The sequence below is a fragment of the Mesorhizobium sp. M0983 genome, assembly GCF_040318975.1.
In the GTDB taxonomy this organism is placed as follows: Bacteria; Pseudomonadota; Alphaproteobacteria; order Rhizobiales; family Rhizobiaceae; genus Mesorhizobium.
Genome location: NZ_JAMYNH010000012.1, coordinates 1 through 113,904, shown reverse-complemented (window position 1 = coordinate 113,904; position 113,904 = coordinate 1). Strand labels below are relative to the sequence as shown.

Genomic DNA, 113,904 nt, shown 5'->3' with positions numbered 1-113,904 from the left:
GCGCAATTATGCGGAATTGCGTCGATTGTCACGACGCCTGGAACTCGCTCTGGAAGCCTCGGCTATTGGGGTTTGGGAACACGATCTCGCGACCAACGAGCTTACGTGGGATGATCGCGTAAATGAAATATATGGCAAATCAACCGGGGAGCACCGGGGCTACATAGACTGGGCGGGTGCAATCCACCCAGATGATTTGGCTACCGCCAACGCAGATTTCGACAGCGCGGTGGCCAGCGGACGACCCTATTTGTCGGAGTACCGGATTGTGCGTCCGGATGGCGAGGTCCGTCATGTCCGGTCCAAGGCGATCGTTTACCGGGTCGCAAACAACACTCCAAAAATGATAGGCGCGGAATGGGACGTTACAGCCGATGTCCTGCTGAACCAGGATCTGGTTCGAGCAAAACAGCTGTCCGAGTCGAAAAATGCAGAACTCGAGTCGGCCAAAGCGCGCATAGAGCACATCGCGCTTCATGACTCGTTGACCGGCTTGCCCAACCGGCGTTACCTCGACCAGGTACTGGAAGATTACGCGGCAAACGCCAGGCGCTCAGGCGGGCATGCGGCACTGCTTCACATCGATCTGGATCGGTTCAAGCACATCAATGATACGCTGGGCCACGCCGCCGGTGACGCAATGTTGGTTCACGCGTCAACAGTCCTCAGATCGAAGGTCGGCGACGAGGGATTCGTCGCCCGCATCGGGGGAGACGAATTCATCGTTCTGTGCGTGGTGCGCGACGATACCAAGCAACTGGCGCTGCTCGCTGACCGCGTCATCAGCCAGATGCGCGAACCGGTCTACTACCAGGGCCATCGATGCCGTTTTGGTGTCAGCGTGGGAATCGCAGTCGACAACGGAAAAAATATCGAAGCCAAACACCTGCTGGTAAACGCCGATATCGCGCTTTACCGGGCAAAGAGGCGTGGGCGCAATCGATACGAATTCTTCACCGACGCGATGCAAAGCGAAATCGTCGATACAAAGCGGATTGCCGACGAAATTCTCGGCGGCCTTGAGCGCAACGAGTTCATCCCCTTCTACCAGCCCCAATTTGACGCAAAGACGCTCGAAATCGTGGGGGTTGAGGCGCTGGCGAGGTGGAGACATCCAGAAAAGGGTATTTTGGCGCCCGATGTCTTCCTGAGAATTGCGGAAGAACTGAATGTGGTCTCGATCATCGACCAAGCCATATTGAAGCAGTCGCTTTTGGACTTCAAAGAATGGTCCGCTGCGGGACTCCACATTCCGCGGGTATCGGTCAATGTTTCGGCGCGACGCCTTCAAGATGAGGAGCTCATCAAGAGCTTGCGAGAACAAAATATCGAAAAAGGGACAGTTTCATTCGAGCTTGTTGAGTCAATTTTCCTGGACGAGAACGACGACCTTGTCACCTGGAATATCGAGCAGATAAAAGAACTCGGGATTGACATCGAAATAGACGATTTTGGTACTGGTTACGCTTCGATAGTCAGTTTGCTCAAGTTGCAGCCTCGCCGGCTAAAGATAGATCGGCAGCTGGTCACCCCAATCGTCAAATCGCCGCAAAGAAGGCAGGTTGTCTCGTCAATCATTGACATCGGCAAGTCCTTGGGTATCGAGGTCGTGGCGGAAGGTGTCGAGACGATGCAGCACGCACGGATACTCAAAGGCCTGGGCTGCGACATGTTGCAGGGTTATGCCTTCGGCTACGCGCTCGATTCCGACGGACTAAAGGCCTTTGTTCGATCCCGGCGGCTGCGCACAGCCAGCTGAGCGCCAGTCCCCGCATTTACCGGCGCGATCGGCGTTGAGCGTCGCATCAATATGCGCGTGGCAGGCCAGGCCGGTAACAATAAGCCTCAAATAAGCAGCAGGCCCTTCATGCTGGAGTGGCCTTTCCTGCCGATGATGATGTGATCGTGAACGGCAATGCCAAGCGGTTTGGCCGTCTCGATGATCAGCTTGGTCATCTCGATGTCGGCGCGCGACGGCGTCGGATCGCCCGATGGATGATTGTGAGCCAGAATAATCGCCGTCGCCGAGAGCTCCAAGGCGCGCCTGACCACCTCGCGCGGATAGACCGGCGTGTGGTCAACGGTGCCGACCTGCTGCACCTCGTCGGCGATCAGTGCGTTCTTCTTGTCGAGGAACAGGATGCGGAACTGCTCCCGCTCCTCGAAGGCCATGACCGACCGGCAGTATTCGAGAACCTGCGTCCAGGTTGACAAAAGCTCGCGGCCGGCGATCTCGCCGCGCGCCATGCGCTGCGCCGTTGCAGCAACCACCTTCAGGTCGAGCGCCACCGCCGGGCCGATGCCCTTCACCTCCTGCAGGCGCTCGACGGGCGCGCCGAGGACCTCGGCCAATGTACCGAAGCGTGCCAGCAATGCCTTGGCGACCGGCTTGGTGTCGGCGCGCGGGATCAGCCGAAACAATAGAAGCTCGAGCAGTTCGTAGTCGGGGAGGGTGTTGGGGCCGGCAGCAAAGCGTTCGCGCAGGCGGTCGCGATGGCCGAGATAATGCGGCTTGTCGGCGGCCACCGCCTTCGCGGGCGATCGCACCGGCCTTTCGGGAAAGAAGGCCCGCTCGTCGTCGTCACCGTTCATGGCTGCCCCACCCAGCATTTGCCGGGCAAGGTAACGCCCGATCTGCCAGACACTAGGCCCGCAGGCCGGGGCGGTCGAGGTTTTTTGGCGATAGCGTGAAGATCTCGCAGCCGGTTTCGGTGACGCCGATCGTGTGCTCGTACTGCGCCGACAGCGAACGATCGCGCGTCACCGCGGTCCAGCCGTCCGACAGCACTTTCACATGCGGCCGGCCGAGATTGATCATCGGCTCGACGGTGAAGATCATGCCCGGCCGCATCTCGACGCCTTCGCTGGCGCTGCCGTAATGCAGGATATTCGGCGCGTCGTGAAACAGCCGGCCGACCCCATGGCCGCAGAAATCGCGCACCACCGAGCAACGCTCGGCTTCGGCGTAGGTCTGGATGGCGGCGCCGATGGCGCCGGTGCGGGCGCCCGGCTTGATTGCCGCGATGCCGCGCATCAGGCACTCATACGTGACTTCGAGCAGCCGCTCCGCGGCACGCTTGATCGTGCCCACTGGATACATGCGCGAGGAGTCGCCATGCCAGCCGTCGAGGATATAGGTGACGTCGATGTTGACGATGTCGCCGTCCTTCAACGGCTTGTTATCGGGTATGCCGTGACAGACGACGTGGTTGATCGAGGTGCAGGATGATTTCGTGTAGCCGCGGTAGTTGAGCGTCGCCGGAAGCGCGCCATGGTCCATGCCAAATTCGAAAACGAAACGATCGATCGCCTCAGTGGTGACGCTGGGCGCCACCATCGGCACCAGTTCGTCGAGGCAACGCGCGGTGAGATCGCAAGCCTTGCGCATGCCGATAAAGCCTTCCTCGTCGTAAAGACGGATCTGGCCGGTGTTTCTGAGCGGTGCCGTGGCGGCGTCGAGATAGGTGACCATTTTTATCCGTCTTGCAGGGATGCGAGGCCTGGCTGAGCCCCGCGAGAGAAATTCCCCCAGATTTGGCACTGGAAAGCGCAAGGTTCAAGGACGAACTGCCTACGGAGGCCGAAGACCGGCGATATTCACGCCCAGGGGCATTCTCCTTGCCTGCAGCGGCCCGTGCTTCCGCCGGGTTCATTTGGCTACCGCAGTGACGACACATTTCCAGGCGAGAAGTCGGCCCAAGCATTAGCCGTCACGGCAACTTTTTGCGACGAACGGCGTTGCGGCGGGGGCGTCGGTTCGGGAGAGATCGAATGGACAGACTGCAATTCGAGGTGCCGGTGCGGATCGCGCCTGTGCCCGGCCAGCCGGTCGAGGAAATCTACAGTGTCGAGCAGGCGCTCGATTTCCTGCAAACGTGGCCGGTCCGCCGGAAGGGGCCAACCTACCAGGCCGCGTTCAACGCCTGTTTCGGCGCCACGGTGGACATCGTCGAGACCGAAGACGCATGGCGGGCCTTCATGGCCTTTTGCCGGGTGAGCGGCCTGCTGGCCAGGGACATGATGGTTCCGCGCAAGCGCGGCGGCGAGGCGAGGGGACTGCGGGCGTAGGGAGCCGTCGACATAATCTTCAATTTGTCTGGCAGCCTTTGCCGACATCCTCATCAGAGTGGTGGTCCGGCAAGGTTACGCAGCGCGTTAGCGATGGCATGTGCTAAGTACTTGAGGTCTCTGGTACGCCCAAGGGGAATCGAACCCCTGTTACCGCCGTGAAAGGGCGGTGTCCTGACCGCTAGACGATGGGCGCGCTCAGATGTGAGCGCTTATAGTTGCGTCGCGACAAACCGGCAACCCGTCTGCTGCCGGCTGCGACAACTTTTTTCCTTTGGCTCCAAACCGCGTCTTTCCGACAGCCAAGCTGGTTTTTGCGGCATGATGCAACGCCGCCGAAGGGCCTTCAGTGGCGGAAGAACCTCGCCCTAGCTGCGCCTGCGGCAGCGCCAGTTCCAGTCGCGCTCCGGTCCGACATCGACGTGGACGGATTCGGTGTGGCAGTAGGTGCCGACGCCGCCGCGGCCCGGCATGGTGCGGATATAGCTCGCCAGTTCCCATTTTGAGACGCCGGGAACCTGGATGTCGGCGGCGGCGCAGTACATGTGCAGCGAGTTCTTGGCACCGTTGGCGCGACGGTTGCGGGCCGGATCGCGATAGCCGGAGGTAACCGTCATCTTGCGGCCGTAGTGGCCTTCGATCGTCTTCAGCACGCGAACCAGCGACGGCTTCAAGCAGGCGACATCGACGCTTTCGTTCTGTTTCAGGAGACCGTTGGGTGCCAGCCGGGCGAGGCCGGCGGCGGAGGCGACCTGGTAGGCGCCACCCGAACCTTCGTCCTCGTTGAGGTCGACGTCGCTCTCATCGTCGAGGCCGGATTTGCGCTTGATCTCGAACAGTGCCGTCTGGCGCACGCCGGGCAGCGCATCGGCCGTGAAGTGGCTAGTATCGCCGGCCGATGCCAACTGCACCGGCTTTTCAGCCGGGTTGGCCGAGGCCAGGGTGACGGTGGGCTTTGCCGCGGGCGTCGCCTTGGCCTGCAAGACCGCTGGCTGCCCGCCCGATCTGCTGTTGGCCGGCGATGCCGCCGAAGCAGGCGTAGCGCTGAACAGCGAGGCCAGGAAGTTTTTCTTCGGTGCATAGGCCTGTGGCTGCGGCATCTCGCCGGCGGTCACATAGACCGGGTTGTTCATCGCCGGCGCGGCGGCCTTGGCATCGGGCTTCGATGCGCCGGCATCGGCGGCGGCACTGTTCTGCGCAACAGCGTTGGCCTGTTCAGCCGCCTCGGCGTTTGGTTGCAGCGCTTGCGGCGAATGTCCCGCGATCGTCTCGGCCGACGTGGGAACGGCGATCGGGAAGCCGGCATCGGACTTGGCCCCTGGCTTAGCCATTGGCACATAGGCGACCTGCTCGGGAAGGTTGGCGTCGCCCTCTGCATTCATCGTCATTTGTGCGGTTGTCATCAGCGACGATGAGGCGGCCGTGCTGGCCTGGGGCGCACCGGCGGCCGTGCTGATTTCGGTGGCCGAGGCATTATAGCCTGGCATGCCGACCGACATGGTCGGGTCGCCGGCAGAGGTGCAGGACGCCAGAAGCACCGAGAAAAGCGCCGCCACAATGGCGCGGCTTTCTCCCTTCGCGAGGCGCGATCCTGCTGATCTCAAAACAAAATTCCCCCTCGATATCCGACCGGTTCGTCATTGGCGCGGCGTCGAAACGTCTCGTCGAATGACCCTTGTTCCCCGAACCGGAAACGAGACCTGTGTCAAATCTGCAAGCCTCAAAGTAATTTGGCGGCTAGAGGATGAATCAAGGCTGCTCAGGGTTGACGACACCATTTCGCCCGCTTTTGGCGGCGCGTCAACTCACCACACATTACAGATGGTTACACACGCACCTTGACATAGGTGCCGGGGGCTTCGCCTAGAACTTGCATATGCTCGCCCGGTTTGCGGGCCAGTACGCGGGTATTATCCCTGGCTTCGATCCAGCGCTGCCAGTGCGGCCACCAGGAGCCGGGATGGTCAGTGGCCCCGGCGAACCACTGGTCGAAGTCGCCAGCCGGCTTGCCGCCGGTCCAGTAGTGGTATTTCTGCGCCGCCGGCGGATTGACGACGCCGGCGATGTGGCCGGAGCCGGCCACGACGTAGTCGACCTTGCCGCCGAAATATTTCGAGCCGAGGAACACCGACAGCGCCGGCGCGATGTGATCCTCCTTCGAGGCGAGGTTGTAGACCGGGATGGTGACGTCCTTCAGCGAAACCGTGCGGCCCGCCAACTCCATCATGCCTTGCGAAAGCCTGTTCTCAAGATAGCAATTGCGCAAATAGAAGGAATGGTTGGCAGCGCCCATGCGGGTCGAATCGGCGTTCCAGTAGAGCAGGTCGAAGGGCAGGGGATCCTTGCCGCGCATGTAATTGTTGACGACATAGGGCCAGATCAGGTCGCCCGAGCGCAGCATGTTGAAGGCGGTCGCCATCCTCGTGCCGTCGAGATAGCCTTTTTCGCTCATTGCCTTTTCAACGGCCGCGACTTGCTCCTCATCGACGAACACTTTCAAGTCGCCGGCATAGGTGAAATCGACCTGCGTGGTGAAGAAGGTCGCCGATTTGATGCGGTGGTCGCCTTCCTGCGCCATCAAGGCCAGCGCTGCCGCCAACAGCGTGCCGCCGACGCAATAGCCGATGGCATTGACGTCCTTTTCGCCGGTGGCCTTTTCAATCGTGTCGAGGCCGTATTGCAGGCCCTCCCTGATATAGGCCTCCCAGCTCTTGGTGCCGTGCCGCTCGTCCGGATTGATCCAGGAGATGACGAAGACCGTGTGGCCTTGCTCGACCGCCCAGCGGATGAAGGATTTTTGCGGGTTGAGGTCGAGGATGTAGTATTTGTTGATCCATGGCGGGCAGATCAGCAGCGGCCGCTTGAGCACGGTGTCGGTCGCCGGCTCGTATTGCAGGATTTCAGCGACGTCGCTGCGGCCGACCACCTTGCCGGGGGTGGTGGCGAGATTCTTGCCGATCTCGAAGGGTGAGTAATCGGCCTGCCGCAGCTTCAGGTCGCCCTTGCCTGCGGCAATGTCCTCGGCCAGCATCTTCATGCCGCGCACCAGATTTTCGCCGTTCGAGGCGACGGTCTCGCGAAACAATTCCGGATTGGTCAGGATGAAATTCGACGGCGAGATGGCGTTGGACACCTGCCTGACATAAAAGCTGGCCTTGTGGCGGGTGTGCTCGTCCAGACCGTCGGCGTGCTCGACCAGTTCGGCCGCCCAGCGCGAGGTGACGAGATAGGCTTGTTTGAGGAAATCGAAAAAGGCGTTGCGGCCCCATTCCGGGTCCTGGAAACGCTTGTCGCCGCGCTCGGGCTTGACCGCATCCTCGGTCTCCTCGGCACCGGCGCCGATGCGCTGAACGGCATTGGCCCAGACGGCCATATAGCCGGAAAACAATCGTGTCTGTGCCTCCAGCGCGCGCTGCGGGTCGGAGAGCCAGTATTCGGTGAGTTTGGAGAACGTCTTCACCATGTCGACGACCGGCTCGGCGACATGATCGCGCACCTCGCCCTTTTCCCGCGGCTCGGCCCATGCCGAGGCGGCCTTGCCGGCCTGCTCGATCATGCGGGCCATGTTCAGAGCGAAGCGTTCCGGGTCCTTAACCAGATATTGCTCGACGGTCGAAGGTTGGTCATCTTCCGCTTTGCCCGAATCGGGTGTTTTGGACATGGTTCGCGGGGTTCCTCCCGAAGCGTTTTGTTGACATATTACCATGGGATATCGGACAGGGTCCAACGTGCTCTAACCCGGCCGCCAGGAAAACAATATGACGATTAATATTGGCACGAACGTTTTTTCCGGCACTGGTCGTTTTTGCCGCATGGCGCTCGTCCTGCTGGCGATGGCCGGTTGCACGAGCAGCAACATAGAAGGTGCAGCGCCCGCCACCGGCCTTGTCGGGGCGAAGGACACCGGTTCCTACCCGAACCTGAACATCCCGCCGCAGGTGGCGGCCGAGCAATTCACCGACGAGGAAAAGAACGCCAAGCTCGCCCAGCTGAAGGCCGAGGAGCAGGGCCAGGCCGCGAAGGGCGGCGGCGTCAAGGTCGCGGACCAGGCTGCGCTGGACCAGCTGGCAAAAAAACACGGCGCCGAGGCGCTGAAGCAGATCGAAGGCAAATGCGACCCCGCTCTCGACCCTAATTGCAAATAAGCTTATACGCGCGACCGCAACCTCACTGTCTGGAACTGCCATGGAAGAATTTCACAAGGTCCGCCGGCTTCCGCCCTATGTCTTCGAACAGGTCAACCGGCTGAAGGCCAGTGCCCGCTCGCGTGGCGCCGACATCATCGACCTTGGCATGGGCAATCCGGACCTGCCGACGCCCAAGGCCATCGTCGACAAACTCTGCGAGGTAGTGCGTGATCCGCGCACGCACCGCTATTCGTCGTCGCGCGGCATTCCGGGCCTGCGCCGTGCCCAAGCCAATTATTATGCCCGCCGTTTCGGCGTGAAGCTCGACCCGGACAGCCAGGTGGTGGCGACGCTCGGCTCGAAGGAGGGTTTTGCCAATATGGCGCAGGCGATCACCGCCCCCGGCGATGTGATCCTGTGCCCCAATCCGACCTATCCGATCCACGCCTTCGGCTTCATCATGTCGGGCGGCGTCATCCGCTCGCTGCAGGCCGAACCGGACGACGGTTTCATCCCGGCACTGGAGCGCGGCATCCGCCATTCGATCCCGAAGCCGCTGGCGCTGATTCTCAATTATCCGTCCAACCCGACGGCACTGGTCGCCTCGCTCGATTTCTACAAGGAGGTGGTGGCTTTCGCCCGGAAGAACGACATCATCATCCTGTCGGACCTTGCCTATTCCGAGATCTATTTCGACGGCAATCCGCCGCCTTCGGTGCTGCAGGTGCCGGGCGCCATCGACGTCGCAGTCGAGTTCACCTCGATGTCGAAGACCTTTTCGATGCCGGGCTGGCGCATGGGTTTTGCCGTCGGCAATGAAAGGCTGATCTCGGCGCTGACGCGGGTGAAATCCTATCTCGACTACGGCGCCTTCACGCCGATCCAGGTGGCGGCCGCGCATGCACTCAACGGCGACGGAGCCGATATCGCCGAAGTGCGCGACGTCTACCGCAAACGCCGCGATGTCATGGTCGACGCCTTCAGCCGTGCCGGCTGGACCATTCCCGCACCGGCGGCGTCGATGTTCGCCTGGGCGCCGATCCCGGAGCCGTTCAAGCACCTCGGCTCGCTCGAATTCTCCAAGCTCCTGATCGAGCACGCCGACGTCGCGGTGGCGCCGGGCGTCGGCTTCGGCGAGCATGGCGACGATCACGTGCGCATCGCGCTGGTCGAAAACGAGCACCGGATCCGTCAGGCAGCGCGCAACATCAAGCGCTTCCTCGCATCCAGCGCCAAGCAGCCGAATAACGTCGTACCGCTCGCCGCGCATCGCTGAGTTTTCTACACATCAATCGACCGAATGGGGCGTCGCCGGACATGGCTGAAGCGTTGCGTGTTGGAATTGCCGGCCTCGGCACCGTCGGTGCGTCGGTGGCTCGCGTGCTGCGCGACAAGGCGGCGGAACTGACGCGGCAGTGCGGCCGCGAGATCGTCGTGTCAGCGGTCTCGGCCCGCGATCCCAAACGCGACCGCGGCGTTGATTTTGGCACAGCACTGTGGTTCGACGACGCCGTCAAGATGGCCCAGACCGCCGAGATCGATGTATTCGTCGAACTGATCGGCGGCGACGAGGGCGCGGCACGATCCTCGGTGAAGGCGGCGCTCGAGGCCGGCCGCCATGTCGTCACCGCCAACAAGGCACTGCTTGCCAAGCACGGCGTGTCACTGGCCGAGATCGCGGAAAAGAGGGGCGTGCTGCTCAACTACGAAGCGGCGGTGGCCGGCGGCATTCCGGTCATCAAGACGATGCGCGAGGCGATGGCCGGCAATTCGGTGACCCGCGTCTTCGGCATCCTCAACGGCACCTGCAATTATATTTTGACGCGCATGGAAGCCGAGGGCCTGTCCTTTGATGCCTGCCTGAAGGACGCCCAGCGGCTGGGCTATGCCGAAGCCGACCCGACCTTCGACATCGAGGGCCACGACACCGCGCACAAGCTGTCGATCCTGACCAGCCTTGCCTTCGGCACGAGGATTGCGGCCAATGACATCTACATGGAGGGCATCTCCAACATCAGCCAGGCCGATATCCGCGCGGCCGGCGATCTCGGCTACCGGATCAAGCTGCTTGGCGTCGCCCAACGCACCGAAAGCGGTATCGAGCAGCGCGTTCACCCGACCATGGTGCCGACGGCCTCGGTCATCGCGCAGGTGCACGGTGTCACCAATGCGGTCGCGATCGAAACCGACATCCTCGGCGAATTGCTGCTTTCCGGCCCCGGTGCCGGCGGCAACGCCACCGCTTCGGCGGTGATCGGCGACATTGCCGACATTGCCAAGAGCCGGCCTGGCTTCCAGCATGGCCCGGTCTTCGGCCGGCCGGCGAAGGAATTGAAGCCCTACAAAAAGGCGCAGATGCGCAGCCATGCCGGCGGTTATTTCATCCGGCTGACCGTGCACGACCGCCTCGGCGTTTTCGCCGCGATCGCCAAACGCATGGCCGACAACGACATTTCGCTGGAATCGATCGTGCAACATGCCGCAGGGCCGGAAACCGAGGCACAGAAGACAGTCATCCTGGTCACCCACGAGACGACCGAGGCGGCGGTGCGCAAGGCCGTCGACGGCATCACCAGGGACAGCCTTCTGACCGACAAGCCGCAAGTCATCCGCATCGAGCGGGCCGGATAGCAGTCTCAAGTTTTGCCTTTAATCGATTGATATTGCTGCGCTTTCAAAAAGGTCCAGCGCAGGTCTTGCTGTTGTCACGAGGCTTTGACACAAGAAGCGCGTCTCTGGCGGGAGGCTAATGCATGTCGCCCAAAAGTGTGCGGCGGTTTTGGGACAACGACATGCATAGAAACAAAGTGCCAACGAGGATTATCCATCGATGAATGTGGCCCAGAACATTGTCGCCGGCCTCGACCGGATACTGACCATGGAATTGGTGCGCGTCACCGAACGCGCCGCGGTCGCGGCCGCCAGATTGCGCGGACGCGGCGACGAGAAAGCCGCCGATCAGGTCGCGGTCGACGCCATGCGCCAGGAGCTTAATCGTCTCGCCATCAACGGCACGGTGGTGATCGGCGAGGGCGAGCGCGACGAGGCGCCGATGCTCTATATCGGCGAGGAGGTCGGTACAGGCAAAGGCCCGGCTGTCGACATCGCGCTCGGTCCGTTCGAAGGCACGACGATCTGCGCCAAGAACCTGCCCAATGCGTTGGCCGTCATCGCCATTGCCGAAAAAGGCAGCCTTCTGTTCGCGCCGGACGTCTATATGGACAAGATCGCCATCGGCCCGGGCTATGCCGATGGCATCATCGACATCGATGCCTCGCCGGCCGAAAATATTGCCAGCCTGGCCAGGGCCAAGGGCGTTCCGGTGGCAGAGATCACCGCCTGTATCCTCGACCGGCCGCGCCATGGCGCCTTGATCGAAGCCGTGCGGGCGACAGGCGCCGCGATCCGGCTGATCGGCGACGGTGATGTCGCCGGCGTCATCCACACCACCGACCCGGACGAAACCGGCATCGACATCTATCTCGGCACCGGCGGTGCGCCGGAGGGCGTGCTGGCGGCGGCGGCCTTGCGCTGCACCGGCGGCCAGATGCAGGGCAGGCTGATCCTTGACACGCCGGAAAAGCTGGCGCGCGCGGCGAAGATGGGGATCTCCAACCCGAAACGGATCTACCACACGCAAGACATGGCACGCGGCGACGTGCTGTTTGCCGCGACCGGCGTCACCGACGGCAATATGCTGGCCGGCGTCAAGTTCGGCCGCAATTTCATCACCACGCACACGATCGTGCTGCGCTCGTCGTCGCGAACCGTGCGCGAAATCAAGGCCAGGCACCAGGATCTGGAAAAGTTTTGATTTCGACTCAGTTAGCCGTTGCATATTGTGCGCAATGACAAATTGCAGACGGCGCGTCACGTGACGGGGGAAAGACGCTTTTTCCTAGATGTCAGGCAGTCGGCCACCGGCGTTTCCTGGGAACACCGACTGACCGAGCGTCAGGACATGGCTGCGCTCGCCATCGCGCAAGGTTATGGCGTGCCCGACATCGTGGCACGCGTGCTGGCCGGGCGCGGCGTCACTGCCGAGCAGACCGAGCGGTTCCTGGATCCGACCATCCGCAACCTGCTGCCCGACCCGGCATCGCTGACCGACATGGACAAGGCGGCCTCTCGCATCGCCCAGGCGGTGACGGCAAGGGAAAAGGTGGCGATCTTTGGCGACTACGATGTCGACGGCGCCGCCTCATCGGCGCTGCTCAAGCGCTTTTTCGCACATTTCTCGGTGCCGTCGGAGATCTACATACCGGACCGCATCTTCGAGGGTTACGGCCCCAATCCGGAAGCGATGCGCGAACTCGTCTCGCGCGGCGCGACGCTGATCGTCACCGTCGATTGCGGCACCAACAGTGCTGCTTCCATCGACGCGGCGAAGGCCGCCGGCGCCGACGTCGTGGTGCTCGATCACCATCAGGTCGGCGGGCCGTTGCCGGCGGCGGCTGCGGTCGTCAATCCTAATCGCGAGGACGATCTTTCCGGGCAAGGCCATCTTTGCGCCGCCGGCGTCGTCTTCCTGTGCCTGGTACAGACGGCGAAGATCCTGCGCAGCCGGCTGCCGGATGCCGCAGCGCCCGACCTGCTTGGCCTGCTCGACCTGGTGGCGCTGGGCACCGTCTGCGACGTGGTGCCGCTCACCGGCATCAACCGGGCCTTCGTGGTCAAGGGGCTACAGGTGGCGCGGCAGCAGAGGAACGAAGGGCTGGCGGCACTGGCGCGGGTCTCGCGTATCGGCGAGCCGATCAGCACTTTCCATCTGGCCTTTCTGATCGGTCCGCGCATCAACGCCGGCGGGCGCATCGGCGACGCAGCACTTGGCAGCCGCCTGCTTGCAACCGACGACCCGGTCGAGGCCCGCACCATCGCCGAGACGCTCGACCGGCTCAACCAGGAGCGGCAGTCGATGGAGCAGGAGATGCTGGCCGCGGCGCGCTCAGAGGCCGACGCCGAGCTTGCCGGCGGCAATGGTCCGGCCATCGTGGTCACAGCCAGCAGCAACTGGCATCCGGGCATTGTCGGCCTGCTTGCCTCGCGGCTCAAGGACCATGCAAGACGGCCGGCTTTTGCCATCGCCTTCAACGCCAATGGCGTCGGTACGGGGTCAGGCCGTTCGGTGTCGGGCTTCGACCTCGGCCGGCTGGTGCGCGAGGCTGTCGATGCCGGGCTGATCGTCAAGGGCGGCGGCCACGGAATGGCGGCAGGCATCACCGTCGAGCGGGCGAAGCTCGGCGCGCTCCGGGCTTTTTTCGAAGAGCGCGCTGCGGTGGATGTGTTCCGGCTGCAAGGCGAGGAGAGCCTGGCGATCGACGGCGCGCTTGCCGCCGAGGGCGCGACGCTTGCGCTGCTCGATGCGCTTGAGCGGGCAGGGCCGTTCGGCGCCGGGCATGTCGCGCCGGTGTTCGCGCTGCCGCGTCACCGGCTGGTTGATGCGCGGGCGGTCGGCACCAACCATATCCGCGCCGACCTGCAGTCGGAAAGCGGCGGCCGCATCCAGGCGATCGCCTTTCGCGCCGTCGATACTGCGCTTGGCGAATTCCTGTTCAAGAACAGGGGCAAACCGGTGCACGTCGCCGGCTCATTGTCGGGCAATCACTGGAACGGCAACCGCACGGTGCAGTTTCGTATCGTCGACGCGGCGCTTGCCTGAGAGCTCGCTGACCGCTCGGCCTAAGCGAGGACGGTCTGCAGCCGGGTCAGTTCGCCGATTTGCGCCATCGTTGCCTGGTAGCCGATACGGATCGCTTCGTCGGCGCGGTGGAATTCGGTCAGGCCGATATGGCTGAGCTTCGGCTGCAGCGACATGTCCGGCGGGTCGCCGGCCAGCCTGGCGCGCGAAATGCGGTCCTGGATGATGTTGAAGGCTTCGACCATGACGCCGGTGATGCCGAGCCGCGTCTCGCGCGACTGACGTTCGGGATCGGCGTGGCCACCCCTTGGCGCGTCTCTCTCGACGATCAGCTCGCCTGCGCTGTGCTTGATCACCGCGGCGCGGCCGAACAGATCGTAGTGAAGGTTCACCGCAACCACGAGCGGCTGCTCGTAGGCACGGCAGACCGAGACCGGCACCGGATTGACCAGTGCGCCGTCGACCAGCACGCGCCCATTGCAGGCGACCGGCTCGAACACGCCGGGCAGCGCGTAGGAGGCGCGCATGGCGGTACTCAACGAGCCGCTCGACAGCCAGATTTCATGGCCGGTGCGGATTTCGGCAGCGACGCAGACGAACGGTTTTGGCAGGTCCTCGAAGCGGATGCCGGCTATGTGCTCGCGCAGCCGTGCGTCGAGCTTCATGCCACCGAACAGGCCGCTGCCGCGTAGATTGAGGTCGAGAAGGCCAAAAATGCGCCGCCTGGTCAGGCTGCGCGCGAATTCTTCCAGCTCGTCAAGTTTGCCGGCAACATAGCAGCCGCCGACCAGCGCGCCGATCGAGGTGCCGGCGATCATCGACACTTCGATGCCGGCTTCGTCAAGCGCGCGCAGCACGCCGATATGCGCCCAGCCGCGCGCGCAGCCGCCGCCCAATGCCAGCGAGATCCCTGTTTTACCTGGAGATTTGGTTTCGGATGCGCCTGCGGCCGAGGAGAGGCCATTGGCCTCCCGAACGTCAGGTCTGTTGCGCAATGACGCCCAGTCGAGCATCACAATCTCCCTTGTCCCACGGTCATCCTACAGGCGGGCCGTATCGAAATCATGAATATACGTGGCTGAAGTGCTGCGAATGGTTCATACTGATGGTGTTTTGGGCTTTCGATACGTTTTTTCCGCATCGAACAGCGGCTTGCTGCCGTCGTTGGCAAGCGTCCCTTTGCCATCGCTCAGCCCCACCGTCCGATAAAAGCATGAACGTCGGCCGGTGTGACAAGTTGCTTCGTGACCCAGCACTTTGACGCGCAACCATATCGCGTCCTGGTCACAATCTGTGAGCATCTCGACGACCTGCTGGACATTGCCCGAGGTTTCGCCCTTCTTCCACAGCGCGTTGCGCGAACGCGACCAGTAGTGCGCGATGCCGGTCTCGAGTGTCAGCGCCAGCGCCTCGGCATTCATATGCGCGACCATCAGCAGCATGCCGTTTTCGGCATCGGTGACGACGACAGTGACGAGGCCGCCGGCATCGAAGCGCGGTGAAAGGACGGTGCCTTCCTCAAGCGCCTTCTTGTCTGAGGGAGCTTTCGGGAATTCCAATGCCGACATTCGCCGGTCCTTATTTAGCGAAGGTGGCGCGGGTCTGATCAGTTCCGCCGCCGCGCACCATGGTGACGAAGCGGACCTGCTCTTCTGGGGTATCCTTGAAGACGCCGGTGAAGGTCGAGGTCAGCGTGGTGGAGCCCTGTTTGCGGATGCCGCGCATGGCCATGCACATATGCTCGGCCTCGAGCATGACGGCGACGCCGCGCGGATTGAGCACGTCCTGGATGACGCCGGCAATCTGCGCAGTCATCGCTTCCTGGGTCTGCAGGCGGTGGGCAAAGATGTCGACGACGCGCGCGATCTTGGACAGGCCGACAACCTTGCCGTCAGGCAGATAGCCGACATGCGCCTTGCCGATGATCGGCACCATGTGATGCTCGCAATGCGAGTGGAACGTGATGTCCTTGACTATGACGAGGTCGTCATAGCCGGCGACTTCCTCGAAGGTGCGGCCAAGCTCCTCGGCCGGGCACATATCGTAGCCGTTGAACATTTCGCGGAACGCCTTGGTGACGCGCTTCGGCGTGTCGATCAGGCCCTCGCGCTCAGGATTGTCGCCGGTCCAGCGCAACAAGGTGCGCACCGCGGCTTCGACTTCGGCCTCACTCGGCCGGTCGGTGACCGGCTTTTCCATATAGGCCGACTGCGGCATGAGTTTCTTGATAACGGCGTCCATAAAGGCGTCTCCCGTAGTTCCTCTCTCAGGAGGAACGAGTTGAACGGACCACGACCTTTCGGGTGTTAGAAACTCGCCCGGTTTCCAGCCCGTAAGTGGCGTGAACAGATTTGGGCAGGACGAGACTTGCGGTCGCCTTGTCGATACCCGACTACGACCATTATATATGTTCGTGCCGAGCGAAAGGAAGACGCCAGAGCGGCAATCGCTGTTCGCTGGGCGGCGACGGATTGGAAAAATATGATCGACGATGTCTACAATGCGAAAATTCTGGGTTTTGCCGGAAATATCGCACGGATCGGTCGGCTCGACCGGCCCGACGCAACCGCACGAGCACATTCCAAGCTGTGCGGCTCGACAGTGACCGTCGATCTGAAGATGGATGACGGCGTCGTCAGCGATTTCGCGCATGACGTGAAGGCCTGTGCGCTTGGCCAGGCGTCGTCTTCGATCATGGCGCAGCATGTCGTCGGCGCCAGCGCGGAAGAACTGCGCAGCGTGCGCGAGACGATGCTAAAAATGCTGAAGGAAAATGGCCCGCCGCCCGAAGGCCGCTTCGCCGACCTGAAATACCTGGAACCGGTGCGCGACTACAAGGCGCGCCACGCCTCGACCATGCTGACCTTCGACGCGGTGGTCGATGCGATCGGCCAGATCGAGAAGAAGCGGGCGGAACAGGCGGCCTAAACCTCGGCAAGAAAACGCCGGCTTTCGGCGAATTCCGCCCGGACCCAGTCGGCAAAAGCCCTGGCAGGCTCGGAAAGGTCATTCAGTCTTCTGGCCACCAGCCAATAGGCGCCGGACGCAACGTCGATGTCGAAAGGCTTGACCAGCGCGCCGGACGCAAGTTCTTCGCCGATCTGCAAAAGATCGCCCAGTGCGACACCATGTCCAAGCAAGGCTGCCTGTTTCGAAAGCGAGGCATCCGCCAGCATCGGTCCACGCGCAGGCACGGCTTCAGGGGTCACGCCGGCCGCTTCGAACCAGCGCGTCCAAGCCTGACGGTTTTCTTCGTGCAGCAATGTATAGCGACCAAGGTCGATCGGTTTTTCCAGAGCTGGCCCGGACGCAAGAAGCGCCGGCGACAGAACCGGTGAATCGACGACCGAGGCAAGCTGTTCGGCTTCGCTGCGTGGCCATGAAGTGGCGTGTGCACTGAAGCGTAGAGCAAGTTCAGGCTGATCGCTGCGGAACTCTATCAACCTCGGGTCGACCTCAAGGGAAACGTCGATATCGGGTCGCAACTGGCGAAATCGGTTGAGCCGCGGCACCAGCCATACGGATGCAAGCGACGGCTCGACGCTGACACGGACCACGGACTGCGTCGGGGCCGCCGTCAATTCCGAAAGCAGCCTGTCGATGCCCCCGAAACTTCTGACCAACTGGTCGAGCAGCCGCCGGCCGGTGTCGGTCAATTCGACGCGGCGATGATGGCGGAAGAACAAAGGTTGGCGCAGGAATGTTTCGAGCTCGCGGATCTGGCGGCTGATCGCCGCCTGCGAAACATAAAGCTCCTCGGCCGCACGGCTGAAGCTCAGGTGACGACCGGCTGCTTCGAAGCTTCTAAGAGCCGTCAGGGGGAGGCGTCCGCGCTTCATTCGCATAACTCAGAGTTATCTGACGTCGACGTTATACTCGTTTGAAGAGCAAGGCCAGCGGCGCTCTAATCGGTGCTCAAAGGAGTGCTGCCATGATCCAGTTTCTCAACATCCTGAGCGATGTCGTGCGGATCGCGACATTTCAATGGCATGACGAGAAACCGCATGGCGACTGGTGCGAGGGGAGGCCGCCGACCAGCGTCGCCGCATGTCGGAAGCCGACGCCCGACCGGTACCCGGTTCGCCGTTCGAGGCAGTGACGGGATTGCCGGAACGGCATTGCGTTCCCGGCCCGATGCGCACATCTATCCTGAAGGGAAACGCGACGCGGAGACTGTGGTGGTCGGCCAACATCGGCATGCGCACGGCGCCAGGCCGATTCGACAAGGACGCAACTGGCCCGGCCCGTGGCGCAAGAGGCCGGGCCGCGTCTTCGGCACGTCGCTCGTCCGGCTCTACCAGTTGACGCTGTCCGGCTTTGTGGGCAATTCCTGCCGGCATCTGCCGACCTGTTCCGAATACGCGCACGAAGCGATCGCCCGGCATGGACTATGGGCCGGCGGCTGGATGGGATTCTTTCGCGTGCTGCGCTGCGGGCCGTTAGGGACGCATGGCATCGACCGCGTGCCCGAAACCCTGGCTGAGCGCTATGTCTGGTTTGCGCCGTGGCGGTACTGGCGGATCGGGAAAAAACGTGGCGACCTAGACAGTTGACCGCAACTGTTCGTTACACAACCGCACCGCTGTTTACGATCTGGTAGGGTTAACCGCAGCTTGCGCGGACATAGCGCATTTAAGACAAAATCGAGACAAGACGCCTCGCTAAGCCGCTCCTGATACCCTTCAGGAGAGATTGCCAAATGCGCCGGATAGATCGTCTTCCCTTCGTTTTCGCCGTGGTTCTCTATGTCCTGGCGTGGCTGTTGGGCTTTCCGATCCGTGCGCAATCGGCCCCGCTCGGGGACGTCGAATGCACGCTGATCGTCGACGCCGCGAGCGGCGAGACGCTGTACCGGCAAGGGGTTTGCGATCAGCGCGTCAGCCCCGCCTCGACATTCAAGATTCCGCTGGCGCTGATCGGCTATGACGCCGGAATCCTGGGCGACGAGCATACACCGAATTGGGAGTACAAAGCGGAGTTCAACGCGCCGAAACGGGACCGCAAGACCGTCGACCCGACGATCTGGGAAAGGGATTCGGTCCTTTGGTTCTCACGCGAGATCACGCGCCGGCTCGGCAGCAAACAGTTTGTCGGCTATGTGTCCAGATTGGACTATGGCAACACCGACGTCTCCGGCAATTCCGGCAAGAATGACGGCCTCACCCATTCCTGGGTGAATTCTTCGCTCGAGATATCGCCGGTCGAGCAGGTCGATTTCCTGCGCAAGCTGCTGGCGCGGAATCTGCCGGTCTCGGACAAGGCCCATGCGATGACCAATGCGATTGTCCCGACCTTCCGGGCGGGCGGCTGGACGGTGCAGGGCAAGACCGGGACGACCAGGCTTGGCGACGATGCCGACAAGCGCTCGCTTGGCTGGTTTGTTGGCTGGGCGCAGAAGGATGCTCGCAAGATCGTCTTTGCCCGCCTCGTAGTCGATACGAAACGTTCCGACACGCCGAAGGGGCTCAAGACGCGGGCGATGTTCCTGAAAGAGCTGTCGAATCTCCTCGGGTGACCTAAATCCGGCTTTACGGCGCCGAAAACTGCCCATAAAAGACCGCTCGCCGCCGGACGCATCCGGCTCTTACTTGATGTAAGTCGCAACCCCAAAATCGCTACGCAGTTTTGGGCGGCGTGCATTTTACCACCCGCGCTCGTTTGCGGGACTGGATAGGAGAATTTAATGCTGAATTCCGTTTCCCTGACATTTCCCGATGGCTCCGTCCGCGACTACGACGCGGCGATGACCGGCGCCGGCCTGGCGGAATCGATCTCGAAGTCGCTGGCCAAGAAGGCCGTTGCCTACAGCATCGACGGCACGTTGCGCGACCTTTCCGACCCGATCGGCAAATCAGGCAAGCTCGAAATCATCACCCGCGAGGATCCGCGTGCGCTGGAGCTCATCCGCCATGATGCCGCGCACGTGCTGGCCGAAGCCGTGCAGGAACTTTGGCCGGGAACGCAGGTGACCATCGGGCCGGTGATCGAGAACGGATTCTACTACGACTTCGCCCGCAACGAGCCGTTCACGCCCGACGATTTCCCGGTGATCGAGAAGAAGATGCGCGAGATCATTGCGCGCAACAAGCCGTTCACCAAAGAGGTGTGGTCGCGTGAAAAGGCGAAAAGGATCTTTGCCGACAAGGGCGAGCGCTACAAGCTCGAGCTGATCGACGCCATCGCCGAGGATCAGGATCTCAAGATCTATGCGCAGGGCGACTGGTTCGACCTTTGCCGCGGTCCGCACATGGCCTCGACCGGCCAGATCGGCAACGCCTTCAAGCTGATGAAGGTCGCCGGCGCCTATTGGCGCGGCGATAGCAACAACCCGATGCTGACGCGCATCTACGGCACGGCCTGGGCCGACCAGGCGCAGCTCGAAGCCTATCAGACGATGCTGGAGGAAGCCGAGAAGCGCGACCACAGGAAGCTCGGCCGTGAGATGGACCTGTTCCATTTCCAGGAGGAGGGCCCCGGGGTCGTGTTCTGGCACGCCAAGGGCTGGAGGATGTTCCAGAACCTGGTCAATTACATGCGCCGCCGCCTGGACGAGCAGGGCTACCAGGAGGTCAACGCGCCGCAGGTGCTCGACAAGAGCCTGTGGGAGACCTCAGGCCACTGGGGCTGGTACCGGGACAACATGTTCAAGGTGACGGTCGCCGGCGACGACACCGACGACGACCGGGTGTTTGCGCTGAAGCCGATGAACTGCCCCGGCCACGTCCAAATCTTCAAACACGGGCTGAAGTCCTACCGCGATCTGCCGGTAAAACTTGCGGAATTCGGCAATGTGCATCGCTATGAGCCGTCCGGCGCACTGCACGGGCTGATGCGGGTGCGCGGCTTTACCCAGGACGATGCCCACATCTTCTGCACCGAGGAACAGCTCGCCGACGAGTGCATCAAGATCAACGACCTGATCCTGTCGACCTATGCCGATTTCGGCTTCGACGAAATCACGGTCAAGCTGGCGACCCGCCCCGAAAAACGGGTCGGCACCGACGCGATGTGGGATCACGCCGAGGGCGTGCTGCAGGACGTGCTCGACAAGATCGCGGCGCGGTCGGGCAACCGGATCAAGACGGGCGTAAATCCGGGCGAGGGCACGTTCTACGGGCCGAAGTTCGAATATGTGCTGAAGGACGCCATCGGCCGCGACTGGCAATGCGGCACCACGCAGGTCGACTTCAACCTGCCGGAACGGTTCGGCGCCTTCTACATCGGCTCCGATTCGGAAAAGAAGCAGCCGGTGATGGTGCATCGCGCCATCTGCGGTTCGATGGAGCGTTTTCTCGGCATCCTGATCGAGAATTATTCCGGCCATTTCCCGCTCTGGTTCGCGCCGCTGCAGGTGGTGGTGGCGACGATCACTTCCGATGCCGACGATTACGCGCGAAAAGTCGTTGCGCAGCTGAAGGCGGCCGGGCTGATCGCCGAAACCGACCTGCGCAACGAGAAGATCAACTACAAGGTCCGCGAGCACAGCCTTGCCAAGGTGCCGGTCATCGTCGTTTGCGGCAAGCGTGAGGCTGAGGAAGAAACGGTCAATGTCCGCCGTCTCGGGTCGCGCGACCAGGAATCGCTTGGCCTCGCGGCCGCCGTGAAACTGCTTTCCGACGAGGCGGTGACACCCGACCGCAAGCGCCGCGCGGCCTGAGCCGGCCAATCAGCAACGAAATGGCGGTGGATCGCTCCACCGCCATTTTCATATGCTTGTCACGCCAATTGTGTAGCGAGCCCCATGCTCAAGCTGAAGATGCGCGAAAGACCGTTTCCCGAGCTCTCCTATGCCGGTCCGCATCAGCCGGCGCTGACGCGCTGGTTCATCCACTCGGTCGAAGGCCTGTCGGGACGTGATCGCTTCGCCGCACTCTATGATTTCTGGCGCCGGCAAGTGGTGCCGAACGGCGAGCGCGTGTTCGGCCGCATGCTGGAGCTGATCGACGTCCGGGTGCGGACCGCCGGTCAATGGCCGCCGGCAAACCTGCCCGACACGCCGCTGGTGATTGTTGCCAACCATCCGTTCGGCATCGGCGACGGTGTTGCCGTGCTGTCGCTGGCGGAGCAGCTCGGCCGACCGTTCCGCGTCATGATCCACAGGGATCTGCTCAAGATCCGCGAGATGGAGCCCTATTCGCTGCCGATCGACTTTTCCGAGACCAAGGACGCGCTGAAGAACAACATGGCGGTCCGCCATGAAGCGGTGCGGCTGCTCAAGGAGGGCGTCACCATCGTCGTCTTTCCGGCGGGAGGTGTCGCCACCGCGCCGAAGGGGTTTGGCCGGGCACGCGATCTGCCGTGGAAGGTGTTTCCGGCCCGTCTCGTTCAGGACGCAAAGGCGTCGGTCATCCCATTGCATTTTTCGGGCCAGAACGGCCGGCTGTTCCATCTGGTCAGCGGACCGATGAACATGGCCGAACGCGACGGGCGTGTGGCGAAATTCGTCGGCAAGGCCTCGCTGACACTGCGCACATCGCTGCTCATCCGTGAATTTGCGCGGCTCTCCGGCAAATCGATCGACGTGCGCGTCGGCGACGTGCTGGGGTGGGACGAACTGGAGCCGCTGCGAGACCGCAAGGCCTTGCTCGACCGCCTTCAGCGCGGCGTCTTCGATCTGGCGCCGGCCGAGACGACTGGCCGCGTGCCGTTGCTGGCGCGACGCATGCGCAAAGCAGCCTAGAGGGGGCGCGGCTTAGTCGGCGCCTTCCTCGGAATCGATGGCCGAAGCTTCGGTTGCCAGGACTTCGATGTCCTGATTGTGTCCGGCCACCACCGTAAAATCCTTCTGGTAGATGCGGTCGCGGTTTTTGGCGATGATGGTGTAGTCGCCCTCGGCCAGCACCATCGAGGCAAAGGCGCCGACGGTCTCCTTGATCGGGTCGCCGGACTCGTTCAGCAGCGACCAGGAGGTGTCGGCGATCGCCTCGCCGCCCGGCTCGCGCACCAGCTTCATGGTCATCTCGGCGGCACGATGCTCGACCGTCGCTTCGGTCAGCTTGCCGGCCTCGACGCGGATGTCGGAGCGGATGACCGCGTTCACAGCGCCATAGGTCGAAACAACGTGGTAGGTGCCGGCATTGAGCCGCACGACGCTGTTCGGCTCGACATCGGGTATGATCAGCGCGCGATCGCCATCGGCCGCGGCGTGGCTCTCATAAATCGAGAAGCGCAGCTTCTTCGGCGGTATGCGCACCCCTCCCGACAGCACGGCATCAAGCTTGAGGCCGCCGGCATCGAGCACGAGGCTCTCACGCTTGGCTTCCTTGCCGACGGTGATGCGCTTGGTGGCGCCGGCCCGCCCGTAGGAGGCATGGACCAGATAGGAACCCGGCTCGAGCTGGAATACGGCGGTGCCGCCATGAGCGGAGGCGACCATCGGCAGCTTGCCGTCGCTGGCCGATTCGGGCTTGAAGACGCGCCAGACGATGCCGCGCGTGATGTCGGCACCCTTGTCGGTCAATTGCGCCGACAGCGTGATCGCCCCGCTGCTGCCCAATGCCAGCGATGTCTCGCTTTTCGGAGGCGCATAGCCCGAAATTCCGGGAAGTTTCAGATCACTGAGGCCGTCTACATTCTGGGCGGCGGCAAGCGAAACCGGCACCATCAACAGTGCGGCAGCGAGCCATATCAGGAAAAGACGCAATGTCCCCTCAAACATGCCTTGCGTTGAAGCCCAATGCGGTGGCAATTTCAAGGCTTAAGAGTCCGGTCGGCTTCCTGCTAGAGGGCTCTTTGTCCGGCGCGTCGCGCCAATGCCCCGAGCCGCCCGATATCCCGATGGCGCGCTTCAGCTCAAATTCCAGGAGACTTGCGCCCATGGCGTCGCCGATCATCGATTTTCTGCTGACCCGAAATTCCGCGCCGATCCCGGATTTGAAAGAGCCGGCACCGGGCGATGCGGAGATCGCGACCATGATCGCCGCCGCCTCGCGGGTGCCGGATCATGGCCGGCTGGAGCCCTGGCGTTTCATCCTCTATCGCGGCGAGGCTCGCGTCGAGATCGGCAAGGAGTTGGCAGCACTTGCCGAACAGCGCGAAGGGCCGTTGCCGGAAGGCCGCCGCAACCAGGAATTGGCACGCTTTTCGCGGGCGCCTCTGGTCATCGGCGTGATCTCGATCCCCAGGGAAAATCCAAAGATCCCGCAATGGGAGATGTTCTTGTCCGGCGGCATGGCTGCGATGAACCTGCTGCTTGCCGCCAATGCGCTGGGCTACGGTACCAACATGATCAGCAACTGGTATTCCGACGTGCCAGAGGGCAGGGCGATCCTCGGTCTGGCGCCGCATGAGCGGGTCGTCGGTTTTGTCCATATCGGCTCCTATCAGGGGCCAGCGCCGGAGCGGCCACGGCCCGATCCGGCAAAGCTCTACGCCGACTATTCGGGGCCGTGGGTGGGATAATTTTCGACCCGGAACCAGACCCTAAGCGTCAAGCCCCGCTGCCCTGGCTCGCGCCAGGAGCCGCTCGGCGAGCTTGAGATGCGGCCGGTCGTACATCTTGCCGTCGATGCCGACGACGCCGGGGTTTCCCGCCGCCTTGAATGCCTCGACGATCGCCAGCGAATTTTTCACCGCTTGCGCCGAAGGCGTGAAGGCGGCGTTGATGACCGGCACCTGCGCCGGATGGATCGCCATCTTGCCGGTGAAGCCGTCGCTCTCGGCCTCGGCGCATTCGGCCTCGAAGCCGGCCATGTCGCGAAAATCCGGAAAGACGGTGTCGATCGCCGCGACTTCCGCGGCATTCGCCGCAAGCAGGGTCATGGTGCGGGCGAAGCGGAATACATCCGTGTAGCGGCCATTCGCGTCGCGCGTCGAGCGCGCGCCGATTGCCGCCGACAGATCTTCCGCGCCCCAGGTGACGCCGACAAGCCGCGCGCTTGCCTTGGCGTAGGTCACGGCGGCCAGAACGCCGGCGGCCGTTTCTGTGATGATCGGCAGGATCTTTATCGCGCCGTCCGGCAGGCCGCTTTCAGCTTCGTGCACCCTGAGCTTGGCCGAGAGATGCTGGACATCCAGTCCGCTGTTCGACTTAGGCAGCATGATGCCGTCGGGCTTCACTGGCACGAGCGCCGCCAGATCGTCGTCGGTCAGTCCGGTCGAAAGGTCATTGACGCGCACATAGATCGCGGAGTTGGTTCGGTGCCTGTGCCCGGCGAGGAAACGCGCCGCTGTGTCGCGCGCCAGCCCCTTGTTTTGCGAGGCAATCGAGTCCTCGAGATCGACGATGACCATGTCGGCGCCCGCGCCAAAGCCCTTCTCCAGCTTCTTTTCCGAATCGCCGGGAACGAAGAGCAGGGAACGCATCGGCTATGCCTTTTTCATCATCATGGCTTGCCTCGTGCATCTGGCAACCAGCACGTCGTTCTGGTTATAAGCGCGGTGCTCGAACTCGACGATACCGCGGTCCTGTTTCGACCTGGAATCGCGCACCGAAACCACCGTGGTCTCGACGCGAATCGTGTCGCCATGGAAGACGGGGTGCGGAAACACCGTCTCCTTCATGCCGAGATTAGCGATGGTGGTGCCGACGGTGATGTCGTTGACCGAGATGCCGATCATCAGGCCAAGCGTGAACAGCGAATTGACCAGGGGCTTGCCCCATTCGCTCTTGGCGGCGAAGTCGAAATCGATGTGCAGCGGTTGCGGGTTCAGCGTCATCACCGAAAACAGCATGTTGTCGCTTTCGGTCACGGTCTTGCGCAGCGTGTGCTTGAACACATGGCCGACAACGAACTCCTCAAGGTAAAGGCCGGCCATGGTCTGTCTCCTCCACTGCTTAAGGGTTGATAGGCGTTGCATACCGGGCTCGCAAGCCAGTTAACGAACATGGTGAACCGTTCGTAAACCATTTGTGCCTACGGTCTCGACAAGCGCCAGAAGCGTTCTGGCAAAGGGCGTAAGCAGGCGACATGGTCGTTTCGCATTTCCTGAAATGGATCCACACGGCAAAGGTGTCGGAGCGTGCTGCGGCGGCAAGCGCGCTGGCTCGCGCCTATATCGACTCGGACCTGCCTTTCGAGGACCGCTGCGCTGCCGAGGCGGCGCTGACGTTGCTGCTCGATGACGCATCGTCGAAGGTGCGGCTGGCGATCGCCGACGCGCTTTCCATGAGCCATCATGCGCCGCCGCAGATCGTCAGCGCGCTGGCTTCGGACCAGCCCGAGGTGGCCGCTTTGGTACTGGCGCGCTCGCCGCTGCTTACCGATTCCGACCTGATTGATCGGGTTGCCGGCGGCCAGAAAGCGACGCAGAAGGTGATCGCCGACCGGCCGCGCGTCTCGATGTCGGTTGCGGCAGCGATCGCCGAGGTCGGTGAGCCGGAAGCCTGCACCACGCTGCTCGCCAATAGCGGCGCCGACATCGCATCCGTCAGCTTTCGCCGCATGGCCGAGCGTCACGGCCATCTGCCTCTGGTGCGCGAGGCGCTGATCGCCGACATCCGGCTGCCCGCCGACTGCCGGCATATGCTGCTGGTCAAGCTAGGGGAGATGCTCAAGGGGTCGCCATTGGTGCTGGCGCTGATGGGCGCCGCCAGGGCCGAGCGCATCACGCGCGATGCTTGCGTCAAGGCTTCGGTGACACTGATCGAAGGCACGCGGGCAGAGGAACATACCGCACTTGTCGAACATCTGCGCCTGCGCGGCGACCTGACTGCAAGCTTCGTCATCCGCACCATCGCGCACGGCAAGGTCGACTTCTTTGGTTCGGCGCTGGTCGCGCTCAGCCAGCAGCCCGAGCAACGGGTGAGGGCACTGCTGGCCAGCGGGCATGACATAGCGTTGCAGGCACTGTTCCGCAGCGCCGGGCTTGCCGCTGCCACCCACGCCATCATCCTGCGCGCGCTGAAGGTCTGGCGTGAGGTCGCCAATGGCAAACGCCTCGCCGGCGTCCAGGAAGTCAGTTGGCTGATGCTGAAGGAATTGGGCGGACAGTCCGCCGAAGGCGATCTCGCCGGGCTGGTCAGATCGATCCATCTCGACGCGCTGCGCGAGAACGCACGCGGGCACGCGCTGGCGATCGCGGCTGCCTAAAGCAATTCCAGGAAAAGTGTGAAACGGTTTTCCGACTTGCGTCAAAATAAAAAACTGAGCGGTTCGGCGTTTCCGTGAAACGCGGAACCGTTCCAGGCCTCATCCTTCGCGAAAAATCCGGAAAAGTCTTGCGCACAGTGACAGCCGCCGTCCGCGGCTCGCCTAGCAGAAGACGCTCAGATATCCAGCACTTCCGTCTCGGCGAATTCCGCGCGTTCCTGGATGAAGCGGAAGCGGGCCTCGGGCTTGGTGCCCATAAGTGCGTCGACCGCATCCTTGGTCGCCGCCTCGGCGTCGATGACGTCCACCCTGAGCAGCGTGCGCTTCTTCGGGTCCATGGTGGTTTCCTTGAGCTGGGCGGCCATCATTTCGCCCAGCCCCTTGAAGCGGCCGATTTCGACCTTGCCGCGCCCGGTGAATTCGGTGCGCAGGAGTTCGTCCTTGTGCGCATCGTTGCGGGCATAGGCGACCTTGCCGCCTTGCCGGATCGAATAAAGCGGCGGCACCGCCAGATAGAGATGGCCGCCGCGGACCAGGCTTGGCATCTCCTGGTAGAAAAAGGTGATCAGCAGCGAGGCGATATGGGCGCCGTCGACGTCGGCATCGGTCATGATAATGACCCGGTCGTAACGCAGGTCCTCGTCGCGGTATCTCGAGCGCGTGCCGCAGCCCAAGGCCTGGATCAGGTCGGATATCTGCTGGTTGCCGGCCAGCTTGTCGTTACCGGCGCTGGCGACGTTGAGGATCTTGCCGCGGAGCGGCAGCACCGCCTGACTGGCGCGGTCGCGCGCCTGCTTTGCCGAACCGCCGGCCGAATCGCCCTCGACGATGAAGAGCTCGGCGCCGGCCGCTGCATTCTGCGTGCAATCGGCGAGCTTGCCGGGCAGGCGCAGCTTGCGCACGGCGCTCTTGCGCGACACTTCCTTTTCCTGGCGGCGGCGCACCCGCTCGTCGGCACGCGCGATCACCCATTCGAGCAGTTTCGAAGCTTCCTGCGGATTGTCGGCCAGCCAATGGTCGAACGGGTCGCGGATGGCGCTTTCGACGATGCGGATCGCCTCGATCGTCGCCAGCCTGTCCTTGGTCTGGCCGACGAATTCCGGTTCGCGGATGAACACCGACAGCATGCCCGCCGCCGAGATCATCACATCCTCGGATGTGACGATCGAAGCGCGCTTGTTGCCGACCAGATCGGCATAAGCGCGCAAGCCGCGCGTCAGAACGTTGCGGAAGCCGGCCTCGTGCGTGCCGCCTTCAGCTGTCGGAATGGTGTTGCAATAGGAATTTATAAAACCGTCGCCGCCGAACCAGGTCACCGCCCATTCGAGCGAGCCGTGACCGCCCTGCTTCTCACTCTTGCCGGCGAACATTTCACGGGTCACCTGGAATTCGTCGCCGAGCGAGGCTTTCAGATAGTCCTTGAGGCCGCCCGGAAAATGGAATTCTGCCTTGGCCGGCGTCGTGTCCTTTTCCTTGATCAGCGAGGGATCGCAGGTCCAGCGGATTTCGACACCGCCGAACAGATAGGCTTTTGACCGCGCCATGCGGTAGAGCCGCGCCGGCTCGAACGCAGCACCCTTGCCGAAAATCTGCTCGTCTGGATGGAAGCGGATCTTCGTGCCGCGCCGGTTGTGCACCTCGCCGAGCTGCTCCAGGCCGGTCACCGGAACGCCTCGCGAGAAGCGCTGGCGATAGAGCTTGCGCCCAATCGCAACCTCGACCTCGAGATGGTCGGACAGCGCGTTGACCACGGAAACGCCGACACCGTGCAGGCCTCCCGAGGTCTCGTAGACCTTGCTGTCGAACTTGCCGCCTGAATGCAGCGTGGTCATGATGAGTTCGAGCGCCGGCTTCTTGAATTTCGGGTGCGGATCGACCGGAATGCCGCGGCCGTTGTCGGTTATAGACAGGTATCCGTCGGCGGAAAGCTCGACATCGATGAAGGTAGCATGGCCGGCGACCGCCTCGTCCATCGAATTGTCGATGACCTCGGCGAACAGATGGTGCATCGCCTTGTCGTCGGTGCCGCCAATGTACATGCCCGGGCGGCGGCGCACCGGCTCCAGCCCCTCCAGCACCTCGATATCGGCGGCACTATAGCTCTCGCTGGCATCGCGGGGCGCCGGCCGCTTCGCCGCCTGCACCAGCGGGTCGGCCGGGCGCGCGGCGCGAGCCGGTTGCGGCTGCTTGCCCAAATTGCCGAAAAGATCGTTATTGTCTTCCATGCCGGTCCTGGATTCCGATGCTGCGAATCACCACCCGATACTGCCACGCTTTTTGCGGGCAGGCGACGGAGGTTCCTGTTACGTTCGAGGATAGAGCCTCTTACTGCAAAACCATTCGACAACCAAGCGGCGGAAATGGGGTCGAAGCTTGGAGCATCGACGCTTTGTAAACCTTGTCCGAAGGTTACGCCGCAAGGTTGGCTGAAAAACGATATCCGCGGACTGTCGCTGACCTAGGATGCAGCGAAACCCTCAAGAGGCTGTCGCTTAAGCATGTTGGATTACAGTTCGCTCCTGCTCGCAGCGGCGCTGTCGGGCACGTGCCTCAGCATCACCATGTTTGCGATCTGGTTCACCGCGCCACAGGCACGCTTTGTGCTGACGGTGGCGTGCGGCATTCTTGTGCTCGTCGCACATGTGGTCTTGTTTTGGCATTACACAAGAGATCCAAGCCCCTGGCTTTGCCAGATCGTGCTTGCTCTTCTCAGCCTCGGCTTCCTGATTATCTGCCTGTCGGCCATGCAATATCTCAGCATGCGCGACTATAGGCGCGCCATCTTGCCGACCTTGGCTGCGATGGCTGTTTGCGCGGGCGCGACGTATCTCGGGTTTGATGGTGTCGGCTTCATTGTCACCTATGCGACGGTAACGGCGCTACTCTCGCTTATCGGGGCGATGTTCTGGATTGAGGGTGGTCATGATCGCCGGATATTGCTGGTCGTATCGTTCCTGAGCGGCGTCTGTGCGCTGTCGTTCGGACTTTGCGGCGCGGTCCTGCTGGTCAAGGGCCAGTGGGTGCTCGGCGTAGCACCGGACAATTGGGCCGAGCGGGTGAATTCCGTCGTAGCCGTCGCCTGCATGACCGGGCTTGGCGCATTAACGCTCTCCCTGCACCATTTGCAGGCGCAGATCGAATTGAAGGCCGAGACGATGACCGATCCATTGACCGGGCTGATGAACCGGCGGGCGTTAACGGCACTCTACGGCGAGCGGGTCTTCGGTCCGTTTATGTCCGTCGCCATGTTCGACCTCGACCATTTCAAAAGGACGAACGACGTATTCGGTCATCCGGTCGGCGACCAGGTCCTGCGCCGCTTTGCCGCCGTCATTAGGAAATACGCCAGAACCGGCGTCGACGCCTTCCGGCTGGGCGGCGAGGAATTCGTGCTCGTCATGTCGCGGATGACGGAAGAAAAAGCCTATGACATTGCGAGCAAGATCAGCGTCGCCTTCGGTACGGAAGTCGTGGCCACCCAGCTTGGTCCGTTGCGAAGCACAGTCAGCGGCGGCATCGGCTTTGGTGGGACGAGCGGCACCGGTCTCGATGATGTGCTGGCCGAAGCCGACGCCGCGCTCTATGCGGCAAAGCGCGCCGGGCGAAATCGCGTCATCGCCCGGGACAGGGCGAGCAAGGCCGACGGGCCGGCCTTGCGTTCTGCCTGATTGAGGCTTCTATCTTCTTGTTCGACCATGATCTTGTCCGAAAACCGGATTCCATTCTTCGGGATCATGGTCTACTCCGCCGCACCCAGATATTCCGACAGCGGCGGGCAGGAGCAGACCAGGTTGCGGTCGCCAGCGACGTTGTCGATGCGTGACACCGGTGGCCAGTATTTTGCCGCCGTATCGGCATCGCCGGCGGGGTAGGCCGCTTCCAGGCGCGAATAGGGATGGGTCCACTGGCCGGCCAACGCCTCGGCGGCGGTATGTGGCGCATTGACCAGAGGATTGTCGGCCAAGGGCCATTCGCCCTTCGCCACCTTGGCTGCCTCGCCGGCTATGGCGATCATGGCTTCGCAGAAACGATCCAGCTCGCGCTTGGGCTCGGATTCGGTCGGCTCGACCATCAGCGTGCCGGCCACCGGGAACGACATGGTCGGCGCGTGGAAGCCATAGTCGATCAGCCGCTTGGCGATATCGTCGACGCTGATGCCGGCGCTGTCCTTGAGCACGCGGGTGTCGAGGATGCATTCATGCGCAACGCGTCCGTTGCGCCCCTTGTAAAGCAGGGGGAAATGCTCGCCAAGCCGCGTCGCCACGTAGTTGGCGGAGATGATCGCCGTCTCGGTCGCCTGCTTCAGGCCGGAAGCGCCCATCATGCGGATATACATCCAGGTGATCGGCAGGATCGAGGCGCTGCCGAACGGTGCCGCCGCCACGGCATGGGCCGAGCCTTCGGTGACGTGGCCGGGCAGGTATGGCTTCAGATGCGCCTTGACGCCGATCGGGCCGACGCCGGGGCCGCCGCCGCCATGTGGAATGCAGAAGGTCTTGTGCAGGTTCATGTGGCAGACATCGGCACCGATATCGCCGGGACGGGCGAGGCCGACCAGAGCGTTGAGATTGGCGCCGTCGAAATAGACCTGGCCGCCATGGCTGTGGACGAGCGCACAGAGGTCGCGCGCGCCTTCCTCGAAAACACCATGCGTCGAAGGATAGGTGAACATCAGCGCCGCGAGGTCTTTTGCATGCTCGGCCGCCTTGGTCTGCAAGTCTTCCATGTCGATATTGCCGTCCTCGGTGCAGCGCACGACGACGACACTCATGCCGGCCATGGCCGCACTTGCCGGATTGGTGCCATGCGCCGAGGACGGGATCAGGCAGACGGTGCGATGGCCTTCGCCACGCGACAAATGATAGCCGCGAATGGCGAGCAGCCCTGCATATTCGCCCTGGCTGCCGGCATTGGGCTGCAGGGTCACCGCGTCGAAGCCGGTGATCTCCGCCAGCCAGCCTTCCAGCTCGTCGATCATGGCGCGATAGCCTACCGAATGGCTCGCCGGGGCAAAGGGATGCAGGTTGGCGACATCGGGCCAGCTTACCGGCATCATTTCGGCGGCGGCGTTGAGCTTCATGGTGCAGGAGCCGAGCGGGATCATGGCGCGGTCGAGCGCCAGGTCCTTGTCGGACAGCCGGCGCAAGAAGCGCATCATGTCGGTTTCCGAGTGGTTTTCGCGGAAGACGGGCTGGGTGAGGAACTCCTTGCCGCGCGGTTTTCCTGGCATGGAACTGCCGGCGGCAACGCCGGCCTTGGCGCCGAAAAGTGCTGCGATCGCCTCCAGATCGGCCTCGGTGGAGGTCTCGTCAAAGCTGATGCCGACATGGTCGGCGTCGATGACACGCAGCAGCCGGCCGGTCTTCTCGGCGGCGGCGGCAAGTGCGGCGGCTCTGCCCTTCACTTCCACGGTCACCGTGTCGAAGCGGCTTCCGCCGAGCACCGAAACGCCTGCTGCCTTGAGGCCGGCAGCCAGGCGGTTGGCCAGCGTGTGGACGCGGCCGGCAATCGCCTGCAGCCCGGCAGGGCCATGCCAGATCGCATAGGCCGTCGCTATGTTGGCGAGCAGCGCCTGTGCGGTGCAGATGTTGGAGGTCGCCTTGTCGCGGCGGATATGCTGCTCGCGTGTCTGCAAGGCCAGGCGATATCCGGGACGGCCCTTGCTGTCCGTCGACTGGCCAACGAGCCGGCCGGGCATCAGCCGCGTCAGCCTGTCGGACACGGCGCAATAGGCGGCGTGCGGCCCGCCAAAGCCCATCGGCACGCCAAAACGCTGCATCGGGCCGACGGCGATGTCGGCGCCAAGCCTGGCTGGCGCGTCGGTCAGCGTCAGGCCCAACGGATCGGCAATGAAGACGACCAGCGCGCCGGCAGCGCGGGCCTTGTCGATCGCTGCCTTGTGATTGCCATAGACGCCGAATGTATCGGGCCAGGAGACCAGCAGGGCGGCGGTGTTGTCGTCGATCACCTCGCCGTCGACCTCGATGCCGAGCGGTTCGGCGCGGGTGCGAACGACGTCCAGCGTCTGCGGGTGCGGCGTGCCGGCCAGTGCCACCTTGGTGCGCTTGTCGCGATGATGGCGCAGCGCAATGCCGACCGCTTCGGCCACCGCCGTCGCCTCGTCGAGCAGCGAGGCCGACGCCACCGGCAAGCCGGTCAGCTCGGTGACCAGCGTCTGGAAGTTGAACAGCATTTCCAGCCGGCCCTGGCTGATCTCGGCTTGGTAAGGCGTGTAAGCCGTATACCAGGCCGGGTTCTCGAACAGGTTGCGCTGGATCACCGGCGGCACGTGGACGCCATGATAGCCGCTACCGATGAAGCTCTTCAGCACCGTGTTCTTTGCCATCGTCGCCGCGAGCTCGGTCAGCGCTTCCGCTTCGCTTGCAGCGGCGGGCAAGGCCAATGGACGGTCGAGCCGGATCGACTTCGGCACTGCCTGGCTGATCAGCGTCTCGACCGAGGGAACGCCGATCGTGGCCAGCATGGCTCTGACGTCTTGGAGGCCCGGGCCGATATGGCGAGCCGAGAAGGGGTAGGGTGCTGCGGTCATCTTGCTGGTCCTGCTATCAACCAATATGGGCTTTGTAAGCGGCTTCATCGAGGAGGCCGTCGAGCTGGCTCTCATTGGCCAGCTTCATCTTCCACAGCCAGCCGTCGCCGGTTGCCGCCGAATTGACGAGCGAAGGATCGGCCGACAGCGCGGTGTTGGCTTCGGTGATCTCGCCGTCGACTGGTGCGTAGACGTCCGATGCCGCCTTGACCGATTCGACCACCACGGCCGTATCGCCCTTGGCCAGCTTTTTCCCTGGCTCAGGCAGTTCGACGAAGACGAGGTCACCGAGCTGCTGCTGCGCGTAATCGGTGATGCCGACGGTGGCGATGCCGCCCTCGACGCGAAGCCATTCGTGATCTTCGGTGAAATAGGTCTTTGCCATTGAAATCATCCTTTGCGGTAGCGATGGGGCGTGAAGGGCAAGGGGTGGATGTCGACCGGGATTTTCGTCCCGCGGATATCGGCGAACAGTCTTGTGCCGGGCTTGGCAAGCGGCGTCCGGACGTAGCCCATTGCCACCGGATGACCGGCCGAGGGGCCGAAGCCGCCTGAGGTGACATGGCCGGCAGGGTTGCCGTCGGCGTCGAAAAGGGCAGCACCGGCGCGCACCGGCTGGCGGCCGTCCGGCTTCAGGCCGACGCGTTTTTGCGCCGGGCCGCGCTCCAGGATGGCGCGCAATGCATCGGCGCCGATGAACGCGCCAGAGGCGCGAACCTCCTTGGGGATGGCCCACATCAGCCCGGCGCTGGCCGGATCGATCTCCGGCGTGATGTCCAGCCCGTGCAGGCACAGTCCTGCTTCGAGCCGCAGGCTGTCGCGGGCGGCAAGGCCGATCCACATCACTCGCTCGTCCTCGAGCAACCTGGTGACGAGGGTTCGCGCGTCCGCTTCCGGCAGGCCGATCTCGAAACCGTCTTCGCCGGTATAGCCCGACCGGCTCATGAACCAGTTTTCGCGCGGCTCGATGCCGTGCATGAACACCAGCGAACCGGTCTCGATGCCGGCGCGGGAAAGGGCAGCCCATGCCTCGGGGCCCTGGATGGCCAGGAAGACGCGGTCGAGCGCGTCCACCTTCACGTCGAAATCCTCGGCAAGTTCACGCAGATGCTTTTCGTCGGCGGCGGCGTTGCCGGCATTGGCGACCATCATGAAGCGCTCGACGCCGAGCCTGGTGACGATCAGATCGTCGAGTATTCCGGCGGCCTCATTGAGGAAGAACGTGTATTTGGACTGGGAAACCTGAAGCGCGCCGGCATCGAACGGGCAGGCGCGGTTCAGAAGCGCTGCTGCGCCCGGGCCGCTGATTTCGAACAGCTTCATGTGCGAGATGTCGAACAGGCCGGCATGCTCGCGGCTGTGAAGATGCTCCTTCATCACGCCGGCCGGATAGGTCAGCGGCATCGACCAGCCGGCGAAGGCGCCGAAGCGCGCACCGGCTGCCATGTGCAGATCTTCGAGGGGAAGGTGTTTGGTGTCGTCGCCCGTCATGTCATCTCCAGAGTCGCACGCAAGCGGTCGCGAATGGCGACCAGTCCGTGCCCCTCTGTCTGAAGCCTGAGAGACTCGCGCCCCGTAACTCTGTCGGCAGCGCTTACACCTTCGGCGCGGGGGCAAGCCCCGACTTTCCAGAGTGTCTTTCCCGTCTACGGTTCTTTTGCCTGAGAGATTTCGGGCGATTTCCCCTTCGGCGGCAGCTCTCGCTGCTCTCTCCCGCAAACAGGTAGGACTCGGTTAAGAGCCCTCGACTCGTCATCCATAGCCCGTGGACGACACCTTGTCACCTGCCAGCGACATTTTTACTGGCAGTCTTCTGCGGGCCTTCTTTACAGGCAAGCCTTCGCTAACCACGCCGCTTGCCGGTTTCTCAAGACCTTGCTGATATGCCGGATAAGGGCCGGCAATTGCCGGCGGCGGGCGGGGAACAAAATGGGCGAATTGATCATGAGCGCGCCAGTGGCCGGGCTGACCTCGAAAAATCGGATCACGGCGGAAGACGTGGTCATGCTGCGCGGCGAAGTGTTCGGCGACGGCGTGGTAACGCGCGGCGAGGCCGAGGCGCTGTTTGCGCTCGACGCGACGGCGAGGGACAAATGCGCGGAATGGCTCGAGTTTTTCGTCGAGGCCGTCACCGACTTCATCGTCCACCAGGAACAGCCGGCCGGCTATGTTTCCCAGGACAATGCCGACTGGCTGATCCGGGCGATTTCGCGCGACGGCATGGATGACAGCCGAACCGAACTCGAGCTGCTAGTGCACGTGCTGGAAGTTGCCAAATCATCGCCGAGCACGCTTTCCGGCTATGCGCTGGAGCAGGTCGCTCATGCGGTCGTGGATGGCAAGGGGCCGCTGACGACCGGCGGCAGGCTTATCCCTGGGTCGATAGCCAAGGCTGAGGTCGAGCTGTTGCGCCGCATCCTTTACGCCTATGGCGGCGATGGCAACATCGCCATCAGCCGCGCCGAGGCCGAGGTGCTGTTCAAGATCAACGAGCGGACAGTGGCGGGCGACAATGATCCGTCGTGGAACGATCTGTTCGTCAAGGCGATCGCCAATTTCGTCATGTGTTCGGCCGGCTACGAAGCGCCGGTGCGCGATGTGGCGCTGCGCCGGGATGCTTTTTTCGAGCAGGCCGATCCGGAGATCGGCGGTTTCTTCAGCCGCATGGTGTCGGGTGGCCTGTCCGGCATTATGGAGGCCTATCGTTCACCGGGCGACGTCGAGGCCGAATGGGAATCGAGGAACAACGCAGCCGAGGCTCTGGCCCGCCGCGCCGAGACGGTCGATGCCGGCGAGGCGAAATGGCTAGCTGAACACATCGGCGACCGGCCGCTGCAGGAGAACGAGCGTGCGTTGCTGACGCTGATCAAGCACGCCTCGCCGGAAATCCACCCGGCGCTCAAGCCGCTGATCGACAAGGTCGCATAACAGGTCGCCAACCTATTGCTTGGCAGGTTCCGGCTTGGCGCCGGTGTCGAACCGCGACATCCATTTGAAGCTGCCGAACCAGTAGCGGCGCACGCCGCCTATGGTGCCGTCAGCGGTACGCGCGCCGATCCAGTTGTTGACGTATTGGATGAGGCGGACATCGTCCGGCCGCATGGCAAACGCCTCCGGCGTCCGCAACAGCGGACCGCCCACCATTTTCAATTTCGCGTCATAGAGCCTGGCGGCCATTTGCGGCGTTGGCGATGTGGCGACCATCGCCTGTGCGTCGCCGCCGATGATCGCGGCGAAAACATCTGAGGTATTGTCGAAAGACAGGATGGTCGCCTTAGGAAAAGCTTCCTTCGCGGCGGCTTCATCGGTGGAATTGGACAACACGGCGATCTTGTATCCCGGCGCCGCTACTGCCTTTCCCGGCCTTTTCCCAAGGCTGGCGATCGTCGCAACCATGCGGATATCGGCGGTACCGGTCTGGTTGGAGAACACCACCTCGCGTGCGCGTTCCGGCGTGCTGGCGTAGCCCGCCGCGATCATGTCGAAATCACCCTTGAGCAGTCGTGTCTTGAGGTCGTTCCAATGCACCTCGACCAGCTTCAGGTCGACGCCGAGATCAGACGCCAGCGCATTGGTCAGGTCGACATCATAGCCGGCGAACTTCCCGTCGGCCTTCTTGAGGATCCATGGCGGGTTGAGCGCCACGCCGACCGTCAGTGTCTTCTGGTCGATGATGCGCTTGAGGCTGTCATCCGCCCGGGCTGGCAGCAGCGACAAAGCCAACCAGGCAGAAAGGGCAAGTATAGTTGTGGCGATCATCTTAGCGCGCATTAATATAACCTCGCTGAGCCCGTCCGGTTGTCAGATTTACACAGAGGTGCCATTCTGTCGATAGCGGACCCTGATGGAGAGTTGCGATGTCGGCACGGATGGCGGTTAGCAGTTCGATGATGTTCCTGGTTTGCATCCTGGGCAACCCGGCGAAGCTTTCGTTGCTGCCGGCGGCAGCGCAGGCTGCGGGGGCAAAACGCATGGTCTGCTCCAGCGCCGATTACCGCTATTCCTATTGCGGGATCGATACGCGACGTGGCGTGCAGTTGACCTCCAGGCTTTCGAAGGCGCGTTGCGTATATGGTAGAAGCTGGGGCTATGACGGCGGCGGCATCTGGGTCGACAATGGTTGCTCGGCCGAATTCGCAGTCGCCGGCCCCAACCGCAATCCCTCTGCTGGCGACGTCGCTGCAGCCATTATCGTCGGCGGCGTGGTAGGCGCCATTCTCGACAACGGCAATTCGCACCGCCATCATTCCGACAATTACTATCCGAAGCCGCGCCCGCGCCGTTACGACCAATCGATCGATCCGACGCCGCAATTCGACAATCAGGGCAATCCCAACTTCGATACCCACGGCAACTACCAAGGACCGCACGGGCTGGGGAAGCTTGTTACCCCTGACGACAATCCTGATCTGAATCCGGCCCTGCGCAGCGACGGCGACGACAGCGACGACGACAGTTAGATGAGGCTTAAGTCAGGTTTCGGTCAGATGCCGCCGTACCAGTCGTAGCCATTGTCCTCCCAATAGCCGCCTCTGCCGCCGCCGACATTGGCGAAGCCGTCGACCAGCTCGATCTTGGTGAGGTATTTCGGCATTTTGTAGCCGAGCTGGCGCTCGACGCGGACGCGCAGCGGCGCGCCGTTTTCGACCGGCAACGGCTTGCCGTTGAGGCCATAGGCAAGGATCGTCTGCGGATGACGGGCATCGATCAGGTCGATCGAGCCGTAATATTTGATATCGCCGGCAAGGCTGCGGTCGATCGTATCGAGGCAGTGGAAGATGACGTAGCGCGCCTGCGGCTTGACCACCGCCTGGTCGAGCACCAGCGACAGCGGCGTGCCGGTCCATTTGGCAATGCAGCTCCAGCCCTCGACGCAGTCGTGGCGGGTGATCTGGGTGCGGCTCGGCATGTTCATCAGTTGGTCGCGGCTCAGCGACAGCGGTTTTTCGACGAGGCCGGAAACCTCCAGCCGCCAGTCGGCGAAATCGTTGGCGAGCAGGCCGTTGTAGAAATCGTCGTCGGGCGCTGTGACGCCGTTCGGCCGCTGCGGCTGGCGAATGTCGGCCTCGGTGAACTCCGGCGCCAGCGCGTCACGGCCGGCAAGCAGCCGCTGCGCCCGCCAGGTCAGGCCATTGGCGCTTTCGAGGAAACTGCGCAGGCCGTCGCCGACGCCAAGCTGGCTGTCGAAGGCATCGCAGCCCGAAAGCATGATGCCGGAAAGGCCCAAGCTGGCCGAGGTCAGGAACTTTCTTCGGCTTATCTGTAGCTTGGGGCTGATCTCGAATTTCGCCATGTCAGGCGCTCCTCTCGGGTGCTTTGTCGCCATTCGCCGGCGGGTCGGTTCGATACCAGCCGGTGATAATCGAACGCAGCTCGTTGATCGGGCCGGCGGCCAGGATCATCAGGATGTGGATGACGAAGAAGGCGACGAGCAGCAGCATCACCGTGAAGTGGATGGTACGTGCCGTCTGCCGGCCACCGAGCAGGTCGTTCAGGAATGGCAGCACCGAGTTGATGCTCGGCGACATGGCCAGGCCGGTGATGATCATCAGCGGCAGCAGCACGAACAGCACGCCGCCATAGGCCATCTTCTGCAACGTGTTGTATTCGCGCGTGTGGTGGAACCTGAACCTTGCGTGGTCGACAATGTCTCGCGGCAGCCGCCTGAAATCATCGAGGCGCGGGGCAAGATCGCGCCGCAAATGGCCGTTGATCAGACTGGCGACCAGCCAGACCAGCAGCGTGGTGGTCAGCACCCAGGCGAAGAAGAAATGAACGACGCGCGCGGTGCCGAGATCGTAGTAGGAAGGGATCGTCGCCCAGGACGGGAAGGCGCGGGAGGTCTCCTGGCCGGCCGGACCCGACCAGCCGAGCACGCCGGTGGTGTCGAAGCGCTTGCCGAAGATCTCGGTGTAGCCGCGCGGGCCGGTCACCGTGTTCTCGGCGCCGATGGCGAAGATGGTGTTGTTATAGCCAAAGCCCGACTCCTTGCCGATGTAGAGCTGTGGGCGGGCGTTAAATATTTGCAGACCGGAAAGCAGCATGAAGAACAGCGCGATCGCCCATAGCCAATGCGTCAGCCGCGTCCAGCGCGACTGCCGATAGATCAGCGTCGCATCGCTCGGCGCGGCGGTATCTGCTCCGGCGGCTTGGTTTCTGGCAAGCGATTCCATCTGGTGTTCCCTCCGGCCGCGTGTTCGCCGCGGCCTGTCAGATCTCTTCTCCTCCCAATACGTCGTCAGCTTAAGCGATGTTTCACCCGATCACGGATTTATTACGGACTGCCGAGGCTGACCGCGAGGTTGACTGCGGCTGCCACAATGACCGTGTTGAAGAAGAACGACAGGATCGAATGCACAAGCACGACACGGCGCATTTGCGAGGTCGTGATGTTGGTGTCGGCGGTTTGCGCCGTCATGCCGATCACCGTGGCGAAGTAGAGGAAATCCGAGCCTTCCGGCCGTTTGCCGCCCGGGAAGTCGAGGCCGCCGACCGGGATTTTCTTTTTGGTGTCGCCATCCATCGCATCGCCGTCCAACCAATAGAGATGCGCGTAGTGAAGTGCCGCCATCGCGTGGATGGTCAACCAGCCAAGCGGGATAGACAATAACGCCACCGTAAGCTCGACGGGATCCGCGCTCTTCTCCCTGTTGATCAATTGAAACAACGAGATGATGGCAATTGCGACCACAACCAGCGTGACCGCGAAGATGGCCAGCACCGGCAGGTCCGTGTCGCCTGCATTCTTGCGCAGATAGCTGCCAGTAAGCCGCGGCATGTGAGCGACGACAAGACAGAGATAGGCGGCAAAGAACACATTGGCGCCGATCGAATAGGCAAGCGGCGCACGCCAGATCAGCGCTGCGGCGAAGGCTGCCACGCCGATGCAGGCCGACAGCGCGAACGGCGTGTGGCGTTGCATGGGCATCCTGGTGGGGGTACCGGTCGTCATGGTTTCAGTCCGCTGAGGCGGATTTCAGCGCCCGCCGCAAGATGCGGTCAAGCTCGCCGAGAAACCGCGAGCGATCCTGCGGCGCGAAGCTCGAATTGTAGCCCTTGCTTTCGCCGGTCTCGCGCAGGTGCTGCTTGAGGTCGCGCATCGCCACCGCCATGCCGATCGTCTCAGGCGTAAACGGGCGTCCCGTCGGGCCGAGTACATGGGCGCCAAGCGCCACCGCGCGGGCAGCAAGCGGGATGTCGGCGGTCACTACGATGTCGTTGGGCCGGGCATTTTCGACAATCCAGTCGTCGGCGGCGTCCGCACCCTTGGAGACGACGACATTGCGGATCATCGGATCGCGCGATGGACGCAAGCCGCCATTGGAGACGAAGGTGACGACGATGCCGTGCCGCTCGGCGACCTTTTCGACCTCGGCCTTCACTGGGCAGGCATCGGCATCGACGAGAATAGCGGGTGCGGGCATCGTTGTTCCAAATGTGAAAGAGCCGGGCGACGTCGCCCGGCTCGATCGATGATAGTCGAGCGGCTACTAGGCCGGCAACGCGCCGGATCTCTTTGCCGTCCAGGTGGCGATATAGTCCATCAAGCCAGGATTGAGGCAGTCATAAGGCTCGAGCCCGATCGACTTCAGCTGTGACCTTATACCCTCCATGCGGCTCGGATCGACACCGGATTCGATGATCGACGAGACAAAGGCGGTGAAGCCTGGAGGCGACCAGCCATCCTCCTGGAAGCGCTCCGGATGGATGAAGGAGAGCCCCTTGAACGCGTGATCGCGCTCGACCGGGCCATGCATGTGGACGCCGCAACCCGTGCAGGCATGGCGCAGGATCAGCGCGCCCGGATCGACCACCTTCAGCTTGTCGCCGTTTTCGGTCACCGTCACGTCGCCCGTACCGGCAACCGCCACGACCGAGAACAATGCGCCTTCCGGCTTCCAGCATTTGGTGCAGCCGCAGGCATGGTTATGGGCGATCTGGCCTTTGACCTTCACCTTGACCGGGTTGCTGGTGCAGGCGCAGACCAGCGTGCCGCCGGCAAAGTCGGCCTTTTCCCGGGGCAGTCCATTGTCGATCTTAGGATGCAGTTTTTCCGGCATTTTTGTTTCCTCCCTTGGTTCTATGCTGGTTCCGTTTCGATTACCGCTTCATTCTCCATACGGTGTTCTTGCTTGACGCGCTCAACCACCTTGAGCGCCTTGCTCAGATATGTATCACGCACCAGAAACGATATTTCTTCTCTGCCACGGTCGATATCATCGAGGTCGATGCGAATGCGGTTGTTATTCCTAAGCGCTACCCAAAGATGTTCGCCGAATTGCCAGCTCTGCATACTGAGCGACTCACTGAAATTCGGATATCGGATCCGAACCCGGATCAGTACCTCCTTCAATAGACTACCACGCTCCTGATCGACTTGCCTTCATGCATAAGGTCAAAGCCCCTGTTGATGTCCTCGAGCTTCAGCGTGTGGGTGATCATAGGATCGATCTCGATCTTGCCGTCCATGTACCAGTCGACGATCTTCGGCACATCGGTGCGGCCGCGCGCGCCGCCGAAGGCGGTGCCCATCCAGGTGCGGCCGGTGACCAATTGGAAGGGTCTGGTCGAAATCTCCTGGCCGGCGCCGGCGACGCCGATGATGACCGACTTGCCCCAGCCGCGATGCGAGGCTTCCAGCGCCTGGCGCATCACCTTGGTGTTGCCGGTGCAGTCGAACGTGTAGTCGGCACCGCCGATCTGGTCGGCGCCGCGCTTGGTCATGTTGACGAGATGAGCCACGATATCGCCGTCGATCTCCTTCGGATTGACGAAATGCGTCATGCCGAATTTCTCGCCCCAGGCCTTCTTGTCGTTGTTCAGGTCGACGCCGATGATCATGTCGGCGCCGGCAAGGCGCAGGCCCTGGATGACGTTGAGGCCGATGCCGCCAAGGCCGAAGACGACAGCGGTCGCGCCTTGCTCGACCTTGGCCGTGTTGATCACCGCGCCGATGCCGGTGGTGACGCCGCAGCCGATGTAGCAGATCTTGTCGAAGGGGGCGTCGGCATTGACCTTGGCCACCGCAATCTCGGGCAGCACGGTGAAATTGGAGAAAGTCGAGCAGCCCATATAGTGGAACAGCTTGTCCTTGCCGATCGAGAAGCGCGAGGTGCCGTCAGGCATCAAGCCCTGTCCCTGCGTGGCGCGGATCGCGGTGCACAGATTGGTTTTGCGCGACAGGCAGGAGGGGCACTGCCGACATTCCGGCGTATAGAGCGGGATGACATGGTCGCCCTTCTTGACCGAGGTGACGCCCTTGCCGACGTCGACGACGATGCCGGCGCCCTCATGGCCGAGGATCGCCGGAAACAGGCCTTCCGGGTCGGCGCCCGACAGCGTGAACTCGTCGGTGTGGCAGATGCCGGTTGCCTTGATCTCGACCAGCACCTCGCCATCACTGGGGCCGTCGAGGTCGACCTCCATGATCTCCAGCGGTTTTCCGGCGGCGACGGCGACAGCGGCGCGCGTTTTCATCAGGCAATCCTCCCATGGCAGTCTGCAATCCAGGTTAGATTTAACTTACCACTCAGCTCTGCGCTATGCACGAAGCGACGTTCTGATCTCGGATTTTCGTCAGAGCTCGCCGATTTGCATCCGGGATAGGCTCCGACTTTGCCTTGACCGGCCCCCTGAAGCCCATAAAACGGGAAGCCCAGAAAAGAAGGGCAGCCGAGGGACGAGGCCTGCATGTTCACAAAGATCCTGATCGCCAACCGTGGCGAGATCGCCTGCCGCGTGATCAAGACGGCGCGCAAGATGGGCATCGCCACCGTCGCGGTCTATTCCGACGCCGACCGCGATGCCGTGCATGCCGAAATGGCTGACGAGGCGGTGCATATCGGGCCTTCTCCCGCCGCGCAAAGTTATCTGGTCCCGGAAAAGATCATCGCCGCCTGCAAGACGACAGGGGCCGAGGCCGTGCATCCCGGCTACGGTTTCCTGTCCGAGCGGGCATCCTTCTGCGAGGCGCTGGAGCAGGAAGGCATCGTCTTCATTGGCCCGAAGCCCAAGGCCATCAAGGCAATGGGCGACAAGATCGAATCGAAGAAGTTCGCCAACGCGGCCAAGGTTTCGACGGTGCCCGGCTGGCTCGGCGTCATCGAAAACGCCGCCCATGCCGAAAAGATCGCCGGCGAAATCGGCTATCCCGTGATGATCAAGGCCTCGGCCGGCGGCGGCGGCAAGGGCATGCGCATCGCCTGGAGCAAGGCCGAGGTGCGCGACGGCTTCGACCGGGCGCGCTCGGAAGCCAAAAGCTCGTTCGGCGATGACCGCGTCTTCATCGAGAAGTTCATCGTCGATCCGCGCCATATCGAAATCCAGGTGCTTGCCGACGCGCATGGCAACACGCTCTATCTCGGCGAGCGCGAATGCTCGATCCAGCGCCGCAACCAGAAGGTCGTAGAGGAGGCGCCGTCGCCGTTCCTCGATCCCAAGACCCGCAAAGCCATGGGCGAGCAGTCTGTGGCGCTGGCCAAGGCGGTCGACTACCAGAGCGCCGGCACGGTCGAATTCATCGTCGATAGCGACAAGAACTTCTATTTCCTGGAAATGAATACGCGCTTGCAGGTCGAGCATCCGGTGACGGAACTGGTCACCGGCATCGACCTGGTCGAGCAGATGATCCGCGTGGCGGCCGGCGAAAAGCTCGCCATCAAGCAGGGCGACGTCAAGCTGAACGGCTGGGCGGTGGAAAGCCGCCTCTATGCCGAAGACCCATATCGCAACTTTCTGCCGTCGATTGGCCGGTTGACGAGATACCGGCCGCCGGACGAGGGGCAATTTGGCGAAATAGTCATCCGCAACGATACTGGCGTCACCGAAGGCTCGGAAATCTCGATGTTCTATGATCCGATGGTCGCCAAGCTGTGCACCTGGGCGCCGACACGGCTTGCGGCAATAGATGCGATGTCGGAAGCGCTGGACAGTTTCGTCGTCGACGGCATCGAGCACAACATACCGTTCCTGGCGGCGCTGATGCAGCATCCGCGCTGGCGGGAAGGGCTGATATCGACCGCTTTCATCGTCGAGGAATACCCCGACGGCTTCGCGCCGATCGTGCCAGACGCCGAGGAGAAAGCGGTGCTGGCCGCGATGGCTACCGCAGTCGAACTGCTGCGCCGCGACCGGCTCGACCGGCTGGGCGGGCGGCTGGCGCCGCATTCTGGCGCCTTGAAACGCGATTGGGTGGTGAAGATCGGCCGGGATTATCTTTCGGTCGCCATCGTCGAAGGCATGATTTCCATTCCGATGGAGCTCGACCTCACAATCGACGGCGGCAAGGCACTGAGGGTGACCTCCGACTGGCGGCCGGGCGATCTCATCTGGCGCGGCACGGTCGGCGGCCGCAAAGTCGCGGCGCAGGTCAGGCCGGTGCTGAACGGGTTCCGCCTTGCCTGGAAAGGCATGTCTGTGACAGCCCGCGCCATGCTGCCGCGCACGGCCGAACTCGAAAGGCTGATGCCGGAAAAAGTGGCGCCGGACACGTCGAAGATGCTGCTCTGCCCGATGCCTGGCCTCGTCGTGTCGATCGCGGTTGCCGAGGGGCAGGAGGTCAAGGCCGGCGAGACGCTGGCTGTGGTCGAGGCGATGAAGATGGAAAACGTGCTGCGCGCCGAGCGCGATCTCATCGTATCGAAGCTCAACGCCAAGCCTGGCGACAGCCTTGCGGTCGATGCGGTGATCATGCAATTCGCGTGAGGCTGAAATCCGCCTCGGCGCCGGCCTGGGACGTTGGAGATTAGCGAAAGCCGAGGTGACGGCCAATCTCCCCCCTCGTGGGGGAGATGTCCGGCAGGACAGAGAGTGGCGCGAAGAAACGCGACCTGACAATTCGTTGGCCGCCGCAACGTATTTTGTTCTTGCTTTGTGCCGGCAGCTATGCTATTAGTCTGGGTATGGTGCTAAATGGCTCCAACGACCCGCCCGCTGTGGCGGGTTTTTTGTTTTCAGGCCTGACGTCGGCGGGACAGCGCCCCTCTCTGTCCTGCCGGACATCTCCCCCACGAGGGGGGAGATTGGCAGGTTCGGCGGTTGCTCTAAACTCACAAAGCTCCAATCGCTTCCGCTGGACTCGTGTTACCCGGTGCCGGACAATACATCTTCATCGACTGAGTCCTTGTGAGGCGGCGCGAAAAAACCATGGCGGATGAGAGACTTCCACGCGATCCCTTGCTGCGCGAGGCCTATGCGAAGGCGTCGCGGGCGGAGCAGGCGGCGCGTCGGTTCATTCATCTGCGCGTGCATTCGGCCTATTCTCTGCTCGAAGGCGCCTTGCAGCTCGGCAAGATCGTCGGCCATGCGGTGCAGGACGAGTGCCCGGCAATCGCCGTCACCGACACCAACAATCTGTTCGGCGCGCTGGAATTCGCCCAGAAAGCCGTGAAGGACGGCATCCAGCCGATCATCGGCTGCCAGATCGACCTCGCCTTTTCCGGCGAGGCGAGCGACAGCCAGCGCGACCGCAGGCGGCAAGGACCGGAGATGCGGCCCGTCGTACTGATCGCCGCAACCGAGGCCGGCTACGGCAATCTGGTCAGGCTGGTCAGCCGCGTCTACCTCGAGACACCGCCCGGCGAAGCGGTGCATCTGACGACCGAGATGCTGCAGGGCCACTCCGACGGTCTGATCTGCCTTACGGGCGGGCCGCGAGGCCCGATCGGCAATGCCTTGAAAGAGGACCGCCGCGAACTCGCCGAGACCCGGCTCCTGGCGCTCAAGGGCCTGTTCGGCGACCGGCTCTATGTCGAGCTGGAGCGCGTGTCCGGCTACGACCGCACGATCGAGCAGTCGTCGGTCGACCTCGCCTACCGCCACGATCTGCCGCTGGTTGCCACCAACGAGGCGTTTTTCTTTTCTCGTGAAGACTATGAGGCGCATGACGCGCTGATCGCCATCGCCGAAGGCTCCGTGGTTGCGGCCGACAATCGCCGCCGCCTTTCGCCCGACCACTTCCTGAGAAGCCAGGCCGATATGGCGAGGCTGTTCGCCGACCTGCCGGAAGCAATCGACAACACCGTCGAGATCGCGCTGCGCTGCTCCTACTATCCGAAGACCCGCAACCCGATCCTGCCGCGCTTTGCCGGCCGCGATGTCGCCGACGCCGAAGCGGCGGTTAAAGCGGAGGCGCAGGAGCTTGCCCGGCAGGCGCATGAAGGGCTGGACGCGCGGCTGGCGGCGCATGGGCTCACACCCGGCTACACGGCCGACCAGTATCGCGAAAGACTGGATTTCGAGCTCGGGGTCATCGAGAAGATGAAATATCCGGGCTATTTCCTGATCGTTGCCGACTTCATCAAATGGGCCAAGGCACAAGGCATTCCGGTCGGCCCGGGCCGCGGTTCGGGCGCCGGCTCGCTGGTTGCGTATTCGACGACCATCACCGACATCGATCCGCTGCGCTTTTCGCTGCTGTTCGAGCGCTTCCTCAATCCCGATCGCGTGTCGATGCCCGACTTCGACATCGACTTCTGCCAGGACCGGCGCGAGGAGGTCATCCGTTACGTCCAGCAGAAATACGGCCGCGACCAGGTCGGCCAGATCATCACCTTCGGCACACTACAGGCGCGCGCGGTGCTGCGCGACGTCGGCCGCGTGCTGCAGATGCCTTACGGCCAGGTCGACAAGCTGAGCAAGATGGTGCCGTCGAACCCGGCCAATCCGGTCAAGCTCGCCGACGCCATCGCCAACGAGCCGCGCTTTGCCGAAGAGGCCGAGCGGGAGCCGATCGTGCAAACGCTGCTCGACACGGCGCAGAAGCTGGAAGGTCTCTACCGCCACGCCTCGACGCACGCCGCCGGTATCGTTATCGGCGACCGGCCGCTGTGGGAACTGGTGCCGATGTACCGCGATCCGCGCTCGGACATGCCGGTCACACAGTTCAACATGAAGTATGTCGAGCAGGCCGGGCTGGTGAAATTCGACTTCCTTGGGCTGAAGACGCTGACCGTGCTGGACAGGGCGGTCAAGCTGATCCGCCGCCGCGGCATCGAGATCGATCTCGCCCACATTCCGCTCGACGACCCGGAAACCTACGCCATGCTGTCGCGCGGCGAGGTGGTCGGCGTGTTCCAAGTGGAAAGTGCCGGCATGCGCAAGGCGCTGATCGGCATGCGGCCCGACTGTATCGAGGACATCATCGCGCTGGTCGCGCTCTACCGGCCGGGGCCGATGGAGAACATCCCGACCTACAACGCCAGAAAGCATGGCGAGGAGGAGATGGCGTCGATCCACCCGAAGATCGACCATCTCGTCAAGGAGACGCAAGGCGTCATCGTCTACCAGGAACAGGTGATGCAGATCGCGCAGGAGCTTTCCGGCTATTCGCTGGGCGAAGCCGATCTGCTGCGCCGCGCCATGGGCAAGAAGATCCGCGCCGAGATGGACAAGCAGCGCGAGCGCTTTGTTTCCGGTGCGGTCGAGCGTGGCGTCGGCAAGCCGCAAGCCGACTTCATTTTCGACCTGCTGGCAAAGTTCGCCGACTATGGTTTCAACAAATCGCATGCTGCCGCCTATGCCGTCGTGTCGTACCAGACCGCCTATCTGAAGGCGCATTACCCGGTCGAATTCCTGGCCGCATCGATGACGCTCGACATGGGCAATACGGACAAGCTCGCCGATTTCCGCCAGGATGCGCTGCGTCTCGGCATCGAAGTGGTGGCGCCATCGGTGATGACGTCGTTCCGGGATTTCGAGGTCGGCGAGAACCGCATCTTCTATTCGCTGGCCGCGCTCAAGGGCGTCGGCGACGCGGCGGTCGAGCACATCGTCGCCACGCGCGGCGAAAAGCCGTTCAAGAGCCTCGCCGATTTCTGCGAAAGGGTAGATCCGAAGATCGTCGGCAAGCGCGTCTTCGAAAGCCTGATCATGGCTGGCGCGCTCGACTGCTTCGGCCACGACCGCGCGGCGATGATGGCCGGCGTCGAGCGGATGATGGGGCTGGCATCGCTGGCGCAGCAGAATGCCGTCACCGGCCAGCATGACATTTTTGGCGCTTCGCTTGGCGCACAGTCGCGGGCACTCAACCTGCCGGCGACCGACCCCTGGCTCGCCGCCGATCGCCTGCATCGCGAATTCCAGGTGGTTGGATTCTATCTCTCGGCGCATCCGCTCGATGAATACAAGGCGGCGCTGCAGAAAATGCGGGTGCAGACCTGGGGCGAGTTTTCGGCCGCCGTCAAACGCGGTGCTGCCGCCGGCCGGCTCGCCGGTACCGTCACCACCAAGCAGGAACGCAAGACGCGCACCGGCAACAAGATGGGCGTCGTGCAGTTTTCCGACACGTCGGGCCAGTATGAAGCGGTGCTGTTTTCGGAGGGGCTGGCACAATACCGCGACCTGCTCGAACCCGGCCGCTCGGTGGTGATCACCGTTTCGGCCGAGGACAGGCCGGAAGGCGTCAATCTGCGCATCCAGACCGTGCAGTCGCTGGAGGACGAGGCAAGCCGCATCCAGAAAGCGCTGCGCATCTTCGTCAGAAATGACGCACCGGCATCGACAATCCAATCGCAGCTTGGCCAGCGTGGCGACAGTCAGGTGAGCATCATCGTCATCAAGGAAGGCGGCGAGGGCGAGGTCGAGATCGAGTTGCCCAACCGCTACCGCGTATCGCCGCAGATCGCGTCGGCGATGCGGGCGGTGCCGGGCGTGGTCGAGGTGGAACTGGTGTAGTCAGGAAATTCGCGCCAACACTTGACTTTGGATCGCACCGCACAGCAAGTATAGCGCTCCTCGTGAACTCCGTCCTTTCACGTTTTAGACGCATATCGAAATGCAGACATCTGCTGGGGACGGAAAACCTTTCGGTCAGCTCCCTGACGGCACCGGATTGGGAGCCGTTGATCTACGCGTCACCGATATTGATCGCGCCTTGGATGTGTGGCGGGATATTGTCGGACTTTCCGTTCTTGCAAAGGAAAAGGGAAAGGTAGAATTGGGCGCTGGTGGGCGGTTGCTTGTCGTGCTCCATGCTTCTGCGCAACAACGCCTTCAGACAAAAAGCCTGGGTTTATATCACGTCGCCATCCACATTCCTTCCCGCAAGGAGTTTGCGCGTGCGGCGGCGCGACTTGGTGCAGCCGGCTATAAGCATTCGGCCTCGGACCATCTTGCGACCGAATCGATCTACCTCGCCGATCCTGACGGCAACGGAATCGAACTCACTTTCGAAACGTTCCATCGCGGACGGTTCGAAAATATCGATGGAGGAGTCCGGGCGGTCGCAGCGGACGGGTCGACGCATTCCGGCCTTGAGCCCTTGCGAATCGAAGAGCTGCTTGGAGAACTCAAGGGAGATACGTCGCTGCACGATCCTCTCCCTGTCGGGACCTACGTGGGCCATATTCATCTTCACATCGCTGATCCAAAGAAGACCACGTCCTTTTATGCTGATATACTCGGCTTCGAGGCTTGGATATGCGCGCCGCGCTTCGGCATGTATGATGCCGGAACGCCTTCACGGCGTCACATCGTGGCATACAACACTTGGGCGGGCCCCGACGCGACCCGCACCACGCCGGATACGGCCGGACTTGAGCAATTCCTGATTGAAGTGCCGACGAAGGATGCGCTCGACGGTGTGACCCGACGTTTGAACGCGGCCAATATTCCTTGGAAGAGTGATGGGAAAGCAATCCTTTCAAGCGATCCGGACGGCAATCAGCTGCGCATTGCGTTGAAGAAAGATGGAGCCCCTAGCGACAGCTCCGCGAGCACCACTGACAACGTCTGAACGCGAGGCTACAAAGCCGCAACTTCGGCCGGTTTTGTCGTCGAGCGCTGCAGATTGAGCAGATTGCCGAGCAGGATCAGCAGGGCGCCGCCGGCAGTGAAGGCGTCGATCTGCTCGTGATAGAGCAGCCATCCGATCACCGCCGACAACGGCACGCGCAAAAAGTCCATTGGCGAGATGACCGTCGCATCGGCATAGACAAGTGCGCGGGCCATGCAGAAATGCGACGACATGCCGGTAAACGCGATCAGCAGGATCCACGGCCAGAGCTCGAGCGGCGGGTTGCGCCATTCGTACAGCGCCGGGACGAGGCCAAGCACCGACTGGATGATCAGCATCCAGAAGATGATGCGCACGACGCTGTCCGTCCGCGTCAGCGACTTGACGAGGACCACCGAGACGCCGAAGCAGACCGCGGCTCCCAGCACGATAACCTGCCCCGGATTGGCCGCGCCGACGCCCGGACGCACGATGATCACCACGCCGATCAGCCCCAGCACGATTGCCGCAAGCCGTGGCCGGGAGAGCCTTTCGCCGAGGAAAACGACCGCCAGCAGGGCGGTCCAGATCGGCGTGGTGAATTCGATCGAGATCAGCACCGCAAGCGGGATCAGCGTCAGGGCGTAAAGCCAGGCAGCCTGGCCGGTATAGTGGACGACGTTGCGGGCGATATGGGCCAGCGGACGCCCGGTGCGCATCGCCGCAAAACCGCCTGACATCATGACCAGCGGCAGCAGGATGAAAAAGCCGATCACCGAGCGCAGCTCGAGCACCTGGAAGACGTTGAGCTCTGCCGTCGTGGCCCGGCCGGCGACCGACATCGCCAGGAACGAGGCGATCGACAGCGCCATCCAGAACGCGGCCTTGGGGATCGAGGGTGCGGGTACCATGCGCGCTATGTCGCAAGCCGGCGCTTTCATCGCAACCGCTAGCCGACGCATTTGACTGGGCCAGCCGTGAAGCGTTGCAAACAGTGATGTTGAAGCCGGAACCCGCCGCTGAGGGAAGCGTTGGTCCCTCAGTGTTTGCGTGCTGTGTTTGGATACCAACGAGGAGCGGTCCGATGAAATCACTCGCACGATTTGTACTTGCCGGCTGCCTGGCGGCCGGGGCCGGCGCAGCGCATGCCGACGATCCGGATTTTCTTCGCTCATTCCAGGGGAATTTCGCCGGCAAGGGCATCGTCAAGGTCACCACCGATGCGCCGACGGTGAATGTCTCCTGTCACTTCAATTCCGACGCGACGTCGAACTCATTGTCGCTCGACGGCAGCTGCCGCGGTCTTATCTTGGTGACGCGCGACATCAGCGCGGACCTCAGGTCCAGCGGGACGAAATACAGCGGCACCTATGTCGGATCGCGCACCGGGCCGGCGCAATTGAGCGGCAGCCGAAAAGGCAACGCAATCAATCTCGGCATCCGCTGGGCCAAGGAGGTCAATGGCGATCGCAAGGCGCAAATGACGGTCGAGAAGAATGGCGAGGACGGCATGCGGCTGACCGTTATCGACGTCGACCCGAAAACCGGCGAGCGCGTGATTACCAGCCGGATCGATCTGCGGCGCACTTAGCACTATCACTCCTCGATCGGTTCGGGCGGGTGCGCATCACGGCCCTTGCCGAAGGTATAGCCGGTTTCCACCGCCCTGCGGCCGAACTTGCCGCGCAGCGTGTCGATGGCGCCTTCGGCCATGGCGCGCTTGCGTGACTTGACGTCGACCAGGTCGGGCGGGTCCGCCCGGTCATCGTCGGAGAGATCGCTGACGCCAATGCCGAGCAGCCGGTATTTCGTGCCATCCGCTTCCTTGCGTAGCAGCTCGAGCCCGGTCTGAAAGATGCGGTCGGCCAGCCGGGTCGGATCGCCGAGCTGGCGATTGCGCGTGCGGATCTTGAAATCCTGGGTCTTCAGCTTGAGGACGACGGTGCGTCCGGCAATGCCGGATTTTTTCAGCCGGGCCGAGACTTTCTCCGCCAGCGCCCTCAGCACCGAAACCAGTTCCTCGACGGAGGCGATGTCGGTGTCGAAAGTGGTTTCCGCCGAGACGCTTTTCGCGTCCTGGTCGGGAACGACGCGGCGGTCGTCCTCGCCGCGCGAAAGCCGGTAGAGCCGGTCGCCCATGACGCCATAGCGGCGCATCAGGTCGCCGCGTTCCATGCGCTGCAGCTGGCCGATGGTGCGGATGCCGTCGCGCTCGAGCGTGGCGGCAAAGGCCTTGCCGACGCCCCAGATCAGCGTCACCGGCTGCTCGGCCAGGAAGCCGATAGCCTCGGCCTCGCCGATCACCGAAAAGCCGCGCGGCTTGCGGAAGTCCGAGGCCACCTTGGCCAGGAACTTGCAATAGGACAGGCCTGCCGAAACGGTGATGCCGATCTCCTTTTCGACGCTGAGAGCGAAGCGCGCCAGCACCACCGCAGGCGGCAGGCCATGCAGGCGCTCGGTGCCGGCGAGGTCGAGGAAGGCCTCATCGATCGAGAGCGGCTCGACCAGCGGCGTCAGCGCCTGCATCATGGCGCGCACCTCGCGGCCGACGCGGACGTATTTTTCCATGTCCGGCGGGAGGACCACCGCGTCCGGGCAGGCTTCGAGCGCCTTGAACATCGGCATTGCCGAGCGCACGCCATGGATGCGGGCGATATAGCAGGCGGTGGAGACGACGCCGCGCTTGCCGCCGCCGATGATCAACGGCCGGTCCTTCAATGCCGGGTTGTCGCGCTTTTCGACCGCCGCGTAGAACGCGTCGCAATCGATATGGGCAAGGCGCAGCCGGTAAAGCTCGGGATGGCGCGCAAGCCGCGGACTGCCGCAGCGCTCGCAACGGCGTGCCTCGCTGCGCTGAAAATTCAGGCAGTCGCGGCAAAAACCGTGTTCGGGATTGTTGACAGGGGCCGCCATCGCTGCGAACATAAAGAGAACAAATGCAATGGTACGTCAGGACGGACGCCACGACAAGGCGGTGGGCCGGGAGAGAGCTCATGAATACGACCATAGCGCCGCTAGTGCCCGAGCTTTGGGCGGATTTCGAAGATCTTTTCGGTAAGCAAGGCGCCTGCTACGGCTGCTGGTGCACACATTTCCGGCTGTCGCCGGCAGCGCGCCGCGCGAGCGACCGGGAGCGCAACAAGGATCATATCAAGGCGCGGATCGAGGCCGGGCCGCCGCCCGGCCTGCTGGCCTTCGAGGACGGCCGGGCAGTCGGCTGGATGCAGATCGGCCCGCGCGCCGACGTGCCCGAATGGAACAACCAGGGCAGGGGGTCGGCGCCGCTCGACCCCGCCGATGCCACCGATCCCGGCGTCTGGGCGATCTCCTGCTTTTTCATCCGCGCCAAGGCACGCGGCAGGGGCCTGTCGCACCGCCTGGTCACAGGCGGCATCGACTTCGCACGGGAAAATGGTGCCCGGCTGATCGAGGCCTGCCCGATCGATCTATCGAAGGATTCGCGCTCGATCGGGCTGTTCGTCGGCTCGTCGCGGGTCTTCGAAAAGGCCGGGTTCCAGCGATTGGTCGAGCGCAAGCCGGGCCGGCCGCTGGTGCGGCTGGTGCTTTAGGCAATGCCGCGGGCGACATCGATCCGTCCGGCTCGCCTTGCGGTTGTGATGGTAATTCCCTACCAGTGATAGAAACGGTTTGACGGCCGCGAATAAGTGAGGATCGACATGAAGCGCGTTTTGCCACTTGTTTTACTGCTTGCCTGCAGCGGACCGGCCTTCGGCCAAGCGGTCGACAGGCAAGGGGCGAAGCAGCTTTCCGACGATCTGGCGCGCTATATCGGAAAGAAGCTGTTCGATATCGGGTTCGTGAAAATTTCAGTCGACGGCGATGCCTACAAGCTCGCATTCGACTTCAAGCCAGTCACGGATTTGATGGCAAAGCAGCAAGCCTTCAAGTTCGACATCACGCCTTACTTCATCTTGGTCAAGCCGCGCAAAGATGGACACTGGGACGTTTCGGCGGACGTGTCCCCGAAGGGGTCTATCGATTTCGTTGGCCCTGAGGGGGCGCAGCACATCGACTTCTCCGTGTCGGACAACAAGTTCACCGGAGTTTATGACCCCGACCTGGCCGCTTTCGCGAGCGCAACCGGTTCGATGGCTGGCATGACGATGACCACCCGAGAGCCCAAGCAGCAGGCGGATGTCACGGTCGGTCCTGGCACTGCCGTAATAGTTTCGACCAAATCCGCAAACGGCGGCGTCGATTTCACGGTGACGGAAAAAATAACGAACTTCGCCGAAACGATCAAAGTCAACGATCCCAAAAGTGGGTTGAGTTTTCCGGCTGCTGTAAAAGCGCCTGAACTTTCTGTGGATGCGGCCGGCAAGGGTTTGCGGACAAAGCCGCTGCTCGACCTGCTTGCTTTCATCGTGGCGACTGATGATGCAGCCAAATTCAAGGCGGATGGGGCGGAGTTCAAATCGCTTCTGACGGCAGCACTGCCGTTGTGGGAGCGGATCGACGGCACCTACGGCTTCAAGGACCTTGTGGTGGAGAGTCCGGTCGGCAAGTTCGGTGCGACGCAACTGAATACCGCTGTCGGCATGGACGGCATCGCCAAGGAAGGCAAGATCAACTACGCGTTCAAGGTTTCCGGCCTGACAATACCGCAGCAGGTGCTGCCCAGCTGGAGCGTTGCGTTGCTGCCGACGGATATCGACCTCAACTTCGGCGGCGCCAACATCGATCTGGACAGCATGGCGAAGAAAACCATCGAAACCCTTGATTTCAGCAAGGATCCACCGCTGCCGGCAGATTTCGGCAACCAGATCTCCGCCGATTTCCTGGCCAAGACGCCAAAGGCCATTCTCGGACACAGCACGATCAAGAACGGCAACATCGAGATTGCGATGGAAGGCGAGATGACCTTCCCCGGCAAGAAGCCGCGTGCGGACGTGACAATCGACATCACCGGCTACGACAAGATCGTGGAGACCTTGCAGACGGCGGCGAAGACGGACCCGCAGGCCGCGCAGTATTTTACCGGCGCGCTGGCGATCAAAGGGTTTGGCAAGACGCTGCCGGACGGCCGGCTTGAATGGGTGATCAACACCAAAGCCGACGGTTCGGTGACGGTCAACGGCGCCATGCTGAAGCCGGCCGACCCCGTTGGGACGGACAACAGTGGGGAAGAGGCAACGCCATAAAGCACCAGCAGTGGCCCATCGTCTGCGGAAGGCTCTTCGATCTGCCCGCAGTCTCGGCATCGTGGCTTATGTCGAATGCTCATGATTGTCGTCGCCGAGCGGCAGTGCCCGCAACGCCTTGCCCACTGCGGCCGGCGGCGTGCCGGTTTCCTCCGAAAAACGCATCAGCGTCGGCTCGTGGGCGAGGATGAACTGCAGCACGCCGGCCAGGAAACCCGGCTCGCCGGCCGCCCGGCGGATGGAATGGGCCTCGATGCCGGTGATCGCCAGGAAGCGGGGCAGAAGTTCCGGATCGGCGGCGACGAAGCCCAACGCCTTTACGGCAATGGTTTCGGCTTCCTCGCGCATTGACGCTGCGTTTGCCATCGCTACTTTTCCTTCGTGGGGGAATCGTTCTGTTTTCGCAGTAGTGGCAAGTGTTGCCGGCAGCAAGCTCGCCGACCTGGAATCCGAACGCTTTTCCGGCGGCCGGTTTCCGTTTCGTCAATCATATTGCCGTATAGTGGGAACAGGTTTGGTGCGTGCCGACAAGGGGCGCATGACGGCACCCTTCGAGTGGAAGGCCAGCCGGGACGGGAAATCGATGCCTAAAAAGGTTATGATCGTCGAGGACAACGAGCTCAACATGAAGCTCTTTCGCGACCTGATCGAAGCGAGCGGCTACGAGACTGTGCGTACACGCAACGGCCTGGAAGCGCTGGATCTGGCGCGGCAGCACAGGCCGGACCTCATCCTGATGGACATCCAGTTGCCCGAAGTGTCCGGCCTCGAGGTGACCAAATGGTTGAAGGAGGACGATGATCTCCACGTCATCCCGGTCATTGCCGTCACCGCCTTCGCGATGAAGGGCGACGAGGAGCGCATCCGCCAGGGCGGCTGCGAGGCGTATATTTCCAAGCCGATCTCGGTGCCGCGTTTCATCGAAACCATCAAATCCTACCTGGGCGATGCCTGATGTATCTTTCCAGCCGAGCCGGAGCTTTGTGACATGACCGCGCGGATCCTGGTCGTCGACGATATCCCAGCCAATGTCAGGCTGCTGGAGGTTCGGCTGCTCGCCGAATATTTCGAGGTTCTGACCGCCACCAACGGGCCGGATGCGATCGAGATCTGCGAGAACGGCAAGGTCGACGTCGTGCTGCTCGACGTGATGATGCCCGATATGGACGGGTTCGAGGTCTGCCGGCGGCTGAAGGGTGATCCGGCGACATCGCACATCCCGGTCGTGATGATCACCGCGCTCGACCAGGTTTCGGACCGGGTGCGCGGCCTCGAGGCCGGCGCCGACGATTTTTTGACCAAGCCGGTCAACGATCTGCAGCTGATGACGCGCGTCAAGAGCCTGGTCAGGCTGAAGTCGCTGACAGACGAGCTGCGGCTGCGCGCCTCGACGACGCGCAATATCGGCATCGAGGAGCTTTTGAGCCGCAACTTCGCGGCCGACGACGCGGTGCCGAAGGTGCTGCTGGTCGATGAGCGCAAATCCTCCTTCGAGCGCATCCAGAAGATGCTGCGCGGCAGTGCCGATCTCGACGTCGCCACCGATCCGCATGCCGGTTTCTTTCAGGCTGCCGAGTTGCCCTACGAATGCGTGATGATTTCGACGGCCTTCGCCGATTTCGACCCGCTGAGGCTCTGCTCGCAATTGCGCTCGCTCGATCGCACCCGTTTCCTGCCAATCATCCTTCTGGCGGACGAGGGCGAGGAGGGGCGCATCATCCGCGGCCTCGAACTCGGCATCAACGACTATCTGATGCGGCCGATCGACCAGCAGGAGCTGACCGCGCGGCTGCGCACGCAGGTGCGCCGCAAGCGCTACAACGACCAGCTTCGCGCCAGCGTCACCCAGACCATCGAGATGGCGGTGACCGATGCCCTGACCGGCCTGCACAACCGCCGCTATCTCGACAGCCATCTGCAGACGCTGTTCGACCGCGCCGTGGCACGGCGCCGGCCGCTGTCGGTGATGATCACCGATCTGGACCGCTTCAAGACCATCAACGATGCGCATGGCCATGACGGCGGCGATGACGTGCTGCGCGAATTCGCCCGGCGGTTGCGCAAGAATGTGCGCGGCATCGACCTTGCCTGCCGCTTCGGTGGCGAGGAGTTCGTCGTGGTGATGCCCGACACGGACGGTGCGGTAGCCGAAAAGGTCGCCGAGCGCATTCGCGCCGAAATCGCCCAACTGCCGTTTGCCGTCGGCGCAGAAGGAAAGGCCATCGAAGTCACCGTCAGTGTCGGCGTGTCGTCGGTGCTGAAAGGGGTGGACACGGTCGCGGCGCTAATGAAACGCGCCGACCTCGCGCTCTACGAGGCCAAGAGCGGCGGCCGCAATCGCGTCGTCGCCAAGGCGGCATAGCCCGGACACCAATTAGCCAGTCAACGCGACAAGGTTACGAATTTACCTTAATCCAAGCGATTTGCGAGGCTTGGTTAAGAAACTGTTGATTTTCATAAGTTGGTGCGCAAATGTGCAGCCCTTAGACGTAACCGGCACGAGGCTAGATCGCCGGTTCGACCCGAAGAATACCCCATGATGCTCAGGTCCGCCGCATCTCCTGGGTCCGTGGGGTCGGCCGGCCGGCGCTGGCACATAGTGGCCTCCTCGTACCGCTGCCAAACGCCGGCCGGCCCCCAATTTCAAAACACATCAGGACTCTGCGTCAGCATCCAGAAAATGCTGGCTTTTTGTCGTGGCAGGTAGGCCGCCTTTTGATCAGCACGCTGGGGGTACGCATGTGCCTGCAGCCGATTGACAGAGTTCTGTCTTCTATGCAGAAATTGGTTGGACCATTGAGCCATTTTTTGGTGACCCGTTGGCATGACCGAATTCGGCCTTTCGCCCATACAGGCAACTGCTCGCGACGACGCGGTGCTCAAGGCCCTGGCCGGCTTTGTGATGCGGGAAGCCCTCGGGCCCGGCCAGAGACTGCCGACCGAACGCATCCTTGCCGAGCGCCTCAAGGTGAGCCGCAACACCGTGCGCGAGGCGCTGACGCGCTGGGAAGGGCTCGGCCTGGTCGAGCGGCGGCAAGGCAGCGGCACTTATCTCAAGGGAGTGGTGTCGCTGGACATGCTGCACATGCCGCTGACGCTGGCCGGCGGCAATGATTTCACCAGCCTGATGCAGACGCTGGAAATCCGCCGCGCGCTGGAGGCGGAAGCAGCCGCCCTTTGCGCCGTTCGCGCCGGCCAGGCAGATCTCGTCGAGATCGGGCGCAAGCTCGACATTATGGAGCAGGCCTTCCACACGCGCGCCGGCATGTCGGCGGAGGAGGACTGGGAATTCCACCAGTCGATCTACCGCGCTTCCGGCAATCCGCTGTTCGAGCAGATCATCGCCGCCATGCACGAGCTGTTCCACCGTTTCTGGGAACATCCGCTCGGCGTGCGCGACTTCGGCCACGCCAGCTTTCCTTACCACCGCACCATCTACGAACGCATCGCCGCGCACGATCCGGAGGGAGCCCGGGCCGAGGCGCTGAAGCTGATCGCCACCGTCGAGGACGATCTGAAACGCGGTGCGGCCAAACTCAAACTCTCAGGCCAGAAATGAACGACCATCCCGCCGGTTTCGAAAACGACTATCTCGCCGAGGCTGCGACGCTTCTCGCCCATGACGAGCCTTTTCCCGGCGGTGCGGTGGTGCCGCCGATCTACCAGACTTCGCTCTTCACCTTCGCCAATTATGCCGAGATGGCCGACACATTCGCCGGCAGGCGACGCCAGCCGATCTATTCGCGCGGTGACAACCCGACGGTGATGGAGTTCGAGGCGCGTGTCGCCGCCCTCGAAGGCGCGCAAGCCGCGCGCGGCTTTTCCAGCGGCATGGCAGCGATCAGCGCCACGGTGCTTGCTTTCGTCAGTGCCGGCGAGCGAATGGTCGTCGTGCGCAACTGCTACGGCGATGCCTACCGGCTGTTCGAACGGCTGTTGCCTCGGCTCAACATCAAGGTCGACTACGTCGACGGTTCCGATCCGGACGCGGTCGCCGCAGCACTTCCCGGCGCCAAGCTGCTCTACCTGGAAAGCCCGACGTCGATGATGTTCGAGCTCCAGGACGTAACGCATCTGGCGCGGCTGGCCAAAGAGCAGGGCATCATCACCTCGATCGACAATTCCTGGGCGACGCCGGTGTTCCAGAAGCCGATTTCACACGGTGTCGACCTGGTGCTGCATTCTGCCTCGAAATATCTCGGCGGCCACAGCGACACAGTCGCCGGCGTGGTGGCCGGTTCGGCCGCCCATATCCGACACATCAACGAGCAGACCTATTCCTATCTCGGCGGCAAGCTTTCGCCTTTCGAGGCCTGGCTGTTGCTGCGCGGGCTGCGCACATTGCCGCTGCGGTTGCCGCACCACATGAAGAGCGGGCTGACCATCGCCGAGCGGCTGAAGGCGCATGGCCATGTCGAGCGGGTCAACCACCCGGCCTATTCCAACCATCCAGGCAAGGCGACGCTTGCCGGCTATGCCGGGCTGTTCTCATTCGAAGTGACGGAAGACGTCGACATCCCGGCTTTCGTCGATGCGCTGAAACTCTTTCGCATCGGCGTCAGCTGGGGCGGCCATGAGAGCCTGGTCGTTCCGGCAAAGGCCTCGCTCGAGCAGACGCCGGGCCTGAATTCGATGGCGCGCTTCGGCGTCAGCCCGCGAACCATCCGCTTCAGTGTCGGATTGGAAAGTGTCGAAGACCTGTGGGCGGATGTCGCCCAGGCCTTCGACAGAGCAAAAAGATAAAAGGAGCCGTTCAAAATGGGAGTGCTGAACATGAAAAAACTGAGCATCCTTCTTGGTGCCGTCGCGGGTCTCGCGATTTCCGCCGGCAGCGTGCTGGCCGATTCCACCATCAAGATGGTCGAGGTCATTACCAGCCCGCCGCGTACCGAATTCCTCAAGAAGCAAATCGCCGAGTTCGAGACGGCCAATCCGGGCGTCAAGGTCGAGCTCGTATCGCTGCCTTGGGGCCAGGCGTTCGAGAAGTTCCTCACCATGGTGCAGGCCGGCGACACGCCCGACATCGTCGAGATGCCGGAACGCTGGATGGGCCTCTACGCGACCAACGGCCAGCTCGAGGACCTCGGGCCATACATGGCCAAATGGGACGATGCCAAAACGCTGGGCGAGCGCGCCAAGCAGTTCGGCTCGACGGTCGACAACAAGCAGTACATGATCCCTTACGGCTATTACCTGAACGCGCTGTTCTGGAACAAGAAGCTGTTCAAGGAGGCCGGCCTGGACGGTCCGCCGTCGACGCTCGACGAATTCGTCGAGGACTCCAAGAAGATCTCGGCGATACCGGGCAAATACGGCTACTGCCTGCGCGGTGGCCCGGGCGCCTTCAACGGCATGCACATGTTCATGAACATTGCCGCGGGTAAGGGCGGCTATTTCAACGAGGACGGCACCTCGACCATCAACGAGGAAGGCTCGGTCAAGGGCCTGCAGATGCTCGCCGACATGTACAAGAATGGCCTGGCGCCGAAAGATGCGGTGAGCTGGGGTTTTAACGAGACCGTCACCGGCTTCTATAGTGGCACCTGCGCCATGCTGAACCAGGATCCCGACGCGCTGCTCGGCATCGCCGACAAGATGAGCGCCGACGACTTCGCCGTGGCGCCGATGCCGGTCGGGCCGAGCGGCAAATCCTATCCGACGCTCGGTTATGCCGGCTGGGCGATGTTCGCCAATTCCCAGCACAAGGACGATGCCTGGAAGCTGATGGCGACGCTGTTGTCGCCCAAGGACAATCTGGAATGGGCAAAGGAAGTCGGCGTCATTCCGATCCACAACGGCGCCGACCAGGACGCTCACTTCAGGACCGAGCAGTTCAAGGGCTGGTTCGAAGAACTGAACAACGGCGACAAATACGAGATGGTGACGCCGCCGACGCATCTGGAAAACCTCGGCAATTTCGTCGACCAGGTGGCGATCAAGAATTTTCAGGAAGTGCTGCTTGGCCAGAAGGCGGCCAAGGACGTGGCCGACGAATGGGCCAAGTTCCTGACCAAGGAACAGCAGGACTGGCTGGCCAAGAACAAGAAATAGCTTTTCTTCCTTCTCCCCGTTCACGGGGAGAAGGTGTCACGAAGTGACGGATGAGGGGCGGCGCCAACCCGTCGTGGCTCGTGCTGCCTCTCATCTGCCTGCCCGTCCTCCGCAGCAGCTGCGCTGCAGCTGCGGAGGGTAGACCGGCATCTTTTCACCGTAACGGGGAGAAGGGCGCTGTCCTCGACGCTGCTCAGGAGACAATCCAGCACCAATGACCTATGCCGTGTCCGAAATACGACCTGCCGGCAAGCCACGACGCAAGCGGCTGTCTCACGCCGCAATCGAACCCTGGCTCTATCTCAGCCCGGCGATCGTGCTGCTGGTCGTCGTGCTCCTGGTGCCGCTGGTCATCGGTATCGGCTACTCGTTCCGCAAGTTCTCGGCATTCAAATCCGAATATGTCGGGCTTGGGCAGTATCAGGCGATGCTGTCGGATCCCGTGCTCGGGCAGGCGCTTGTCAATACGCTGTGGTGGACGGCAGCCAGCCTGTTCTTCCAATTCTTCCTCGGCCTTGGCCTGGCGCTGCTGCTCGACACGCCGTTCCGGGGCAGAAAGATCGTGCAGGCGGTGGTCTTCCTGCCCTGGGCGGTGCCGTCCTTCCTCTCGGGCCTGACCTGGGCCTGGCTGTTCAATCCGATCATCGGGCCGCTGCCCCACTGGCTCTATGCATTGGGGCTGAAAGCCGAGCCGACCAACGTGCTCTCCGATCCCTCGACAGCCATGTGGGGGCCGATCGTCGCCAATGTCTGGTTCGGCATTCCCTTTTTTGCCATCACGCTTTTGGCGGCGTTGAAGTCGATACCCTCGGAATTGCATGAGGCGGCGGCGATCGACGGCGCCTCGCCGTGGCAGCGCTTCACCAAGGTGACGCTGCCGTTCCTGGCGCCGACCATCGTCATCACCGTCATGCTGCGCACGATATGGATCGCCACCTTCGCCGACCTGATCTTCGTCATGACCGAAGGCGGGCCTGCCGGTTCGACCGCCACAGTGCCGGTCTATATCTATGTCAGCGCGTTCAAGTCGCTGGACAAGGGCTATGCCTCCGCGGTGGCGGTGCTGCTGCTTGCGCTGCTCATCGTCTATGCGATTGCACTGATCGGCATCCGCCGCTCGCTGGTGAGGCACGTCTGATGATTGCCGGACGCTCCGTCTCCTCGCGCGTTCTCGGCGGCATCGGCCTTTACGGCGCCATCGCCACCTATATGGCCTTTGCGCTGTTCCCGATCTTCTGGACGTTGAAGATCTCGGTCACGCCGGAGCGGCTGCTCTATTCCGAAGGCATCACTTTCTGGCCGTCGCAAACGACGCTGCAGAACTTCGTCACCGTGCTGGAAGCAACCGATTTCCCGCGCTATTTCCTGAACAGCGTTATCGTTTCGGTGTCGACGGCAGCCTTCGTAACGGTCATTGCCACGCTGGCCGGCTACGCCATGTCGCGATTTTCCTTCCGTGGCAAGGCGACCCTGGCCATCCTGCTTCTGCTCACCCAGACCTTCCCTCTGGTGATGGTCATTCCGCCGATCTACCGCATCATGGGGCAGATCGGTCTCATCAACAGCCTGACCGGGCTCGTCATCATCTACACCGCCTTCAATACGGCCTTTGCGACCTTCCTGATGCAATCCTTCTTCGACGGCATCCCGCGGGACCTGGAAGAGGCGGCGATGATCGACGGCTGCACGCGTCTGCAGGCGATGCGCAAGGTGATCGTGCCGCTGACGCTGCCCGGCATGGGCGCGACGCTCGGCTTCGTCTTTACCGCCGCCTGGAGTGAGTTGCTGTTTGCGCTGATGCTGATTTCCAGCGACGACCAGAAGACCTTCGCGGTCGGCCTGCTCACCTATATCGGCAAATTCGCGGTCGACTGGGGGCAGATGATGGCCGCTTCCATCCTGGCGCTGATCCCGGTCTGCATGTTCTTTGCCTTCCTGCAACGCTACCTCGTCACCGGCCTTACCGCTGGTGCCGTCAAGGGATAGATCGATGGCCTCCGTCACTCTCGACAAAGTCCGCAAAGACTATGGAGCCGTGCGCGTCCTGCACGCGGTCGATCTCGAAATCGCCGACGGCGAGTTCGTCGTCCTGGTTGGGCCATCCGGCTGCGGGAAATCGACCCTGCTGCGCATGATCGCCGGGCTGGAGGAGGTCTCCGACGGCGAAATCCATATTGGCGAGCGCCTGGTCAACGACATCGCGCCAAAGGACCGCGACATTGCCATGGTATTCCAGTCCTACGCGCTCTATCCGCATATGGACGTGTCGAAGAACATGGGTTTCAGCCTGATGCTGAGGAAGGCCGGCAAGCCGGCGATCGATGCAAGGGTGGACGGTGCCGCCAAGCGGCTCGGGCTCGATGCGCTTCTGCAACGCTTGCCGCGGCAATTGTCCGGCGGCCAGCGTCAGCGCGTCGCCATGGGCCGGGCCATCGTCCGCGACCCGAAAGTCTTTCTCTTCGACGAGCCGCTTTCGAACCTCGATGCCAAGCTGCGCGTCCATATGCGTGCCGAGATCAAGGCGCTGCACCAGCAATTGAAGACCACTTCGGTCTATGTCACCCATGACCAGATCGAAGCAATGACAATGGCCGACCGTATCGTCGTCATGCATGACGGCCTCGTCCAGCAAGTCGGTGCGCCGCTCGATCTGTATGACCGGCCGGTCAACATGTTCGTCGCCGGGTTCATCGGCTCGCCCGGCATGAATTTCCTGCCTGCCGTGGTTGAAAAGACCGCCAAGTCGGATGCCGTACTGGCCGACGGCCAGAAGCTGCGGCTGCCGGACGGGTTGCCGCTCAGGGATGGCGATGCGATCACCGTCGGCTTACGGCCGGAGCATATCCGGCTTGCCGACAATGGCGCGCTGAAAGGCGAGGTGGGCGTAGTGGAGCCGCTCGGCCTGTCGACTCAATTCTACACCAAGCTTGCCGGCCAGCAGGTGTGCGTCTTCGCCATGGGTCGGGCCAGTGTGAAACCGGGTGAGGCCGTGCGCCTGTCGGCCGACCCGGCGTCGCTGCATCTGTTCGATCCGGCAAGCGGTGATCGCATCGGCTAGTCCTGCATCCCCGAAACGAAAAACGCCGCCCGGAAGGCGGCGTTTCGGTACTGCGAGAGAAAACCGGATTACTTGATCTTGGTTTCCTTGAACTCGACGTGCTTCTTGGCGACCGGGTCGTATTTGCGGAACGACAGCTTGTCCGTCTTGGTGCGGCTGTTCTTGCTGGTCACGTAGAAGAAACCGGTGTCGGCGGTCGACAGAAGCTTGATCTTGATGTTTGCGGCTTTGGCCATGATGTTCGTCCGTTAATGTTCGTGGAGTTTTGGCCGCTGGAGCACGGGGAAACACCCGGACGCGGGAAACTTGCCGCGACACATAAAGAACGCGCCCGGAAAGTCAACCCTTGTCCAGGTTCAAGCGTCTTCCGTGACTGGCAGCGCCTTCTTCCAGTCTCCAGTCGTGTTCCACCAGCGGTTCGGGTTGGCGCGGTCGTCGAGACCCTTGGAGCGGCTGGCAAGCAGCGGCTGAATGCGGATCACCGGCTCCTGATAACTGTGAACCTGGTAAATCGCTTCGACGACGCGAGCGGCGAGCTTCTGGTCGTCGGGCAGTTCGAACGACACCTCGACAGTGCCCGGCCGCCTGCGCAATTCCGTCTCGGCGCCGGCGGCGGCACCTTCAAGCGGCCGGTAGCGTTCGATGCCGTCCGCTGACTGAAAGGCATTGCTGTCATATTTGCCCATTCTGAGCGGCGCGATCGCGACCACCGCCTCCATGATGCGGTCGACATCGGCGGCCGGTGCCTGAAAGGTCACCAGCAGCAGCAATTCCATCCGCAGCGATTTCGTCTCAAAGCCACTGTCGATCATCCGAGGTCTCCCTGCTTATGCACTTTGAGGGAGCATATACGCGAGCGCTCCTGACATGGTGGTGTCAGTAGTTAGTCAGCAGTGGGAGCAATGTCGGCAGCGGGCCCACTCAGAGGATTTTGCGGAGCAGCCTGGTGCCAACCAGCACGATATAGCAGGCGAAGAACAGGCCGAGCGCCCAACCGAAGCCCGACGGCCCGAAAGCATCCATGCCGATGCCGATTGCCTGCGGGCCAAGCACCATGCCGACACCGTAGCAAAGCACGAAGGCGGCGTTGGCGGAGGCCAGTTCGTGGCCGGAAAGCTGGGAACCGAGATGCGCCAGACCGATCGTGTACATGGCGGCGACCACGCCGCCCCAGACGAACAGAAGCGCTGCCATCAAGTGCCAATTCTGCGCGAAGAACGGCATAAAGACGGTGCCGACAAGCCCGACCGTGGCACAGGCCATCAGCAGATAGCGGCGGTCGCTGACGCGGTCGCTGATCATGCCGATCGGGATCTGCAACAGCACGTTGCCGAGCCCGATCATAGTGAGCAAAAGAGCTGCGTCGGCCTCGGAGTAGCCGATGCGGTTGCCGTAGACCGGGAACAGCGCAAAGCCGCCGGTCTCGACCGCACCGAACACCAGCACGGCCGCGGTCGCCGTCGGCACCAGCCAGATATAACGCAGGAAATTGCTGGTTTCGCCGTCGGCGACGATCGTCGGGCTCTCGTTGCGTGCTGCCAGAACCGGTATGGCAGCGAGCGTCACCAAAGCGATGGTGACGCCGAAGGGCAGGAAGCCGCTGCTGCCGAGATGAGCGAACAGCCATGGCCCGGCGGCAAAGCCGAGAGACAGCACGGTGGCATAGATGCCGAGGACCAGTCCGCGCCGGTGTGGCGGCGCCGAGGTGCTGATCCAGAATTCTGAGAGGATGAACAGCACCGTCAGCGCGACGTGCAGCAGGACGCGCAGCGGAAACCACATCCAGAAAGCTGGCGCGAAATGGAAACCGACAAAGGCCAGCGCCCCGGCGACGATCATGGCAAGCATCGTCCAGGCGACCCCGAACCGCATGGCAAGCGGGGTGGCGAGCGGCGCGCCGGCGATCGAGGCGAGGCCGGCGACCGCGGTATTGAGACCGATCATCGACGCCGAATGACCACGCGTTTCCAGGATGACGCTGAGCAGCGGCATGCCGAGGCCGATGGCGATGCCGACGACGCTGATCGAAGAGATCGCCGCGACCATCGGCAGCCAGTGTACGCGTTCCTCGCTCTGCGGCTGGGTATCGACTGTCATGGAATGCCTGGCTGCTCTAGAGAATTTCGCGGACGAAGCGATTGCGGACAAGCCGATAGAACGGCACGGGACCGCCGGGCCTCAGCAGCGGATCCTGGGCGAGCCGCGTTTCCAGCTCCTCCAGGACCGTGCGCGTGATGTCTGGAACGTCGGCTTGACTGGCCTTGGCCAGCGGCAGCCAAACGACGTCTTCCAACTCGTTGGTCGGACCGCCACCCGGCAGTTCCACGGCGACGTCGTCGCGCCATGCGGCGAGAAAGCGCGTATCGAAGCGGCGCACCCGGTTGGGCGGCGTGATGGCGCGTGCGACGAAGCGCAGCGCTTGCAGTGATGGAATAACACTGTGTTCGACCAAGCCCTGCCAGTCGCGCTTGGCGGTCGCGAAGGCGCCTTTTTGGCCAATCAGCAGCCCGGCCTCCTCATAGGTTTCGCGGATCGCCGACAAAGCAATGGCACGGGCGCGGGCAGCGCTGGTGCGGCCGATGCCCGCGGTCAATCTCGCTTCTTCGTCAGGGTGCAATGCAGTGGCTACGGGGATACGGCTGTCGGCCGGATCGGTGCGGCCACCGGGAAACACGAATTTTCCAGGCATGAAGGCGTGGCGGGCATGGCGACGGCCCATCAGCACCAGCAACTCACCGTCCTTGCGGTCGAGCAGGATCAGCGTCGCGGCGTCACGGGGGCGTATTGGCTGGCTGTCGAGCGCGATTGCGCTTCGCTCAACCTTGTCGACTTCCGCCTTGGTCATGCCGTCCATGCGCTCGACCTAGCGGAATCTTCTCTCATGCGAAAGTGGGCTTCATCCATAGCCGATTGCGCCAGTGATGGCTTCAAGCCTCGGGATGCGACTCGATCAGGTCTTCTTCGCCACCAAAGCCGTGCATATAAAATGCCCATTGCAGGCCGATGACAGCGCCCTTGACCGGCTGCAGCAGGACGACGGCTAGAATGATGGTCAATGGCACCCAGATTGCGATGTGCTGCCAGGTGGAGAGGGTCGAGGTCGCCTCGACACCCATGAAAGCGCCGAGCACGATGTGGCCGACGATGACCACCACAAGATAGGCCGGCAGATCGTCGGCGCGATGGTGATGGAGCTCGTCGTCGCAATGATCGCATTTGTCGACGGTCTTGACGAAGGCGCGAAACAGCTTTCCCTCGCCGCAATGCGGGCAGCGGCCAAGCATGCCGCGCTTCATTGCCGTCCATAGCGGCCGGGCGGTCCGGCCGGAGTGATGCTCGCCGCCGAAAACCAGTTCTTCCACCTGCAGTTCTTTTGGCATCACCGTCTCCTGCCGCGCGAGCCGGTACGCGATTGCGACGCCCGGGCGCGGCCTTTGGCCTTGTGGAACGACCGTTTGGAGCCGGGCAGCGGCTTTGGTTCGGTCAGCATCTCGAAACGCATCGCGCCGGCCATCGGCGCCACCTCGATCAGGCGAACCTCGACGCGGTCGGCAAGCTGATAGCCCTTGCCGGTGCGTTCTCCGAAAAGCGATCGGGCAGTTTCGTCGTATATATAGTAGTCGCCGCCCAGCGTTGAAACCGGAATGAAGCCATCCGCGCCGTACTGCGGCAATTGGACAAACAGTCCCGATTTGGTGACGCCCGAGATGCGGGCGTCGAAACGGTCGTCGATGCGCTCGGCGAGATAGGCGGCGATCAGCCGGTCGACCGTGTCTCTCTCGGCGGCCATCGCGCGGCGCTCGGTCGCCGAGATCAGTGCTGAGACCTCTTCCAGCCGTTCCGCCTCGTCCTGCGTCAGGCCGCCCGGACCAAGGCCGAGTGCGGCAATCAGCCCACGATGCACGATCAGGTCGGCATACCGGCGGATCGGCGAGGTGAAATGCGCGTAGCGCTTCAGGTTGAGGCCGAAATGGCCGATATTGGCAGGCGAATATTCGGCCTGGCTCTGCGAGCGCAGCACCACTTCGTTGACCAGTCCCTCATTGTCGGCGCCGCGCACGCGAGCGAGGATGCCGTTGAACTGGTTCGGCCGCATCTGCGCACCGCGCGCCAGCGACAGGCCGAGCGTCTGCAGGAATTCGCGCAGCGATTCCTGCTTGGCGAGCGAGGGCGCATCGTGGATGCGGTAGACCAGCGCCTGCCGCTTCGCCTCCAGCGTCTCGGCGGCGGCGACATTGGCCTGGATCATGAACTCTTCGATCAGCTTGTGCGCGTCGAGCCGCTCCGGCACGACGACCTTGTCGACGGTGCCGTCCTGCTTGAGCAGGATCTTGCGCTCCGGCAGATCGAGCTCGAGCGGCTGGCGCGTGTCGCGGCCGCGCTTCAGGATCGCGTAAGCGTCCCATAGCGGCCTCAGCACCGCATCGAGGATCGGGCCAGTCGTGTCGTCCGGTGCGCCGTCGATCGCCGCTTGCGCCTGCTGATACGCGAGTTTCGCCGCCGACTTCATCATGATGCGATGGAAGGAGTGCCTGAGTTTGTGGCCATCAGCCGAGAAAGTCATGCGCACCGCTATCGCCGGACGATCCTGGGCCTCGCGCAGCGAACAGAGGTCGTTCGAGATGCGCTCCGGCAGCATCGGCACGACACGATCGGGGAAATAGACCGAATTGCCGCGCTTCAGCGCTTCGCGGTCGAGCGCCGTGCCATAGCGCACATAGGCGGCGACATCGGCAATGGCGACGGTGACGATCACGCCGCCGGCGTTCGTCTCGTCGGTGTCGGGCATGGCGAACACCGCGTCGTCATGATCCTTGGCGTCGGCCGGATCGATGGTGAGCAGCGGCAGCTCGCGCCAATCCTCGCGGCCGGCAAGCGTCGCCGGCTTGACCGCCTCTGCCTCGGCGATGACGTCGGCGGGCAAAATATGCGGAATGTCGTGCGCGTGGATGGCGATCATCGAGACCGCCTTTTCGCTGGTCAAGGAGCCCAATACCGCCAGCACCTTGGCTCTCGGCAGCCCGTAACGGGAGGCCCGCGCCGGCTCGACCTCGACCAGGTCGCCATTCTTGGCGCCGTTCTGGAATTCCTTGTCGACGACCAGCTCCGGCTGGCGCCTTTCCACCGGCTCGATGCGGAACGTGCCGTCCTTCAGCACACGGAAAACGCCGAGAACCGCATCGGTGCGCTTCTCGAAGATCTTCATCACCCGGCCCGTATAGGCCGGGCCTGCCGGATCGTCGGTTGGAAAGGTCTTGGCCAAAACCCGGTCGCCGATGCCAGGCGTCGGGCCATTGCCGCCGCGCGACACGCGGATCGCTATGACCGGAGGTTCGCCATTGCCGATCGCTTCGGTCGGGTGCGCCAGCAGCACGCCGTCGGCGTCGCGGCTAAAGATGTCGAGCACCGCGACGTGGGGCAGGGCCCCGACGCGGGCAAGCCGCTTGCGCTCCTTGGTCAGCAGGCCTTCGTCCTGCAAATCGCGCAACATGTCCTTCAGCCAGATACGGTCTTCGCCGCGCAGCGCGAACGCCTTGGCGATGTCGCGTTTTCCGGCGCGGTCCGGATTTTCTGCGATGTAACGCAGTATCTCGTCACGCGAAGGCCGGTAATTGTCCCTGACCTTGGCACGGGTATCGGCGGTGCGCAGATCGCCGTGGCTTCTTCCGGAGACTTTGCGCGCCAACCCGTCCTATCCCTTTTTCCTGGCCGCCGGTTTTTTGGCCGCTGCCGCTTTCTTCACAGGCGCGGCCGCTTTGCGGAACGGCTTTCTGCCGCCATTGCCGCCCTTGGCTTCCTTTTCCGCAATCAGCGCCACCGCATCCTCGACCGTCACCGATTGCGGATCCTTGCCCTTCGGCAGCGTCGCGTTGACCTTGCCGAAATTCACATAAGGCCCGTATTTGCCGTCACGCACGACGATCTTGCCGCCGCCGGCAGGATGCTCGCCAAGCTCCTTCAGAGCAGCGGGCGTGCCCCCATTGCGGCCGCCCTTGCCTTTCAATTGCTTCTCGGCGATCACCGAGACGGCGCGATTGAGGCCGATCGAGAACACGTCCTCGATGCTGTCGAGATTGGCGTAGGTGCCGTCATGCAGCACGAACGGCCCGTAGCGCCCCAGCCCGGCCGAAATCATCTTGCCGGATTCCGGATGCTTGCCGACGTCGCGCGGCAGCGACAGCAGGGCGAGCGCCTTTTCGTGATCGATCGAATCGACAGTCCAGCCCTTGGGCAGGCTGGAGCGCTTGGCATCCTTGCCGTCGCCGCGCTGGATATAGGGGCCGAACCGGCCATTGCGCAGCGTGATCTCCTCGGCGGTATAGGGATCCTTGCCGAGCACCTTGGTGCCGTCTTCGCCGCTGCCGTTCTCGCCATTGGGATTGGCTGCGTCGCCGAGCTGGCGGGTGAAGGAGCATTCGGGATAGTTCGAGCAGCCGACGAAGGCGCCGAATTTGCCGAGCTTGAGCGACAGGTTGCCGGTGCCGCATTTCGGACATATGCGGGGGTTGGAGCCATCCTCGCGCGTGGGAAACACCAGCGGCGCCAGTTCCTCGTTCAACGCATCGAGGACGTCGGTGACGCGCAACTCCTTGATGTCGGCGACGGCGCCGGAAAAATCCTTCCAGAAATCGCGCAGCACATCCTTCCAGGCTAGCTTGCCGTCGGAGATTTCGTCGAGTTTCTCCTCGAGCGAAGCGGTGAAGTCGTACTCGACATAACGCTCGAAGAAGCTTTCGAGGAAAGCCGACAATAGCCGGCCCTTGGCCTGCGGCACCAGCTTGCGCTTGTCGATGGTGACGTAATCGCGATCCTCGAGCGTCTTCAGGATCGCCGTATAGGTCGACGGCCGGCCAATGCCCAGTTCTTCCAGCTTCTTGATCAGCGACGCCTCGGAATAGCGCGGCGGAGGCTCAGTGGTGTGCTGGGTGGCGTTGATCGCCTCGCGGGTGAGCTGCTCGCCGGCACGGATCTCGGGCAGGCGGCGGCTTTCCTCGTCTTCCGAATCTTCTTCCTTCTGCTCGATGTAAGCGGCTAGGAAGCCGTCGAAGCGAATGACCGAGCCGACAGCACGAAGCTCGGCGGTACGCGAACCGTTGATCGCCTCAATCTCGACCGTGGTGCGCTCGATCTCGGCCGGCTGCATCTGGCTGGCGATGGCGCGTTTCCAGATCATCTCGTAAAGCCGCGCCTGGTCGGCGTCGAGATACTGCCTGACGGAAGCCGGCGTGCGCATGAAATCGGTCGGACGGATCGCTTCGTGCGCCTCCTGGGCATTCTTGGCCTTGGCGGAATAGACGCGCGGCTTTTCAGGCAGGTATTTAGGGCCGAATTCCTTGGCAATCGCATCGCGTGCGGCAGAGATCGCCTCCGGCGCCATCTGCACGCCGTCGGTTCGCATATAGGTGATCAGGCCGGTGGTCTCGCCGCCGATCTCCATGCCCTCATAAAGCCGCTGCGCCACCTGCATGGTGCGGTTGGCCGAAAAGCCGAGACCCGATGAGGCTGCCTGCTGCAGCGTCGAGGTGGTGAAGGGCGGGCCGGGATTGCGCCTGGTCGGCTTGGCTTCGACCGACACTGCCTTGAAGCTGGCGCCTTCGAGCATCGCTTTGATGTCGTCGGCCTGCGCCTTGTTGGAAATGTCGAGCTTTTGCAGCTTCTTGCGCTCGAAGGCGGTCAGCCGCGCCTCGAAATTTTCCTTGCGCGGCGTGCCGAGGATGGCGGCGACCTGCCAGTATTCCTCGCGAATGAAGCGCTCGATCTCGGATTCGCGGTCGCAGACCAGACGCAGTGCCACCGACTGGACGCGGCCGGCCGAGCGGGCGCCGGGCAGCTTGCGCCACAGCACCGGCGACAGCGTGAAGCCGACCAGATAGTCGAGCGCGCGGCGGGCGAGATAGGCATCGACCAGCGGCGCATCGATCTGGCGCGGATTGGCCATCGCCTCCAGCACCGACGCCTTGGTGATGGCATTGAAGACGACGCGGCTGACCGGCTTGTCCTTCAACGCGCGCTTCTGTTTCAGCACTTCCAGGACATGCCAGGAGATCGCTTCGCCCTCACGGTCCGGATCGGTGGCGAGGATCAGCCCGTCGGCGTCCTTGACTGCCTTGGCGATATCGGCGAGACGCTTTCCAGACGCGGTGTCGACGGCCCAGGACATGGCAAAGTCCTCATCCGGGCGCACCGAGCCATCCTTGGCCGGTAGATCGCGGACATGGCCGAACGAGGCCAGAACCTTGTAGTTCTTGCCCAGGTACTTGTTAATTGTCTTCGCCTTGGCCGGCGATTCGACGACGACGACGTCCATACGGTCTCATATCAGTTGTGATGCGGCAGAAGAATTCCGCTGCGCGCGACGAAATCTCATTCAATGTGTCGCTCACATGGCCGCGCTTTTGCATCCGGTCAAGGCCAAGCAGTCAAAATGCGGCCCTGCACCGAATGCGCAACCCAACGGCGCGCCTTGCGATTTCCGCAATCCTGGACAAGGGAAATGGGCAGCCTATCGCTGGACAAACCCGGCAATTGATCCTGGAGAACGGGACAAACTCTCCCGCGGATATAAGAGAAACATCGAGCACGCGCCAGCCCTGCTTGAACAGACGCTGTGAACTGCGCAATATGCAGCCCGGCATTTGCTCAGACAGTCGCACGGAATTGCTGTGCTGAAAAGCTGGCCGCCGGGGTGGTTGGGTCAACGTCCCGGCGACCAGCCGTATTACCGCCTGTTACAGCGGGTCAGAGGCTCAAGGCTCAGTCGGCTTTGGCGATATGCCAGACGCCGCCGACGCCCTCGCCGGTGACATCGCCGGCCTTCTTGTCCTTGATGAACGTGTAGAGCGGCTTGCCTTCATAGGCCCACATCCTGGTGCCGTCGGTGCGGTCGACGATCGTCCATTCGCCCTCGGCCTTGGCGTTGGCGTCAGCTTTCAGTGGCGGCCAATTGGCGGCGCATTTGTCGTAGCAATTCGACTTGCCGGCCTCGTCCTTGTCATAGGTGTAGAGCGTCATGCCGCCGGCGTCGGTGTAGATCTTGGTGCCGCCGACTTCTGCTTCCTTCCACGCCTCGGCGGCGTAGGACACGACGGTGCCGAGCAAAAGCGCGGCCATGCCGATTGCGATCGTTTTCATGGACTTCTCCTTGGATGATTCGAAAAAGCGCGCGGAACAACGCGCTTCGTTTGATCAACGCTGCCTGGCGGCCCTTTCTTCCCGGGCTGTTTTCCATAGATCCAGGCGAGGGCGACGACTTGCTGGGGCCACGCGATGGTGATTGGCGGATGGCCGTTGTCGCGGCTATATGGCTGCGCAGTCATCGGGAGACGGAAATGGCATTGGACGTCGGCTATGTCAGCGCGATCGGGGCGGGAGCGATTTCGTTCCTGTCACCTTGCGTGCTGCCGTTGGTACCGCCCTATCTGTGCTACATGGCCGGCGTGTCGGTCGACGATTTCCGCGGCGAAGCCGGCATTGCGGCAAAGGCTGGCGCGCGAGGCGCGCTGGTTAATTCCTCCATCGCCTTCGTGCTCGGCTTCTCGACCGTCTTCGTCGCGCTGGGCGCCGGCGCCTCCACTATCGGCCATCTGCTACGGGTCTGGCAGGAGCCGCTGGCAATGGCGGCCGGAGTGCTGATCATCCTGATGGGGCTGAATTTCCTCGGCGTATTGCGCATCCCTTTGCTTTCACGCGAGGCGCGCTTCCAGTCACAAGGCAAGCCGGCCAGCCTGATCGCCGCTTACGTCATGGGCTTGGCCTTTGCCTTTGGCTGGACGCCCTGCATCGGCCCGGTGCTGGGGCCGATCCTGACGCTTGCCGGCGGCCGCGAGACGGTGGGCGAGGGCGCGCTGCTGCTTGCCGCCTACTCGCTCGGCCTCGGCATACCGTTCCTGGTCGCGGCGCTGTTTTCCGGCGCCTTCATGCGCTTTCTCGGGAAATTCCGCGTCCATCTCGGCCGCGTCGAAAAAGCCATTGGCGCGCTGCTGGTCGTGGCCGGCGTGTTTTTCCTGACCGGCGGCGTGCAGGCGGCGTCCTATTGGTTGCTCGAGAATTTTCCGGTGCTGGGGCAATTGGGATAGGTTTGCCGCCCGGCCGAGGCGCGAGGCCGTAACTGCGGCACAAGGTACCACAGCTACGTGGTCCGTTCAGCCTCCGAAATAGCTTGGCTGGTCGATATCGACGATGAGCCCGGGTCCGCTCGGCGCCCAGCCCAGCAGCGCGCGGGTTCGCTCGCTTGAAGTCGGGACATCCATCGCCGCGAACATCGTGAACCAGCCAAAATGATCGCCGGCCTCTTCGGCGGACTTGGCGACGACCGGCACGTTCAGGCGCCGGCCGATCACGCCAGCGATGTCCTTGAACGGCACGCCTTCTTCGGCGATCGCGTGATAGCGCCCGCCACCGGCGCCATGCTCGAGCGCAAGCCGGTAGATGCGGGCGGCATCGAACCGATGCACGGCGGGCCAGCGATTGAGCCCTTCGCCGACATAGGCCGACACGCCCTTCTTGCGAGCAAGGTCGATGAGGATCGGAACAAAGGCGTGGTCGCCCTGGCCATGGACCGACGGCGGAAGGCGGACAACCGACGCGCACACCCCGCGTGCCGCCAGCGCGGCGGCTGTCGCTTCGGAGGCGCGGGGATACGAAGCGGAAGCGGGGACAGGCGCATCTTCCTCCGTCGCGATACGGCCCCGCGCCTGGAGCGCGGTTCCGGAGGTGACGAGCAGGGGGCGCTCGGAGCCTTCGAGTGCACCGCCCATCGCCTCGATGGCGCGCCGGTCCATTTCGCAGTTTTGCGCGAACTTCGAAAAGTCATGGTTGAACCCGGTGTGGATCACCGCATCGGCGGCTGCCGCACCCCTGCGCAGGTTCTCCAGGTCTTCGAGGTCGCCTCGATGCACCTCGGCTCCAGTCGCGGCAAGCGACTTGGCCGACGCCTCCGAGCGGGCGAGGCCGAGCACCTGATGGCCGGCACCGATGAGTTCTTGAACGACGGCAGAACCGACGAATCCGGTCGCTCCGGTAAGGAAAACACGCATCACGACTTCTCCTTGTTCATTTCTGACCACGACCATGTTCGCGGCCCGGTGGCGTCGTGATAGGCGCTTGAGAAAATACGATCTATGCGGTAAAGTCCGTATTATCTTCGCAATCGTCCGGAATGACCCATGGATCCCCTTTCAGATGTGCTCTCGCTGCTGAAGCCGCGAAACTATATGTCGGCCGGCTTCGATGCAGGTGGTGAATGGTCGATCCAGTTCCCCGACCAGCAGCAAAGCATCAAGACGGGAGCGGTGGTCTCGGGCCGGTGCTGGCTTTCGCTGGAGGGCGTTGCCGACGCAGTGCACCTTGAGACGGGGGACTGTTTCCTGCTGCCGAGCGGACGGCCTTTCCGCCTTGCAAGCGACATGGGCCTGGCGCCTGTTGAAGCCGTCAAGATTTTTCCGCCAGCGCGAGCCGGCGGTGTCGTGACCCACAATGGCGGCGGTGATTTCTTTCTGGTCAGCAGCCGCTTCGCGCTTGGCGGCAATCATGCCGGCATCCTGTTGCGGATGCTGCCAGCCATTGTGCATATCCGCAAAGAGTCGGACCAGTCTGCGCTGCGCTGGTCGGTGGAGCGGATGATGCAGGAGCTGCGCGAGCCACAACCGGGCGGCTTTCTGGTGATCCGGCACCTCGCCCACATGATGCTGGTTCAGGCGCTGCGGCTGCATCTTTCGGAAGGATTGAAAGGTGGCATCGGCTGGCTCTTTGCCCTGGCGGACAAACAGATGGGCGCGGCGATCAGCGCCATGCATGACGATCCGGCGCATGGCTGGACGTTACAGGAGCTGGCGGAACGGGCCGGCATGTCGCGATCGACCTTTGCGCTTAGATTCAAGGAGACGGTCGGCGCATCGCCCATGGACTATTTGACGCGCTGGCGAATGCTGCTGGCCGGCGACCGGCTGACGAATTCCAGCGATCCCGTCGCCGTCATCGCGCTGTCGCTCGGTTACGAATCCGAAAGCGCCTTCAGCACAGCCTTCAAGCGGGTCATGAACTGTTCGCCACGGCAATACGGTCGTGGCCGAGCCCCCGGCTTCGCATCACGCAACGAGGCGGAAGCCGCCTGAGCCGATCGGCTTGAGCGTCTCGCGGGTTGGAGGTTCCACCGTCTCACCGGAATTTAACCGCATTGGTGCAGCATGGCGCCGGTGCTACTAACGCTTCGATTCCAGACTCCTTTCAACGGTTGCTGTCCCCATGAGCCAGAGATCCTGCCTGTCCATCATCCTCGCTGCCGGTGAAGGCACGCGCATGAAGAGTGCGGTGCCGAAAGTGCTGCACACAATCGCCGGCCTGCCGATGGTTGCCCACGTCGTCAAGGCGGCTGAAGCCGCCGGCAGCGGTGATCTGGCGCTGGTGATCGGCCATGGCGCCGACGAGATGCGCAAGGCGGCACTCAAGTTCGCGCCGAAGGTCGAGACTTTTGTTCAGGAAAAGCGCCTCGGCACCGCGCACGCCGTGCTTGCCGCGCGGGCAGCGATATCAAGGGGTTATGATGACATCCTGGTGATGTTTGGCGACACGCCGTTAATCGATCCGGAAGCACTGGCGGCGGCGCGGCTGAAGCTGGCCGAAGGTGCGGCTGTCGTCGTGGTCGGCTTCCGTACGGAAAATCCTTCGGGCTACGGCCGGCTTATCGAAAAGGCCGGCAAGCTCGTCGCCATCCGCGAGGAGAAGGACTGTTCGGACGAGGAGAAGAAAATCACCTTCTGCAATGGCGGGCTGATGGCGGTCGCCGGCAGGCATGCGCTGAAGCTGCTCGATCAAGTCGGCAGCAAGAACGCCAAGGGCGAGTATTATCTCACCGACATCGTCGAGATCGCCGCTGCGCAAGGACTTGATGTCGTCGCCATCGAAGCCAGTTTCGAAAATGCCCTCGGCATCAACAACCGCGCCGAGCTTGCCCAGGCGGAAGGCATCTGGCAGGCGCGCCGGCGGCATGAAGCGATGCTTTCCGGCGTGACGCTGATTGCGCCAGAAACCGTGTTCTTCTCGCACGACACCGATATCGGCGCCGATACGATCATCGAGCCCAATGTCTGGTTCGGGCCGGGCGTGAAAATCGCCACGGGCGCCAAGATCCATGCCTTCAGCCATATCGAAGGCGCAACCATCGCGTCGAATTGCGATGTCGGGCCGTTCGCGCGGCTGCGGCCCGGGGCCGATCTGAGAAACAAAGCCAAGGTCGGCAATTTCTGCGAGGTAAAGCAAGCGATCGTCGAGGAGGGCGCCAAGGTCAACCACCTGACCTATATCGGCGATGCCCGCATCGGCGCAGGCGCCAATATCGGCGCCGGCACCATCACCTGCAATTATGACGGTTATTCGAAATTCTTCACCGATATCGGCGAGGGCGCCTTCATCGGCTCGAATTCCTCGCTGGTGGCGCCGGTGTCGATCGGCAACGGCGGCTACATCGCCTCGGGCAGCGTCATCACCGAAAGCGTGCCCGACGATGCACTGGCCTTCGGCCGTGCCCGCCAGCGGACTCTGCCCGGCAAGGGCAAGGAGTTGCGCGAACGGTTCGCTTCGGCCGCGGCTGCCCACAAAAAAGGATAGCCTAACGGAACTCAGCGACAAGCTGGATTTCCCCAACGATTGCATCGTTGAAGGCGGACAGGTCTTCGGCCGGGATCCAGTATTCCAGATGCGCCCGGCTGCCGGCATGCTGGACGCTGTAACGGTCCAGAAAGCTGCGGCGCACCTCGAAACGGGTCACGAAACCTGATCCGCTCGCGGGCACATTCCAGTCTCGGGCGATCTGGGTGGCATAGGCCTCGCTCGTTACCGGATAGAAGATCGGCTGATCGGCAAGTCGAGGAGGAAAGGCGCGCATCCCTGAACTCTGGATCAACTCCAGTTCGCGTGGCCCAACCGGACGCCAAAGTGTCACCGTGTCAATTCGTTCGTTCATGGCCGCATCATGTCTTTGACTGATTTCAGGAGCCTTTGAGGCGAGATAGGATATATGAGCGGAGAAACTGAGCAATTGCAGTAACCGGATTGCAAGAGCGCTCTGTGATGGTGCATCTGTGCAGGATAGTCCGGCTGATACCGGACAAAATGGAATGTGATTTTTCGCGGTCGCCAGGCAGTCTCTAAATAGTGCCGGGTTTGAAGTCAGAGTCGGGGGAAGCGCCATGTGCGGTATCGTTGGAATAGTCGGTAACTCGCCGGTCGCGCCGCTTATCGTCGATGCGCTGAAAAGGCTCGAATATCGCGGCTATGATTCGGCCGGCGTCGCGACCATCGATCATGGCCATCTCGCCCGTCGCCGTGCCGAAGGCAAGCTGATCAATCTCGAGCGCCGGCTGAAGGACGAACCGCTCGGTGGCACGATCGGCATCGGCCACACGCGCTGGGCAACGCATGGCGTGCCGAACGAGACCAATGCGCATCCGCATTTTTCCGACGGGCTCGCCATCGTCCATAACGGCATTATCGAGAATTTCGCCGAATTGCGCGATGAGTTGATCCGCGACGGCTATACGTTTTCCTCGCAGACCGACACCGAGGTCGTCGCCCATCTGGTGGCGCGCGAACTGGCCAGGGGCCTGAAGCCGGTCGAGGCCGCGCATCAGGCGCTGAAGCGGCTGGAAGGCGCCTTTGCGCTGGCCATCATGTTTAAGGGCGACGAGGATCTGATCGTCGGCGCCCGCAATGGCCCGCCGCTGGCCGTCGGACATGGCGATGGCGAGATGTTCCTGGGCTCCGACGCCATCGCGCTTGCCCCGTTCACCAACTCGATCACCTATCTGGAAGACGGCGACTGGGCGGTAGTGCGCCGCAACGACGTTGCCATCTTCGACATGGACGGCAACAAGGTCGACCGCAAACGCCAGCAGTCGCTCAGCACGAGCTTCATGGTCGACAAGGGCAACCGGCGCCATTTCATGGAAAAGGAAATCCACGAACAGCCGGAAGTGATCTCGCACACGCTGGCACATTATGTGGATTTCGTCGGTGGCGTCTCGAAGCCGCTCGACCTGCCATTCGATTTCGCCAAGATCGACCGGCTGGCGATTTCGGCCTGTGGCACCGCTTATCTCGCCGGGTTGATCAGCAAATACTGGTTCGAGCGCTATGCGCGGCTGCCGGTCGACATCGATGTCGCCTCGGAGTTCCGCTACCGCGAGATGCCGCTGTCGAAGACCGATGCCGCCTTCTTTATCTCGCAATCGGGCGAGACGGCGGACACACTGGCGTCGCTGCGCTACTGCCGCAAGGCCGGCATGAAGATCGGTGTTGTGGTCAATGTGCGCGAATCGACCATGGCGCGCGAATCCGACGTCATCCTGCCGACACTGGCCGGCCCGGAGATCGGCGTCGCCTCGACCAAGGCGTTCACCTGCCAGCTCTCCGTGCTGGCTTCGCTGGCGGTGCGAGCTGGTATGGCGCGTGGGACCATTTCGCCCGAGCAGGAGAAGACACTGGTGCGCGCGCTATCCGAAGCGCCGCGTTACGCCAACCAGGTGCTGAAGCTCGATGGGCAGATCGAAAAGATCGCTCGCGACCTCTCGCACTACAAGAATGTACTTTACCTCGGCCGCGACACCAATTTTCCGCTGGCCATGGAAGGCGCGCTGAAGCTCAAGGAAATTTCCTATATCCACGCCGAAGGCTATGCCGCCGGCGAGCTGAAGCACGGGCCGATCGCACTGATCGATGAGAACATGCCTGTCATCGTCATCGCCCCGCACGACCGCATCTTCGAAAAGACGGTGTCGAACATGCAAGAGGTGGCGGCGCGCGGCGGCAAGATCATCCTGATCACCGACAGCAAGGGCGCTGCACACGCTACGGTGAAGACGATGGAGACGATCGTTTTGCCGGACGTGCCGGAAATCATCTCGCCGATCATCTACGCGCTGCCGATCCAGATGCTCGCCTATTTCACCGCCGTGTTCATGGGCACGGACGTCGACCAGCCTCGCAACCTGGCGAAATCGGTAACGGTGGAATAGGTCTCGTCTAAAAACTTCGCAATTCCAAAGCGCCTTCGGGTTCAGTAGTGTCGCGTTGCAAACACACGCTGCGGTGAACCATGTCGGATGCTCTCAAGACCTCAGGCATGACCCGGCTGAGAAACTATTTCCTGACCGGCTTCGTCGTTTGCGCGCCATTGGCGATCACCGCCTACATTGCCTGGTCGCTTATCGGCTGGGTCGATTCCTGGGTGAAACCCTACATCCCGGTACGCTACAATCCGGACACCTACCTGCCGTTTCCAGTGCCGGGTTTTGGGCTGATCGTTGCCCTGATCCTCATCACCTTTATCGGTTTCCTGACAGCCAATATCGTCGGTCGCGCCATCGTCAACTTCGGCGAGCGCCTGCTTGGCCGCATGCCGCTGGTGCGCGGCATCTACGGCTCGCTGAAGCAGATTTTCGAGACCGTGCTGTCGAACAAGGGCGACATGTTCCGCCAGGTCGGGTTGGTCGAATATCCGCGCAAGGGGGTCTGGTCGCTGGTCTTCGTCGCCAGCGAGAAGGAAACCGAGATCAACCAGAAGCTCGACCAGCAAGGCGATCCGCTGATTGCGGTGTTCATGCCGTGTACGCCTAACCCGACTACGGGCTTTCTGATGTATGTACCGAAATCCGACATCGTGCTGCTCGACATGACGATCGAGGACGGAGCCAAGCTGATCGTTTCGGCCGGCCTGGTGGCGCCGGCGGTCAAAATGGTGACGGTGAACGGCGAGCAGATCCACGGCGCGCTCGCCAATCCGCCGCTCGACGCGATGCCTCAGCCGGCGCGCAGGAGCCGCACGGCCTCGTCGCGGCCGAATAGATAGAGCAGCAGGCGCAGCGCCGTGCCGCGTTCGGACTGCAGTTCCGGATCACGCGACAGGATCAGCCGCGCATCGTCGCGGGCGGCCTCGAGCAGGTCGGCATGCGCCTCGATGCGCGCCACCTGGAAGCCCGGCGTGCCGGATTGGCGGGTGCCGAGCAACTCGCCTTCGCCGCGCAGCTTCAGATCCTCTTCGGCGATGCGGAAGCCGTCCTCGGTCTCGCGCATCACCGACAGCCGGCGTTTGGCCGTCTCGCCAATCGGGTCCTTGTAGAGCAGCACGCAGGACGACGGCTTGTCGCCGCGCCCGACCCGGCCGCGCAATTGGTGCAACTGGGCAAGGCCAAAACGCTCGGCATGCTCGATGACCATGATTGTTGCGTCAGGCACATCGACGCCGACCTCGATCACCGTGGTGGCGATCAGGATGCGCGTTTCACCCTGCTTGAAGGCGCGCATCGCCTCGTCCTTGTCGGCGCCCTTCATGCGGCCATGCACCAGGCCAATCCGATCACCGAACAGCGGCTTCAGCGAGGCAAAACGGTCCTCGGCCGACATCAGCTTGATCTCCTCGGATTCCTCAACCAGCGGACAGATCCAGTAGATTTTCTGGCCGTCGGCGACAGCGTCGAGCATGCGGCCGATCAGCTCGTCGAGCCGTTCAAGCGGCAAGGTGACGGTGCGGATCGGCTGGCGGCCGGCCGGCTTTTCCGTCAGCTTCGACACGTCCATGTCGCCGAAGGCAGTCAGCACCAGCGTCCGCGGTATCGGCGTTGCCGTCATCACCAGCATGTCGGGCGCATCGCCCTTGGCGGTGATGGCAAGGCGCTGGTGGACGCCGAAACGGTGCTGCTCGTCGACGACGGCGAACACGAGGTCATGGAACGTCACCGTTTGCTGGAACAGCGCATGGGTGCCGACGACGATGTCGATGTCGCCATTGGCCAGCCCGGTCAGCGTGTCGGCGCGCTCGCGGCCGTTTTCGCGGCCGGTGAGGATGGCGACGCGCAAGCCGGACCGTTCCGCCAACGGCGCAATCGTTGCCAGATGCTGGCGCGCCAGGATTTCGGTCGGCGCCATCAATGCCGCCTGGCCGCCGGCCTCGACGGCACGCGCCATGGCAAGCAGCGCGACCACCGTCTTGCCGGAGCCGACATCGCCCTGCAAAAGGCGCAGCATGCGTTCGGGGTCGCCGAGATCGGCGTTGATTTCGGCAAGCGCCATTTCCTGCGACATGGTCAGCGAATAAGGGAGTGCCGCGCGCAATTGTTCGACTATGCGGCCGTCGCCAACGAGTGGCCGGCCCGATAATCGGCGGACCTTGGCCCGGACCAGCGCCAGCGATACCTGGCCGGCCAAGAACTCGTCATAGGCAAGGCGCCGCCACGCCGCGCCGTCGACGGAGACGTCGATCGGGTCGGCAGGATTGTGGACCCGGGTGAGCGCATCGCCGAAAGCAGGAAAGGCGTGGCGGCGCCGGAACTCGCCGTCCTGCCATTCGGGCAGCACCGGCAGGCGGGCCAGCGCTTGGCCAATCGCCCGGCGCAGCACCTTGCCCGAGAGCCCGGCGGTCAGCGGATAGACCGGCTCGACCAATGGGAGGTTTTCTGCGTCGCCGGCAAGTGCGATATGGTCGGGATGAACCATGGTCGGGCGGCCGTTGAACCATTCCATGCGGCCCGAGACGACGACATGCTCGCCTACGGGAATCGCTTTTTCGAGATAGGCGGCATGGGCATGGAAGAAGGTCAGCGCGATCTCGCCAGTGTCGTCATGGGCGTAGACCCGGTAGGGTACCGACCTGTTGCCACGCGGCGGCGGCTGGTGGCGGTCGATGCGCACATCGAGCGTGACGATTGCGCCCTCGGCCGAACCGGCGATGCCCGGCCGGTTGCGGCGATCGATGACAGTATGCGGCAGCACGAACAAGAGGTCGCCGGCGCGCGCTGCCCGGTCGCCGAGATCCGCCGCCACGACTTTCTCGATCAATACGCCAACCTTCGACCCGACGCCGGCAAGCGAGGTGATCGGGACAAACAGCGGATCGAGGAGGGAGGGACGCATGATGTCAGCTTATGTTGCGCCGGCCGGAGCGCAAGGCTGACACCGTCTTCTATCCACGCTATATGCGCCGCCTGGGCAAGGATGTTGCACGATGACCGGAACGACTCGATCAAGCGAGGGGCTCGATACCCGCCGCCGCAAGCTTCTGTTTCGTTCGTGGCACCGCGGCATGCGCGAGATGGACCTGATACTCGGCAGCTTCGCCGATGCCGAGATCGGCGCCTTGACCGGCGACGAAATCGACCAATATGAGAGGCTTCTCGACATTCCCGACACCGAATTCCTGCCTATCGTCACCGGCGAGCGCCCGGTTCCGACGGATATAGATTGTGCCGTCCTGCAAAAAATCCTGGCTTCGCGCCGGGACATGACCTTCTGAACAACGTGTAGCCATGAGCCTTATCCCTACGATCGGTCTGCCGAAAGGCCGCGCCGGCCAGTTCATTGTCGATGGCGTCGCCGACGGCTACGAAGCCTTTGCGCTGGTGCAGGCTGCGCACGAGATCGCCCCTGACAAGCCGGTGCTTTTCGTGGCACGCGACGGCCAGCGTCTGCCGGCGATCGTCGAGGCGCTTGCCTTTGCCGCGCCGGGCCTGCCGGTGCTGGAACTGCCGGCCTGGGATTGCCTGCCTTACGACCGCGTCTCGCCCGGCGCCGATGCCGCCGCAAGGCGGCTCGATGCGCTGGCAGCAATGATTGCGCTGGCGAAGAGGCCGCACCGCGCCGTCATTCTCACCACCGCGAATGCGTTGCTTCAGCGCATTCCGCCGGCGGAACTCGTCGAGGCGCAGACCTTTCACGCCAAGCCCGGTAACCAGATCGACATGAACGTACTGGTGTCGCGGCTGGAGACTTCCGGCTTCGAGCGGGTACCGACGGTGCGCGGCATCGGCGAATTTGCAGTGCGGGGCGGCATCCTCGATCTCTTCGCGCCCGGATGGGCGGAGGCGCTGCGCCTCGATTTCTTCGGCGATACGCTGGAATCGATCCGCGTCTTCGACACCGCAACACAGAGAACCACCGGCCAGCGCAAGTCGATGGCGTTGCAGGCGATGAGCGAGGTGGCGCTGACGCCGGAAACCATCAGCCGCTTCCGCCGTGCCTATATCGAAGCCTTTGGCGCACCCTCGCGCGACGATGGGCTCTATGCGGCGGTCAGCGAGGGCAGGCGGTTTGCCGGCATGGAGCACTGGCTGCCGTTCTTCTATGAGCGGCTGGAAACCGTCTTCGACTATCTACCCGACGCGCCTGTGGTTTTCGACCATCTGGCGCATGAGGCACTGGCCGAGCGCCACACTCTGATCCTCGACCACTACGAAGCGCGCAAGAAGCAGGCCGACGGCGCCTTGAAGGACGCGGTGCCCTACAAGCCGGTGCCGCCGGATCTGCTCTATCTGTCGCCAGAGAACCTGATTGCCTCGCTTGGCCCGCGCGAAGCAATAGACTTCACGTCGTTCGATGCGCCCGATGCCGGTGCGAAAAAGGTGTTCCATGCCGGCTCGCGCCACGGCCGCAGCTTCGTCGAGGAACGCGCCGACCCTAGCGCCAACGTTTTCGACGTCGTCGTAAAACACATTTCCGACGAGCGCGCTGCACGCCGCCGCGTCATCGTCGCCGGCTGGACCGAGGGTTCGCTCGACCGGCTTGGTCAGATCCTGGCCGAGCATCATCTTGGCAATCTGAAGCCGGTGGCGACGCTTGCCGAAGCCGAAAGGCTTGAGCCGGGGCAGGCGGGACTGGCCGTGCTGCCGCTCGAATCCGGCTTCGAGACGGAGAAACTGGTCGTTGTCGCCGAGCAGGACATTCTCGGCGACCGGCTGATCCGACGCTCGAAGCGCAAGAAGCGCGCGTCCGACTTCATCGCCGAGGCTTCGGCGTTGTCCTCGGGCGATATTGTCGTCCATTCCGATCATGGCATTGGCCGTTTCATCGGGTTGCGTACCATCGAGGCGGTTGGTGCGCCTCACGATTGCCTCGAAATCCACTATGCCGGCGATGATCGGCTGTTCCTGCCTGTGGAAAACATCGAGCTGCTGTCGCGCTATGGCTCGGATTCGGCCGAGGCGACGCTCGACAAGCTTGGCGGCGGCGCCTGGCAATCGCGCAAGGCGCGGCTGAAGAAGCGCCTGCTCGACATGGCCGGGCAGCTGATCCGCATCGCCGCCGAGCGGCAGATGCGGGCCGCACCGGCGCTGGTGCCGGCGGAAGGCCTCTATGGCGAGTTTGCAGCGCGTTTTCCCTATGAGGAGACCGATGACCAGCAGACGGCGATCGATTCGGTCATGGATGATCTAGGCGCCGGAAAGCCGATGGACCGGCTGATCTGCGGCGATGTCGGCTTCGGCAAGACCGAAGTTGCACTTCGCGCCGCCTTCATCGCGGCGATGGAAGGCGTTCAGGTGGCGGTGGTGGTGCCGACGACATTGTTGTCGCGCCAGCATTTCAAGACCTTCTCGCAGCGCTTCTCGGGCCTGCCGATCCGTGTCGCCCAGGCCTCGCGGCTGGTCGGCGCCAAGGAACTGGCCGAGGCCAAGAAGGGCATCGCCGAAGGTCAGGTTGACATTGTCGTCGGCACGCACGCGCTGCTCGGCTCCTCGATCTCGTTCAAGAATCTCGGCCTGCTGATCATCGACGAGGAGCAGCATTTCGGCGTCAAGCACAAGGAACGGCTGAAAGACCTGAAGACCGACGTCCACGTCCTGACTTTGTCGGCGACGCCGATCCCGCGAACGTTGCAGCTTGCCTTGACCGGCGTGCGCGAGCTGTCGCTGATCGCTACGCCGCCGGTCGACCGCATGGCAGTGCGCACCTTCATCTCGCCCTTCGATCCGCTGGTCATCCGCGAAACGTTGCTGCGCGAGCGCTACCGTGGCGGCCATTCCTTCTATGTCGTGCCGCGCATCAGCGATCTCGCGGAAATCCATGATTTTCTGCGCGAATCCGTGCCTGAGCTGAAAGTGGCGGTGGCGCATGGCCAGATGCCGCCGGGCGAACTCGACGACATCATGAACGCCTTCTATGACGGCCAGTACGATGTGCTTTTGTCGACCACCATCGTCGAATCCGGCCTCGATATCCCGACCGCCAACACGCTGATAGTGCACCGCGCCGATATGTTCGGACTGTCGCAGCTCTATCAGCTGCGCGGCCGTGTCGGCCGTTCGAAGGTGCGCGCCTACGCGCTGTTCACACTGCCCGCCAACCGCAAGCTCACCGATACAGCCGAGCGTCGGCTGAAAGTGCTGCAGTCGCTCGATACGCTCGGCGCCGGTTTCCAACTGGCTAGCCACGACCTCGATATCCGCGGCGCCGGCAATCTGCTCGGCGAAGAGCAGTCGGGCCACATCAAGGAGGTTGGTTTCCAGCTCTACCAACAGATGCTGGAGGAGGCGGTGGCCGAAGTGAAGGATTCCGGCGAGGTGCAGGACGGCGGCTGGTCGCCGCAGATCGCCGTCGGCACAGCGGTGATGATCCCGGAAAGCTATGTCCCGGACCTGCAGCTCAGGCTGGCGCTCTATCGCCGTCTTGGCGATCTCGAAAATACGGAAGAGATCGATGCTTTCGGCGCCGAGCTGATCGACCGGTTCGGGACGCTGCCGGAAGAGGTAAAACATCTGTTGAAGATCGTCTTCATCAAGGCGCTTTGCCGCAAGGCCAACGTCGAGAAGCTCGACGCCGGGCCGAAAGGCGTCGTCATCCATTTCCGCAAGCGGGAATTCCCCAATCCGGTCGGGCTGGTCAAGCTCATCGGCGAACAGGGCTCGCTGGCCAAGATCCGGCCCGACCAGAGCGTCGTCTTCAGCCGCGACTGGCCGACCCCCGAAAAGCGGCTGGCAGGCTCGGCGGTTGTCATGACGCAGTTGGCACGGCTGGTGGAGAAGGCGGCGGCGTAGCAGGGTGTCGCTGGTGCTCTGGGCACAGCCGCACCGGCACTTTCACCGTGCCGTGCCCATTCGCCACGCGGCCAATTCCGGTCTAGAATAGGAAATCGGCTTCGTGTATGGAGCCGCGACCCCATATTGGGCGGATTGGCGGGCGATGGCGTCCGTGCGAAAGAGCGTTGGGTGCTTCGATGACGAAATGGTCGCCGAATTCGTGGAGAGCTAAGCCGATCCAGCAGGTTCCTGCCTATCCGGACCTTGTCGCGCTGAGGAACACGGAAGCCCAGCTCGCCACCTTTCCGCCGTTGGTTTTTGCAGGTGAGGCGCGCAAGCTGAAGAAGCAGCTTGCAGCCGTCGCTGCCGGGGACGCATTCCTTCTGCAGGGTGGCGATTGCGCCGAGAGCTTCGCCGAGCATGGCGCCGACAATATCCGCGACTTCTTCCGCGTCTTTTTGCAGATGTCGGTGGTACTGACCTTCGCCGGCGCGCAGCCGGTGGTGAAGGTCGGCCGTGTCGCCGGCCAGTTCGCCAAGCCGCGCTCGTCCGACAATGAGACCAAGGGCGGTGTGACGCTGCCCAGCTATCGCGGCGACATCATCAATGGCATCGAGTTCGATGCCAAGTCGCGCATTCCCGATCCTGCGCGGCAGGAGATGGCGTACCGCCAGTCGGCGGCGACGCTCAACCTGTTGCGCGCCTTCGCCCAGGGCGGCTACGCCAGCCTGGAGAACGTGCATCAATGGATGCTCGGCTTCGTGTCCGACAGCCCGCAGGGCGAGAAATACGAGTCGCTCGCCAACCGCATCACCGAGACGATGGACTTCATGAAGGCCGTCGGCATCACCTCGGAGACCAATTACGCACTGCGCGAGACCGATTTCTACACCAGCCACGAAGCGCTGCTGCTCGGTTATGAAGAGGCGCTGACCCGCGTCGATTCGACTTCGGGCGACTGGTACGCCACCTCCGGCCACATGATCTGGATCGGCGATCGCACGCGCCAACCCGACCACGCGCATGTCGAATACTGCCGTGGCATCAAGAACCCGCTCGGCCTGAAATGTGGCCCGTCGCTGACGCCGGACGGCCTGTTGCAGCTCATCGACCTGCTCAATCCGGAGAACGAGCCTGGCCGGCTGACGCTGATTGCCCGCTTCGGTTCCGATAAGGTCGCCGAACATCTGCCCAAACTGGTGCGCGCGGTGCAGAAGGAAGGCCGCAGCGTGGTGTGGTCGTCGGATCCGATGCATGGCAATACCATCGAGGCCGCCGGCTACAAGACACGGCCGTTCGACCGCATCCTGAAGGAGGTGCAGACCTTCTTCGAGGTGCATCGCGTCGAAGGCACGCATCCCGGCGGCATCCACATCGAGATGACCGGCAAGAACGTCACCGAGTGCACCGGTGGTGCCCGCGCCATCACCGCCGAAGAGCTGCAGGATCGCTACCACACCCATTGCGACCCGCGCCTCAATGCCGACCAGGCGATCGAGCTGGCCTTCCTGGTGTCCGATCTGCTCAAGAAGAGCCATCCGGTCCAGCACAAGCAGGCCGTCAACGGCTGATGCGATCTGAACTTTGATATATTGAAAAAGCGCCGGAGAAATCCGGCGCTTTTTGTATTCAATCCGGCGGGCGTCGCATTTGCTGGTGCGTAACGCGCGCAAAACTGGAATCCTGCCAAGCGATGGCAATTGCATTGGGAGGCCGAGATGGCTGACAGTCACAGCGGATCATGCTTGTGCGGGGCAGTGCGGTTGCAGACGCGAGGACCGCTACGCGGCGTTATCTACTGCCATTGCTCGCAGTGCCGAAAGCAGAGCGGGCATTTTTATGCCGCGACCAATGTCGCCGATCGCGACATCACAATCGCCGGCGCAGAGAACGTCACCTGGTACGAGGCATCTTCGTTTGCCAGGCGCGGTTTCTGCAAGACATGCGGATCGCTGCTGTTCTGGAAACCGATGGAGGGTGGCTACGTTTCGGTCATGGCCGGCCTGTTCGACGCGCCAACCGGACTTCAAGGGGAATGTCATATCTTCGTCGGCGACAAGGGCGATTACTACGCGATCGACGATGGGCTGCCGCAGTTCGAGAAGTCGACGCCGTCGATCAAGGTAGCAGACGGCTGATTTTTGAAGAGGCCGCCTTATTCCCTTGATCCAGCCATTGCGCTATCCCCTGCCGGTGATTCCGAAGGGTTTTGGCATGCAGCGGCTGATCGACGCTTTTTACAATTCGGTGCGGGCGTTTCGCAAACTGGCCGCCGGCGAGGAGGCCTTCCAGCTGGAACTGGTCCTGCTTGTGCTTGCGCTGCCGCTCGGCTGGTTCCTTTCAGAATCGTGGCGCGGCTATGCCCTGCTGATCGGCGCGGTGCTGCTCATGATCATGATCGAAGTGCTGAACACCGGCATTGAGGCGGCATGCGACGCGTTCAGCCGGGAATTCAACATCGACATCCAGCTGGCCAAGGATTGCGGTTCGCTGGCAGTGCTGATTTCGGTGGTGATCGTCGCTGGCGTCTGGGGCGTCGCAGTCATCGAGCGCATCGTTGGGGTACCGATCTGAGGTTTCAGGCACCACATGCCGGTTAATCGAGGAGACCGATATGGCCGATACCGCCGGATTTCTGCTGCTTGAACGTGAGGGCCTGCCGGACGATCTGCGCTGGCTGGTGGAAAAATATCCGCGCGAGGACTGGCAGGCGCATGCCAACATCCACGGCATGGCCAATATGTGGCTGCAGCGGCACGACATGTTCCGCGACCTTGGCGGCATGCTCACTAACGGCATTGGCGATTATCGTGAGGGCAGGCTGAACGCGCCGGAATTCGCACGCTGGTTCGCGCCGCGCCTCAATCATTTCCTCGGCAATCTCGATGGCCACCACAATGTCGAGGACCATCACTATTTCCCGGTCTTCGCCAGGGCCGAGACTCGTCTGAAGCGCGGCTTCGAAATCCTGGATGCCGATCACCACACAATCCATGAGGGACTGGAGCGCAATGCCGAGGCGGCAAATGCCTTCATCGGCACGCTTCAGGAGAGCGAGGACAAACAGCGCTTCGCCGCCGATGCCTATGCCGACGAGAACAGCCGGCTGATCGCCATGTTGACCCGGCATCTTGCCGACGAGGAAGACCTGATCATTCCGCTGATCCTCGAGAAGGGCGACCGCGCGCTCGGCATTGATTGACGATCAGCTTCCGTTGCGAAGCTCCTTCTTGGCGAGGACGTGCGACGCCAGCCAGCCGAGGATGGCCACAACGAGACCGATGACCAGGGCGATCAGCAACCGCTCGTGGCGGGCCAGCGCCTGGCCGACGATGCGCTCCGCGCCCAGCCCGAAGACATAACCGACAGTGCAGAACAGTGCCGCCCAGACTACCGACGAGATGGCGTTGAGGATGACGAAGCGCGCTGCGGCGATGCCCGACAGCCCGGCTGCGATACCACCGACCAGGCGCAGGCCATAGATGTAGCGGTTCGACAGCACGAAAATGTTGGGATGAGAGGTGACAAGGCGGTAGGCGTGGCTGAAACCCGGCCGGGCTCGGAGTCCGATCACGAATTTATGGTCGGCGAAGCTCCGTCCCAGGATGAAAAAGAACGTGTCGCCACCGAAGGCGCCGAGCGCCGCCGCGAGGAAGGCCTGCCACGGGACGAAGACATGCTGATGCGCAAAGAAACCGCCAAGGATGGCGGCGCTTTCGCCCTCGGCGACGCAGCCCAGAAAAACCGCGACCAGCCCATATTGCTCAATGAGACGATGAATGGCTTCCGTCATGAAGACGTCCGCTGCTTCGACAGAATCTCGTCGATGCGCTTCACCTGCTCGGCCAGCCGGGCGATCTCGTCTCGCATGCCGATGATCTGGCTGTGGCGCAGTTCGTCGAGCTTTTCATGCAACGCCATGATCTCGATCTCGGCCTTGAGATTAACCTCATAGTCGTGGGCGGCGTCGATACGATCGCGCTCGGTCTGGCGGTTCTGCGCCATCATGATCACTGGCGCCTGCAGGGCAGCAACCATGGAAAGCACGAGATTGAGGAAGATGAAAGGATAGGGATCGAAGGCGGCGCGCGACAAGAGCCAGACATTGCCTGCCGTCCACAGGATCAGGAAGCCAATGAATGTCAGGATGAAGGACCACGAACCGCCGATCCGGGCGATGGTGTCAGCCAGGCGGTCGCCAAACGTCTGGTGAAAGGCGACGGCCTTGTTGGTGTCCTTGGAGATCGTGGTGCGCTCGAGCGTTGATTGCAGCACCCGGCTTTCGAGCGCGCTGAGGCCGTCCGGCTTTCGCTTCAGCCAGCGGTTTGCCAGGTCCTCGATCGTTTTGTTCATCGTCGCCTCCGTCGTCAGCGATAGAGGTAGAAGCTGCCGGTTCATACGGGAAGTGGTAGATTGACGCGATGGGGTCAGGAAACAATGGTGGATTTTCAGAAGATTCGCGCCCGTGCGGCGAAACGCAAAGGCGGTGAGGCAGCGCTGACGTCGCTGCTGGGCCCTACGCCCGACAATGCCGCGCTGGCAAAGATTGCGGATGACCGGATCCTGTCGACCATGGCCGAACGGGTCTTTGCCGCCGGCTTCGTCTGGCGCGTCATCGAGCAGAAATGGCCAGGTTTCGAGGAAGCATTTCTTGGCTTCGAGCCGAAGCGGCTGCTGTTCCAGCCTGACGATTTCTGGCACGATCTCACCGCCGACAAGCGCATCGTGCGCAATCCGCAGAAGATCAAGTCGGTACGCGACAACGCAGCCTTCGTCGAGCGCGTGTCGAAGGAGCATGGCAGCTTCGGCAAGTTCCTCGCCGACTGGCCGGCCGGCGATCAGGTCGGGCTGATGGCTTATCTCGGCAAGCACGGGAGCCGGCTCGGCGGCAATACCGGCCAGTATTTTCTGCGCTGGCTGGAGTGGGACGCCTTCATCGTCTCGGCCGACATGGCGGCAGCGCTGCGCGACGCCGGGCTCGACATCGCGCAGAGCCCGACATCGAAGAAGGACCTAGACAAGATCCAGGTGCAGATCAACGCCTGGGCGGCGGAGACCGAGCTGCCGCGCCGACACATTTCGCGCATTCTGGCAATGTCGATCGGCGAGAACCATCCGCCGGAGGCGCTACGCGAATATATGGGCGAATAGGACCGATTGTTTGGTCCAAACGAACGCCATTGCCCGACGAATTTTGCCGCGCTAAACCCACAGGCATGATCGACAAGACCGCTCCAGACATATTGCGCATCGCCGTCGCCCAGCTCAATCCGACGGTCGGCGACGTCGCCGGCAATCTTGCCAAGGCGCGCGAGGCGAGGGCGGATGCCGCCCGCCAGGGCGCCGATCTCGTGCTGTTCACCGAGCTTTTCCTGGCCGGCTATCCGCCTGAGGATCTGGTGCTGAAGCCCGCCTTCCTGAAGGCCTGCGAGCGGGCTGCCGAGGACTTCGCCGGCGATACCGCCGATGGCGGCCCGGGCGTCATCATCGGCACGCCGCTGAAGCGCAAGACCGGCACGCACAATTCGATCATCTTTGCCGATGGCGGCAAGATCCTTGCCGAACGCTACAAGCTCGATCTGCCGAATTACGGTGAGTTCGACGAGAAGCGCGTCTTCCAGGCCGGACCCGAGATCCAAGGGCCGGTCAATTTCCGCGGCGTGCGGGTGGGAGTGCCGATCTGTGAAGATATCTGGGGCGAGATTGCCGTCTGCGAGACGCTGGCCGAAAGCGGCGCGGAAATCCTGCTGGTCCCGAACGGCTCGCCCTATTACCGCGGCAAGGTCGACGTCCGCCACCAGATCGTCATCCGCCAGGTCATCGAATGCGGACTGCCGATTATCTATGCCAACCAGCTTGGCGGCCAGGACGAGCTGATCTTCGACGGCGCGTCGTTTGCCATAGGCTCTGACAAGACGCTGGCCTTCCAGATGAGCCAGTTCGAGGAGACGGTCAACGTCACCACCTGGAAGCGAAAGAATGACGTCTGGGTCTGCTCTGACGGACCGATGTCGAAAATCCCGGAGAAGGAGGAGGCCGACTATCGCGCCTGCATGTTGGGCCTGCGCGACTACGTCAACAAGAACGGCTTCAAGAATGTCGTGCTCGGCCTTTCCGGCGGCATCGATTCGGCGATCTGCGCGGCACTTGCCGTCGATGCGCTCGGCGAGGAACGGCTGCGCGCCGTGATGATGCCTTACCGCTACACTTCGACGGACTCGCTCAAGGACGCCGAGGACTGCGCCCGCGCGCTCGGCTGCCGCTACGATATCGTGCCGATCTTCGAGCCGGTCGAGGGCTTCCTGCACACACTGACGCAGCTTTTCGAGGGCACCAAGGAAGGCATCACCGAGGAAAACCTGCAGAGCCGGGCCCGTGGCACCATCCTGATGGCGATTTCCAACAAGTTCGGCTCGATGGTGGTCACTACCGGCAACAAGAGCGAGATGTCGGTAGGCTACGCCACGCTCTATGGCGACATGAATGGCGGCTTCAACCCGATAAAGGACCTCTACAAGATGCAGGTCTATGCGTTGTCGCGCTGGCGCAACGCGCATGTGCCGCCGGGCGCGCTAGGCCCGTCCGGCGAGGTGATCCCGAACAATATCATCGACAAGGCGCCCTCGGCGGAACTGCGCGAGAACCAGACCGACCAGGATTCGCTGCCGCCCTATCCAGTGCTCGACGACATATTGGAGTGTCTGGTCGAGAACGAGATGGGTGTCGACGAGATCGTTGCGCGCGGCCATGACCGGGCGACGGTGACGCGCGTCGAGCACCTGCTTTACGTCGCCGAATACAAGCGCCGGCAGGCAGCGCCCGGCGTGAAGATCACCAGGAAGAATTTTGGCCGCGACCGCCGCTATCCTATTACCAACCGGTTCAGGGATGGCGGGTAGGCGATTGGCTGCATAACGGTTTAGCCATGGCCAACTTTGAAATCAGCTTCGACCTGTCGCAGATCGACTTCCGGGCGACGTCCGACATTTTGAAGGAGAGCTATTGGGGCAGCGGCCGCAGCGATGAACTGCACCGCCGCGCCTTTGCCAACTCACTGTGCGTCGGCGCCTATGTCGGCGGCAATCAAGTCGGCTTTGGCCGGGCGATCACCGACCGTACGGTATTTGCCTATCTCGCCGACATCATTGTCTGGCCCGGGTATCGCGGGCAAGGCATCGGGACCCGGCTTGTCCAGGCGCTTATCGACCACCCGGATTGCAAGACTGTCACCCACTGGAGCCTGTCTACCAACGATGCCCACGCGGTCTACGAGAAGCTCGGCTTCAGGCCTTCCACCGACGGCCGCTATATGCGCCTCGACCGCGTCCCGGCAGCCTGAACAGAGGCAGCGCACAACCGACCGTTGTTGCAAAATCGTCTCACTGGTTGGACCAGATGCGCTTTCGACCATCTACTGACTTGGCGCGGCGTTGAGGCGTCTCTATAAACGCCTTTCCGCGATCCCCTTGGGGAGGACCGAAATGCCAGGATTTGACATCGTTATGCGAGGCCGCGAAGCCTAGGTCCCAATCGGTGAGCCCGAAGGTTCTTACCTTTGCGGCGAAGCCGAGCTGAGAACAGGCGTTCGTCGATGCCGGTCGCCGCCCGTATTCGGGCGAGCCGCCAAATGTGCCGAACCTCCGCATTCCTTGGGTGCTAATTCGCCCGACGCGGTTTTTTCAATTTCGACCTTTCCGGGATCGGGCTCGTTGCGCCCGAATGACATCATGGCTCGTTTTCGAATAGATTTGCGCGCGGGCGCCTTTCGCAGCGTTCTTGGTTTTACGCTCAGTCATTGGCGGCGCCAGCCGTGGCGGCTTTCGCTGATCATGGCCACATTCCTGCTGTCGACCCTGGCCGACGTGCTGACGCCGCTCTATTCCGGCCGGCTGGTCGACGCCGTTGCCAGCAGTGCCACTGCCGACGATGTCGCATGGAATGCCGCGACGGCTGCCTTTTCGATGCTGGTGGCCCTGGCGCTCACCGGTGTCGTGCTGCGCAATCTCGCCTTCATGGCCATCGTCGAACTGACCCTGAAGATGATGGCCGACATCGCCGCCGATGCCTTCCACCGCGTCCAGCGCTTCTCCACCGACTGGCACGCAAACAGCTTCGCCGGATCGACGGTGCGCAAGATAACGCGCGGCATGTGGGCGCTCGACCTGCTCAACGACACGATCCTGATCGCGCTGCTGCCGTCGGTCGTCATGCTTGTCGGCTCGACGCTGTTGCTCGGCTGGTTCTGGCCGCTGATGGGCGCGGTCGTCGCGACGGGCTCGGTGCTGTTCATCGCCGTGACGACGATGCTGTCGCTCGGCTATGTCGCCCCCGCGGCAAGGCTTGCCAATGCGTGGGATACGCGGCTTGGCGGCTCGCTGGCCGATGCGGTGAGCTGTAATGCCGTGGTCAAGGGTTTTGGCGCCGAGGAGCGCGAGGAGACACGGCTTGCCGACGTCGTCGCCAAATGGCGCGCACGCACGCGGCGCACCTGGGTGCGCGGCACCGTCAACGGCACCACGCAAGGCACGATGCTGCTGCTTTTGAGGGCAGCGGTCATTGGGTTCTCACTGCTTTTGTGGTCGTGGGGGCAGGCGAGCGCCGGCGACGTCGCCTTCGTGCTGACCTCATTCTTCGTGCTGCAAGGCTATCTGCGCGACATCGGCACGCATATCCGCAATCTGCAGCGCTCGATCAACGATATGGAGGAACTGGTCGACTTCCAGTCCGAACCACTCGGCATCGAGGATCGGCCCCGCGCCAAACCGATCCGGATCACCGATGGCCGTATCACCTTCGACAATGTCACGTTCCACTACGGCAACCATCGCTTGCCGCTCTATCGCGACTTTTCGGTGGATATCGCGCCGGGCGAGCGGGTCGGGCTGGTTGGCCATTCGGGCTCCGGCAAGACGACATTCGTCAAGCTGATCCAGCGCCTCTATGACGTGACTGCGGGCAATATCCTGATCGACGGCCAGGATATTGCCAATGTCGCGCAGGCGTCGCTGCGCGCACAGATCGCGATCGTCCAGCAGGAGCCGATCCTGTTCCACCGGTCGCTGGCTGAAAACATCGCCTATGCCCGGCCGAGCGCCACGCAGGCCGAGATCGAACACGCGGCGCGCTTGGCCAGCGCGCATGACTTCATCGCCGATTTGCCGAAAGGCTATGGCACGCTGGTCGGCGAGCGTGGCGTAAAGCTGTCGGGCGGCGAGCGTCAGCGTGTTGCAATCGCACGCGCCTTCCTCGCCGATGCGCGCATCCTCATCCTGGACGAGGCAACGTCGAGCCTCGATTCGGAATCGGAGGTGCTGATCCAGCAGGCGATGGAGCGCTTGATGGTCGGCCGCACGACGCTGGTCATCGCCCACCGGCTGTCGACCGTGCGCGCGCTGGACAGGCTTCTGGTGTTCGATCGCGGCCGCATTGTCGAGGAGGGATCGCATGACCAACTGATCCGGCTGCAAGGCGGCATCTACCGCCGGCTGTTCGAACGCCAGGCGCTCGAACTGACCAAGGGCCTGGTGATCTGACGGTTACGGCGCGGCGCGTCTTAATGGACGCGCGGCGCTGCCGTCTTTTCTTCGTCTTCGTCATGTTCTATGTCTGCCGCAGAGCGCGGGGGCGCGTCTTGTCAACAGCAAAACCATCCGGTACGCCCCGCTCATGACAGTTACCGTCCGTTTCGCCCCGTCACCGACCGGCCGCATCCATATCGGCAATGCGCGCACCGCTTTGTTCAACTGGCTGTTCGCCATCAAGAACAAGGGCCGCTTCATCCAGCGCTTCGACGATACCGACGTTGCCCGTTCGACGCAGGAATTTTCCGACGCCATCCTTTATGACCTGCATTGGCTGGGCATCTTCCCCGATGCCACGGAGTATCAGTCGCGGCGGGTCGAAATCTATGATGCCGCACTGGAAAGGCTGAAGGAGGCCCGCCTCGTCTATGCCTGCTATGAGACGCCTGAAGAGCTCGACCTGAGGCGCAAGGTGCGCCGCACGCGTGGCCTGCCGCCAGTCTATGGCCGCGAGGCGCTGACGCTGGCACCCGAGCAGGTCGCGGAATATGAGGCCGATGGCCGGCGGCCGCACTGGCGCTTTCTGCTGCCCAACTTCAGCAGCGATCCGCTGCAGCCGGAGCGCACCGAAATCCACTGGAACGACCTGGTGCGCGGCGAGGAGACCGTCGACCTCGCCTCGCTTTCAGATCCCGTTCTGCGGCGCGAGGACGGCACCTATCTCTACACACTGCCTTCGGTGATCGACGACATCGACATGGGCGTCAGCCATGTCATTCGTGGCGACGACCACGTCACCAATACCGGCGTCCAGATAGCCCTGTTCCGGGCGCTCAGCGCCGAGCCGCCGGTGTTCGGCCACCACAATCTTCTGACAACAGCATCAGGCGAGGGGCTTTCCAAGCGCACCGGCGCGCTGTCCATACAGAGCCTGCGTGAGAGCGGCATAGAGCCAATGGCGGTCGCTTCGCTGGCGGTACTCGTCGGTACCTCGGAAAACGTCGTGGCGGTGCCGACGATGGCTGAACTTGCCGAGCGCTTCGATCCGGCGGCAACATCGAAATCCGCCGCCAAATTCGATCCGGACGAGCTCTTCGTGCTCAACCGCACGCTGCTGCACCACATGCCCTTTTCCGAGGCGCGCGACCGGCTGATCGTGCTCGGCATCTCTGGCGAACAGGCCGAGCCTTTCTGGCTGGCGGTGCGCGGCAATCTCGACAGGCTGGCCGATGCGGCGATCTGGTGGCGCACACTTCGCGACGGTCCAGAGGAGCCGGCGGAGTTTTCCGACGATGACCGCGACTTTCTTCGCCAGGCGTTCGAACTGCTGCCGGAGGAGCCTTGGAACGGCACCGTCTGGAAAGACTGGACCGGCAAAATCCGAGCGGCGAGCGGCCGTAAGGGCAAGGCGCTGTTCATGCCGCTGAGGCTGGCGCTTACGGGACAGCCTTCGGGTCCGGAGCTTGCAGATCTGTTGCCGCTGCTGGGTCGGGAAGGAACGTTGGCCCGACGACCCTGACCTTGCGCTGTTCGGGCGGCGGCAGGGACGTCAGCGAAGGCACGGGTTTGACGGCAAGGCGTCTGATCGCCTCACGGTCGAGGCCGCCTTCCGCGTTGGCCAAGGTCTCCGGGTCGGCGCCCGGATCAGGCCTGGCAACCGGCACCGGAATGAACGGAGTGGTCTCCACGTTCGCTTCGGATCGTTCCGGGCTGGGCGGGTTGCCGGCGATGATTTCGAAATTCTGCGCGGCATTGCAGCCGCATGCCGGCGGCCGTGGCATGTCGGACTGCTTGTAGAGGTAGGCCGTCGGCAGTTCGATATAAGGCCTGCCGGTCACCGAAGACGTCATGGACGCCGAATCGCTGTTCATGCCGCGCGTGTAGAAAACCTGCATCTCGGTGCCGGGGCAGCTCGATTCGCAATTCTTCTGGTCGCGCTCGAAATCGCCGAGCGAGGCAGCATTCGACATCGGGAAGAAATAACCGTCGCAGGTCCGCACACACATGGTGCGGAATTCTCCTCGCGGCTGGCCCATGTCGGCGTTGTTGAGCAGGGTGCGGATGTTGCCCGGCTGACTTAGCTCTTCAGCCTGGCTGGGCTCTTCACGCTGGTCGGGCGCATCGGATTCACTGCCCAAAAGCTGCTCGAGCAGGTTTCCGTTGCCGTTTTCATCGCTGGCTTCGCGAACCGGTGCGGGCTTTGATAGCGCCGCTTCGTCGCGGCAGCCATTGGCGTCAAGCGAGGTCAATATGCGCGCGCGATCGCGTCGCGAACCACCGCTGTCAAGCTCAGCGCGCTTGGCCTGCAAGTCGTCGAGATTGGCAGCCATGCGATCGATGGTGGCGTCGAGTGCCGCGCATACGTTGGCGTTGCGGCGAGACAGCGAAAAGCCGCAGCCGGCGCTGCTGGATTGGCTGACGGCCTTTGAAATCTGCTGGCGCTGCCGGGCGATCGCGTCGTCATATTTCCTGAGCAAGGCCGGTTTGCCGCCGCCACCACGAGAAGCGGCAGCAAGATCGGTTTCAAGCTGGCGGCAGAGGCGGGAGGCGGCCTGCGCCTGAGTGACGGCGATGTCGCACAGTAGCAGGGCACCGAGCAGCGCGGCGGCCCGCGTCAGCTTCCAACGTGCGCCCGTCATCGCTCCGGAACTCCGCCTGTCTGCCGTTCTGAAAGCTACCGCGCTTGCGGTTAAGCGTTTGTTTAGCATATCGCTGATTCCGGCTTCAGCCCAAATCGGCGATGGCTTGCGCCTTGTGCGCGGCTTCGACCACAACCAGCGCGTCATATCGACCACGCCGCACGGCATACTCGGACATTGTCAGGACCGCGACACCCTGGCAGAAGAATGCCTGGATCCAGCAATGCCCGGAGGCTTGGCATGACCGCGATTACCCGTCGAGCCGCAGTGCAATTTGGTCTTTTGTGCCTGGCGATGCCGGTTGCCATGGCGCAGGAAAAGCCCATCACGCCGGATTGGGGCACCAAATTGGTCGAAGCCGCCCGTGAGCAGATCGGCGTCACCACGCTCTACGATCCGACCTATACACGCCTGGCCTATCCGGGCGGGGACGTTGAGCCCGAGCGGGGTGTGTGCACGGATGTCGTGATCCGTGCCTATCGCCGCGCCTTCGATCTCGATCTGCAAGAATTGGTGCATGAGGATATGCGGGCCAATTTTGCCGCCTATCCGAAGGCTTGGGGCCTGAAAGCGCCCGACCGCAACATCGACCACCGCCGTGTGCCCAATCTTGCGGTCTATTTTGAGCGGCGCGGTGCTGCCTTGCCCGTCAGCCAAGACCCCGCCGACTATCGGCCTGGGGATCTCGTCGCCCAGATGCTGCCCGGCAATCTGTCGCATATTGCCATCGTGTCGTCCAATCGCTCCACTGTGGTGCCGACAAGAGGGCTGGTCATTCACAATATCGGTGGCGGCGCCAGGGAAGAGGACACTTTGTTTGCCTTCAGGCAGACAGGGCATTTCCGGTTCGGGCCAATCTGAGAAAGCCCACGGCTAGCCCAGATCGACGATGGCTTGCGCCTTATGCGCGGCTTCGACCACGGCCAGTGCCGTCATATTGACGACGCCGCGCGAGGTGACCGACGGCGTCAATATGTGCGCCGGGCTGTCGGTGCCGAGCAGGATCGGGCCGACATGCAGCGCGTCCATCATCGTGCGCAGCGCGGTCAGCGTGATGTTCGCCGAATCGAGATTGGGGAACACCAGCAGATTGGCTTCGCCCTTCAGCCGCGAATGCGGATAGACGCGCTGGCGCAGCTGCTCCGATAGCGCCGAGTCGGCATGCATCTCGCCGTCGCATTGCAGGTCGGGCGCGATGCGCGCCAAGATCGCCGCCGCCTGCCGCATCTTCATGGCGCTTGGCGAATCGCGGGAGCCAAAATCCGAATGCGACAGCAGCGCTGCCTTGGGCTCGATGCCGAAACGCTGAATCTCCTCGGCCGCCAAAACGGTCATCTCAGCAATCTCCTCGGCGGTCGGATCGACGGAGACATGGGTGTCGGTGAGGAAAATGATGCCGCGCTGCGAAATCAGCATGGAAAGCGTCGACAGGTCGCGATCCTTGATGCCGGCGCGCGGCCCGATGATCAGCGTCACGTTGCGCAAATGACGCTCGAAACGGCCCTCAAGGCCGCAGACCATGGCGTCGGCGTCGCCGCGCTTCAGGGCAAGGGCGGCGATCACCGTATTGTCGGTGCGCACCATGGTGCGCGCCGCTTCCGTCGTCACCCCACGCCGGCCGGCAAGCTCGATCAAGAGATCGACATAATGGCGGTAACGCGGATCGTCTTCCGGGTTGATCAAGCCGAAATCGACGCCCGGCTTGATGCGCAGCCCGTAGCGCTTCAGCCGCACCTCGATGACATGCGGGCGGCCGATCAGGATCGGTTCGGCAATGCCTTCCTCGAGCACGACCTGCGCGGCGCGAAGCACGCGCTCGTCCTCGCCGTCGGCATAAATGACGCGCTTGGCGCTCGACGTCTTGGCCATCGAGAATACCGGCTTCATGACCAGGCCGGAGCGGAAGACGAAGCGGTTCAGCTTGTCGATATAGGCGGCGAAATCGGTGATCGGACGGGTCGCGACGCCGCTCTCGCAGGCTGCCTTGGCGACGGCAGGGGCGATGCGCAGGATCAGTCGCGGGTCGAAAGGCGAGGGGATCAGGAACTCCGGACCGAAGATCGGCGTCTCGCCGGAATAGGCACGCGCGGCAACGTCGGATGGCTCTTCGCGGGCGAGCGCTGCAATCGCTCGCACGGCGGCCATCTTCATCTCTTCGTTGATGGCGCTTGCGCCGCAATCCAGCGCGCCACGGAAGATGTAAGGAAAACAGAGTACGTTATTGACTTGATTAGGGAAATCGGAGCGGCCCGTGCAGATCATCGCGTCGGGCCGTGCTGCCCGTGCCGCTTCCGGCATGATCTCGGGATTGGGGTTGGCCAGCGCCAGGATCAGCGGCTTGGGCGCCATGTGATGGAGCAGTTCCGGTTTCAGTACGCCGGCGGCTGACAGGCCGAGAAACACGTCGGCGCCGGGCAGAACGTCGGCCAGCGTACGCGCCTCGGTATCCTTCACATAGGGGTCTTTCCAGCGGTCCATCTCCTCGACGCGGCCCTTATGGGCGACCCCGAACCGGTCGGTGACCCAGATGTTTTCGACCCGCGCGCCGAGCGAGACCAGAAGGTTGAGGCAGGCAAGAGCGGCAGCGCCGGCGCCCGACGTGACGATCTTGATGTCGGAAATGGACTTGCCGGCGAATTCCAGCCCATTGAGCACAGCGGCGGCGACGATGATGGCGGTGCCGTGCTGGTCGTCGTGGAAGACCGGTATGCCCATGCGGGCTTTCAACTGCTCCTCGACTTCGAAGCATTCCGGCGCCTTGATGTCCTCAAGGTTGATGCCGCCGAAGGTTGGTTCCAGCGCGGAGATCGTCTCGACCATGCGCTCGATGCCCGGTGCGTCGATCTCGATGTCGAAGACATCGATGCCGGCGAACTTCTTGAACAGTACGGCCTTGCCTTCCATCACGGGCTTGGAGGCGAGCGGTCCGATATTGCCGAGGCCCAGCACCGCCGAACCGTTGGTGACGACGCCAACAAGATTAGCGCGGGCGGTATAGTCGGCGGCGGTTGCCGGATCGTCGCGGATTTCAAGACAGGGCGCCGCGACGCCCGGCGAATAGGCAAGCGCCAGGTCGCGCTGGTTGCCGAGCGGCTTCGTCGCCTGGATTTCAAGCTTTCCGGGCCGGGGGTGCTTGTGGAAGTAGAGCGCTGCTTCGTCGAGGTCGGATCGCGCCGCCTTCTTGCTTTCGCCTGTCATGACGGCCGCCTCCTCGGTTCAGTCCGTTTGGTGTTTCGAGTCTCTTAGCATGCAGCCGCGGCTTTTCGAGAGGTGATATGTCGCAAGTGCGACGCTTATGGCTTCACGCCGCCGTCGGGCCGTCTGGTCTGCCATTGAGATGTCGGGACGACAGGCGGGTGCTGCGGCGAGCTGCGCCGCCGAATGTCTGCTCGGGTGGTTTGCGGATGATTAGGTATTCTTTCGCTAGTCCGCTGTGGCGCTGTTGCTCTCATAAAGTACACGAAAGAAACTCTTAGAATAGCGGTCGTACCACGCGGCAGCCCACTCACCGACAAGTCGCTCTGTCGACGACACCCTACGCCGGTAGTCGACTGTTCGGCGGACACCTCCTTCCTCAAGATCAATGTCCAGGTGGGTAAGCTTTGGGGTCGCATCCGAAAACCTGAGATACATATATGCAAACACGGCGATGTGACGTTTTCCCATTGACAAGCAACGATTTTCAATCGCCACCACGGCAGACTGGACTGTCGCGAAATCCTCTAGCCTAACCGCTCGTTCTAGACGAACGAAGTCAAGGAACAATCTCCTGTCGGCAATTGCAAGGCTGCCGTCGGCCGTGGTTCGAACCCCGTGTGACAGCAGTTTTTGCTTAACAAAGCGATAGATAGAAGACGCCATCCGCCGGTCTCATTTTCGATTGCGAGGCAGGACATAGCATGCGGACTAACCCTAGTCCTTGTGAACTGAGTGCCGTTTTGAGCATAGTGTCGCCGTGTCTCGGGCTGGCCTGAGGGCGCCCGTAACGGGTCGAAAGCGGTCAGGGGAAACCCGTATTTCTGTCTCGCTCCTGCCATTCAGGAAGTCCGGCCGCTCTTATCCGCTCGATACGGCGGATGGCATGACTAATTGATTTGGCCGCATATGGCAGGTTTTCAGGAGTTTGCAGGTGGCGAAAGTAGCTACGCGCTGCCGCAAGCGATGTGCGCCAAATCTCTTCAGAGGCGTATTCCGTGTCCACAGCTATGATCCATGCTCTTCCGACAGGATGCGATGCCCGTACTTGCCGCGTCGCCAATCTCACAGCTTTAGAATAGTCGCATAGGGTTACGCAAAGGGTGTAAGACCGACGCTACGCTCCCGTCCAAAGACGGCTCCGCAGCGACTGCACCTCTTCCCGCGAAAGGGGCGCGCTCTCGTCTGACAGGAAGAACAGAACCTCCGAGATGCCATCGTCCGCAAAGTTGAAGTCGTCGCTCATGATCAGCGCATCGGCAATGTAGGCGGCTGCTTGGATCGGTAGGATGCCGTCTGCCAGCTGACCAACCAGCACGTCTACATGTCGACGATTAATGATCGTATTTGGCCCGTCAGTGATGATGACATGCCCCACGCAGCCGGGCTTGGATGCGGCGGCTACGCATTCGTTCACTTCGGCTTCAATCTCCCGCCAAAGCTCGTCGGGTGGTTTCTCGCCGTTGAGGAAGGATATGAGGGACGAGTGTTGCATTGCGGACCTTATGCTTACGGCTCCAACGTCCGCAATGGGTGGTAGTGGGTCAGTTTGAAGTCAAAAGGGACAGCCTGAATTGCCATGTGCTATGTCTCCGGTATGAAGACCTATGATTTTGATCCTATCGAGTTTCGCCAAATTAGAGTTCCTATTGGCTCACGCCGTTAGTTTTCTCCATCAAGAGCGGAGCAAGGCCGAACTCGATCAATTCCGGGCCAAATTCTTCCCAATTGTTCATGATGCATATTATCAGGTTTTGGGATCCAAGATTGACGGACGCCAGTATGAGGCAATCTCTGAATCTGATCCTTGGGCTCCGGAGTTGCCTCCGGAGCGGGTTATCGAACTCCTAGCTGAGATATTCAAAGCTTAGATTTCAAACCGACCCACTACCCAATGGGTCGCTTCCCGCCGTTACCAGCGGGTGCCAAGCCTTGGATTCCGCCATTAGAACGCGCTGACGTAGAGACCTCCGTCCACCGGTATGTTCTGCCCGGTCAGGTAGCCGGCATGAACCGAGCACAGGAAGGCGCAGATCTGGCCGAATTCCTCCGGCGTGCCGAGTCGCTTGGCCGGAACGTTGGCCGCGGCCTTGGCTTTGCGCGCGGCGGCGGCGGCCGGGTCTTCGGGTGTGCCGGCCTCATGCGGGCCGCGCAGCCGGTCGGTATCGAGTTTTCCCGGCAGCATGTTGTTGATCGTCACATTGCGGTCGATCACCGTCCGCGCGACGCCTGCCAGGAACGACGTGAGGCCAGCGCGGGCTCCGGACGACAGGTCGAGGCCGGGGATAGGAACATAGACCGACAGCGAGGTGATGTTGACGATGCGGCCGAAGCCGCGCGCCGCCATGCCGTCGATCACGGCCTGAACCAGCTCGACAGGGGTCACCATGTTCTGGGTGACGCCTTCGAGGATCTTTTCCCGATCGAGCGCACGGAAATCGCGAAGCGGCGGACCGCCATTGTTGTTGACGAGGATGTCGGGATCGGGGCAGGCGGCAAGCAGCGCCTTCTGGACGTCGGGTTTGGATACGTCGCCGACGATCTCGGTCACGCTGACGCCGAATTTCTCGCGCAGTTCGGCGGCGGTTTTGGCCAGCACGTCGGCGTTGCGGCCGTTGACGACCAGATCGCAGCCTGCCTCTGCCAGCGCCATGGCGCAACCGCGTCCCAGCCCCTTGCTCGAGGCGCAGACGATGGCCTTCTTGCCGCGAATGCCGAGATCCATGGTGATTTTCTCCTCTGATTGCCGCGGCAACCTACCCGTATGGCTGGACCAATCGCAACCGTCATACGGTTGTTGCATGAATCGGGGCATAGCCTCACGCGAAAGCAACGGTGACAAATGATGTCTGGCGCAGAGCCCCGCACTTTCCGCAGCATGTTCATCTCCGACGTCCATCTCGGATCGAAGGCGGCGAAGGCCGAGTTCCTGATCGATTTCCTGCGCCATCACGATGCCGATATCATCTATCTCGTCGGCGATATCGTCGACGGCTGGCGCTTGAGACGGAGCTGGCACTGGCCGCAGAGCCACAATGACGTGGTCCAGAAATTGCTGCGCAAGGCGCGCAAGGGCGCCAGCATCACCTACATCGCCGGCAACCATGACGAGTTCGCGCGGCAGTTTCAAGGTGTGCATTTCGGCGGCATTGTCGTCGCCGATCGCGCCGTCCACGAGACCGCCGATGGCAAACGCCTTCTTGTCATCCATGGCGACCAGTTCGACACCGTCGTCCACAATGCGCGCTGGCTGGCCTATCTAGGCGACTATGCCTATGACGCGGCGATGCTGGTCAATCGCGTCATCACGCGCCTGCGCCAAGTGCTCGGCCTGCCTTACTGGTCGTTCTCGTCCTGGGCCAAGGTCAAGGTCAAGAAGGCGGTGAATTTCATCGGCTCGTTCCAGACCGTGCTGAGCGAGGAGGCGCGCCGCTCGCATGTCGACGGCGTGATCTGCGGGCACATCCACCATGCGGCGATCGAAAGCTACGAGGACGTGCAGTACATCAACACCGGCGATTGGGTGGAGAGCTGCACGGCGGTGGTCGAGCATTTTGACGGCCGGATGGAGATACTGCATTGGGCGCATGTCCTGCCGGAGACTCCGGTCGGCAGCGAGGTGCTCGTGCCGATCGACATCAAGGGCAGGGCAGTCCAGGCGGCTTGACCAAACCCGGCCTCACCTCGCTTTAATCGGTTAGTCCAGCGGTTTCATCCACTTTTTCGCCGTGTTATGCAGCGGCTGGTGTGGTGGGCCGACCCGGCTGAATGCCGTGCCGACGGATCGCCTGTTAATGTCCTCGCTGCCGCCGCTTTCGCCCGAACAGCTCGTCAAGCCACGCCATTTCGAACTGCGCATGAGCTTGATCTTCTTCACGCTCTTCGTTCCGCTCGGAACGCATGTGCCCTATTTCCCGCTGTGGCTGCAGGCGAAGGGGTTCCATGCCGAGCAGATAGCCGTGATCCTCGCTGCGCCGATGTTCCTGCGCGTGGCGACGACGCCTTTTCTTACCGCTCTGGCAGACAAAGCGAGCGACCGCGCCAATGTCTATGTCGCGCTGGTCGCCGCATCGCTGATCCTGTCGGCCGGTTACTTCCTGCCGCCGACCTACGCAATGGTACTTGCCGTGTCATTGGCGCTGACGGTCGTCTGGACGCCGCATTCGCCGATTGCCGATTCGCTCGCCCTTTCAGGTGTTCGCCGCTTCGGCTCGAACTACGCCGGCATGCGCAAATGGGGCTCGATCTCCTATCTCTGCGCCAATCTCGCCGGCGGCTTCATCCTGTCGGCGAGCGGTGCCCAGGCTGTCCCGGTGATCATCTTCGTGTCGTTATGCGCCGCGCTAGCCGTCGGACTGATCGCGCCGCGCCTCGGCCGTCCGCGCCGCGCCTCGCCGCTTTCAGCCGCCGATATCCAGCAATCGGCACCGAAACTCCTCAACCGGTACTTCCTCTACTTTTCGACCGGCGTCGGCATCATCACCGCCAGCCACGCGTTTCTCTACGGCTTCGTGTCGATATACTGGAAGTCGATCGGCATCAGCGATTCGGTTGTCGGGCTGCTGTGGGGGTGGGGCGTCGTCGCCGAGATATGCATGTTCGTCGTCTTCACCCGGGCTTTCGCCTCCTTCTCGGTCGTCTCGATCATGCTGATTGCCGGGATAGGCGCGATCGTGCGCTGGATTGCCTTCCCCCTGATCTGGCCGCTCGGGCTTGGCGTTGGCGGGTTCTTCGCGATCCAGACACTGCACGCCGTCTCGGTGGCGCTGGTGCTGATCGGCCTGCAAAAGATGATCGGTGAGACAATCGCGGAAGAACGCACCGGGGCGGCGCAAGGCATCGCCTATTTCTCCAACGGCTTCTTCATGGCGGTGGCAACGCTGATTTCAGGTCCTCTTTACGATCGCTTCGGCGCGAATGGCTTCTTTGCGATGATCCCCATCGCCCTGACGGGCCTGGCGCTGATCGGGCTTGCCGCGCGTTCAGCCCCACAGCGCTGGCTCGGGCGGTGACACCAGCGAACCTTGGTAGACGAGACCTGGAACGCGGTCGCAGGCTAGCAGCAACGGACCGTCGAGATCGACGAAATCGGCATCCTGCGCCAACAGCACGGCCGGCGCCATCGCAAGCGATGTGCCGACCATGCAGCCGACCATGACGCCAAGACCCAGTTCGCGGGCGCGGTCGCGAAGCACGAGTGCTGCGGTCAGGCCACCCGATTTGTCGAGCTTGATGTTGATGGCGTCGTAGAGGCCGACAAGCGCGTCGAGGTCCTTCGCCTCGTGCACGCTTTCGTCGGCGCAGATCGGCACCGGATGCGCGATGTGGCGAAGAATACCGTCATGTCCCGCCCGCAGCGGCTGTTCGATCAAGGCGATACCGTGCTCGGCGGCAAAGGCGAGGTTTGCGACGATATTGTCGTCATTCCAGCCCTCATTGGCGTCGAGAATGATTCGGCTGTCGGGTGCCGCCGCCGTCACTGCACGGATGCGGGCGATGTCGTTGTCGCCGCCGATCTTGACCTTGAGCAGCGGGCGCTGGGCGTTGGCGCGGGCTTGCGCCGCCATCGCCTCGGGCTCGGCGAGCGACAGTGTGTACGCCGTCTCAAGCGCCCGTAACGGAACGGTTCGTATCATATGCGCCACCGGTGTTCCGCTGATCTTCGATTCCAGGTCCCAGAGCGCGCAATCGATGGCATTGCGTGCCGCACCCGCAGGCATGGCACCGAGCAGGGCGGTGCGGCTGATGCCGCCCGCGATCTCACCGCGCATCGCCTCGATCGCGTCGCGCACACCCTCCACGGTCTCGCCATAGCGCTTGTAAGGGACACATTCGCCGCGCCCGGTATGGCCGTCTTCGCTGATGGCGCAGGAAATCACCTCAGCCTCGGTCTTCGAGCCGCGCGAAATGGTGAAGGTCCCGGCAATAGGAAAGCGCTCGGCCTCGACCGAAATGACACGCGCCATATTTTTCTGCTCCGGCTGTGCAACAAGGAGGATATCGGCAAATCGACAGGTCGGCCCCGTCAGGCTAAACAGGACGCCATGTTGACCATCCGCAAACGCGACGCAAGCGGCCCTGCCAAGGAGCCCGACCACCAGCCGCGCATCGCGATCGGCGAGGAGGGCGGCGTTCTCGGCTGCGCTTTCTCGGGAAGCTGGACGACACGCACCGTGGCGCTGGTCGATGCCGAGATGCGCAAGATCGAGCAGCGCAGCGGCTTCAAGACGCTGGCGCTCGACCTCTCACAAATCGAGAAGATGGACACTGCCGGAGCATGGCTGATCGACCGCCTGGTCAGCAGCTTCGAAAAGAAGGGCGTCGAGATCACGATGCAGGGGCAGAGCGAGATCGCCTCGATCCTGCTTGGCGCCGTCGGGGACGCCGTTCGACGCGAGCCCGAATCAGGTCCGGCAAAGCCGCCCAACTTCATCATTCGCGGGCTCGAGGCGGTTGGCCGGCGCGTTTATGAGATGCGCGACGATTTCCTGGCCGCAATGAACATCCTCGGCGCCACGATACGCGGCTCGCAGATGAAGCTTGGCCGCGGCCATGCCGTCAACATGGCGGCGATCTTCAACCAGATCGATCGCATGGGCGTTGGCGCCATACCGGTGGTTGTGCTGATGTCGGCCATTGTCGGTGCGATCGTCGCCCAGCAAGGCGCCTATCAGCTCAGCTATTTCGGCGCCGATATCTTCGTCGTCGACCTGGTCGGCGTGCTGATCCTGCGCGAGCTCGGCGTGCTGATGACGGCGATCATGATCGCCGGCCGCTCCGGTAGCGCGATCACCGCCGAGATCGGCTCGATGAAGATGCGCGAGGAGGTCGATGCGCTGAAAGTGATCGGCCTCAATCCAATCGGCGTGCTGGTGTTTCCGCGGCTGGTCGCGCTGGTCGTCGCGCTACCTTGCCTGACGATCATCGCCAACTTTGCCGCGCTGGGCGGCGGCATTTTGGCTGCATGGCTCTACTCCGATATTGCACCGGCAGCGTTCATTGACCGGCTGCGTGTCGCAATCGACCTCAGCACCATCTTTGCCGGCCTGATCAAGGCGCCTTTCATGGCCATGATCATCGGCATAATTGCCTCGGTCGAGGGCATGAAGGTTGGCGGCAGCGCCGAATCGCTTGGCCAGCATGTGACCGCCTCAGTGGTGAAGTCGATCTTCGTGGTCATTATCCTCGATGGGCTTTTCGCCATGTTCTATGCAGCGATCGAGTTCTGACATGGCGCTGCCGGGCACAAACACGACCAAGGTGGCGGAGAAAGCCAAAGAGGACGAGATCGTGCTGTCGGCGCACGACGTCACGGTGTCGTTCGCCGACCAAGTCGTTCTCGACAAATTGTCGCTCGACATCTGGCGCGGGGAGATTCTCGGCTTCGTCGGTGCCTCCGGTGCCGGCAAATCTGTTCTCTTGCGCACCATCCTTGGCCTGACGCGCAAGCAATCGGGAACAATCAAACTGTTCGGCGTCGACGTCGAGAAGGCAAGCGAAAGGGAGCGCCTTCGCATCGACATGCGGCTTGGCGTGCTGTTCCAGCACGGCGCGCTTTTTTCGGCGCTGACCGTCCTCGAAAACGTCCAGGTGCCGATGCGCGAATATCTCGATTTGCCGAAGAAGCTGATGGACGAACTGGCCATGCTCAAGGTCGAGCTGGTCGGACTGCCGCCGGACGCGGCGCAGAAATTCCCTTCCGAGCTTTCCGGCGGCATGATCAAGCGTGCTGCGCTGGCGCGCGCTCTGGCGCTCGACCCGGATATCGTCTTCCTCGACGAACCGACTTCCGGCCTTGACCCGATCAGCGCGGCTGAGTTCGACGAATTGGTCGTCAAGCTGCGCGATACGATGGATTTGACCGTGTATATGGTCACGCACGATCTCGACACGCTGTTTACCGCGTGCGACCGCGTGGCGGTGCTTGGCAAAAAGAAAGTGCTGGTCGAGGGCACGATCGACGACATGCTCAGGAGCGAGGAACCCTGGGTAAAATCCTATTTCCGCGGAAAACGCGCCCGGCAACTTGATCTTGCGGCGCGCGCATAGCCATAAGTGAGCAATGGAAACCAGGGCCAACTACGTCATTGTCGGCATTTTCACGCTGGCCGCCATCCTCGCGGCTTTCGCTTTCGTCTATTGGACGGCGGCGATCGGCGACAAGGGTGAGACGACCATATTGCGCGTGCGCATTCCAGGGTCGGCTTCGGGACTCGGCCGTGGCAGCTTCGTACTGTTCAACGGCGTCAAGGTCGGCGACGTGCGCCGTGTCTATATCGACGTCGACAATCCGACCGCTGCCATCGCCGACACCGAAATAGACCGCAATACGCCGATCACCAAGTCGACGCAGGCCGATATCGGGCTTGCCGGCCTCACCGGGCAGGCCAATATCGAGCTCAAGGGCGCCGACCCCAAGGAGCCAAAACTCCTCGACGAGGCGGAAAAGGAAGGCCGTGTCGCTGAGATCGTTGCCAACCCGTCGGCGGTCACCAATCTGCTGCAGACGGCGCAGAACATCTTCACCCGCGCCGACAAGGTCCTTTCGGAGCTCGAAGGCTTCACCAAGGACGTTCGCGGGCCGCTGACGCAGACGGTCAACAATGTCCAGACCTTCTCCGATGCACTGGCCAGGAATTCGGACGGGGTCGACAAGTTCCTGGCCAGCGTCAGCTCGCTGGCGGACGAATTGAAGGGTGTTTCGGGCAAGCTCGACGGCACTCTGAAGGCGGCGGAAGGGCTACTCAACGCCGTCGACAAGGACCAGATCAAGAGCATCGTCGCCAATGTCGACACGGTCACTTCCAACCTCAAGGAAACCAGCAAGCAGTTCGACACGGTCATCAAGAACGTCGACACTGCGGTCGGCTCGATCAACGACTTCGCCCAGAAGACGCAAGGCACGCTGGCCAAGGTCGACGGCGTTCTCGACGGCATCGATCCGGCTGAGGTTCGCACCGCGCTGGCCAACATCCAGAAGGCCAGCGAAAACGCCAACGAGGCTGCCGCCGACATCGCCAAGGTGACCAACAAGTTCGCCAACCGAGCCGACGACATCGATGAAACCATCAAAGACGCGCACCAGCTCGCAGGACGCCTCAACGATGCCTCGGTGCGAGTCGACGGTATTCTTGCCAAGGTCGACAAACTGCTCGGCTCCGGCCAGGCCGACGGCGTCATGGCCGACGCGAGAGCGACGCTGAAATCGTTCAAGCAGGTCGCCGACACGCTGAACGCCCGTCTCGGTACCATCACCGACAATCTGGCGCGATTCTCGGGACAGGGGCTGCAAAACGTCGAAGCGCTGGTCCAGGACAGCCGTCGTTCGATCACCCGCATCGAGGAGGCGGTAACCGATCTGAGCCGCAACCCGCAGCGGATCCTGTCCGGCGGCGAGGGCGAGGTCCGGCAGTTCGACGGCAGGGTGCGCCGTTGACTTCGGCCTCCGCCCACAGCAAGAACATAGCTTGCAGATACGCGTTGTTTCCACGATCCGGGGGGGATCGCGTTTGAAGTCGATCAGTTCAGACAGCATCAGATCGAGTGGGTTGAAGAGCGGGGCGGTGTTGCTGGCGCTTGCGCTTGCAAGCTGCGCGGCCTTGCCTGGCGGCGGACCGGCACCGCTGGACACGTTCGAGCTTTCGGCGCCGTCGCTGGAAGCGCGTGCCCACAGCCGTCGCCAGATCCTCATCGCCCAGCCGTCGGCGCTCAAGGCGCTGGACAGCCAGAACATCGTCATCAAGCCATCGCCGCGATCGATCCAGTATCTCAAGGGCGCGCAATGGGCCGACCGGCTGCCGATGATCGTACAAGCGCGGCTGGCAGAGACGTTCCAGCGCTCGGGCAGCTTCACCGGCGTCGGTAAGCCGGGCGAGGGGCTGGCAATCGACTATCAGGTGATCGTCGAGATCCGCTCGTTCGAGGTGCGTGTCGATGGCGGCCAACATGCCGAGGTCGAGCTGTTCGTGCGCCTGTTGAACGACCGCAACGGCGAAGTGCGCGCTTCGAAGACGTTTAGCGCCATCGCGCCCGTTTCGGGCAGCGGCAACCAGGCCTATGTCGGCGCGCTCGACGCGGCGTTCGGTGATGCGGCCGGGCAAATCGTCCGCTGGACGGACACTGTGATCTGACGCGGCCGGAACTGCCGGGCGCAGCTAGGATCAAACTCAATCATCTGACTGCCCCAATGGCCGAGATGGGTGGTAGGTTGCCGTTCGGCTCATCTGCCAGGACGAGCACGTTGCGCCAAAGAAGGCGAAGGCGTTGTGCGTCGGCTAGCGAGCTTCGTAACAGTTGCTCAACCGGACACGACAAGTGCCGACGGTCCAATTGATCGCTGATAGTAATCCGTCCTGGCCATGCTAAAATTTAACGTCCCCGACGTCGCCAAATCGGGGAATTGCGACCAGTTGACGACGCGGGAGGTCGACGGACAAACCACGAACAGACCACAGGGAGGAAGCAATGTTTCGGACACTAATTCATCTTGCATTCTTGACAGCGTCAATTGTTGCCCTGCCATCTTACGCGGCCATGGCCGACGACACACAGATTGCGCGCGGCGAATATCTGGCTACGATTGCCGGCTGCAGCGACTGCCACACACCCGGTTACTTCTTCGGGAAGCCCGACATGTCGCGCTTTCTTGGCGGTTCAGATGTGGGCTTCGAGATTCCTGGTCTTGGTGTCTTTGTCGCCCGCAATATCACGCCTGACAAGGAGACCGGTATCGGAAGCTGGACCCCGGAGCAGATCGTCACCGCGATCCAGACCGGCGAACGGCCGGACGGCCGTATGCTGGCGCCGATCATGCCTTGGCGCGATTTTGCGCATCTCACCGCGGATGACGCCATGGCTATCGCGGCATTCCTCCAAAGTGTGAAGCCGGTCAGCCATCAGGTTCCCGGCCCGTTCAAACCCGGGGAAACGGTGTCGGCTTTCATGATGCGGATTATGCCGCCGGGGGAAGCCGCAGCCGCTGCAACGAAGTAGGGCGGCTTTGATCGGAACGAGATTTTTCTCGCCGAATAGTGGGTGAATGTACCGCCTTGGAGATGGTGAGGCCCGATATCGGAACGGCAAAAATGGGTCGAATTCGGTCGTTCAGAGTGTTTGGTTTTTGACCCTAGAGCATTCTGCCCAATGGTGTTAGTTGGCACCGCAGAAATGCGGCTAAACAACAGATAGAGCAGGATGCCTCGTCATTTGAACGCATCCTGGGGTGTCGCTTCATGCGTTGATAGGATCAAGATCAGCACGGCGCGAAAAAGGCGGGAATTTAGTTGTGTGCGTCAAGTTCTGCAAAAATGGCGTGGCAGTAGCTGTGACGTCGGCGTGTCCGCCGCGCAGCCCCCGTGTTTAGCGGAGCGGCGGAC

Annotated in this window: 103 protein-coding genes, 1 tRNA gene and 1 riboswitch (1 of these 105 only partly in view); of the genes, 57 read left to right on the top strand and 47 right to left on the bottom strand. The window is 62.6% G+C overall.

The genetic code is table 11. The annotated features are described in order from the left end of the window. A protein-coding gene (locus NKH71_RS21680; protein ID WP_352482301.1) for a bifunctional diguanylate cyclase/phosphodiesterase crosses the window boundary here: on the top strand, window positions 1-1,759 show its 3' portion. The gene continues 821 nt to the left of window position 1, outside the view; only the last 1,759 of its 2,580 coding nucleotides appear in the window; its start codon lies beyond the left edge, outside the window; its stop codon occupies window positions 1,757-1,759. An 86-nt stretch (window positions 1,760-1,845) separates the two neighbouring features. Here NKH71_RS21680 and radC read toward each other — a convergent pair whose 3' ends face one another. Both radC and map read right to left on the bottom strand, forming a co-directional pair. After that, on the bottom strand, window positions 1,846-2,592 hold the full coding sequence (radC, locus tag NKH71_RS21675) for a RadC family protein (protein ID WP_023720155.1): 747 nt from the start codon (window positions 2,590-2,592) through the stop codon (window positions 1,846-1,848). Between the two features lie 52 nt (window positions 2,593-2,644). Then, a complete protein-coding gene (gene map / locus NKH71_RS21670; protein WP_352790516.1) occupies window positions 2,645-3,472 on the bottom strand; it encodes a type I methionyl aminopeptidase in 828 nt (275 codons plus the stop codon). Between the two features lie 299 nt (window positions 3,473-3,771). On the opposite strand from map, the gene NKH71_RS21665 reads away from it, so the two are divergent. Further along, the gene (locus NKH71_RS21665; protein WP_023678889.1) at window positions 3,772-4,068 is read left to right on the top strand and encodes a DUF982 domain-containing protein; all 297 of its coding nucleotides are present in this window, start codon (window positions 3,772-3,774) and stop codon (window positions 4,066-4,068) included. Between the two features lie 121 nt (window positions 4,069-4,189). Here NKH71_RS21665 and NKH71_RS21660 read toward each other — a convergent pair. The 3 genes from NKH71_RS21660 to NKH71_RS21650 form a co-directional block, all read right to left on the bottom strand. Continuing rightward, window positions 4,190-4,264: transfer RNA gene (locus tag NKH71_RS21660), tRNA-Glu, on the bottom strand. A gap of 172 nt (window positions 4,265-4,436) precedes the next feature. Further along, window positions 4,437-5,567, bottom strand: coding sequence for a YcbK family protein (locus NKH71_RS21655; RefSeq protein WP_352790534.1), 1,131 nt, complete (start codon window positions 5,565-5,567; stop codon window positions 4,437-4,439). A gap of 326 nt (window positions 5,568-5,893) precedes the next feature. Next, window positions 5,894-7,729: a PHA/PHB synthase family protein gene (locus NKH71_RS21650; RefSeq protein WP_352495375.1), complete on the bottom strand. Its 1,836-nt coding sequence runs from the start codon at window positions 7,727-7,729 to the stop codon at window positions 5,894-5,896. Between the two features lie 151 nt (window positions 7,730-7,880). Between NKH71_RS21650 and NKH71_RS21645 the strand changes: the two genes are divergently transcribed. From NKH71_RS21645 to recJ, 5 genes are all read left to right on the top strand, one after another. Then, window positions 7,881-8,213: a hypothetical protein gene (locus NKH71_RS21645; protein ID WP_352482154.1), complete on the top strand. Its 333-nt coding sequence runs from the start codon at window positions 7,881-7,883 to the stop codon at window positions 8,211-8,213. A gap of 40 nt (window positions 8,214-8,253) precedes the next feature. Then, the gene (locus tag NKH71_RS21640) at window positions 8,254-9,471 is read left to right on the top strand and encodes an LL-diaminopimelate aminotransferase (RefSeq protein WP_352466981.1); all 1,218 of its coding nucleotides are present in this window, start codon (window positions 8,254-8,256) and stop codon (window positions 9,469-9,471) included. Between the two features lie 41 nt (window positions 9,472-9,512). After that, on the top strand, window positions 9,513-10,826 hold the full coding sequence (locus NKH71_RS21635; protein WP_352482155.1) for a homoserine dehydrogenase: 1,314 nt from the start codon (window positions 9,513-9,515) through the stop codon (window positions 10,824-10,826). A gap of 199 nt (window positions 10,827-11,025) precedes the next feature. Next, entirely contained in the window at window positions 11,026-12,009 is a 984-nt protein-coding gene (glpX, locus tag NKH71_RS21630) for a class II fructose-bisphosphatase (RefSeq protein WP_352895325.1), read from the top strand. Between the two features lie 60 nt (window positions 12,010-12,069). Continuing rightward, on the top strand, window positions 12,070-13,854 hold the full coding sequence (recJ, locus tag NKH71_RS21625; RefSeq protein ID WP_352790513.1) for a single-stranded-DNA-specific exonuclease RecJ: 1,785 nt from the start codon (window positions 12,070-12,072) through the stop codon (window positions 13,852-13,854). 20 nt (window positions 13,855-13,874) lie between these two features. Here the strand turns inward: recJ and NKH71_RS21620 are convergent, their stop codons facing one another. From NKH71_RS21620 to folE, 3 genes are all read right to left on the bottom strand, one after another. Beyond that, window positions 13,875-14,846 (bottom strand): patatin family protein, encoded by a 972-nt coding sequence (locus tag NKH71_RS21620; protein WP_352482159.1) that lies wholly within the window; start codon window positions 14,844-14,846, stop codon window positions 13,875-13,877. A gap of 84 nt (window positions 14,847-14,930) precedes the next feature. After that, complete coding sequence (gene hisI / locus NKH71_RS21615; RefSeq protein WP_352482161.1) at window positions 14,931-15,401, bottom strand: phosphoribosyl-AMP cyclohydrolase; 471 nt, start codon at window positions 15,399-15,401, stop codon at window positions 14,931-14,933. A 10-nt stretch (window positions 15,402-15,411) separates the two neighbouring features. Then, window positions 15,412-16,074 (bottom strand): GTP cyclohydrolase I FolE, encoded by a 663-nt coding sequence (folE, locus tag NKH71_RS21610; RefSeq protein WP_352790511.1) that lies wholly within the window; start codon window positions 16,072-16,074, stop codon window positions 15,412-15,414. Between the two features lie 240 nt (window positions 16,075-16,314). Between folE and NKH71_RS21605 the strand changes: the two genes are divergently transcribed. Then, on the top strand, window positions 16,315-16,761 hold the full coding sequence (locus NKH71_RS21605; RefSeq protein WP_023720146.1) for an iron-sulfur cluster assembly scaffold protein: 447 nt from the start codon (window positions 16,315-16,317) through the stop codon (window positions 16,759-16,761). On the opposite strand, the gene NKH71_RS21600 is transcribed toward NKH71_RS21605, so the two are convergent. After that, a complete protein-coding gene (locus NKH71_RS21600) occupies window positions 16,758-17,672 on the bottom strand; it encodes a LysR substrate-binding domain-containing protein (RefSeq protein WP_023720145.1) in 915 nt (304 codons plus the stop codon). The two genes, NKH71_RS21605 and NKH71_RS21600, sit on opposite strands and share 4 nt — an antisense overlap. 92 nt (window positions 17,673-17,764) lie before the next feature. Here NKH71_RS21600 and NKH71_RS21595 point away from each other — a divergent pair, with 92 nt between their 5' ends. From NKH71_RS21595 to NKH71_RS21575, 5 genes are all read left to right on the top strand, one after another. Further along, window positions 17,765-17,932 (top strand): hypothetical protein, encoded by a 168-nt coding sequence (locus tag NKH71_RS21595; protein WP_352482166.1) that lies wholly within the window; start codon window positions 17,765-17,767, stop codon window positions 17,930-17,932. Window positions 17,933-18,011: 79 nt separating this feature from the next. Continuing rightward, complete coding sequence (gene yidD, locus NKH71_RS21590; RefSeq protein ID WP_352895330.1) at window positions 18,012-18,386, top strand: membrane protein insertion efficiency factor YidD; 375 nt, start codon at window positions 18,012-18,014, stop codon at window positions 18,384-18,386. A 146-nt stretch (window positions 18,387-18,532) separates the two neighbouring features. Continuing rightward, window positions 18,533-19,348 (top strand): class D beta-lactamase, encoded by an 816-nt coding sequence (gene blaOXA / locus NKH71_RS21585; RefSeq protein ID WP_352895324.1) that lies wholly within the window; start codon window positions 18,533-18,535, stop codon window positions 19,346-19,348. Between the two features lie 168 nt (window positions 19,349-19,516). Then, window positions 19,517-21,490, top strand: a complete 1,974-nt coding sequence (thrS, locus tag NKH71_RS21580) for a threonine--tRNA ligase (protein WP_023720142.1) — start codon at window positions 19,517-19,519, stop codon at window positions 21,488-21,490. 84 nt (window positions 21,491-21,574) lie between these two features. Continuing rightward, window positions 21,575-22,513 (top strand): lysophospholipid acyltransferase family protein, encoded by a 939-nt coding sequence (locus NKH71_RS21575; RefSeq protein WP_352895323.1) that lies wholly within the window; start codon window positions 21,575-21,577, stop codon window positions 22,511-22,513. Window positions 22,514-22,525: 12 nt separating this feature from the next. On the opposite strand, the gene NKH71_RS21570 is transcribed toward NKH71_RS21575, so the two are convergent. Both NKH71_RS21570 and NKH71_RS21565 read right to left on the bottom strand, forming a co-directional pair. After that, on the bottom strand, window positions 22,526-23,491 hold the full coding sequence (locus tag NKH71_RS21570; RefSeq protein ID WP_023720140.1) for an RgsD C-terminal domain-containing protein: 966 nt from the start codon (window positions 23,489-23,491) through the stop codon (window positions 22,526-22,528). Further along, window positions 23,484-23,666 (bottom strand): hypothetical protein, encoded by a 183-nt coding sequence (locus tag NKH71_RS21565; RefSeq protein WP_352495373.1) that lies wholly within the window; start codon window positions 23,664-23,666, stop codon window positions 23,484-23,486. The genes NKH71_RS21570 and NKH71_RS21565 overlap by 8 nt, the downstream gene beginning before the upstream one ends. Between NKH71_RS21565 and NKH71_RS21560 the strand changes: the two genes are divergently transcribed. Next, window positions 23,650-24,234 carry a nitroreductase family protein gene (locus NKH71_RS21560; protein ID WP_352495372.1) on the top strand — a complete coding sequence of 195 codons (585 nt, stop codon included), beginning with the start codon at window positions 23,650-23,652 and terminating at the stop codon, window positions 24,232-24,234. The two genes, NKH71_RS21565 and NKH71_RS21560, sit on opposite strands and share 17 nt — an antisense overlap. 21 nt (window positions 24,235-24,255) lie before the next feature. On the opposite strand, the gene NKH71_RS21555 is transcribed toward NKH71_RS21560, so the two are convergent. After that, window positions 24,256-25,137 (bottom strand): HpcH/HpaI aldolase/citrate lyase family protein, encoded by an 882-nt coding sequence (locus tag NKH71_RS21555; RefSeq protein WP_352855410.1) that lies wholly within the window; start codon window positions 25,135-25,137, stop codon window positions 24,256-24,258. A gap of 3 nt (window positions 25,138-25,140) precedes the next feature. After that, the gene (locus NKH71_RS21550; protein ID WP_352482171.1) at window positions 25,141-25,590 is read right to left on the bottom strand and encodes a MaoC family dehydratase; all 450 of its coding nucleotides are present in this window, start codon (window positions 25,588-25,590) and stop codon (window positions 25,141-25,143) included. A 152-nt stretch (window positions 25,591-25,742) separates the two neighbouring features. On the opposite strand from NKH71_RS21550, the gene NKH71_RS21545 reads away from it, so the two are divergent. After that, the gene (locus NKH71_RS21545; RefSeq protein ID WP_352895322.1) at window positions 25,743-26,864 is read left to right on the top strand and encodes a DUF2336 domain-containing protein; all 1,122 of its coding nucleotides are present in this window, start codon (window positions 25,743-25,745) and stop codon (window positions 26,862-26,864) included. 176 nt (window positions 26,865-27,040) lie between these two features. Here NKH71_RS21545 and parE read toward each other — a convergent pair whose 3' ends face one another. Continuing rightward, on the bottom strand, window positions 27,041-29,089 hold the full coding sequence (parE, locus tag NKH71_RS21540; RefSeq protein WP_352895321.1) for a DNA topoisomerase IV subunit B: 2,049 nt from the start codon (window positions 29,087-29,089) through the stop codon (window positions 27,041-27,043). Between the two features lie 273 nt (window positions 29,090-29,362). Here parE and NKH71_RS21535 point away from each other — a divergent pair, with 273 nt between their 5' ends. Then, complete coding sequence (locus NKH71_RS21535; protein WP_023720133.1) at window positions 29,363-30,532, top strand: GGDEF domain-containing protein; 1,170 nt, start codon at window positions 29,363-29,365, stop codon at window positions 30,530-30,532. 71 nt (window positions 30,533-30,603) lie between these two features. Here NKH71_RS21535 and gcvP read toward each other — a convergent pair whose 3' ends face one another. The 3 genes from gcvP to gcvT are packed head-to-tail and all read right to left on the bottom strand — an operon-like array spanning window position 30,604 to window position 34,905. Next, window positions 30,604-33,414, bottom strand: coding sequence for an aminomethyl-transferring glycine dehydrogenase (gene gcvP, locus NKH71_RS21530; protein ID WP_352895320.1), 2,811 nt, complete (start codon window positions 33,412-33,414; stop codon window positions 30,604-30,606). 16 nt (window positions 33,415-33,430) lie between these two features. Continuing rightward, entirely contained in the window at window positions 33,431-33,799 is a 369-nt protein-coding gene (gcvH, locus tag NKH71_RS21525; protein WP_352482176.1) for a glycine cleavage system protein GcvH, read from the bottom strand. Window positions 33,800-33,804: 5 nt separating this feature from the next. After that, window positions 33,805-34,905, bottom strand: a complete 1,101-nt coding sequence (gene gcvT, locus NKH71_RS21520) for a glycine cleavage system aminomethyltransferase GcvT (RefSeq protein ID WP_352895319.1) — start codon at window positions 34,903-34,905, stop codon at window positions 33,805-33,807. Window positions 34,906-35,053: 148 nt separating this feature from the next. Then, a riboswitch (glycine riboswitch) is annotated at window positions 35,054-35,140 on the bottom strand. 203 nt (window positions 35,141-35,343) lie between these two features. Between gcvT and NKH71_RS21515 the strand changes: the two genes are divergently transcribed. Further along, window positions 35,344-36,342 (top strand): hypothetical protein, encoded by a 999-nt coding sequence (locus NKH71_RS21515; RefSeq protein ID WP_352495366.1) that lies wholly within the window; start codon window positions 35,344-35,346, stop codon window positions 36,340-36,342. Between the two features lie 12 nt (window positions 36,343-36,354). Here NKH71_RS21515 and NKH71_RS21510 read toward each other — a convergent pair whose 3' ends face one another. After that, window positions 36,355-37,173, bottom strand: a complete 819-nt coding sequence (locus NKH71_RS21510) for a transporter substrate-binding domain-containing protein (protein WP_352586979.1) — start codon at window positions 37,171-37,173, stop codon at window positions 36,355-36,357. A gap of 98 nt (window positions 37,174-37,271) precedes the next feature. Between NKH71_RS21510 and NKH71_RS21505 the strand changes: the two genes are divergently transcribed. Next, on the top strand, window positions 37,272-37,874 hold the full coding sequence (locus NKH71_RS21505; protein ID WP_352495364.1) for a DUF3011 domain-containing protein: 603 nt from the start codon (window positions 37,272-37,274) through the stop codon (window positions 37,872-37,874). A gap of 23 nt (window positions 37,875-37,897) precedes the next feature. On the opposite strand, the gene NKH71_RS21500 is transcribed toward NKH71_RS21505, so the two are convergent. The 7 genes from NKH71_RS21500 to NKH71_RS21470 form a co-directional block, all read right to left on the bottom strand. Beyond that, window positions 37,898-38,707, bottom strand: coding sequence for a molybdopterin-binding protein (locus NKH71_RS21500; protein ID WP_352495363.1), 810 nt, complete (start codon window positions 38,705-38,707; stop codon window positions 37,898-37,900). Window position 38,708: 1 nt separating this feature from the next. Continuing rightward, a complete protein-coding gene (locus tag NKH71_RS21495; RefSeq protein ID WP_352792022.1) occupies window positions 38,709-39,587 on the bottom strand; it encodes a cytochrome b/b6 domain-containing protein in 879 nt (292 codons plus the stop codon). A gap of 101 nt (window positions 39,588-39,688) precedes the next feature. Then, complete coding sequence (locus NKH71_RS21490; protein ID WP_352482182.1) at window positions 39,689-40,366, bottom strand: DUF1345 domain-containing protein; 678 nt, start codon at window positions 40,364-40,366, stop codon at window positions 39,689-39,691. Between the two features lie 4 nt (window positions 40,367-40,370). Continuing rightward, on the bottom strand, window positions 40,371-40,838 hold the full coding sequence (locus NKH71_RS21485) for a YaiI/YqxD family protein (RefSeq protein WP_352482183.1): 468 nt from the start codon (window positions 40,836-40,838) through the stop codon (window positions 40,371-40,373). Between the two features lie 66 nt (window positions 40,839-40,904). Continuing rightward, on the bottom strand, window positions 40,905-41,474 hold the full coding sequence (gene gfa / locus NKH71_RS21480; protein ID WP_352792021.1) for an S-(hydroxymethyl)glutathione synthase: 570 nt from the start codon (window positions 41,472-41,474) through the stop codon (window positions 40,905-40,907). 20 nt (window positions 41,475-41,494) lie between these two features. Then, window positions 41,495-41,767: a hypothetical protein gene (locus tag NKH71_RS21475; RefSeq protein WP_352792020.1), complete on the bottom strand. Its 273-nt coding sequence runs from the start codon at window positions 41,765-41,767 to the stop codon at window positions 41,495-41,497. Next, the gene (locus NKH71_RS21470) at window positions 41,764-42,891 is read right to left on the bottom strand and encodes an S-(hydroxymethyl)glutathione dehydrogenase/class III alcohol dehydrogenase (protein WP_352792019.1); all 1,128 of its coding nucleotides are present in this window, start codon (window positions 42,889-42,891) and stop codon (window positions 41,764-41,766) included. The genes NKH71_RS21475 and NKH71_RS21470 overlap by 4 nt, the downstream gene beginning before the upstream one ends. A gap of 213 nt (window positions 42,892-43,104) precedes the next feature. On the opposite strand from NKH71_RS21470, the gene NKH71_RS21465 reads away from it, so the two are divergent. The 3 genes from NKH71_RS21465 to NKH71_RS21455 all read left to right on the top strand — a co-directional run bounded on the left by NKH71_RS21465 (window position 43,105) and on the right by NKH71_RS21455 (window position 50,146). Then, entirely contained in the window at window positions 43,105-45,117 is a 2,013-nt protein-coding gene (locus NKH71_RS21465; protein WP_352792018.1) for an acetyl-CoA carboxylase biotin carboxylase subunit, read from the top strand. Between the two features lie 441 nt (window positions 45,118-45,558). Next, window positions 45,559-49,086 carry a DNA polymerase III subunit alpha gene (dnaE, locus tag NKH71_RS21460; protein WP_352814555.1) on the top strand — a complete coding sequence of 1,176 codons (3,528 nt, stop codon included), beginning with the start codon at window positions 45,559-45,561 and terminating at the stop codon, window positions 49,084-49,086. A gap of 100 nt (window positions 49,087-49,186) precedes the next feature. Beyond that, window positions 49,187-50,146 (top strand): VOC family protein, encoded by a 960-nt coding sequence (locus tag NKH71_RS21455; protein WP_352789168.1) that lies wholly within the window; start codon window positions 49,187-49,189, stop codon window positions 50,144-50,146. Between the two features lie 8 nt (window positions 50,147-50,154). Here NKH71_RS21455 and NKH71_RS21450 read toward each other — a convergent pair whose 3' ends face one another. Continuing rightward, complete coding sequence (locus NKH71_RS21450; protein WP_352789264.1) at window positions 50,155-51,036, bottom strand: DMT family transporter; 882 nt, start codon at window positions 51,034-51,036, stop codon at window positions 50,155-50,157. A gap of 173 nt (window positions 51,037-51,209) precedes the next feature. On the opposite strand from NKH71_RS21450, the gene NKH71_RS21445 reads away from it, so the two are divergent. Beyond that, window positions 51,210-51,716, top strand: a complete 507-nt coding sequence (locus tag NKH71_RS21445) for a hypothetical protein (protein ID WP_023720119.1) — start codon at window positions 51,210-51,212, stop codon at window positions 51,714-51,716. A 5-nt stretch (window positions 51,717-51,721) separates the two neighbouring features. Here the strand turns inward: NKH71_RS21445 and NKH71_RS21440 are convergent, their stop codons facing one another. Then, on the bottom strand, window positions 51,722-53,050 hold the full coding sequence (locus NKH71_RS21440; protein WP_023720118.1) for a DNA polymerase IV: 1,329 nt from the start codon (window positions 53,048-53,050) through the stop codon (window positions 51,722-51,724). Between the two features lie 68 nt (window positions 53,051-53,118). Here NKH71_RS21440 and NKH71_RS21435 point away from each other — a divergent pair, with 68 nt between their 5' ends. Then, complete coding sequence (locus tag NKH71_RS21435) at window positions 53,119-53,694, top strand: GNAT family N-acetyltransferase (protein WP_352855391.1); 576 nt, start codon at window positions 53,119-53,121, stop codon at window positions 53,692-53,694. A gap of 108 nt (window positions 53,695-53,802) precedes the next feature. Beyond that, window positions 53,803-55,287, top strand: a complete 1,485-nt coding sequence (locus tag NKH71_RS21430; RefSeq protein WP_352789174.1) for a hypothetical protein — start codon at window positions 53,803-53,805, stop codon at window positions 55,285-55,287. 66 nt (window positions 55,288-55,353) lie between these two features. Here NKH71_RS21430 and NKH71_RS21425 read toward each other — a convergent pair whose 3' ends face one another. Then, window positions 55,354-55,653: a DUF3572 domain-containing protein gene (locus tag NKH71_RS21425; protein WP_023720115.1), complete on the bottom strand. Its 300-nt coding sequence runs from the start codon at window positions 55,651-55,653 to the stop codon at window positions 55,354-55,356. A gap of 172 nt (window positions 55,654-55,825) precedes the next feature. Between NKH71_RS21425 and NKH71_RS21420 the strand changes: the two genes are divergently transcribed. From NKH71_RS21420 to NKH71_RS21385, 8 genes are all read left to right on the top strand, one after another. Further along, window positions 55,826-56,242 carry a response regulator gene (locus tag NKH71_RS21420; RefSeq protein ID WP_348625950.1) on the top strand — a complete coding sequence of 139 codons (417 nt, stop codon included), beginning with the start codon at window positions 55,826-55,828 and terminating at the stop codon, window positions 56,240-56,242. A 33-nt stretch (window positions 56,243-56,275) separates the two neighbouring features. Further along, the gene (locus NKH71_RS21415; RefSeq protein ID WP_352586987.1) at window positions 56,276-57,649 is read left to right on the top strand and encodes a PleD family two-component system response regulator; all 1,374 of its coding nucleotides are present in this window, start codon (window positions 56,276-56,278) and stop codon (window positions 57,647-57,649) included. Between the two features lie 462 nt (window positions 57,650-58,111). Further along, the gene (locus NKH71_RS21410; protein ID WP_352789177.1) at window positions 58,112-58,846 is read left to right on the top strand and encodes a FadR/GntR family transcriptional regulator; all 735 of its coding nucleotides are present in this window, start codon (window positions 58,112-58,114) and stop codon (window positions 58,844-58,846) included. Next, window positions 58,843-60,030: a PLP-dependent transferase gene (locus tag NKH71_RS21405; protein ID WP_352586992.1), complete on the top strand. Its 1,188-nt coding sequence runs from the start codon at window positions 58,843-58,845 to the stop codon at window positions 60,028-60,030. Before NKH71_RS21410 ends, NKH71_RS21405 begins: the two co-directional genes overlap by 4 nt. A gap of 30 nt (window positions 60,031-60,060) precedes the next feature. Continuing rightward, window positions 60,061-61,338, top strand: coding sequence for an ABC transporter substrate-binding protein (locus tag NKH71_RS21400; RefSeq protein ID WP_023720111.1), 1,278 nt, complete (start codon window positions 60,061-60,063; stop codon window positions 61,336-61,338). 214 nt (window positions 61,339-61,552) lie between these two features. Next, window positions 61,553-62,476 carry a carbohydrate ABC transporter permease gene (locus NKH71_RS21395; RefSeq protein WP_352789180.1) on the top strand — a complete coding sequence of 308 codons (924 nt, stop codon included), beginning with the start codon at window positions 61,553-61,555 and terminating at the stop codon, window positions 62,474-62,476. Next, window positions 62,476-63,324 (top strand): carbohydrate ABC transporter permease, encoded by an 849-nt coding sequence (locus tag NKH71_RS21390; RefSeq protein WP_352789182.1) that lies wholly within the window; start codon window positions 62,476-62,478, stop codon window positions 63,322-63,324. Before NKH71_RS21395 ends, NKH71_RS21390 begins: the two co-directional genes overlap by 1 nt. Before the next feature lie 4 nt (window positions 63,325-63,328). Further along, window positions 63,329-64,396: an ABC transporter ATP-binding protein gene (locus NKH71_RS21385; protein ID WP_352587004.1), complete on the top strand. Its 1,068-nt coding sequence runs from the start codon at window positions 63,329-63,331 to the stop codon at window positions 64,394-64,396. A 68-nt stretch (window positions 64,397-64,464) separates the two neighbouring features. Here the strand turns inward: NKH71_RS21385 and rpmG are convergent, their stop codons facing one another. The 7 genes from rpmG to topA all read right to left on the bottom strand — a co-directional run bounded on the left by rpmG (window position 64,465) and on the right by topA (window position 72,704). Continuing rightward, window positions 64,465-64,632: a 50S ribosomal protein L33 gene (gene rpmG, locus NKH71_RS21380; protein ID WP_006201775.1), complete on the bottom strand. Its 168-nt coding sequence runs from the start codon at window positions 64,630-64,632 to the stop codon at window positions 64,465-64,467. A 120-nt stretch (window positions 64,633-64,752) separates the two neighbouring features. Further along, window positions 64,753-65,208 carry a YqfO family protein gene (locus NKH71_RS21375; RefSeq protein WP_023720107.1) on the bottom strand — a complete coding sequence of 152 codons (456 nt, stop codon included), beginning with the start codon at window positions 65,206-65,208 and terminating at the stop codon, window positions 64,753-64,755. A 109-nt stretch (window positions 65,209-65,317) separates the two neighbouring features. Further along, window positions 65,318-66,493, bottom strand: a complete 1,176-nt coding sequence (locus tag NKH71_RS21370; RefSeq protein WP_023720106.1) for an MFS transporter — start codon at window positions 66,491-66,493, stop codon at window positions 65,318-65,320. A gap of 16 nt (window positions 66,494-66,509) precedes the next feature. After that, entirely contained in the window at window positions 66,510-67,250 is a 741-nt protein-coding gene (locus tag NKH71_RS21365) for an NUDIX hydrolase (protein ID WP_352789186.1), read from the bottom strand. A gap of 73 nt (window positions 67,251-67,323) precedes the next feature. Continuing rightward, window positions 67,324-67,776 (bottom strand): DUF983 domain-containing protein, encoded by a 453-nt coding sequence (locus tag NKH71_RS21360; protein WP_031194322.1) that lies wholly within the window; start codon window positions 67,774-67,776, stop codon window positions 67,324-67,326. After that, window positions 67,776-70,082 carry a ribonuclease R gene (gene rnr / locus NKH71_RS21355; RefSeq protein WP_023720103.1) on the bottom strand — a complete coding sequence of 769 codons (2,307 nt, stop codon included), beginning with the start codon at window positions 70,080-70,082 and terminating at the stop codon, window positions 67,776-67,778. Before rnr ends, NKH71_RS21360 begins: the two co-directional genes overlap by 1 nt. 6 nt (window positions 70,083-70,088) lie before the next feature. Beyond that, window positions 70,089-72,704 carry a type I DNA topoisomerase gene (gene topA / locus NKH71_RS21350; RefSeq protein WP_352642684.1) on the bottom strand — a complete coding sequence of 872 codons (2,616 nt, stop codon included), beginning with the start codon at window positions 72,702-72,704 and terminating at the stop codon, window positions 70,089-70,091. 76 nt (window positions 72,705-72,780) lie between these two features. Between topA and NKH71_RS21345 the strand changes: the two genes are divergently transcribed. Further along, window positions 72,781-73,008, top strand: coding sequence for a hypothetical protein (locus NKH71_RS21345; RefSeq protein ID WP_023720101.1), 228 nt, complete (start codon window positions 72,781-72,783; stop codon window positions 73,006-73,008). A gap of 142 nt (window positions 73,009-73,150) precedes the next feature. Here the strand turns inward: NKH71_RS21345 and NKH71_RS21340 are convergent, their stop codons facing one another. Further along, window positions 73,151-73,528, bottom strand: coding sequence for a COG4315 family predicted lipoprotein (locus NKH71_RS21340; protein WP_352482202.1), 378 nt, complete (start codon window positions 73,526-73,528; stop codon window positions 73,151-73,153). Between the two features lie 197 nt (window positions 73,529-73,725). Here NKH71_RS21340 and NKH71_RS21335 point away from each other — a divergent pair, with 197 nt between their 5' ends. Next, on the top strand, window positions 73,726-74,472 hold the full coding sequence (locus NKH71_RS21335) for a cytochrome c biogenesis CcdA family protein (protein ID WP_023720100.1): 747 nt from the start codon (window positions 73,726-73,728) through the stop codon (window positions 74,470-74,472). A gap of 66 nt (window positions 74,473-74,538) precedes the next feature. On the opposite strand, the gene NKH71_RS21330 is transcribed toward NKH71_RS21335, so the two are convergent. Then, window positions 74,539-75,432, bottom strand: coding sequence for an SDR family oxidoreductase (locus tag NKH71_RS21330; protein ID WP_023720099.1), 894 nt, complete (start codon window positions 75,430-75,432; stop codon window positions 74,539-74,541). Between the two features lie 129 nt (window positions 75,433-75,561). On the opposite strand from NKH71_RS21330, the gene NKH71_RS21325 reads away from it, so the two are divergent. Beyond that, complete coding sequence (locus NKH71_RS21325) at window positions 75,562-76,509, top strand: AraC family transcriptional regulator (RefSeq protein ID WP_352547356.1); 948 nt, start codon at window positions 75,562-75,564, stop codon at window positions 76,507-76,509. A 130-nt stretch (window positions 76,510-76,639) separates the two neighbouring features. Beyond that, a complete protein-coding gene (gene glmU / locus NKH71_RS21320) occupies window positions 76,640-78,001 on the top strand; it encodes a bifunctional UDP-N-acetylglucosamine diphosphorylase/glucosamine-1-phosphate N-acetyltransferase GlmU (RefSeq protein ID WP_352789191.1) in 1,362 nt (453 codons plus the stop codon). Window position 78,002: 1 nt separating this feature from the next. Here glmU and NKH71_RS21315 read toward each other — a convergent pair whose 3' ends face one another. Beyond that, window positions 78,003-78,356: a hypothetical protein gene (locus NKH71_RS21315; RefSeq protein ID WP_031194321.1), complete on the bottom strand. Its 354-nt coding sequence runs from the start codon at window positions 78,354-78,356 to the stop codon at window positions 78,003-78,005. Window positions 78,357-78,582: 226 nt separating this feature from the next. Here NKH71_RS21315 and glmS point away from each other — a divergent pair, with 226 nt between their 5' ends. Beyond that, window positions 78,583-80,406 carry a glutamine--fructose-6-phosphate transaminase (isomerizing) gene (glmS, locus tag NKH71_RS21310; RefSeq protein ID WP_023720095.1) on the top strand — a complete coding sequence of 608 codons (1,824 nt, stop codon included), beginning with the start codon at window positions 78,583-78,585 and terminating at the stop codon, window positions 80,404-80,406. Between the two features lie 80 nt (window positions 80,407-80,486). Continuing rightward, window positions 80,487-81,239: a DUF502 domain-containing protein gene (locus NKH71_RS21305; RefSeq protein WP_031194320.1), complete on the top strand. Its 753-nt coding sequence runs from the start codon at window positions 80,487-80,489 to the stop codon at window positions 81,237-81,239. On the opposite strand, the gene recG is transcribed toward NKH71_RS21305, so the two are convergent. Next, window positions 81,191-83,299 carry an ATP-dependent DNA helicase RecG gene (recG, locus tag NKH71_RS21300; RefSeq protein WP_352895318.1) on the bottom strand — a complete coding sequence of 703 codons (2,109 nt, stop codon included), beginning with the start codon at window positions 83,297-83,299 and terminating at the stop codon, window positions 81,191-81,193. The genes NKH71_RS21305 and recG overlap by 49 nt on opposite strands. Window positions 83,300-83,390: 91 nt before the next feature. On the opposite strand from recG, the gene NKH71_RS21295 reads away from it, so the two are divergent. The 6 genes from NKH71_RS21295 (at window position 83,391) to NKH71_RS21270 (ending at window position 90,376) form a co-directional block, all read left to right on the top strand. Continuing rightward, window positions 83,391-83,678 carry a succinate dehydrogenase assembly factor 2 gene (locus NKH71_RS21295; RefSeq protein WP_023720093.1) on the top strand — a complete coding sequence of 96 codons (288 nt, stop codon included), beginning with the start codon at window positions 83,391-83,393 and terminating at the stop codon, window positions 83,676-83,678. A gap of 13 nt (window positions 83,679-83,691) precedes the next feature. Beyond that, complete coding sequence (gene mfd, locus NKH71_RS21290) at window positions 83,692-87,192, top strand: transcription-repair coupling factor (protein WP_352789196.1); 3,501 nt, start codon at window positions 83,692-83,694, stop codon at window positions 87,190-87,192. A gap of 179 nt (window positions 87,193-87,371) precedes the next feature. Next, the gene (locus tag NKH71_RS21285; RefSeq protein WP_352482211.1) at window positions 87,372-88,745 is read left to right on the top strand and encodes a class II 3-deoxy-7-phosphoheptulonate synthase; all 1,374 of its coding nucleotides are present in this window, start codon (window positions 87,372-87,374) and stop codon (window positions 88,743-88,745) included. A 147-nt stretch (window positions 88,746-88,892) separates the two neighbouring features. Further along, window positions 88,893-89,312, top strand: coding sequence for a GFA family protein (locus NKH71_RS21280; RefSeq protein WP_352482212.1), 420 nt, complete (start codon window positions 88,893-88,895; stop codon window positions 89,310-89,312). A gap of 76 nt (window positions 89,313-89,388) precedes the next feature. Next, window positions 89,389-89,748: a diacylglycerol kinase gene (locus tag NKH71_RS21275; protein ID WP_023720089.1), complete on the top strand. Its 360-nt coding sequence runs from the start codon at window positions 89,389-89,391 to the stop codon at window positions 89,746-89,748. 40 nt (window positions 89,749-89,788) lie between these two features. Continuing rightward, window positions 89,789-90,376, top strand: a complete 588-nt coding sequence (locus tag NKH71_RS21270) for a hemerythrin domain-containing protein (protein WP_023720088.1) — start codon at window positions 89,789-89,791, stop codon at window positions 90,374-90,376. Between the two features lie 3 nt (window positions 90,377-90,379). Here the strand turns inward: NKH71_RS21270 and NKH71_RS21265 are convergent, their stop codons facing one another. Further along, on the bottom strand, window positions 90,380-90,967 hold the full coding sequence (locus NKH71_RS21265) for a DedA family protein (protein ID WP_352789198.1): 588 nt from the start codon (window positions 90,965-90,967) through the stop codon (window positions 90,380-90,382). After that, window positions 90,964-91,527 carry a DUF1003 domain-containing protein gene (locus NKH71_RS21260; RefSeq protein ID WP_023720086.1) on the bottom strand — a complete coding sequence of 188 codons (564 nt, stop codon included), beginning with the start codon at window positions 91,525-91,527 and terminating at the stop codon, window positions 90,964-90,966. The genes NKH71_RS21265 and NKH71_RS21260 overlap by 4 nt, the downstream gene beginning before the upstream one ends. An 84-nt stretch (window positions 91,528-91,611) precedes the next feature. Here NKH71_RS21260 and NKH71_RS21255 point away from each other — a divergent pair, with 84 nt between their 5' ends. The 5 genes from NKH71_RS21255 to gltX all read left to right on the top strand — a co-directional run bounded on the left by NKH71_RS21255 (window position 91,612) and on the right by gltX (window position 98,214). Then, window positions 91,612-92,325, top strand: coding sequence for a DNA-3-methyladenine glycosylase I (locus tag NKH71_RS21255; protein WP_023720085.1), 714 nt, complete (start codon window positions 91,612-91,614; stop codon window positions 92,323-92,325). Window positions 92,326-92,390: 65 nt separating this feature from the next. After that, window positions 92,391-94,073 carry an NAD+ synthase gene (locus tag NKH71_RS21250; protein WP_352494564.1) on the top strand — a complete coding sequence of 561 codons (1,683 nt, stop codon included), beginning with the start codon at window positions 92,391-92,393 and terminating at the stop codon, window positions 94,071-94,073. 26 nt (window positions 94,074-94,099) lie between these two features. Next, the gene (locus NKH71_RS21245) at window positions 94,100-94,513 is read left to right on the top strand and encodes a GNAT family N-acetyltransferase (protein ID WP_352482216.1); all 414 of its coding nucleotides are present in this window, start codon (window positions 94,100-94,102) and stop codon (window positions 94,511-94,513) included. A 388-nt stretch (window positions 94,514-94,901) separates the two neighbouring features. Continuing rightward, the gene (locus NKH71_RS21240; protein ID WP_352494565.1) at window positions 94,902-96,707 is read left to right on the top strand and encodes an ABC transporter ATP-binding protein; all 1,806 of its coding nucleotides are present in this window, start codon (window positions 94,902-94,904) and stop codon (window positions 96,705-96,707) included. 133 nt (window positions 96,708-96,840) lie between these two features. Continuing rightward, window positions 96,841-98,214 (top strand): glutamate--tRNA ligase, encoded by a 1,374-nt coding sequence (gene gltX, locus NKH71_RS21235; protein ID WP_352482218.1) that lies wholly within the window; start codon window positions 96,841-96,843, stop codon window positions 98,212-98,214. Here gltX and NKH71_RS21230 read toward each other — a convergent pair. Beyond that, window positions 98,132-99,334 carry a DUF2865 domain-containing protein gene (locus NKH71_RS21230; protein ID WP_352789200.1) on the bottom strand — a complete coding sequence of 401 codons (1,203 nt, stop codon included), beginning with the start codon at window positions 99,332-99,334 and terminating at the stop codon, window positions 98,132-98,134. The genes gltX and NKH71_RS21230 overlap by 83 nt on opposite strands. Window positions 99,335-99,574: 240 nt before the next feature. Between NKH71_RS21230 and NKH71_RS21225 the strand changes: the two genes are divergently transcribed. Beyond that, window positions 99,575-100,195: a DUF1287 domain-containing protein gene (locus tag NKH71_RS21225; RefSeq protein ID WP_051409694.1), complete on the top strand. Its 621-nt coding sequence runs from the start codon at window positions 99,575-99,577 to the stop codon at window positions 100,193-100,195. 12 nt (window positions 100,196-100,207) lie between these two features. Here NKH71_RS21225 and NKH71_RS21220 read toward each other — a convergent pair whose 3' ends face one another. The 4 genes from NKH71_RS21220 to NKH71_RS21205 all read right to left on the bottom strand — a co-directional run bounded on the left by NKH71_RS21220 (window position 100,208) and on the right by NKH71_RS21205 (window position 105,254). Next, window positions 100,208-102,532, bottom strand: a complete 2,325-nt coding sequence (locus NKH71_RS21220) for an NADP-dependent malic enzyme (protein WP_352895317.1) — start codon at window positions 102,530-102,532, stop codon at window positions 100,208-100,210. A gap of 802 nt (window positions 102,533-103,334) precedes the next feature. Continuing rightward, a complete protein-coding gene (locus NKH71_RS21215; protein WP_156948105.1) occupies window positions 103,335-103,535 on the bottom strand; it encodes a hypothetical protein in 201 nt (66 codons plus the stop codon). 111 nt (window positions 103,536-103,646) lie between these two features. Further along, window positions 103,647-104,024, bottom strand: a complete 378-nt coding sequence (locus NKH71_RS21210) for a hypothetical protein (protein ID WP_023720075.1) — start codon at window positions 104,022-104,024, stop codon at window positions 103,647-103,649. Between the two features lie 450 nt (window positions 104,025-104,474). Then, the gene (locus NKH71_RS21205) at window positions 104,475-105,254 is read right to left on the bottom strand and encodes an SDR family oxidoreductase (RefSeq protein WP_023720073.1); all 780 of its coding nucleotides are present in this window, start codon (window positions 105,252-105,254) and stop codon (window positions 104,475-104,477) included. A 153-nt stretch (window positions 105,255-105,407) separates the two neighbouring features. On the opposite strand from NKH71_RS21205, the gene NKH71_RS21200 reads away from it, so the two are divergent. Both NKH71_RS21200 and NKH71_RS21195 read left to right on the top strand, forming a co-directional pair. Beyond that, window positions 105,408-106,196 (top strand): UDP-2,3-diacylglucosamine diphosphatase, encoded by a 789-nt coding sequence (locus NKH71_RS21200; RefSeq protein ID WP_502896861.1) that lies wholly within the window; start codon window positions 105,408-105,410, stop codon window positions 106,194-106,196. A gap of 127 nt (window positions 106,197-106,323) precedes the next feature. Continuing rightward, a complete protein-coding gene (locus NKH71_RS21195; RefSeq protein ID WP_352789209.1) occupies window positions 106,324-107,541 on the top strand; it encodes an MFS transporter in 1,218 nt (405 codons plus the stop codon). On the opposite strand, the gene dgcA is transcribed toward NKH71_RS21195, so the two are convergent. Continuing rightward, on the bottom strand, window positions 107,512-108,495 hold the full coding sequence (dgcA, locus tag NKH71_RS21190) for an N-acetyl-D-Glu racemase DgcA (RefSeq protein WP_352494569.1): 984 nt from the start codon (window positions 108,493-108,495) through the stop codon (window positions 107,512-107,514). The two genes, NKH71_RS21195 and dgcA, sit on opposite strands and share 30 nt — an antisense overlap. Window positions 108,496-108,573: 78 nt before the next feature. Between dgcA and NKH71_RS21185 the strand changes: the two genes are divergently transcribed. From NKH71_RS21185 to NKH71_RS21165, 5 genes are all read left to right on the top strand, one after another. Continuing rightward, on the top strand, window positions 108,574-109,758 hold the full coding sequence (locus NKH71_RS21185; RefSeq protein ID WP_023720069.1) for an ABC transporter permease: 1,185 nt from the start codon (window positions 108,574-108,576) through the stop codon (window positions 109,756-109,758). 1 nt (window position 109,759) lies between these two features. After that, entirely contained in the window at window positions 109,760-110,578 is an 819-nt protein-coding gene (locus tag NKH71_RS21180; RefSeq protein WP_023720068.1) for an ABC transporter ATP-binding protein, read from the top strand. Between the two features lie 13 nt (window positions 110,579-110,591). Continuing rightward, a complete protein-coding gene (locus NKH71_RS21175) occupies window positions 110,592-111,965 on the top strand; it encodes an MlaD family protein (protein ID WP_023720067.1) in 1,374 nt (457 codons plus the stop codon). 127 nt (window positions 111,966-112,092) lie between these two features. After that, the gene (locus NKH71_RS21170; protein WP_502895843.1) at window positions 112,093-112,659 is read left to right on the top strand and encodes an ABC-type transport auxiliary lipoprotein family protein; all 567 of its coding nucleotides are present in this window, start codon (window positions 112,093-112,095) and stop codon (window positions 112,657-112,659) included. Between the two features lie 334 nt (window positions 112,660-112,993). Beyond that, window positions 112,994-113,521, top strand: coding sequence for a c-type cytochrome (locus NKH71_RS21165; RefSeq protein WP_502895844.1), 528 nt, complete (start codon window positions 112,994-112,996; stop codon window positions 113,519-113,521). Window positions 113,522-113,904: the final 383 nt, after the last annotated feature.

Coding starts and splice junctions, on each gene's coding strand:
- radC (WP_023720155.1), bottom strand. CDS start 2,592: ATGAACGGTGACGACGACGAGCGGGCCTTCTTTCCCGAAAGGCCGGTG.
- map (WP_352790516.1), bottom strand. CDS start 3,472: ATGGTCACCTATCTCGACGCCGCCACGGCACCGCTCAGAAACACCGGC.
- NKH71_RS21665 (WP_023678889.1), top strand. CDS start 3,772: ATGGACAGACTGCAATTCGAGGTGCCGGTGCGGATCGCGCCTGTGCCC.
- NKH71_RS21655 (WP_352790534.1), bottom strand. CDS start 5,567: ATGTCGGTCGGCATGCCAGGCTATAATGCCTCGGCCACCGAAATCAGC.
- NKH71_RS21650 (WP_352495375.1), bottom strand. CDS start 7,729: ATGTCCAAAACACCCGATTCGGGCAAAGCGGAAGATGACCAACCTTCG.
- NKH71_RS21645 (WP_352482154.1), top strand. CDS start 7,881: ATGGCGCTCGTCCTGCTGGCGATGGCCGGTTGCACGAGCAGCAACATA.
- NKH71_RS21640 (WP_352466981.1), top strand. CDS start 8,254: ATGGAAGAATTTCACAAGGTCCGCCGGCTTCCGCCCTATGTCTTCGAA.
- NKH71_RS21635 (WP_352482155.1), top strand. CDS start 9,513: ATGGCTGAAGCGTTGCGTGTTGGAATTGCCGGCCTCGGCACCGTCGGT.
- glpX (WP_352895325.1), top strand. CDS start 11,026: ATGAATGTGGCCCAGAACATTGTCGCCGGCCTCGACCGGATACTGACC.
- NKH71_RS21620 (WP_352482159.1), bottom strand. CDS start 14,846: ATGCTCGACTGGGCGTCATTGCGCAACAGACCTGACGTTCGGGAGGCC.
- hisI (WP_352482161.1), bottom strand. CDS start 15,401: ATGTCGGCATTGGAATTCCCGAAAGCTCCCTCAGACAAGAAGGCGCTT.
- folE (WP_352790511.1), bottom strand. CDS start 16,074: ATGGACGCCGTTATCAAGAAACTCATGCCGCAGTCGGCCTATATGGAA.
- NKH71_RS21605 (WP_023720146.1), top strand. CDS start 16,315: ATGATCGACGATGTCTACAATGCGAAAATTCTGGGTTTTGCCGGAAAT.
- NKH71_RS21600 (WP_023720145.1), bottom strand. CDS start 17,672: ATGAAGCGCGGACGCCTCCCCCTGACGGCTCTTAGAAGCTTCGAAGCA.
- NKH71_RS21595 (WP_352482166.1), top strand. CDS start 17,765: ATGATCCAGTTTCTCAACATCCTGAGCGATGTCGTGCGGATCGCGACA.
- blaOXA (WP_352895324.1), top strand. CDS start 18,533: ATGCGCCGGATAGATCGTCTTCCCTTCGTTTTCGCCGTGGTTCTCTAT.
- thrS (WP_023720142.1), top strand. CDS start 19,517: ATGCTGAATTCCGTTTCCCTGACATTTCCCGATGGCTCCGTCCGCGAC.
- NKH71_RS21575 (WP_352895323.1), top strand. CDS start 21,575: ATGCTCAAGCTGAAGATGCGCGAAAGACCGTTTCCCGAGCTCTCCTAT.
- NKH71_RS21570 (WP_023720140.1), bottom strand. CDS start 23,491: ATGTTTGAGGGGACATTGCGTCTTTTCCTGATATGGCTCGCTGCCGCA.
- NKH71_RS21560 (WP_352495372.1), top strand. CDS start 23,650: ATGGCGTCGCCGATCATCGATTTTCTGCTGACCCGAAATTCCGCGCCG.
- NKH71_RS21565 (WP_352495373.1), bottom strand. CDS start 23,666: ATGATCGGCGACGCCATGGGCGCAAGTCTCCTGGAATTTGAGCTGAAG.
- NKH71_RS21555 (WP_352855410.1), bottom strand. CDS start 25,137: ATGCGTTCCCTGCTCTTCGTTCCCGGCGATTCGGAAAAGAAGCTGGAG.
- NKH71_RS21550 (WP_352482171.1), bottom strand. CDS start 25,590: ATGGCCGGCCTTTACCTTGAGGAGTTCGTTGTCGGCCATGTGTTCAAG.
- NKH71_RS21545 (WP_352895322.1), top strand. CDS start 25,743: ATGGTCGTTTCGCATTTCCTGAAATGGATCCACACGGCAAAGGTGTCG.
- parE (WP_352895321.1), bottom strand. CDS start 29,089: ATGGAAGACAATAACGATCTTTTCGGCAATTTGGGCAAGCAGCCGCAA.
- NKH71_RS21535 (WP_023720133.1), top strand. CDS start 29,363: ATGTTGGATTACAGTTCGCTCCTGCTCGCAGCGGCGCTGTCGGGCACG.
- gcvP (WP_352895320.1), bottom strand. CDS start 33,414: ATGACCGCAGCACCCTACCCCTTCTCGGCTCGCCATATCGGCCCGGGC.
- gcvH (WP_352482176.1), bottom strand. CDS start 33,799: ATGGCAAAGACCTATTTCACCGAAGATCACGAATGGCTTCGCGTCGAG.
- gcvT (WP_352895319.1), bottom strand. CDS start 34,905: ATGACGGGCGACGACACCAAACACCTTCCCCTCGAAGATCTGCACATG.
- NKH71_RS21515 (WP_352495366.1), top strand. CDS start 35,344: ATGGGCGAATTGATCATGAGCGCGCCAGTGGCCGGGCTGACCTCGAAA.
- NKH71_RS21510 (WP_352586979.1), bottom strand. CDS start 37,173: ATGATCGCCACAACTATACTTGCCCTTTCTGCCTGGTTGGCTTTGTCG.
- NKH71_RS21505 (WP_352495364.1), top strand. CDS start 37,272: ATGTCGGCACGGATGGCGGTTAGCAGTTCGATGATGTTCCTGGTTTGC.
- NKH71_RS21500 (WP_352495363.1), bottom strand. CDS start 38,707: ATGGCGAAATTCGAGATCAGCCCCAAGCTACAGATAAGCCGAAGAAAG.
- NKH71_RS21495 (WP_352792022.1), bottom strand. CDS start 39,587: ATGGAATCGCTTGCCAGAAACCAAGCCGCCGGAGCAGATACCGCCGCG.
- NKH71_RS21490 (WP_352482182.1), bottom strand. CDS start 40,366: ATGACGACCGGTACCCCCACCAGGATGCCCATGCAACGCCACACGCCG.
- NKH71_RS21485 (WP_352482183.1), bottom strand. CDS start 40,838: ATGCCCGCACCCGCTATTCTCGTCGATGCCGATGCCTGCCCAGTGAAG.
- gfa (WP_352792021.1), bottom strand. CDS start 41,474: ATGCCGGAAAAACTGCATCCTAAGATCGACAATGGACTGCCCCGGGAA.
- NKH71_RS21470 (WP_352792019.1), bottom strand. CDS start 42,891: ATGAAAACGCGCGCCGCTGTCGCCGTCGCCGCCGGAAAACCGCTGGAG.
- NKH71_RS21465 (WP_352792018.1), top strand. CDS start 43,105: ATGTTCACAAAGATCCTGATCGCCAACCGTGGCGAGATCGCCTGCCGC.
- dnaE (WP_352814555.1), top strand. CDS start 45,559: ATGGCGGATGAGAGACTTCCACGCGATCCCTTGCTGCGCGAGGCCTAT.
- NKH71_RS21455 (WP_352789168.1), top strand. CDS start 49,187: ATGCAGACATCTGCTGGGGACGGAAAACCTTTCGGTCAGCTCCCTGAC.
- NKH71_RS21450 (WP_352789264.1), bottom strand. CDS start 51,036: ATGGTACCCGCACCCTCGATCCCCAAGGCCGCGTTCTGGATGGCGCTG.
- NKH71_RS21445 (WP_023720119.1), top strand. CDS start 51,210: ATGAAATCACTCGCACGATTTGTACTTGCCGGCTGCCTGGCGGCCGGG.
- NKH71_RS21440 (WP_023720118.1), bottom strand. CDS start 53,050: ATGTTCGCAGCGATGGCGGCCCCTGTCAACAATCCCGAACACGGTTTT.
- NKH71_RS21435 (WP_352855391.1), top strand. CDS start 53,119: ATGAATACGACCATAGCGCCGCTAGTGCCCGAGCTTTGGGCGGATTTC.
- NKH71_RS21430 (WP_352789174.1), top strand. CDS start 53,803: ATGAAGCGCGTTTTGCCACTTGTTTTACTGCTTGCCTGCAGCGGACCG.
- NKH71_RS21425 (WP_023720115.1), bottom strand. CDS start 55,653: ATGGCAAACGCAGCGTCAATGCGCGAGGAAGCCGAAACCATTGCCGTA.
- NKH71_RS21420 (WP_348625950.1), top strand. CDS start 55,826: ATGACGGCACCCTTCGAGTGGAAGGCCAGCCGGGACGGGAAATCGATG.
- NKH71_RS21415 (WP_352586987.1), top strand. CDS start 56,276: ATGACCGCGCGGATCCTGGTCGTCGACGATATCCCAGCCAATGTCAGG.
- NKH71_RS21410 (WP_352789177.1), top strand. CDS start 58,112: ATGACCGAATTCGGCCTTTCGCCCATACAGGCAACTGCTCGCGACGAC.
- NKH71_RS21405 (WP_352586992.1), top strand. CDS start 58,843: ATGAACGACCATCCCGCCGGTTTCGAAAACGACTATCTCGCCGAGGCT.
- NKH71_RS21400 (WP_023720111.1), top strand. CDS start 60,061: ATGAAAAAACTGAGCATCCTTCTTGGTGCCGTCGCGGGTCTCGCGATT.
- NKH71_RS21395 (WP_352789180.1), top strand. CDS start 61,553: ATGACCTATGCCGTGTCCGAAATACGACCTGCCGGCAAGCCACGACGC.
- NKH71_RS21390 (WP_352789182.1), top strand. CDS start 62,476: ATGATTGCCGGACGCTCCGTCTCCTCGCGCGTTCTCGGCGGCATCGGC.
- NKH71_RS21385 (WP_352587004.1), top strand. CDS start 63,329: ATGGCCTCCGTCACTCTCGACAAAGTCCGCAAAGACTATGGAGCCGTG.
- rpmG (WP_006201775.1), bottom strand. CDS start 64,632: ATGGCCAAAGCCGCAAACATCAAGATCAAGCTTCTGTCGACCGCCGAC.
- NKH71_RS21375 (WP_023720107.1), bottom strand. CDS start 65,208: ATGATCGACAGTGGCTTTGAGACGAAATCGCTGCGGATGGAATTGCTG.
- NKH71_RS21370 (WP_023720106.1), bottom strand. CDS start 66,493: ATGACAGTCGATACCCAGCCGCAGAGCGAGGAACGCGTACACTGGCTG.
- NKH71_RS21365 (WP_352789186.1), bottom strand. CDS start 67,250: ATGGACGGCATGACCAAGGCGGAAGTCGACAAGGTTGAGCGAAGCGCA.
- NKH71_RS21360 (WP_031194322.1), bottom strand. CDS start 67,776: ATGCCAAAAGAACTGCAGGTGGAAGAACTGGTTTTCGGCGGCGAGCAT.
- topA (WP_352642684.1), bottom strand. CDS start 72,704: ATGGACGTCGTCGTCGTCGAATCGCCGGCCAAGGCGAAGACAATTAAC.
- NKH71_RS21345 (WP_023720101.1), top strand. CDS start 72,781: ATGGCCGCGCTTTTGCATCCGGTCAAGGCCAAGCAGTCAAAATGCGGC.
- NKH71_RS21340 (WP_352482202.1), bottom strand. CDS start 73,528: ATGAAAACGATCGCAATCGGCATGGCCGCGCTTTTGCTCGGCACCGTC.
- NKH71_RS21335 (WP_023720100.1), top strand. CDS start 73,726: ATGGCATTGGACGTCGGCTATGTCAGCGCGATCGGGGCGGGAGCGATT.
- NKH71_RS21330 (WP_023720099.1), bottom strand. CDS start 75,432: ATGCGTGTTTTCCTTACCGGAGCGACCGGATTCGTCGGTTCTGCCGTC.
- NKH71_RS21325 (WP_352547356.1), top strand. CDS start 75,562: ATGGATCCCCTTTCAGATGTGCTCTCGCTGCTGAAGCCGCGAAACTAT.
- glmU (WP_352789191.1), top strand. CDS start 76,640: ATGAGCCAGAGATCCTGCCTGTCCATCATCCTCGCTGCCGGTGAAGGC.
- NKH71_RS21315 (WP_031194321.1), bottom strand. CDS start 78,356: ATGAACGAACGAATTGACACGGTGACACTTTGGCGTCCGGTTGGGCCA.
- glmS (WP_023720095.1), top strand. CDS start 78,583: ATGTGCGGTATCGTTGGAATAGTCGGTAACTCGCCGGTCGCGCCGCTT.
- NKH71_RS21305 (WP_031194320.1), top strand. CDS start 80,487: ATGTCGGATGCTCTCAAGACCTCAGGCATGACCCGGCTGAGAAACTAT.
- recG (WP_352895318.1), bottom strand. CDS start 83,299: ATGCGTCCCTCCCTCCTCGATCCGCTGTTTGTCCCGATCACCTCGCTT.
- NKH71_RS21295 (WP_023720093.1), top strand. CDS start 83,391: ATGACCGGAACGACTCGATCAAGCGAGGGGCTCGATACCCGCCGCCGC.
- mfd (WP_352789196.1), top strand. CDS start 83,692: ATGAGCCTTATCCCTACGATCGGTCTGCCGAAAGGCCGCGCCGGCCAG.
- NKH71_RS21285 (WP_352482211.1), top strand. CDS start 87,372: ATGACGAAATGGTCGCCGAATTCGTGGAGAGCTAAGCCGATCCAGCAG.
- NKH71_RS21280 (WP_352482212.1), top strand. CDS start 88,893: ATGGCTGACAGTCACAGCGGATCATGCTTGTGCGGGGCAGTGCGGTTG.
- NKH71_RS21275 (WP_023720089.1), top strand. CDS start 89,389: ATGCAGCGGCTGATCGACGCTTTTTACAATTCGGTGCGGGCGTTTCGC.
- NKH71_RS21270 (WP_023720088.1), top strand. CDS start 89,789: ATGGCCGATACCGCCGGATTTCTGCTGCTTGAACGTGAGGGCCTGCCG.
- NKH71_RS21265 (WP_352789198.1), bottom strand. CDS start 90,967: ATGACGGAAGCCATTCATCGTCTCATTGAGCAATATGGGCTGGTCGCG.
- NKH71_RS21260 (WP_023720086.1), bottom strand. CDS start 91,527: ATGAACAAAACGATCGAGGACCTGGCAAACCGCTGGCTGAAGCGAAAG.
- NKH71_RS21255 (WP_023720085.1), top strand. CDS start 91,612: ATGGTGGATTTTCAGAAGATTCGCGCCCGTGCGGCGAAACGCAAAGGC.
- NKH71_RS21250 (WP_352494564.1), top strand. CDS start 92,391: ATGATCGACAAGACCGCTCCAGACATATTGCGCATCGCCGTCGCCCAG.
- NKH71_RS21245 (WP_352482216.1), top strand. CDS start 94,100: ATGGCCAACTTTGAAATCAGCTTCGACCTGTCGCAGATCGACTTCCGG.
- NKH71_RS21240 (WP_352494565.1), top strand. CDS start 94,902: ATGGCTCGTTTTCGAATAGATTTGCGCGCGGGCGCCTTTCGCAGCGTT.
- gltX (WP_352482218.1), top strand. CDS start 96,841: ATGACAGTTACCGTCCGTTTCGCCCCGTCACCGACCGGCCGCATCCAT.
- NKH71_RS21230 (WP_352789200.1), bottom strand. CDS start 99,334: ATGACGGGCGCACGTTGGAAGCTGACGCGGGCCGCCGCGCTGCTCGGT.
- NKH71_RS21225 (WP_051409694.1), top strand. CDS start 99,575: ATGACCGCGATTACCCGTCGAGCCGCAGTGCAATTTGGTCTTTTGTGC.
- NKH71_RS21220 (WP_352895317.1), bottom strand. CDS start 102,532: ATGACAGGCGAAAGCAAGAAGGCGGCGCGATCCGACCTCGACGAAGCA.
- NKH71_RS21210 (WP_023720075.1), bottom strand. CDS start 104,024: ATGCAACACTCGTCCCTCATATCCTTCCTCAACGGCGAGAAACCACCC.
- NKH71_RS21205 (WP_023720073.1), bottom strand. CDS start 105,254: ATGGATCTCGGCATTCGCGGCAAGAAGGCCATCGTCTGCGCCTCGAGC.
- NKH71_RS21200 (WP_502896861.1), top strand. CDS start 105,408: ATGTTCATCTCCGACGTCCATCTCGGATCGAAGGCGGCGAAGGCCGAG.
- NKH71_RS21195 (WP_352789209.1), top strand. CDS start 106,324: ATGTCCTCGCTGCCGCCGCTTTCGCCCGAACAGCTCGTCAAGCCACGC.
- dgcA (WP_352494569.1), bottom strand. CDS start 108,495: ATGGCGCGTGTCATTTCGGTCGAGGCCGAGCGCTTTCCTATTGCCGGG.
- NKH71_RS21185 (WP_023720069.1), top strand. CDS start 108,574: ATGTTGACCATCCGCAAACGCGACGCAAGCGGCCCTGCCAAGGAGCCC.
- NKH71_RS21180 (WP_023720068.1), top strand. CDS start 109,760: ATGGCGCTGCCGGGCACAAACACGACCAAGGTGGCGGAGAAAGCCAAA.
- NKH71_RS21175 (WP_023720067.1), top strand. CDS start 110,592: ATGGAAACCAGGGCCAACTACGTCATTGTCGGCATTTTCACGCTGGCC.
- NKH71_RS21165 (WP_502895844.1), top strand. CDS start 112,994: ATGTTTCGGACACTAATTCATCTTGCATTCTTGACAGCGTCAATTGTT.